Source organism: Gluconobacter sp. Dm-44 (genome assembly GCF_018256175.1).
Lineage (GTDB): Bacteria > Pseudomonadota > Alphaproteobacteria > Acetobacterales > Acetobacteraceae > Gluconobacter > Gluconobacter cadivus.
This window is the reverse complement of the sequence record NZ_JAERLZ010000008.1, coordinates 57,672-143,446: the sequence shown is the minus strand read 5'-3', so window position 1 is coordinate 143,446 and position 85,775 is coordinate 57,672. Positions and strand designations below refer to the sequence as shown.

At 59.2% G+C, this 85,775-nt stretch carries 86 protein-coding genes, 3 pseudogenes and 1 other annotated feature (1 of these 90 only partly in view); of the genes and pseudogenes, 47 read left to right on the top strand and 42 right to left on the bottom strand.

All coding sequences use genetic code 11. The features are described from left to right. Positions 1-123 precede the first annotated feature (123 nt). From JK213_RS10905 to JK213_RS10895, 3 genes are all read right to left on the bottom strand, one after another. Complete coding sequence (locus JK213_RS10905) at positions 124-399, bottom strand: hypothetical protein (RefSeq protein WP_211571484.1); 276 nt, start codon at positions 397-399, stop codon at positions 124-126. A 614-nt stretch (positions 400-1,013) separates the two neighbouring features. Then, entirely contained in the window at positions 1,014-1,772 is a 759-nt protein-coding gene (locus tag JK213_RS10900) for an SDR family oxidoreductase (protein WP_249197419.1), read from the bottom strand. Positions 1,773-1,851: 79 nt separating this feature from the next. Then, complete coding sequence (locus JK213_RS10895) at positions 1,852-2,871, bottom strand: zinc-binding alcohol dehydrogenase family protein (protein ID WP_211571482.1); 1,020 nt, start codon at positions 2,869-2,871, stop codon at positions 1,852-1,854. A 100-nt stretch (positions 2,872-2,971) separates the two neighbouring features. Between JK213_RS10895 and JK213_RS10890 the strand changes: the two genes are divergently transcribed. The 5 genes from JK213_RS10890 (at position 2,972) to JK213_RS10870 (ending at position 5,850) form a co-directional block, all read left to right on the top strand. Next, positions 2,972-3,364 carry a helix-turn-helix domain-containing protein gene (locus JK213_RS10890; RefSeq protein ID WP_198945979.1) on the top strand — a complete coding sequence of 131 codons (393 nt, stop codon included), beginning with the start codon at positions 2,972-2,974 and terminating at the stop codon, positions 3,362-3,364. 250 nt (positions 3,365-3,614) lie between these two features. Next, entirely contained in the window at positions 3,615-3,938 is a 324-nt protein-coding gene (locus tag JK213_RS10885) for a transposase (RefSeq protein WP_211571481.1), read from the top strand. Then, positions 3,893-4,009, top strand: a sequence feature (AL1L pseudoknot). It overlaps the preceding gene by 46 nt. Before the next feature lie 38 nt (positions 4,010-4,047). After that, positions 4,048-4,236: an OST-HTH/LOTUS domain-containing protein gene (locus tag JK213_RS10880; RefSeq protein ID WP_015075026.1), complete on the top strand. Its 189-nt coding sequence runs from the start codon at positions 4,048-4,050 to the stop codon at positions 4,234-4,236. A gap of 501 nt (positions 4,237-4,737) precedes the next feature. Continuing rightward, positions 4,738-5,427 (top strand): GNAT family N-acetyltransferase, encoded by a 690-nt coding sequence (locus tag JK213_RS10875; RefSeq protein ID WP_141354395.1) that lies wholly within the window; start codon positions 4,738-4,740, stop codon positions 5,425-5,427. 258 nt (positions 5,428-5,685) lie between these two features. Beyond that, complete coding sequence (locus JK213_RS10870) at positions 5,686-5,850, top strand: hypothetical protein (protein WP_167495566.1); 165 nt, start codon at positions 5,686-5,688, stop codon at positions 5,848-5,850. A gap of 75 nt (positions 5,851-5,925) precedes the next feature. Here JK213_RS10870 and mazF read toward each other — a convergent pair whose 3' ends face one another. The 9 genes and pseudogenes from mazF to JK213_RS16175 all read right to left on the bottom strand — a co-directional run. Next, positions 5,926-6,255, bottom strand: coding sequence for an endoribonuclease MazF (mazF, locus tag JK213_RS10865; RefSeq protein ID WP_141354397.1), 330 nt, complete (start codon positions 6,253-6,255; stop codon positions 5,926-5,928). After that, on the bottom strand, positions 6,256-6,498 hold the full coding sequence (locus JK213_RS10860; RefSeq protein WP_141354399.1) for an AbrB/MazE/SpoVT family DNA-binding domain-containing protein: 243 nt from the start codon (positions 6,496-6,498) through the stop codon (positions 6,256-6,258). A 425-nt stretch (positions 6,499-6,923) separates the two neighbouring features. Further along, complete coding sequence (locus tag JK213_RS10855) at positions 6,924-7,949, bottom strand: hypothetical protein (protein WP_211571480.1); 1,026 nt, start codon at positions 7,947-7,949, stop codon at positions 6,924-6,926. 566 nt (positions 7,950-8,515) lie between these two features. Next, a complete protein-coding gene (locus JK213_RS10850; RefSeq protein ID WP_211571479.1) occupies positions 8,516-11,656 on the bottom strand; it encodes an error-prone DNA polymerase in 3,141 nt (1,046 codons plus the stop codon). Positions 11,657-11,659: 3 nt separating this feature from the next. Next, complete coding sequence (locus tag JK213_RS10845) at positions 11,660-11,893, bottom strand: hypothetical protein (protein WP_099213480.1); 234 nt, start codon at positions 11,891-11,893, stop codon at positions 11,660-11,662. Continuing rightward, entirely contained in the window at positions 11,893-13,422 is a 1,530-nt protein-coding gene (locus tag JK213_RS10840; protein WP_249200555.1) for a DNA polymerase Y family protein, read from the bottom strand. Before JK213_RS10840 ends, JK213_RS10845 begins: the two co-directional genes overlap by 1 nt. After that, complete coding sequence (locus JK213_RS10835; RefSeq protein ID WP_211571478.1) at positions 13,307-14,098, bottom strand: ImuA family protein; 792 nt, start codon at positions 14,096-14,098, stop codon at positions 13,307-13,309. The genes JK213_RS10840 and JK213_RS10835 overlap by 116 nt, the downstream gene beginning before the upstream one ends. A 503-nt stretch (positions 14,099-14,601) precedes the next feature. Beyond that, entirely contained in the window at positions 14,602-15,270 is a 669-nt protein-coding gene (locus JK213_RS10830; RefSeq protein WP_194268073.1) for a ParA family protein, read from the bottom strand. Between the two features lie 109 nt (positions 15,271-15,379). Then, positions 15,380-15,673, bottom strand: a pseudogene (locus JK213_RS16175) (hypothetical protein); the annotation flags it as partial. Positions 15,674-15,841: 168 nt separating this feature from the next. Here JK213_RS16175 and JK213_RS10820 point away from each other — a divergent pair. The 5 genes from JK213_RS10820 (at position 15,842) to JK213_RS10800 (ending at position 23,151) form a co-directional block, all read left to right on the top strand. Further along, positions 15,842-16,036, top strand: a complete 195-nt coding sequence (locus JK213_RS10820; protein WP_211571476.1) for a hypothetical protein — start codon at positions 15,842-15,844, stop codon at positions 16,034-16,036. A gap of 54 nt (positions 16,037-16,090) precedes the next feature. Beyond that, positions 16,091-16,468, top strand: coding sequence for a hypothetical protein (locus JK213_RS10815; RefSeq protein ID WP_211571491.1), 378 nt, complete (start codon positions 16,091-16,093; stop codon positions 16,466-16,468). Continuing rightward, positions 16,465-17,436 (top strand): phosphoadenosine phosphosulfate reductase family protein, encoded by a 972-nt coding sequence (locus JK213_RS10810; RefSeq protein ID WP_211571475.1) that lies wholly within the window; start codon positions 16,465-16,467, stop codon positions 17,434-17,436. Before JK213_RS10815 ends, JK213_RS10810 begins: the two co-directional genes overlap by 4 nt. 201 nt (positions 17,437-17,637) lie before the next feature. After that, entirely contained in the window at positions 17,638-17,898 is a 261-nt protein-coding gene (locus JK213_RS10805) for a hypothetical protein (protein ID WP_211562381.1), read from the top strand. 114 nt (positions 17,899-18,012) lie between these two features. Then, positions 18,013-23,151 carry a DEAD/DEAH box helicase family protein gene (locus JK213_RS10800; RefSeq protein ID WP_211571474.1) on the top strand — a complete coding sequence of 1,713 codons (5,139 nt, stop codon included), beginning with the start codon at positions 18,013-18,015 and terminating at the stop codon, positions 23,149-23,151. A gap of 905 nt (positions 23,152-24,056) precedes the next feature. Here the strand turns inward: JK213_RS10800 and JK213_RS10795 are convergent. Then, positions 24,057-24,311 carry a type II toxin-antitoxin system prevent-host-death family antitoxin gene (locus tag JK213_RS10795; protein ID WP_016738627.1) on the bottom strand — a complete coding sequence of 85 codons (255 nt, stop codon included), beginning with the start codon at positions 24,309-24,311 and terminating at the stop codon, positions 24,057-24,059. Between the two features lie 221 nt (positions 24,312-24,532). Between JK213_RS10795 and JK213_RS10790 the strand changes: the two genes are divergently transcribed. The 14 genes from JK213_RS10790 to JK213_RS10725 all read left to right on the top strand — a co-directional run bounded on the left by JK213_RS10790 (position 24,533) and on the right by JK213_RS10725 (position 35,738). Beyond that, positions 24,533-26,395, top strand: a complete 1,863-nt coding sequence (locus JK213_RS10790) for a ParB/RepB/Spo0J family partition protein (RefSeq protein WP_211571473.1) — start codon at positions 24,533-24,535, stop codon at positions 26,393-26,395. Between the two features lie 183 nt (positions 26,396-26,578). Then, the gene (locus JK213_RS10785) at positions 26,579-27,259 is read left to right on the top strand and encodes an LPD29 domain-containing protein (protein WP_211571472.1); all 681 of its coding nucleotides are present in this window, start codon (positions 26,579-26,581) and stop codon (positions 27,257-27,259) included. Between the two features lie 71 nt (positions 27,260-27,330). Beyond that, complete coding sequence (locus JK213_RS10780; protein WP_211571471.1) at positions 27,331-27,738, top strand: hypothetical protein; 408 nt, start codon at positions 27,331-27,333, stop codon at positions 27,736-27,738. Between the two features lie 196 nt (positions 27,739-27,934). Beyond that, the gene (locus JK213_RS16095; protein WP_263595676.1) at positions 27,935-28,063 is read left to right on the top strand and encodes a hypothetical protein; all 129 of its coding nucleotides are present in this window, start codon (positions 27,935-27,937) and stop codon (positions 28,061-28,063) included. A 54-nt stretch (positions 28,064-28,117) separates the two neighbouring features. Further along, positions 28,118-28,468, top strand: coding sequence for a hypothetical protein (locus tag JK213_RS10770; protein WP_211571470.1), 351 nt, complete (start codon positions 28,118-28,120; stop codon positions 28,466-28,468). Continuing rightward, positions 28,465-28,986: a hypothetical protein gene (locus JK213_RS10765; RefSeq protein ID WP_211571469.1), complete on the top strand. Its 522-nt coding sequence runs from the start codon at positions 28,465-28,467 to the stop codon at positions 28,984-28,986. The genes JK213_RS10770 and JK213_RS10765 overlap by 4 nt, the downstream gene beginning before the upstream one ends. Positions 28,987-29,012: 26 nt before the next feature. Continuing rightward, entirely contained in the window at positions 29,013-29,363 is a 351-nt protein-coding gene (gene ssb, locus JK213_RS10760) for a single-stranded DNA-binding protein (RefSeq protein WP_211571468.1), read from the top strand. A 93-nt stretch (positions 29,364-29,456) separates the two neighbouring features. Next, a complete protein-coding gene (locus JK213_RS10755; protein WP_211570741.1) occupies positions 29,457-29,678 on the top strand; it encodes a hypothetical protein in 222 nt (73 codons plus the stop codon). A 743-nt stretch (positions 29,679-30,421) separates the two neighbouring features. Beyond that, positions 30,422-31,402, top strand: a complete 981-nt coding sequence (locus JK213_RS10750; RefSeq protein WP_211571467.1) for a DUF3991 and TOPRIM domain-containing protein — start codon at positions 30,422-30,424, stop codon at positions 31,400-31,402. Next, positions 31,399-32,070 (top strand): hypothetical protein, encoded by a 672-nt coding sequence (locus JK213_RS10745; RefSeq protein ID WP_211571466.1) that lies wholly within the window; start codon positions 31,399-31,401, stop codon positions 32,068-32,070. The genes JK213_RS10750 and JK213_RS10745 overlap by 4 nt, the downstream gene beginning before the upstream one ends. Continuing rightward, positions 32,067-34,115, top strand: a complete 2,049-nt coding sequence (locus JK213_RS10740) for an ATP-dependent helicase (protein ID WP_211571465.1) — start codon at positions 32,067-32,069, stop codon at positions 34,113-34,115. Before JK213_RS10745 ends, JK213_RS10740 begins: the two co-directional genes overlap by 4 nt. A gap of 282 nt (positions 34,116-34,397) precedes the next feature. Then, complete coding sequence (locus JK213_RS10735; RefSeq protein ID WP_211571464.1) at positions 34,398-34,889, top strand: MucR family transcriptional regulator; 492 nt, start codon at positions 34,398-34,400, stop codon at positions 34,887-34,889. Between the two features lie 85 nt (positions 34,890-34,974). After that, on the top strand, positions 34,975-35,346 hold the full coding sequence (locus JK213_RS10730) for an ABC transporter substrate-binding protein (protein ID WP_211571463.1): 372 nt from the start codon (positions 34,975-34,977) through the stop codon (positions 35,344-35,346). Continuing rightward, positions 35,346-35,738, top strand: a complete 393-nt coding sequence (locus tag JK213_RS10725; protein WP_211571462.1) for a hypothetical protein — start codon at positions 35,346-35,348, stop codon at positions 35,736-35,738. Before JK213_RS10730 ends, JK213_RS10725 begins: the two co-directional genes overlap by 1 nt. Before the next feature lie 210 nt (positions 35,739-35,948). On the opposite strand, the gene JK213_RS10720 is transcribed toward JK213_RS10725, so the two are convergent. After that, complete coding sequence (locus JK213_RS10720) at positions 35,949-36,542, bottom strand: nuclease-related domain-containing protein (protein WP_211571461.1); 594 nt, start codon at positions 36,540-36,542, stop codon at positions 35,949-35,951. Positions 36,543-36,966: 424 nt separating this feature from the next. Here JK213_RS10720 and JK213_RS10715 point away from each other — a divergent pair, with 424 nt between their 5' ends. The 8 genes and pseudogenes from JK213_RS10715 to JK213_RS10680 all read left to right on the top strand — a co-directional run. After that, positions 36,967-39,360, top strand: a complete 2,394-nt coding sequence (locus JK213_RS10715) for a class I SAM-dependent DNA methyltransferase (protein ID WP_211571460.1) — start codon at positions 36,967-36,969, stop codon at positions 39,358-39,360. Continuing rightward, complete coding sequence (locus JK213_RS10710) at positions 39,357-40,595, top strand: restriction endonuclease subunit S (protein WP_211571459.1); 1,239 nt, start codon at positions 39,357-39,359, stop codon at positions 40,593-40,595. Before JK213_RS10715 ends, JK213_RS10710 begins: the two co-directional genes overlap by 4 nt. A gap of 51 nt (positions 40,596-40,646) precedes the next feature. Next, the gene (locus tag JK213_RS10700) at positions 40,647-43,664 is read left to right on the top strand and encodes a type I restriction endonuclease subunit R (protein ID WP_249200546.1); all 3,018 of its coding nucleotides are present in this window, start codon (positions 40,647-40,649) and stop codon (positions 43,662-43,664) included. A gap of 515 nt (positions 43,665-44,179) precedes the next feature. Further along, positions 44,180-44,485 (top strand): hypothetical protein, encoded by a 306-nt coding sequence (locus tag JK213_RS10695; protein WP_249200544.1) that lies wholly within the window; start codon positions 44,180-44,182, stop codon positions 44,483-44,485. A gap of 9 nt (positions 44,486-44,494) precedes the next feature. Continuing rightward, a pseudogene (gene tnpA / locus JK213_RS16170) lies at positions 44,495-44,629 on the top strand (IS66 family insertion sequence element accessory protein TnpA); the annotation flags it as partial. A 254-nt stretch (positions 44,630-44,883) separates the two neighbouring features. After that, entirely contained in the window at positions 44,884-45,225 is a 342-nt protein-coding gene (locus JK213_RS15895; RefSeq protein WP_249200543.1) for a hypothetical protein, read from the top strand. Continuing rightward, the gene (gene tnpB, locus JK213_RS10685; RefSeq protein ID WP_211571458.1) at positions 45,222-45,551 is read left to right on the top strand and encodes an IS66 family insertion sequence element accessory protein TnpB; all 330 of its coding nucleotides are present in this window, start codon (positions 45,222-45,224) and stop codon (positions 45,549-45,551) included. Before JK213_RS15895 ends, tnpB begins: the two co-directional genes overlap by 4 nt. After that, a pseudogene (locus JK213_RS10680) lies at positions 45,508-46,005 on the top strand (transposase); the annotation flags it as partial. The gene tnpB and the pseudogene JK213_RS10680, both read left to right, overlap by 44 nt. A gap of 411 nt (positions 46,006-46,416) precedes the next feature. Here JK213_RS10680 and JK213_RS10675 read toward each other — a convergent pair. After that, positions 46,417-47,439 (bottom strand): DUF6624 domain-containing protein, encoded by a 1,023-nt coding sequence (locus JK213_RS10675; protein ID WP_211571457.1) that lies wholly within the window; start codon positions 47,437-47,439, stop codon positions 46,417-46,419. A gap of 457 nt (positions 47,440-47,896) precedes the next feature. On the opposite strand from JK213_RS10675, the gene JK213_RS10670 reads away from it, so the two are divergent. Then, complete coding sequence (locus JK213_RS10670) at positions 47,897-48,286, top strand: hypothetical protein (protein WP_249200541.1); 390 nt, start codon at positions 47,897-47,899, stop codon at positions 48,284-48,286. Positions 48,287-49,055: 769 nt separating this feature from the next. Continuing rightward, positions 49,056-49,724, top strand: coding sequence for a hypothetical protein (locus JK213_RS10665; RefSeq protein ID WP_211570726.1), 669 nt, complete (start codon positions 49,056-49,058; stop codon positions 49,722-49,724). A 202-nt stretch (positions 49,725-49,926) separates the two neighbouring features. Here the strand turns inward: JK213_RS10665 and JK213_RS10660 are convergent, their stop codons facing one another. After that, positions 49,927-50,268: a hypothetical protein gene (locus JK213_RS10660; RefSeq protein WP_211571456.1), complete on the bottom strand. Its 342-nt coding sequence runs from the start codon at positions 50,266-50,268 to the stop codon at positions 49,927-49,929. Between the two features lie 294 nt (positions 50,269-50,562). Between JK213_RS10660 and JK213_RS10655 the strand changes: the two genes are divergently transcribed. Beyond that, a complete protein-coding gene (locus tag JK213_RS10655) occupies positions 50,563-50,775 on the top strand; it encodes a hypothetical protein (RefSeq protein WP_211571455.1) in 213 nt (70 codons plus the stop codon). Between the two features lie 206 nt (positions 50,776-50,981). On the opposite strand, the gene JK213_RS15890 is transcribed toward JK213_RS10655, so the two are convergent. Then, positions 50,982-51,221, bottom strand: coding sequence for a hypothetical protein (locus JK213_RS15890; protein WP_349291797.1), 240 nt, complete (start codon positions 51,219-51,221; stop codon positions 50,982-50,984). 102 nt (positions 51,222-51,323) lie between these two features. On the opposite strand from JK213_RS15890, the gene JK213_RS15885 reads away from it, so the two are divergent. Further along, complete coding sequence (locus JK213_RS15885) at positions 51,324-51,602, top strand: hypothetical protein (RefSeq protein ID WP_225198652.1); 279 nt, start codon at positions 51,324-51,326, stop codon at positions 51,600-51,602. A 102-nt stretch (positions 51,603-51,704) separates the two neighbouring features. Here the strand turns inward: JK213_RS15885 and JK213_RS10645 are convergent, their stop codons facing one another. From JK213_RS10645 to JK213_RS10625, 5 genes are all read right to left on the bottom strand, one after another. Further along, the gene (locus JK213_RS10645) at positions 51,705-52,106 is read right to left on the bottom strand and encodes a hypothetical protein (protein ID WP_211571453.1); all 402 of its coding nucleotides are present in this window, start codon (positions 52,104-52,106) and stop codon (positions 51,705-51,707) included. Between the two features lie 19 nt (positions 52,107-52,125). Then, positions 52,126-52,899, bottom strand: a complete 774-nt coding sequence (locus tag JK213_RS10640) for a hypothetical protein (protein WP_249200583.1) — start codon at positions 52,897-52,899, stop codon at positions 52,126-52,128. Positions 52,900-53,039: 140 nt separating this feature from the next. Next, entirely contained in the window at positions 53,040-53,606 is a 567-nt protein-coding gene (locus JK213_RS10635; protein WP_211571451.1) for a hypothetical protein, read from the bottom strand. Next, positions 53,606-54,448, bottom strand: coding sequence for an FAD-binding oxidoreductase (locus JK213_RS10630; RefSeq protein WP_211571450.1), 843 nt, complete (start codon positions 54,446-54,448; stop codon positions 53,606-53,608). Before JK213_RS10630 ends, JK213_RS10635 begins: the two co-directional genes overlap by 1 nt. Positions 54,449-54,560: 112 nt before the next feature. Beyond that, a complete protein-coding gene (locus JK213_RS10625) occupies positions 54,561-55,148 on the bottom strand; it encodes a hypothetical protein (RefSeq protein ID WP_249200539.1) in 588 nt (195 codons plus the stop codon). 377 nt (positions 55,149-55,525) lie between these two features. On the opposite strand from JK213_RS10625, the gene JK213_RS10620 reads away from it, so the two are divergent. The 3 genes from JK213_RS10620 to mobF are packed head-to-tail and all read left to right on the top strand — an operon-like array spanning position 55,526 to position 59,815. Then, entirely contained in the window at positions 55,526-56,269 is a 744-nt protein-coding gene (locus JK213_RS10620; protein WP_211571448.1) for a Bro-N domain-containing protein, read from the top strand. 10 nt (positions 56,270-56,279) lie between these two features. Continuing rightward, positions 56,280-56,630 (top strand): hypothetical protein, encoded by a 351-nt coding sequence (locus JK213_RS10615; RefSeq protein WP_211571447.1) that lies wholly within the window; start codon positions 56,280-56,282, stop codon positions 56,628-56,630. Continuing rightward, positions 56,627-59,815 carry a MobF family relaxase gene (gene mobF / locus JK213_RS10610; RefSeq protein ID WP_249200538.1) on the top strand — a complete coding sequence of 1,063 codons (3,189 nt, stop codon included), beginning with the start codon at positions 56,627-56,629 and terminating at the stop codon, positions 59,813-59,815. The genes JK213_RS10615 and mobF overlap by 4 nt, the downstream gene beginning before the upstream one ends. Positions 59,816-59,825: 10 nt before the next feature. On the opposite strand, the gene JK213_RS10605 is transcribed toward mobF, so the two are convergent. Genes JK213_RS10605 through JK213_RS10560 form a run of 10 tightly spaced genes read right to left on the bottom strand, consistent with a single transcriptional unit; the run spans position 59,826 to position 68,420 of the window. Continuing rightward, positions 59,826-60,767 carry a DNA/RNA non-specific endonuclease gene (locus tag JK213_RS10605; protein ID WP_249200536.1) on the bottom strand — a complete coding sequence of 314 codons (942 nt, stop codon included), beginning with the start codon at positions 60,765-60,767 and terminating at the stop codon, positions 59,826-59,828. Further along, entirely contained in the window at positions 60,745-63,060 is a 2,316-nt protein-coding gene (locus JK213_RS10600; protein ID WP_211571446.1) for a type IV secretory system conjugative DNA transfer family protein, read from the bottom strand. Before JK213_RS10600 ends, JK213_RS10605 begins: the two co-directional genes overlap by 23 nt. A 4-nt stretch (positions 63,061-63,064) precedes the next feature. Next, positions 63,065-63,499, bottom strand: coding sequence for a hypothetical protein (locus tag JK213_RS10595; RefSeq protein ID WP_211571445.1), 435 nt, complete (start codon positions 63,497-63,499; stop codon positions 63,065-63,067). 11 nt (positions 63,500-63,510) lie between these two features. Further along, positions 63,511-64,659 (bottom strand): hypothetical protein, encoded by a 1,149-nt coding sequence (locus JK213_RS10590; protein WP_211571444.1) that lies wholly within the window; start codon positions 64,657-64,659, stop codon positions 63,511-63,513. After that, positions 64,656-65,153: a lytic transglycosylase domain-containing protein gene (locus tag JK213_RS10585; RefSeq protein WP_211571443.1), complete on the bottom strand. Its 498-nt coding sequence runs from the start codon at positions 65,151-65,153 to the stop codon at positions 64,656-64,658. The genes JK213_RS10590 and JK213_RS10585 overlap by 4 nt, the downstream gene beginning before the upstream one ends. Next, a complete protein-coding gene (locus JK213_RS10580) occupies positions 65,150-65,569 on the bottom strand; it encodes a hypothetical protein (RefSeq protein WP_211571442.1) in 420 nt (139 codons plus the stop codon). The genes JK213_RS10585 and JK213_RS10580 overlap by 4 nt, the downstream gene beginning before the upstream one ends. After that, positions 65,566-65,814, bottom strand: coding sequence for an IcmT/TraK family protein (gene icmT, locus JK213_RS10575; protein ID WP_064273037.1), 249 nt, complete (start codon positions 65,812-65,814; stop codon positions 65,566-65,568). Before icmT ends, JK213_RS10580 begins: the two co-directional genes overlap by 4 nt. Beyond that, positions 65,814-66,980 carry a type IV pilus twitching motility protein PilT gene (locus JK213_RS10570; RefSeq protein WP_211571441.1) on the bottom strand — a complete coding sequence of 389 codons (1,167 nt, stop codon included), beginning with the start codon at positions 66,978-66,980 and terminating at the stop codon, positions 65,814-65,816. Before JK213_RS10570 ends, icmT begins: the two co-directional genes overlap by 1 nt. Further along, positions 66,977-67,975 (bottom strand): type IV secretory system conjugative DNA transfer family protein, encoded by a 999-nt coding sequence (locus tag JK213_RS10565; RefSeq protein ID WP_211571440.1) that lies wholly within the window; start codon positions 67,973-67,975, stop codon positions 66,977-66,979. Before JK213_RS10565 ends, JK213_RS10570 begins: the two co-directional genes overlap by 4 nt. After that, entirely contained in the window at positions 67,968-68,420 is a 453-nt protein-coding gene (locus tag JK213_RS10560) for a DotD/TraH family lipoprotein (protein WP_211571439.1), read from the bottom strand. The genes JK213_RS10565 and JK213_RS10560 overlap by 8 nt, the downstream gene beginning before the upstream one ends. A 225-nt stretch (positions 68,421-68,645) precedes the next feature. On the opposite strand from JK213_RS10560, the gene JK213_RS10555 reads away from it, so the two are divergent. Then, positions 68,646-68,942, top strand: a complete 297-nt coding sequence (locus tag JK213_RS10555; RefSeq protein WP_211561251.1) for a type II toxin-antitoxin system RelB/DinJ family antitoxin — start codon at positions 68,646-68,648, stop codon at positions 68,940-68,942. Continuing rightward, a complete protein-coding gene (locus JK213_RS10550; protein WP_273498699.1) occupies positions 68,899-69,186 on the top strand; it encodes a type II toxin-antitoxin system RelE/ParE family toxin in 288 nt (95 codons plus the stop codon). Before JK213_RS10555 ends, JK213_RS10550 begins: the two co-directional genes overlap by 44 nt. 41 nt (positions 69,187-69,227) lie before the next feature. Here the strand turns inward: JK213_RS10550 and JK213_RS10545 are convergent, their stop codons facing one another. The 10 genes from JK213_RS10545 to JK213_RS10500 form a co-directional block, all read right to left on the bottom strand. Beyond that, positions 69,228-72,332: an ATP-binding protein gene (locus JK213_RS10545; RefSeq protein WP_211571438.1), complete on the bottom strand. Its 3,105-nt coding sequence runs from the start codon at positions 72,330-72,332 to the stop codon at positions 69,228-69,230. 13 nt (positions 72,333-72,345) lie between these two features. Beyond that, positions 72,346-72,825, bottom strand: coding sequence for a hypothetical protein (locus tag JK213_RS10540; RefSeq protein WP_211571437.1), 480 nt, complete (start codon positions 72,823-72,825; stop codon positions 72,346-72,348). Between the two features lie 174 nt (positions 72,826-72,999). Beyond that, positions 73,000-73,431: a hypothetical protein gene (locus tag JK213_RS10535; protein ID WP_211571436.1), complete on the bottom strand. Its 432-nt coding sequence runs from the start codon at positions 73,429-73,431 to the stop codon at positions 73,000-73,002. Between the two features lie 103 nt (positions 73,432-73,534). Beyond that, the gene (locus JK213_RS10530) at positions 73,535-74,068 is read right to left on the bottom strand and encodes a hypothetical protein (RefSeq protein WP_211571435.1); all 534 of its coding nucleotides are present in this window, start codon (positions 74,066-74,068) and stop codon (positions 73,535-73,537) included. 10 nt (positions 74,069-74,078) lie between these two features. Next, positions 74,079-75,269 carry a hypothetical protein gene (locus tag JK213_RS10525; RefSeq protein WP_211571434.1) on the bottom strand — a complete coding sequence of 397 codons (1,191 nt, stop codon included), beginning with the start codon at positions 75,267-75,269 and terminating at the stop codon, positions 74,079-74,081. A 67-nt stretch (positions 75,270-75,336) separates the two neighbouring features. Next, positions 75,337-76,623 carry a DotG/IcmE/VirB10 family protein gene (locus JK213_RS10520; RefSeq protein ID WP_211571433.1) on the bottom strand — a complete coding sequence of 429 codons (1,287 nt, stop codon included), beginning with the start codon at positions 76,621-76,623 and terminating at the stop codon, positions 75,337-75,339. Then, complete coding sequence (locus tag JK213_RS10515) at positions 76,620-77,597, bottom strand: DotH/IcmK family type IV secretion protein (protein ID WP_211571432.1); 978 nt, start codon at positions 77,595-77,597, stop codon at positions 76,620-76,622. Before JK213_RS10515 ends, JK213_RS10520 begins: the two co-directional genes overlap by 4 nt. Positions 77,598-77,608: 11 nt before the next feature. Beyond that, complete coding sequence (locus JK213_RS10510; RefSeq protein ID WP_211571431.1) at positions 77,609-78,238, bottom strand: DotI/IcmL/TraM family protein; 630 nt, start codon at positions 78,236-78,238, stop codon at positions 77,609-77,611. Between the two features lie 127 nt (positions 78,239-78,365). Further along, positions 78,366-79,259: a hypothetical protein gene (locus JK213_RS10505; protein ID WP_249200534.1), complete on the bottom strand. Its 894-nt coding sequence runs from the start codon at positions 79,257-79,259 to the stop codon at positions 78,366-78,368. 253 nt (positions 79,260-79,512) lie between these two features. Further along, positions 79,513-80,283, bottom strand: coding sequence for a helix-turn-helix domain-containing protein (locus tag JK213_RS10500; protein ID WP_211571430.1), 771 nt, complete (start codon positions 80,281-80,283; stop codon positions 79,513-79,515). 163 nt (positions 80,284-80,446) lie between these two features. Here JK213_RS10500 and JK213_RS15880 point away from each other — a divergent pair, with 163 nt between their 5' ends. The 6 genes in view from JK213_RS15880 to JK213_RS10470 are tightly spaced (at most 54 nt apart) and all read left to right on the top strand, a layout consistent with a single transcriptional unit that may run on beyond the window. After that, entirely contained in the window at positions 80,447-80,863 is a 417-nt protein-coding gene (locus tag JK213_RS15880) for a hypothetical protein (protein WP_249200532.1), read from the top strand. Between the two features lie 54 nt (positions 80,864-80,917). Further along, the gene (locus JK213_RS10490) at positions 80,918-81,304 is read left to right on the top strand and encodes a hypothetical protein (protein WP_211571429.1); all 387 of its coding nucleotides are present in this window, start codon (positions 80,918-80,920) and stop codon (positions 81,302-81,304) included. Next, positions 81,301-81,843, top strand: a complete 543-nt coding sequence (locus JK213_RS10485) for a hypothetical protein (RefSeq protein WP_211571428.1) — start codon at positions 81,301-81,303, stop codon at positions 81,841-81,843. The genes JK213_RS10490 and JK213_RS10485 overlap by 4 nt, the downstream gene beginning before the upstream one ends. After that, a complete protein-coding gene (locus JK213_RS10480; protein WP_211571427.1) occupies positions 81,843-83,036 on the top strand; it encodes a hypothetical protein in 1,194 nt (397 codons plus the stop codon). Before JK213_RS10485 ends, JK213_RS10480 begins: the two co-directional genes overlap by 1 nt. A 1-nt stretch (position 83,037) precedes the next feature. Next, positions 83,038-84,597 (top strand): hypothetical protein, encoded by a 1,560-nt coding sequence (locus tag JK213_RS10475; RefSeq protein WP_211571426.1) that lies wholly within the window; start codon positions 83,038-83,040, stop codon positions 84,595-84,597. A gap of 3 nt (positions 84,598-84,600) precedes the next feature. After that, positions 84,601-85,775: the 5' portion of a DotA/TraY family protein gene (locus JK213_RS10470; RefSeq protein ID WP_211571425.1), read on the top strand. 1,159 nt of this gene lie beyond the right edge of the window; 1,175 of the gene's 2,334 nt are visible here — the first part of the coding sequence; the start codon lies at positions 84,601-84,603; the stop codon falls past the right edge of the window.

Genomic DNA, 85,775 nt, shown 5'->3' with positions numbered 1-85,775 from the left:
CCATCAATGAAAACGGTGAATCACAAGACCTCTTCAGTGTCACCTCTCGATTCAGAGTTCAGTGGAACCGCTCTAGTTGCTCGGAAAGCCTGCCGTCGCTTCTGTTTCATGAATCCCATGATATCAGATCCCTGCAATAAAACCGGACGGCGTACCGTCGGCAGGATCCACGAACACCACGTCGTTTGGCGCCCGTCGCAGCGTATCAATGGCAAGAAAAACGATTGGATGGCTCAGAATACGGGGCACGGCATGCACCGCCCAACGGGGGAACACTAGAAGATGACCGGGTGCAAACGGAGCCTCCTCCGCCGTTTCCGGGAACGCGGCGGCAATTTCATTGAGATTGAACCGTCCACCCGTCCGGTTCAAGGTCATTAGATGCTCTTCGGCATTCATAACACCAGTTCTCCACTTCCAAGAAGTTTCTGTATGGCAGCAGTATCGGCGACCTGATGCAGCACTGTAATCTCGCCTTTTTCTACGGTTCAGAGATGCACGAAGGCGATATTGCCTGACTGTCCAATCGTTTTTCGCACGCGAGAGGCATCTGACACGTTGAGCTCTACAACGCGGTATTCAGAGTTACGGGATTTCGCGTCTACCCGATGTCGAAGGGGACAAACCGTAAAATATTTCCATTACAGCAAATATGATCTGTTGAGAACGCACCTCAATGACTTCATGTTCGCCAATCATTTCGAGCTAAGACTCACGCTTTACGAATACATCTGCAGGATATGGGCTTCAGAGCCAGAAACATTCATCCTCAATTCCCCCATCAAATGAAGGGATTAAATACCCAGCAAGAAACGATCAGGCTGCTTGCTGCAATACCAAGTCAGTGAAACATGTGAGTGCTGATTTGAACCTTTTCTCCAGTATGTCGGTATCTCTAGTAACTAATCAATTGTGATCCCATTTGTGGTCACAGGGGTTATACGGCACGCAAACAGATGACATGCCGTATGATAGCCTTTTTTATTTACCAGACAGGTATAGATGCCCCCTCCCTATCCATTTTGGAAAAGTGCTTGCATTTTCTCATTAAAACTTTCGACGAATTCATATTCTTGCGGGCCTGAAGCCTCGCGAAATTTTTTTGCTTCATCAACGATGATTTCGTTCTTCTCTGTGGCCAAAAGAGCCATAGTATCGGAAATAAATTTCTTTAGAGGGACAGCGGCTTCTGCTTCTTGACTGTTCATCAGTTCGGTCCGCACCCACGGCGGTGCGATCTCGATGACGTCGATGTTCGTGTCCTTAAGCAGAAAACGCTGCGACATTACGTAAGAATGGAGAGCGGCTTTAGATGCAGAATAAACAGCTGTCAGTGCGAGCGGAATAAAGGCCAGTCCGGAAGTATTGTAGATAATGGTTGATTGGGGCTGCGCCTTAAGATGTGGCATGAGCGCAGAGGTCAGTCGAATCGGAGCAGCAAAATTGGTGGTGAACGTTGAAGTCAGAAGAGTGTCATCTATTTGCCCTGCCGCTGTATCTGGCAACATGATTCCGGCATTGTTGATAAGTACGTTCAACGACGGGTAATCTCGTTGAATTTGCTCCGCAGCATTCTGGATATCAGCCGGAATTTCGAGATCCAGTTCAATGGCCTCCATGCCAGGATTCGCTGCTGTAACCTCATCAAGCCTTAAACGGCGACGCCCGGCAATAATGACCTTGTTGCCATTCTGATGAAATGCTTCGGCAAGGGCGCGACCAATGCCGGAACCACCTCCAGTAATCAGTATGGTATTGTCTGTCAGTTTCATGTTGATCTCCATTTTGAGATTTCGAATTTCAGAAAAATGGGAAGACTTTCTCTTCGTGTAAGGTCATCGAAATATAATTTCAGGCTGCAAAACCCTCGAGTACGATCTTGCCTTTAGCCTGACCGCTCTCGATCAGGGCGTGAGCATCCCGCAGATTGGCCGCAGTGATGAGCCCGAACTCTTTACCGAGCGTCGTGCGAAGACGACCTTCCTCTACAAGGCGCGACACGTCGTTCAGGAGTTTCCCCTGAGCGCTGATGTCTGCCGTTCCGAACAGTGAACGCGTAAACATCAGTTCCCAGTGCAGCGAGAGGCTTTTTCGCTTCAGAGGTAGAGCATTAAGTTCAGCCGGATCATCGATCAGGCCGAAATGCCCCTGTGGGGCAAGAAGTGCGACGATCTCTGCCAGGTGTCGATCTGTCTGCGTCGTGGAAAAAACAAAACCGGGAGCGCCCGTAGGAAGGGCAGCAACCTGTGCGGCCAGGGGCTTACTGTGATCGATCACGTAATCTGCCCCAAGAGATGCGACCCAGTCCTGCGTTTCGGGGCGCGAAGCCGTAGCAATGACCGTGATATCAGTCAGAACCTTGGCCAACTGGATCGCCATGGAACTGACACCGCCTGCACCCCCGATGATCAGAATAGACGGCACCGTTCCTGGGACAGACCGACGAATGTCCAGACGATCGAAAAGCATTTCCCAGGCCGTGATTGCGGTCAGCGGTAAGGCTGCGGCTTCAGCCCAGGTCAGGGAGCGGGGTTTGCGACCGACAATCCGCTCATCGACCAGATGAAACTCGGCGTTGGTTCCTGGACGGTTGATCGCACCGGCATAAAAGACCTCATCGCCGACAGAGAAATCCGTCACGTCCGGTCCGGTGCCGACGACAACCCCCGCCGCATCCCAGCCCAGAACACGCCACTGACCCGCCTCCGGTGTTGCGCTGCTGCGGACTTTTGTATCAACCGGATTGACCGACACAGCCCTGATCTCCACCAGAAGATCCCGGCCCGAAGGAACAGGTTTCGGTAGATCGATGTCCTGAAGGGCTGCCGGATTTTCGATGGGAAGAGGCATCTGATAACCGATGGCCCGCATAATGTCTGCTCCTCTGTTGAATGAGGAGAAGAGTGAGCATTATATTGTTTTCAGACAAGAACGCACTTTTAACACCCATAGTGTCGGAAATGATACCGTTATGACCCGCATCCGCCATAAATCACTTGATTGCAGCCCCGGCTGCGCTGTTGAAGCAACGCTTCAACTCATCGACGGAAAATGGAAAGGTGTGATCCTCTATCACCTGCTTCAGGGGACCCTGCGCTTCAACGCCATCCGCAAACGTTTGCCCAATATCACCCAGAGAATGTTGACCACCCAGCTTCGCGAACTGGAGCGGGACGGGTTTGTGTTGCGGACGGTTTACCCGGAAGTTCCGCCAAAGGTGGAATACAGTCTGACCGCACGCGGTCGGACCCTTGAGCCCGTCATTATGACTCTCAAGAGATGGGGCGATGAGCATACGACGTTCGGACGTGTTCCTGAGGTCTGCGCCGACCTGAAGGGCTCGCCAACAGATGGAGGGTTCTAAAAACCTGCTGTTATTGAGGGATCCACTGTGATTCCATTTTTCTGGTTTTGCTTGATCACGCTGGTTCTTCTGTACGACCATGTAATGACCCACCGCTTTCTGCTCAGGTCATGCGGTTAATGTAGCGGCGTAAGCCGCATCCGGGGTCATCATCTTCAATGCCTGATCAGGGCGCTGTTGGTTGTAAAAGGCAATCTGAATTGCCCCGGGTTTTGTGGAGACAGAACGACCCGAGAGGTAAGAAGAATTCATGAGCAACAAATCGAAGCGTTTTCCGCCTGAATTTCGTGAACGTGCGGCTCGCATGGTTCTGGAGGAAGAGAAGAGCCATCCATCACGCTGGTCTGCGGTGATGATGATAGCGCCAAAGCTGGATATTCATCCTGACACGCTGTCAAAATGGACCCGTCTGCATGAGCGGGCCAATGCGCCTGCGGTGAGTGAACTGCCTGATCGGGAAAAGATCAGGCAACTGGAGCGAGAGAACCGCGAATTGCGGCAGGCCAATGAAATCCTGCGTAAGGCTTCTGCGTATTTTGCCCAGGCGGAACTCGACCGCCGGTTCAGGCCATGACGCGCTTCATTGAGGAGCATCGGCAGACATATGGTGTCGGGTCAATCTGCAAGATCCTGCCGATTGCGCCATCTGTCTATTATGCAACCGTTGCCAGGCAGAAAAAACCTTGTGCGCGCAGCCAGAAAGACAAAGAGCTGTTCTTGCCAAACAGGCACCGGACTTCGACGCACGCAACTACGGCTATAGCCGCCTGTCCGAATTGGCCGAGGCATCCGGCCTCTTAGATGTCGAGCGCATCGGCGACCATCCCAAGGTCGTCATGGTGAAACTGAAACTTGCTTCCGCCAATGGGTGACCGGGACGACAGACTGCACATCCGGAACGATTATTTTTACACGCTGCCTCGGTAAGGATGTGTAACGCTCCGGTATTGGCGGTGACGCCAGCTTCCTCATGGTTCTCGTTGAAACGCAGATATTCGCCTTCCCCCAAGAGCCACCTGTCTGCTCGAGGAAACCTGAACAGACAGGCAGCAGTCGCCTCATGTCCGACATCGATGTGGTGATGACAGTTTTCCGAAAGCCGACATTGTCAGGCGAGCCGCGATAGACTGCGTTTGGGACAAAGCGGTCATGTGCACGCGACATGAAGAGCGGCAGCCTCGGTCAGAAGAAGACGTTCAACCCACATCCAACCACGTCATAGACCGACAGGAACTGGGCCGGTTCCGGACTTGCGGCTCTCAGACGAGAAGACCGCTAAAGCTGACCTGTGGCCAGACTAAAAAGCTCGGCACCATATGGATGCATGGTGCCGAGCTGCCTGCTGCGATAGGAAGACAGGAAACAGCCACGGGATGTCTGAACAGACAATGACAACAGATCTGACGAACTGGACCGGTGTGCCCAGACCTGCCCGTCTTGTCATGGAGGGGCGCTATACGCGACTGGAGCCGCTCGATCCGGCGCTTCATGAGGCCGATCTGCTGCGCTCGGCGCAGGAACCGGGGGCCGATGACCGGTTCCGCTACCTGTTCGAGACGACACCCGCCGACGCCGCGAGCTTCCATGCCTGGATCGAGAAAGCGGCAACATCCGAAGATCCCCTGTTCTTCGCGGTGATCGACAAGGCGACCGGCCGCGCCGAGGGGCGCCAGGCCCTGATGCGGATCGATACGGCGCATGGCGTCATTGAGATCGGCAGCATTCTGTGGGGGCCGGCGATCGCACGCACCTGCGTCACCACGGAAGCGCTGTACCTGTTCGCATCCTATGTTTTCGACACGCTCGGCTATCGCCGGTTCGAGTGGAAATGCAACGATCTGAACGGGCCATCCAAGCGGGCAGCCGAACGGTTCGGCTTCCGGTTTGAAGGACTCTTTCGGAACCATATGGTGGCCAAGGGTCAGAATCGTGACACGGTCTGGTTCGCAATGACCGATACCGACTGGCCTGATATCAAAGCCGCACTTGAGGTGTGGCTCAGGCCAGGGAATTTCGATCCTGCCGGACAACAGATTGCAAAGCTGGTCGCGATCAAGACATAAGTGCGGGCCTGACAACAGGTTTTCGTAATGGGTGACGCCGATCGGGGACGTAACGAATGGCTTCCCACGGTCAGCCGGCACATTCGACCGTCACAACGTCATTTTCGGAAACAGGTCAGCGACCCAGTCGATGAACACACGCCCCCGTGGCGAGAGCTGTCGGTTGCGTGGGTAAAGCAATGAAACCGGCGTCGACGATGATGGACAATCGGGGAGAACAGTAATGGTCCTGGCTGGATGGCGCTGAAGGGGCAGCGCGTGGGTATTGTTGATACGTGGGACCCCGTGCGTGACGGAACAGATGCCCAGTTTGAGGTGCGAGCCTTTGTTGGAGACGGGCAGGTCTTCGTGGAGAAAGTCAGTGACGATATCTGGATCGGCGGGAATGTCGTGACCCGTATTTCCGGAACGATCACCGTATAAGCATTCGGAGCGCACAGGGTGGCCTGCCTCCTGTGACAGGGAAAGCGAAAAGGGGGTATTTCGCTTTCCCTGCTCTTATCCGATTAATAGCCGAACGCGCTCGCGGACCGCTTCAAGTTCGCCTTCAGAAACCCGGCCTTTATGCTTGGCCCGTCTGGCACGCCAGTCAAGACTGCGAACCTGATCAGAGAGAACAACGCTTGTTGGTTCTCCCGTCAGGGGTACTTCAAAAGGATACCCTTTGACTTTTGTCGTTGTCGGGCAACAGACGATCATTCCGGATTTTTTGTTATAGCTGGCGGGAGACAATACGACAGCGGGGCGATGTCCGGCCTGTTCACGCCCTGCCTGAGGATCAAACTCCAGCCAGACAATGTCTCCGCAGTCTGGTACCCACGCCGACACTTACCAGATCTCTCCACCGACTTCAGATCCAAAACTCACTTCACCATGGCGGTTATCATCCGTGATCGCAGCGGTCAGGGCTTCCAGAGAAAGGGCAGCAGATCGAACCGGTTGAATGACGATGCGTCCATCTTCTTCCCGGACATCAACGGCCTGGTTAACATGCAGGTGAGCCGCTTCAAGGATATTGGCCGGCAAACGAATGGCGGCGCTGTTCCCCCATTTACGAACGGTTCCAAGCATTGAATCTCTCCTACGTGTGTCTACATGGTAGATACCACGTCAGCAAGCTCCGTCTCAAGCCGAAAATGGCAAAATGTCCGCTTTGGGCGGATCAGACCTCCGGAGCGGACATTCCGTTTACCTCCCATAGCTGCCCATATATCGCGATGAAAAACCGGCCATTTAGCGTGAACATTCATAGCTAGGAGGCCTCATGAGCGCGATCGCAGATATAGGGCCTGTCGGGAAACAGATGTTTTTCGACAGGCAATGGAGTGCGTATCCGTGAACGGATTTAATGTGTTGTCCGCTCACCAGTACCAGTAGGGTACCCAAAATCTTACGCATCAAATAATAGTCCAACAGGATCGCTCGATTGCAGTTTGCATCCAGAGCACTCAACGTAATTTTCTCCTGGGTAGACGATCACGGGGGATGTCATCCTATCATTCTGGCCCTGTGAGCGCCCACCGTACCCTCCTCCAGAAAGCCGTGTCCCGCTCATACTGTGTCTTGTCTTTGGGTCGATAAAAATCATGTTCGATGACTTCGGCGTCGCTCAGGGCTTGTGACATCAGAGGATGCATCCTGGCTTTACGGGTTCTGTAGTCGTCTGTATCGAACCCCATGGTCTCGACAATGATCTGACTGCCGTCTCCATCAGGACGCTCGGGCTCGATTTTGACTATGAAGTCAGGCACACAAGGTTCGCGCGGGTCTTCATCTTCGGCTACTTCGGGCCCAATATCAAACAAGGGCTTCTCGATTGCGACGTCACGGTTCTTCTTTGTATGGAGCCATGTTTGTACGCTCTGAAGTTGAGTGAACGTGACGCGCTCTCGATCGCTGTCGACCATCATAAGGTCGTCTTCAGACAGGCAGGGATGGGCATATGCTTTCAGGACTTCTGGCGTGTCGCCCGCAGTTGCGGCAGCAATCAAACAGATGACCAGATACGGGGACCGTGCAGCGAGTGCTTCGGCGGCTTCACGGTCAGCGCCGTTGCGTTCGCCAAAAATTGTAATGGTCCCCCGCACAGGGATGGTCGTGTCAAAAATTGTGGTAATCTGACCACTATCGCATGTCCTCGCCAGCGTTATGAGAATGCCATGAGGCCTTTTCCCACCAAATGTCTCCGGGCGCTGTTTGCCAATGCTATGGACCAGTGCGTTCAGATTTTTGTCATAAGTGATCAGCCAGTCGGCAAGACTTATGCCGGGTGCCAGTTGTAAATCAGCAGATGCATCTCGAATGTTTCTGAACTGCTCGCTTCGCTTGCAGGGATCCTCTTTGTATGAGCGACATTGCAAGCCGGCTGCGGTCATGAGCCGGGCTAGAAGTGTCGCGAGGGCCGGGCGTTTGCGAAGATAGGATGTTCCACCAGATGTCCGTGGGAAAGTCTGATCTTCTCGATGGTTCTGAATAAGATTCAGCGACGCCTCTTCAGGACAATGATAGGTTCTAACCAGCATACGTTGCTCATGTGGCTCGCGAAAAAAATCGCATCTCTCATCATGGGTCTTCCATCCGCCCCTGCTTGCGCGGACAATGTGGTCTTCGCCGCGCGGCACAAGAACGGGAGGGTAGCGTTCATTATCGCCGCGGCAGGAACAGTAAAACCAGCGGCCGGCTCCCTCGATTTGATATTTTTTGGCTACTGTGCTTCCTCTGGATCGACACGCAGCTCGGGCGAAACGACCAAAGGCGTTTCGGAGGTCTATCTCCTCATCTTCAGGAAGTTTGTGTGACCGGCTTGGGAGATTCTTGGGTCCTACGCGCATGGCTGCCTTTCCTGAGTCCGAAGAATTGCTGCGTCAATCGTGCTGCGAAAAATGGCAATCGAAAAGAGGGATGTGCACGTTCCATCTGTTCGTCATCCACCTATGGATTTGTGAACAGCCGTTCCACGGCCGCTCGCGTCCTGATGGACAGCCCTTCCGGCTGACCACAGTCGCCGCTCTGCCCACAATTCCACAGGTTCAACATCAACAAGCATCTCTCTATTTTTGAATAAGATCGGTCGAACCGATTATCCTTCCTATCGAAAGTCCCGTGCCTTCAGCAGCTCTGACCCCTGAAGCAATGGCGTTAGGTCTTCCAGACTGAGCACAACGACATGGATCACCTCACCCTCTTTCTGCAGCCGGCCCTTACAGGCCAGCAGACGGGACGCGAGAAGAGGAAGCCGGTGCTTCTCCTGCACGTCTTTCCAGACAATCAGATTGGCCGTGCCGGTTTCATCTTCGATCGTGACGAACATGGTGCCGTTCGCCGTTCCCGGCCTCTGCCGCATCAGGACAAGACCCGTGAGCTGGATCCGACGCCCATCCCGCAGGTACGGCAGATCTCCACAGCGCACGATCCCCTCTTTTCGTAAGCCCTCTCGGAGAAACGCGACGGGATGCCCGTTCAGACTAAGTCCTGTCGCCCGGTAATCCTCATGCACCGACGCCCGCTCTGACATCTGCGGCAGGACAATCTCCGGCTCGATCACCTCCGGCAGCGGAAAGTTCCGCCCGCGATCCGCCGCTTCGAACAACGGCAGGGCCGTATCGGCGAGACCCTTGATCGACCAGAGTGCAGCACGGCGCATCTGTCCAAACACCCGGAACGCATCCGCTTCCGCCAGACATTCCAGGGCCGAGACCGGCACATCCGCACGCCGCCAGACATCATCAATACTCTCATAATCCGGCATCCGGGCCGCAATCAGGGCCGCACCGAGCCCGTTAGCAAGCCCCCGCACCATGCGAAAGCCCAACCTTACGGCTTTACGTAAAGACGTACCGCTACGCTCCAGCGTGCAGTCCCATCGGGAGGCATTGATACAGATCGGCCGGACCTCGACGCCATGGCGTTGCGCGTCCTGAACAATCTGCGAAGGCGCATAAAACCCCATGGGCTGGCTGTTCAGCAGGGCTGCGCAGAACACATCCGGGTAATGGCATTTTATCCAGGCGGACGCATAGGCGATCAGGGCAAACGAGGCGGCGTGGCTTTCGGGAAAGCCGTAGCTGCCAAACCCTTCGAGCTGGCTGAACGTCTGCTCTGCAAACTCCTGTTCATACCCGTTGGCCAGCATCCCGCTCACCAGTTTGTCCCGGAACGGCGACACCCCCCCGGTCATTTTGAACGTCGCCATGGCACGGCGGAGCTGGTCCGCCTCGCCTGGCGTAAAGCCTGCACAATGGATGGCCACCTGCATTGCCTGCTCCTGGAACAGCGGCACGCCCAAAGTTTTCCCAAGGATCTCGCGCAGGGTCTCGGACGGATAGGTGACAGGCTCCAGTTTCTCTCTCCTGCGGAGATAGGGATGAACCATATCTCCTTGGATTGGCCCGGGCCGGACGATCGCGACCTGTATCACCAGATCATAGAAAGTCCTGGGCTTCATGCGCGGCAGCATCGACATCTGCGCCCGGCTTTCGATCTGGAATGTGCCGAGCGTGTCAGCCTTCTGGATCATGCGATAGGTCTGCGGATCCTCGGCCGGGATCGAAGCGAGATCCATGCGGGTCTGATACACGGTGTGCAGCAACTCGAACCCGCGACGCAGACAGCCGAGCATTCCCAGGCCCAGAACGTCCACCTTCATGAAGCGCAGCACGTCAATATCGTCTTTGTCCCAGACAATAATCTGACGTCCGTCCATGGCGGTCGGCAGCAGGGGAACAAGTTCGTCCAGGCGATCCTCGGTCAGCACAAATCCGCCCGGATGCGTCCCAAGCTGGCGCGGAAAGCCGAGAAGCTGGCGTGCGAGATGGAATGTCAGGCTGAGGCGTCTGTCCTTCAGGTTCAGACCAAGATCAGCCGCGCGTGCCTTACACAGATCCTGATCCGCGAGAGAGGAGGCGATGTGTTTGGAAAGCTGGCCGGTCAGATCCTCCGGTAGCCCCAGAACCTTGCCGACTTCGCGCAACGCGCCCTTGGGCTGATAGCGCTGCACGGTGGCACACAGGGCCGCGCGGTGGCGGCCATAGTGCCGGTAAATCCACTGGATGACTTCTTCGCGGCGGTCACTCTCGAAATCGACGTCGATATCGGGCGGTTCCTGCCGTTCGGCTGAGATGAACCGTTCGAACAGTAGGCCCGAGCGAACCGGATCAATACTCGTGATGCCCAAAACATAGCAGACCGCTGAGTTCGCGGCGGATCCGCGCCCCTGGCAGACAATCCCGAGCGAGCGGGCATGACGCACGATCGTATTCACAGTCAGGAAATACGGAGCGTAGGCGAGAGAGCCGATCAGCCTCAGCTCATGGGCGATCTGCGCCTCGACTTCTGGCGGCGCCCCGGCCGGGTAGCGACGCGGCAGTGCGACTTCGACCAGACGTGTCAGTGTCTCCTGCGCGCTTTCGCCCGGTCTCTCGGTTTCGGTCGGATACTGATAGGTCAGGTCATCCAGACTGAACGTGCAGATCTCGGCAATTCTCCGTGTGTTGGCGAGGGCGTCAGGAAAGGCGGCAAAGAGGCGTACCTGCTCTTCAGGGGCTTTCAGATGGCGATCAGCGTGAACGTGACGGCGGTTGCCGAGGGCATCGACGGTGCAGCCTTCCCGGATGGCTGTGACCACGTCCTGAAGGACGTGCCGGCGCGCATCGTGGTAAAGAACATCTCCCGTCACAACGCAGGCCAGACCTTGTGCCGCACTGAACGCCGCAAGCGCGTGAAGCCGGGCCAGATCTCCCGGCTGCCGGAGCATCGTCAGCGCGAGAAACCGGATCTCTTCTTCGCCTGCCCTGTGTCCGGGCAGATCCAGCAGGCTCTGAACGTGACCTGGAAGCGCTGCCAGATCCTCGGGAGGTAACAGGATCAGGACGAGGTCCGATGCCGCTGCAACGAGATCCTCCCAGCCCAGAAGGAACACCTCCCGCTCGCCCCGATGATGGCCAAGGGTCAGGAGCTGGCAGAGACCTGCCCAGCCCGCCCGGTTGCGGGGATAGGCCAGGAGCGCACTGCCATCGCGCAGAGCCAGACGGCATCCGGGCAGAAGACGAAGACCGGCCTCGCGCGCCGCCAGATGGGCGCGGATCACGCCTGCCACAGTGTTCCAGTCGGTCAGACCGATTGTGTCATAGCCCAGGGCTTTCGCCTGGAAGATCAGTTCATCCGGCTGGCTGCCCGAGCGCAGGAATGAAAACGAGGACGTCACCTGCAATTCGACGTAAGGCGCGCTCATGGCCTAGCGGCGGTGGGGATGGGGATGTCGGCTGCTGTCAGGCGCGTTGCTGGTGGGCGCGCGCATGACCACGAAGCCGGAGCGTTCGAGATAGGCGACCAGCCGTTCGGCCACCAGACGGGCCATCAGCTCGGCGGCGTCATGCGTCCGCCTGCGTCCGTCGTAACACAGCGCGTGCATCAGGACTTCGGCCACGTCCGAAGTGCTGGCCGGGATCAGGTCATCGCGGGGATCCATCAGAAGACCCCCTGTAGAAACCAGTCGCCCGAACCGGACCAGCCGTGGGCTCCGTCGCCTTTGCGAAAGAGCCACAGGCGCAGGCCGGTCGTGGTCTCAACCTGCCAGTAGTCGCGGATCGCGCCGTAACTTTCGGACGTCTGCCACCATTCGCCCAGCAGTCGCTCGGGGCCATCGGCCGCCGCAATGCGGTGCGTCTGTCGCTTCAGGACGAACTGGCGGGGCGCACCGTCCGGGAGCAGGGCAGTCACCTGCACCCGGACGGGCAGATCGAACAAAGTGTTCGGCCGCGCCCAGAGCATCTGGCTCGCGAGAGCCGGTTTTGCCATGTTATCCGGAGAAACGCGAGCCTGTCCGTCCTCCGGCCAGGCGGAAAACCGGGGCGCGAGCTGGTGAACCGAAACAACGCCCGGACGATTCAGTAACCGGTCGATCAGAGAGGCTGGGAGGCGCGTTTCAGAGGCTCCCGTTTCGTCTGGCAGGACAGACCGCTCAGGTCCCGCTTCCAGCGGTTCGTTCGCGCTGACAGTGAGGATAACGGTTGCAATTCCGAACTCTGGCGCGATCTGCGGGATCTGGTCCTTCAGCAGGCGTGTCAGACGCGTAATGTCAGCCGTGGGATCGGATGTTCCCACGCGGACGGCCTGGATGGATCCGTCCACGCGCACACAGAGAAAGTCGAGCTGCCGCGCCCCCTCCCCCCGGGCCACCAGCTTTTCGCAGACAACCGGCACAAGGGCTGCAATCACCGTGGCAATGGCGTCAGGCGTGCTGATCGGCTCGACCAGAGACCGGGTCAGGGAAATCCGGTCCGCAGGCTGAAAGACGCTGAGCGGGCGGGCCTGTCGTCCCAAAGCCTCATCAAGACAGCTCAGAAGCTCTCTGCCAAAGCGCTTGGCCAGAGGTGCGCGTGGGAGATCTGCAAGGGCGCCAATCGTGTTGAGTCCAAGGCGTGTGAGGCTGGAGAGCGCCTTCTCAGGCAGCGGAAGCGCTGAACAGGGCAACGGGTGCAGCGCCTGTCTCTGCTGACCGGGAGGCACGAGACAGATCCGGTTGATCCCAGAGCGGGCCAGGGCGCGTGAGGCAGCGGCGGTATCGCTTAGTGCCACGGAGCAGGAATGTCCCTTCGCCTTCAGGCGTTCCCTGACGAGATCCAGCATGGCCGTCTCACCCCCATAAAGATGGGCGCAGCCGGTGGTGTCGCTGTAGAGACCGTCCGGAGTGTCGAACGCGGGCAGCGGCGACAGCCAGATCAACCAGGAGCACAGGTCTGTCAGCGCGGCCCTCTGTGCTTCGGCGTCTTCTTCTGCCGTCAGAAGATCAGGTACCAAAGAGCGCGCCTGTGCGAGTGGCATTTCGGGTGTCAGTCCGGCCGCGAGCGCAGCCGGACTGACACCCGTGACGATCTGACGGTTATGCGCTGGCGCGTGCACGGCCAGGGGCCTGTCGGTCGGGAAGTCTTCCGGGCGGGAGAGCTGAAGGCGCTCGGTGCGCCAGAAGGGCATCCAGAGAGCGAGAAAGCGGCGCATGATCGGTGCAGTCGAGGATCCAGTGAGCAGGGCGGCCTCCCCTCACCCGCAGCAGCGCGGCAGAAAGGCGTCGGGAACCGGGAAGCGGCATGGCCAGTCCCGGAAAAAATCGTGGCGCTGAGGGATGAGAGAGGATCCGCCAGCGCGTGGCGCACGCGCAGGGATCTTTCCCGGGAGCGCGCGTGAGGGGAGCCAAACGCAGGAAGAAGCCTGTGTTGCCACTCGCCTCCACAGCCAGATTAAGGCGACGGATTTCCTTGAGGCTTGGGACGTGGCTTCCTGTGATGACGGCCAGTGCGCGCTCTGGCCCGCGCAACACGTCTTCGGCGACCGATAGCAGGCTGGCCGGGTCCGTTTCAATGCAGACCAGACGTTCCAGTGAAACGCCGGACTGATGCAGCCCGCAGCCGTTCAGTTCGGCCGGTGTATCGCTGATCCAGAAGATAGGCCCCCTGCCCTCTTTCAGGATGGGCAGCAGCATGGCGAGACTGGCCCCTCTCTCCAGAGGATCAGAAATCAAAAAGTCATGCAGGCTGCCGGTCTTGAGACCGCCGCCGAGATGGGCATCGACGGCAGAATGTCCGGTGGCGAGTGTGTCACTATGGGAATGGGACAGGTCTCGACGCTCCAAGCGTCGGACCTGCTCGCGCAGTCGCGCCAGGGCGTCCGTTGTCATTCATGTTCTCCTTAACGAGAACATAAAGAGAACAAAAAAGGACTTAAGGCAAGAAAATTATCGAAGGTACTCTTGCCAAGAGTCTTAGGAGGCTAGGTTAGACCACGACTTTTGGCATTTCAGGAACATCTCTGACAAAACCAGATTTCTAATAAAGGGTATAAAACCGGTATTAGATTAAATTCAGATTATATATTTAATACCGGTAATATAATTAATTCCGGTATTAATAATAATCTTCTTATTTTTGTTTGCTGTAGGAGCGCCACATAATTTCGATCAGCGCGCCTTGCGTGATGCCTAGACGCTCGGCCTCACCGGCTATCGCGTCCCCAATCTCTGGCATGATTTTGGGGTGAATCTGATAGGTTCTAGGGCTGGGCTTCCGACCAGGCTTACGTCGCGGGGTGCGATCTAAGAAGCCATGAGCCTCCCCTACAGCATCCACTATCTTAGTTTGCTGCACGCTTTCGTCTTTCGGACGTGCCCGTAGTCCAGCAAGTCTATTTGAGCCGGTCATATACAGCCTCCGCAAAACCCCTTGCGTTTTCTAGGGCCTTGTCCACTTTTCCGCCTGTCGTCATCTCTTTATTTTCGAGCATTGATGTCAAATCGCCCCCATAGGCAAATAGCTCAGAAAAGGCTGCCCTGGAGACTAATGACGGTTGTATGAGGTCGATGCCTTCCGATTTGAGCTGGCTTTCAAGATCTTTCTGAACGCGACTTTTTATCGCGGCACTTGTTTTTGTAAGCACCACAGCATGACGGATCGTTCTTCCGAGAGCATCCTCTTCTTCTCTTACGAGAGCCAAGGCTTCCGAACCAATCTCAGCGTCCAATGCTGTTGCCTGCATCGGTACAATCACTAGGTCAGCCTGAGATATGGCGCGACTGACAAGTTGTGAAGCAACACCTTCAAGATCAACTATGACGATTTTTCCGTCGCCATCTGCTCTTTTGATTGTCTGAACAATTTCGGATCGGCCCACGTCTGATACGAGGCGAATGCCAGATGGGATGCTTCGAGAAGCCCAACGTGTAAGCGAGTGGTTTGGGTCGCAATCCAGAACCGTAACTTCGGCGTGCATTCGCGCAAACTCTGTAGCCAAGAGCACGGCACAGGTTGATTTTCCTACTCCTCCCTTGGGACTAGCCATCACAATTACGGGCATCAATCTCTCCAGATTAATACAATAACCGGTATTAAATAAGTCACCGGAATCGTTTCGGTAATCTGTAATATATGCATTACCAGAAATAAATCAATAACCTAAATTAATTCTATGACCGGAAATATATAACAAACCGGGAAAGCACCTGAAAATCTAAAATCGGTAGTTCATAGCGGTTTAGAGGATGGCAGCATGGAAGGATTGAAAGAAAGCGCTGACTGGGAGACACTCTTTTGATTGTCTGAACAATTTCGGACCGGCCGACGTCTGATACGAGGCGAATGCCAGATAGGATGCTTCGAGAAGCCCAACGTGTAAGCGAGTGGCTTGGGTCGCAATCCAGAACCGTAACTTCGGCGTTCATTCGCGCAAACTCTGTAGCCAAGAGCACGGCACAGGTTGATTTTCCTACCCCCCTTTGGGACGAGCCATCACAATTACAGGCATCAGTCTCTCCAGGTTAATATAATAACCGGTATTGAATGAAATACCGGAATTGTTTCCATAATCTGTAATATATCTATAACCGGTAATATATGACAAACCAGAATAACACCGGAAAAAATTGGTAATGGATCGTAGTTTTGATGGTGGCAGAAATGAAAAGATTGAAGGAAAGCGTAATAGAAGAAAGGGCTGGCTGGAAGCTGCCCAGCCCGCAACAGGTGGGTCAACGCGTGTCCTCGCCATGCTCGCCGGCTACGCCGTCTGCGCGTGGCTGCGGGCCGCGTTGATCCTGCCGCTGCGCGGTACTGTTGCAGTCTGAACAGCCCCCAGCCGGACGCGACGATGTTCAAAAACCAGAAATGGATCGAGCATCATGCGCCGTCATTACCTTCCTTACGCCCCAACACCACGCGGTCGGCCGCCCATGCGGTGGACCGATACACAGGAGCCCGTCTCCTGCCGCAAATGCAATGAGCACTGGGCTGGCGGTGATCCGGCCCTGACGATCCCGTGTACGGGCTGCAACGCGCCGGCGCATGAGCCCTGCCGTCGCAGTGCGGGTGGCAATGAACGGGTGTGTGCGTGCCGGGATGAGGCGGCAACCCAGCTTGGACTCCTCTCACGCTGCGAGGGCCTGAGCTGGGACAACCGGCACGTCAAGCCGCTTCTCCTGCGGGATGCTCCGATCGCCAGTGCCCTGATGTGCCGCTCTGTCCGGACAGGTGCCCCGGTCAGCAGGTTCGTGTCATGACGCCGGATCTGACGTCGTATGACAGTATTATCGTGGCCATCTCGGGCGGCAAAGACGGCCTCGCCTGCCTTTTTGCCCTCCTTGAAGCCGGTGCCCCGATGGACCGCCTGGAACTGTGGCACCACGAGGTGGACGGGCAGGGGCCGTCCTTCATGGACTGGCCCTCCACCTCGCCCTATGTGAGCGCGCTGGCGCGGGACTTCGGCCTGCCGCTCTATCGCTCCTGGCGCGAGGGCGGCTTCGAGCGGGAGATGCTCCGCAAGGACGCACCGACAGCCCCTGTTCTTTTCGAAAGCCCTGAGGGTCTGATCCGCGCAGGCGGGCAGGGGCCGAACGGGACGCGCCTGCGCTTTCCCCAGGTCTCCGCCAGCCTGACGACCCGATGGTGCTCCGGTGTCACCAAGATTGACGTCGCCGATCGCTCCCTACGCGGCCAGGACCGCTTCCTGAACCGCCGCACCCTGTTCGTAACGGGCGAGCGTGCCGAAGAAAGCCCAAACCGTGCCCGCTATGCCACCTTCGAGCCGCACCGCACGGATACGCGGCATGGCACGCGACGTCGCCGTCATGTCGATCACTGGCGGCCCGTCCACCAGTGGAGCGAGGCGCAGGTCTGGGACAGCCTGAAACGCTGGAAGGTGATGCCGGCGCTGCCCTACCGCATCGGCTTCTCCAGACTGTCCTGTGCCACCTGTATTTTTGGCGATGCGCGGCAGTTTGCAACGATCCGCTGGCTCGATCCGGCCCGCTTTGAACGCCTCGTGCAGTACGAGCAGCAGTTTGGCTGCACGATCAAGCGCACGGTGTCGCTGGAGCAGCTCGCCGAGCAGGGCAGGCCGTATGCCGCCGCCCTGGCAGCACCCGATCTGGCCCGCGCGTGCCTCTCGGCGCGTCCGATCCCGACTGTCTTCACACCAGCCTGGGAGACCCCGGCCGGAGCGTTCGGGCAGGGCGGGGGGCCAACCTGAAAAAAAAGAAGAAAAAACAGAAGGTTGAAAAAAGAAGAAGAGGGGAGGGGGGGGCAGCACAGGCCAGCCCGCCCTGCAAGAGGTGGGTCCGTCCGTGTCCTCGCTGCGCTGCGGGCCGGGCGGTCCCGACGCTGCGCGTCGCTCTGGCAGGCCGCACTGTCCTGCGCTCGCCGGAGAGGGTCAGGAAAGGAAATAAAGACAATGTCAGACACCCTCGAACGCCCCGCACAGGCGCACGCCTTCGATCTGAAACAGGCCCACGAAGAGGGCTGGACGATCCTCGAAGGCTGCGGACCTGACAACGACGAGACGCGTCTGGTGGGTCTGCATTGCAGCGATCCGCAGGCCTGGTGGCGCGTGGCGCGGAAGGCAGGCGAGGGTTCGACCTACCACCACGAGGCGCTGTCCCGCCTGTCCGAGAACGAGCGCGAGCAGATCCGCCTGCGCTTTGGTCCCCTCTGATCCCGCGCTGATCCGGGAGGCCTGACGCCTCTCTCCCCGAATTGATCCTGTTTTCCGGCCCCCCGGTCTGCCTCCGTGCAGCACCGGGCGCTGCCGCTTGTCCGGAGTTTTTCCATGTCCATGTCCCAACTGAGCTTTTTCGATACCTCAGCACTCGGCGGCAGCCAGTCCAATCTTTACTGGGGTGATCTTCCCGGAGACCGCGCCCTTGAGGAAGCCGCCGCTGCGGTTCGACAGGCGACACAGGCCCCGGCTCCGATCCCTGCCGTCCTGCCGAAGGTGGACTTCGCCCTGACCGGAACGCGCGGTCTGGCACAGGGCTGGAAAGAGCGTGCGCGGGACAATCTTGCGGCGATCGGCCTTCTGGCCACGCTGGAAGCAGAAGACCGCAACGCCAGCGCTGACGAGCAGGCCGTGCTCGCCCGCTTTACGGGGTTCGGGGCCGGAGAGCTGGCCAACAGCCTGTTTCCGCGTGCCGGAGAGACCTTCCGGTCCGGGTGGGAAGAGATCGGCAGCCAGCTTGAAGCCCTGACCAGCCAGCAGGAGCGAGCGGGTCTGGCACGGGCCACGCAGTACGCCCACTACACGCCCGAACTGATCGTTCATGCGATGTGGGATCTGGTGGCCCAGATGGGGTTCCGGGGCGGCCGTGCGCTGGAACCGGGCTGTGGCACCGGGCTTTTCATGGCAAGCGTGCCCCCGAAGCTGGCCCCGAAAACCGCCTGGACGGCGATCGAGAACGACCCTCTGACGGCCCGCATCACGCGCAAGCTGTTTCCGAACCAGTGGGTCCGCGCTGAAGATTTTACGACAGCCAAGCTGGCGGAACGCTACGATCTGGTGATCGGCAACCCGCCATTCAGCAACCGCACGGTCCGGGGCACGGACGAGCTGGGACGCCTTGGCCTGTCCTTGCATGACTACTTCATCGCCCGGTCCATCTCCCGTCTGCGTCCCGGAGCGCTGGCGATGTTCGTGACGTCGCGGTGGACGATGGACAAGTCCGATGCCGGCGCACGGCGCACGGTCTTCGAGACGGCCGATTTCGTGGGTGGCGCACGACTGCCAGCCGGAGCCATGCGTGACGATGCCGGAACCGACGTCGTGGTGGACGTTCTGGTGTTCCGGCGCCGCGCACCGGGTGAGGATGCAGGCGATGCGACATGGCTGGACGTCGCGGCGCTGGAGGACACCGACCAGGGCGAAGGCCCGTTGCGCATCAACCGCTATTTCGCGGAAAACGGCCAGCAGGTTCTCGGTCGGCATGACTGGACGAGCGGTCAGTTCGGCCCGGAATACACCTGCAAGGCCAACCCGCTCCAGATGCTGGACGAGGCCCTGCCGCTCGCCCTCGGCCGTCTCTCTTCGCTGGCCCGCTTCCCGACCCCTCAGACGCTCGACGTTGCGACAGTGCAGGACAATCACGCCGCCGAGGTCGGAACGGCCGCAGACGGTGCCCTGCTCAAAGAGGGCAGCTACCTCCTGCACAAGGGCGTGCTGCACCAGATCATTGACGGCGAAACCGTGCTGGTGAAGGTGAAGAAAGGCGAGCAGAAGGAAGGGATCTTCCAGAAGCACGCGGCCATCATCAAGGGTCTGATTCCTGTCAGGGACGCGGCCCGTCTGGTGCTTCGCGCTCAGGTGGAGAACCTGCCCTACAGTGCGCATCAGGCGGATCTCAAACGCGCGTATCAGGCCTTCAGCCGTCAGTTCGGGCCGATCAACCTCACCAACACCACCACGCGGGTGGATGAAGAGACGGGTGAGGAGAAATCCACACAGCGCCGTCCGAACCTTCAGCCGTTTTATGATGATCCGGATGTGTGGCTAGTCAGCTCGATCGAGGAGTATGACGAGAAAAGCCAGACCGGCCGTCCGGGTCCGATCTTCAGCGAGCGCGTGATTCAGGCACCGTCCGAGCCCGAGGTTCACGGCGCCCATGATGCGCTGGCGGTCTCCCTGCACGAGACAGGCGGCGTGGACGTCGAGCGTATGGCGGAGCTTCTGGGCCGCCCAGGTGAGGAGGTGCTCGCCGAACTCGGATCCTCGGTCTATCTCGACCCGATCCGCAGCACAGGTGGCCGTGAGGTCTGGGTGACGGCCGACGAGGCCCTGTCAGGCGCGGTTCGCACCAAGCTGGCGCAGGCCCGGGAGGCTGCCGAGCGCGACCGACGCTATCTGCGCAACGTCGCCGCCCTTGAAGAGGTCCAGCCCGAAGACCTGCGCCCGTCCGACATCACCGCCCGTCTGGGTGCTCCGTGGATCCCGGTGCCGGATGTCGAGGCTTTCGTCGCAGAGGTCATGGGGGTTCGCACGACCATTCACCACACGATGGAGGTGGCGACCTGGAGCGTGGACAAGAGCGGCTTTTCCGGCAAGGCCGAGGCCACCTCGGTCTGGGGAACACAGCGCCGCCATGCCGGAGATCTGCTGGACGATGCGCTCAATCAGGCCAGCCCGAAAATCTGGGACACTTGGCGCGATGTGAACGGCGAACACCGTGAACTGAATACGAAGGAGACCGAGGCCGCCAAGGAGAAGCTGGCCGCAATCAAGACCGCATTTGAGACATGGGTCTGGCAGGACACCGACCGCGCCGAGCGTCTGATGCGGCTGTATAACGATGCGTTCAACAACCTTGTCCCGCGCACGTTCGACGGCTCTCACCTGAAACTGCCGGGAGCCAGCACGGCGATCAGTCTGCGCGACCATCAGAAGCGGGTGATCTGGCGGATCATCGCCAAGGGCAGCACCTACATGGCTCATGCGGTGGGGTCCGGGAAGACGTTCTCGATGTGCGCGGCCGTGATGGAGCAAAAGCGCCTCGGCCTGATTTCCAAGGGCATGATCGTGGTGCCCGGACATTGCCTTGCGCAGATGGCGCGTGAGTTCATGATGCTCTACCCGAACGCTCAGATCCTCGTGGCGGATGAGACCAACTTCGTGAAGGACAAGCGCCAGCGGTTCCTGGCCCGGGCGGCCACGGGAAACTGGGACGCCATTGTCATCACGCATGACGCCTTCAAGTTCGTGCCGGTCGAGAGCGCGTTCGAGCAGGAGATGGTCGAGGACCAGATTGCCTCCTATGAAAGCCTGCTGGAGAACGTGAACCGTGATGACCGTCTGTCGCGCAAGCGCATCGAGCGCCTGAAGGAGGGAATGGAAGCCAAGCTGAAAGCGCTATCCAGCCGCAAGGACGATCTCGTGCATCTCGGTGAAATCGGGGTGGACCAGATCCTCGTGGATGAGGCGCAGCAGTTCCGCAAACTGTCTTTCGGCACCAACCAGTCCGATCTGAAGGGGATCGACCCGAACGGCAGCCAGCGCGCCTGGGATCTGTTCGTCAAAACGCGCTACCTCGCCAGGCGCAATCCCGAGCGCGTGCTGGTCATGGCGTCAGGCTCGCCGATCACCAACACCCTGGGTGAGATGTTCTCGATCCAGCGCTTCATGGATCTGCCAGCCCTTGTCGAGCGTGGCCTGCACGAGTTCGACGCCTGGGCCGCAAGTTTTGGCGAGACCCGCACGGAGCTGGAGCTTCAGCCGAGCGGACTTTACAAGCCGGTCACGCGCTTCTCGGAGTTCGTGAACGTCGCGGATCTGATGGCGATGTATCGCGACTTTGCCGACGTCGTGCAGCAGGACGACCTGCGACGCTACGTCAAACTGCCCGAGATTGCGGGTGGCAGGCGTGAGATCGTCGTGGCCGATAGCGGGGACGCCTTCCGCGAGTATCAGAAGACGCTCGCCGAGCGGATCAAGAAAATTGAAGAGCGCACGGGCAAGCCCCAGAAGGGCGACGACATCCTGCTGTCCGTCATCACCGATGCCCGGCACGCCGCGATCGACCTGCGTTTCGTGCGGAACTGGGCGGATAATGACAACAGCAACAAGCTGAACCTCATGATCCGCAGGGTCTTTGAGATCTGGCAGAACACGTCTGCCAATCGCTACACCGACCCTGAAACGGGGCGGGAATACGAGCTGCCCGGTGCCACGCAGATGATCTTCTCGGATCTGGGAACGGAATCCGCGCTGGAGACACGCGGCTTCTCGGCCTATCGCTGGATCCGTGACGAGCTGATCCGCATGGGCGTGCCGCGCGACGAGATCGCCTTCATGCAGCACTACAAGAAGAGCACGGCCAAGCAAGCGCTCTTTCGCGACATGAACTCCGGGCGTAAGCGCGTCCTGATCGGATCGTCCGCGACCATGGGAACGGGCGTGAACGCGCAGCAGCGCCTGATCGCCCTGCATCATCTCGATGTGCCCTGGCTGGTCTCGGATATCATCCAGCGCGAGGGCCGGATCGAGCGGCAGGGCAATCAGAACCCGGTGATCCAGCTTTACGCCTACGCCCTGAAAGGGTCGGTGGATGCGACGAACTGGCAGATGCTGGAGCGCAAGCAGAAGTTCATCTGCCTAGCCATGTCCGGAGACCGAACGATCCGCCGTCTGGAGGATGTGGGAGCAGAAGCCAACCAGTTCGCCATGGCCAAGGCCCTTGCGTCGGGAGACGAACGCCTGATGCAGAAGGCGGGACTGGAAGCCGAACTGGCCCGCCTGGAGCGCTTGCAGGCCGCGCATCACGACGATCAGTATAACGTCCGCCGTGCCATCGACCGTGCCGAGCGTGACCGTGAGACGGCACAGGCCGTGATCCCGCGTCTTCAGAACGACATCACACGGCGCGAGCCGACACGCGGTGAAGCGTTCCGCCTGGTGCACAAGGACCGGGAGATGACCGAGCGTGAGAAGGCCGGTCAGTGGCTTCTCTCGCAGGCCCGTCTCGCGGCGAAGTCCGGGGAGAAAGGCAAGTGGACGCTCGGCACGATCGGCGGCTTCGAGATCCTGTGCGAGACCTGGCGCACCCGCTTTGACGACGAGGAGACATGGGACGCGACACTTGGTCTTGTGCTGGATGGGCGGATCCTCGGCATGGACTTCGACCGCGAGACAAGCCCGGTCGGGCTGGTCAGCCGCATCGAGAACGCGCTGTTGCGGTTCGAAGCGGAGCTGGCGGACGCGCGTCGTCAGGTAGAGGAAGCCGAGCGCAAGCTCCCCGGCTACCGCGCCCGCGTGGGTCTGGCGTTCCCGGAGGCGGCGCTGTTGCAGGAGAAGCGCGAGGCCATGGCGGCCCTTGAGGCGGATCTGGCAGCCGATACGCAGCGCCGTGAGGAGGCGGAGAAGGCTGAAGCAGCCGAGGCAAAGGCAGCGCTGGCAGATCAGGCCGTGGTCGTAGAAGCGGCCTGATGCTGCCCTCACTGTGTCCATTATGGACACAGTGAGGGGTTCGAAAAGCAGGCGGGAAAAGAGAGTAAAATTGAAAGGCGCCGCGTCGGAATGTGTCTGGTTATAAAAATTGCAACGACAGCAAAGTTAGTTTTTAGAGGAAAAGGGGACTTCTCCTAAATCAGCTGAAGCATGGGATAAAAAATACTTTTCAATTATGATGTCCCGGACCACCAGGACCCATTCCCATCATTCCAGACTGCTCATATTGGCTAATGTAATCACTGTGACAATGCGTTCTGGGATCATCAGTGCTGCTAGCCGCGCAAGCACCAAGAATTAAAAATATTGTGGTGTAAAAAATAGAGATTTTCATTCTGTATTTTCTTTTATAATATACGATTGTAATCAACTTACAGTAAATTATGTATAAAGAGATCTGATGCGAGGCGCAATTAGTATATTCCTTCGGCATTTTCCGGATCTGTGCACTGACAGGAGGATTTGAGCCGCTGTTTACGGATAACGGGAAACTCGCTTTGCCGTAGGCAAAAGCTCCCGGAGCCGTGTCAGTACGGGACGCATGAACGCATCACTGAACTGACCGAGGGATGACGTGTGCTGCAAGTAGTACGAGGTAGCGGTCGGATCCAGGTTGTATTCGTCCAACAGGATCCATTGGCGCAATTCCTGATCAAGGCCTGCCCGCCTTTTCTCGGTTGCCGGGACTTCGACTGCGATGCGTGGCCCAGAGGGTTGTTTCGTCGTCAGGGGAAGGAGCAGAACGTACTGACGATCATCACGTCCCACAAAGACTGCGGCCACGGCCGTTGGACGATCTTTGCGTCCTTCTGTTTCGCCACTCCCGCTCTGCCAATGCCAGAGATAGGGGTATCGTAGAACCATCCCGGGCCGAAAAGTCTGACTCATGGTTCTGTGCGGGTTTCCAGCAGGTACCCGTCAATCGCATTTGCTACGTCGTGCACCAGATCCTGAGGCATTTCCGTAGTGGCACCGGCAGTACGCTCTGGTGCGCTTCCCACCAATGCCTCGTATTGTTCGACACTTAGCATGACCAACCGTGGTTTGCCGCGCTGATTAATTGAAATTGGCCCTTGCAGGGCGCTGGCGATGATGTCTCCGGATTTGCGGGACAAATCGCTTGTCGAGAATGTGCGCATAGCGTTCTCCTTTATTTGCATAAAATACAGCATTCACAGATTTGATGCAAATTCTGAAGGAAGAGTGTTTTGAAAGGGGGAAGGACAAGAAGGAAAGGCAGGGCTGTCACGAACCAGCCAGCCGCGCAATGCTCAGGCCTGGCGCGCTTCGCGCGGCCTTGCGCGGCTGGCTGGCCCGTGACGCGGGAGGGACATCTGAAAAATCATAGAAAGAGCGTTCCATGGCCGAGCTTCGCCGCGTTCATCCGAAAACCCTTGTGCCCAACCCGAACAATCCGCGCTCTTCCATCGGAAGCCTTGAAGAGCTGCGCAAACTCGCGCTGAACATCAAGGCGATTGGTATCCTTCATCCCCCGGCCGTCCGGGAACTGGAAGACGGACGCCTGATGATCGTGGCCGGGCACCGTCGCACGCAGGGAGCCATCTATGCGGGTGTTCCTGAAATCGACGTGTATGTCGGGGATCAGAGTGAAGACCTTGATGCACTGGCTGCTGTCAGCGAGAACTTCGTCCGTCTCGACATGACGGAGCCGGAACAGTGGAACAGCGTCACCCGCCTGCGCGAGCAGCTTGGCTATACAGACCAGCAGGTCTGTGCCGCCCTGATGGTCACGCCGAGCTATCTCAAGCGTCTCAGCCTTCTGGCGAAGCTGCACCCGCCTATTCTGGATGCCATCGCCCTCGGCCGAGGCCCTGATGAGCGGCAGCGCAAGATCATCGCGCAGGCGTCTCTGGACGAGCAGCGTGACGCATGGGCGGAAATGTTTTCCGAGAGCGTGGAAGATGACGAGGATCCGGCCGAGTATCGCGTGAAGGCCGAAGATCCGGAGGACACCGTGGCCTGGGGCGCCCTTGCCCGGAACCTCGAACAGAAAGAGTGGTACGCCCGTAACGCCCGGTTCGGCGACGATCTTGCCCGCAAGCACAAGATTGTCTGGATGGAAGATCTGTTTGCCGAGCCCGGAACGGACAGCCGCTACACGCTTGATGCCACGGCTTACGCAGCAGCGCAGCAGGAGTGGCTCGACAATGAACGACCCGAAAACTCCATTCTCCTGGTCTCGGACGAGTACGGATACGTCCGCGCGCCAGAAGGTTTCATCACCATGGGAACCTGGATGGCGACACAGGAGGGTGAGGTCATGGGCTACGGCCTTAATCCTCGGACCCTGAAGATCGTGGAAGAACGCTGCCGCCCTTCTGTTGCCTTTACACAAAACCACGCGAACGGATCCGCAGAGCCCGAGGCCCCAAAGGAACGACCGGATGTGTCCGGGACCGGCCACAAGATGATCGGCGAGATCCGCACCGTCGCCTTGCGCGAAGCCCTCGGCGAGGCGGCCGAGACGGCCGATCCATGGGAGCTGATCGCAGCCCTTCTGCTGGCGCTGGAAGCTGAGAATGTCCGTATCCATGGAGATGTCAGCGGGAACAACTGGTCAGAGCCAACCGCGCGCACGCTCGCGATGGCTGACCTGTTCCCCGAAGGCAGCCTTGTCCGCGACGAAAAGCTGATCCGCCGCCATGCCGTCACCGTCCTGCAAAGCATCCTGAACTGCAATGTGTCGATGCACAGCGGCAGCGGTCTGCCCGCGCAACTCGTGGGCGTTCTGTTCGGTGCCGACCAGAAGATGCCGAGCATGGCCTTTGAGTCGTTCCTCAAATGCTACAGCAAGCCCGGCATTACCAAGGCCATGCAGGCCGAAGGGCTTGCGCTGCAGAACACCGGCAAGGAGATGCGTGCGGCCCTCATGAACCATGTCGGAGAAGGCCATTGGCTGCCCGAGGTGGCGTCCTTTGCGCAGGCGCAGGACGTCTGGGCGCAAAAACAGAAGAAAAAACAGCAGAAGATCCGCGAGCTGGAAAGCGTGGTGGACGACGAGGACCTGGACAAGATGCCTGAGGATGACTTCGATGGAGCAGCCGATGATGAGGCCGATCTGTCGAACAACCCTGTCGTGCCAGTGACGGAGCCGGACTCAGAAGAGACCTTCTCTCTGCAAGCGCCCGAGCCCGAGCCGTCGGAGCACAACGAGGCCATGCAGTTCATGCGTGACCATCTCGAAATCGTGGTCGTGGCCTGAAACAGGGAGAGGGAAAAGAAAAGGAGGGGAGGGGCGCTGCCATCGCGCTCCGTCCGGGTCAAAAGGTGGCTCCTCACCGGCTGCGCCGTTTCCGGTGCCGGCGCACGCGCCGCTTTTGACCCGGCCCTCCCGCGCTGACGCTGGAGAAGACATCACGAAAATCCAAAGGAAAAGGATCAGACGATGTTCGTCCCCTCACACGCGCCCATTCAGGTCGGCACCCGCGTTTACACCCATCTCTACAGTCGGGGAGCCGGGATCGTCATGGCTGTTTACGGCGAGGAAAGCCCGACCACCGTGCGGTCCCTGTCGCGTGGCGGGGTCATCGTGTCGGGCGGGAGCGCCTCCTACGATATCGTCTTTGCCTGCGGCTCGATCTCCCGCCGTCTGCCCGAGGCCATTCTGCGCGGTGTCCAGTGGCGGATCGAAGCCGACAAGAAACTGGCAAGCGCTGAGGAGATCGCCTTCCTCCGCACTCATGCCGAAGAGGTTGAGGCTGAGAAGGTGGCAGCCGAAGCGCGCGCGAAAGCCGAACATGCCGCCGAGGTCGCAGCACTCCGCGTCAATCCGGACTATGCCCATCTGGAGCAGGGCGACGACAGCAGCGGCACGCTGGCGGCCAAAAACATCCGCCAGATGCTGAAGAAGGCTTTCCCGAAGGTGAAGTTTTCCGTCCGCAAGAGCCATTACGGCAGTGTGACTGTGCGAACCGAGGCGGATCTGGACGAGACGGCGACCGAAACCCTCCAGGCCATCACCTCGCGGTTCAAGTCCGGTTACTACGACTGGCAGTCTGACTGCCATCTGACGAGCAACAGCCCCTGGCAGGATGTGTTCGGCAGCTCCGAATTTGTGAGCGACTGAGCCTCTCTTTTTCCGTCTGCCCTTCAAGGCCGCCTGCTCCGGGGCGGCCTTTTTCAGTTCTGGAGCCCGACATGCCGGTTTTTATTGTGACGCTCAGCGAGCGCCAGCTTCTCTCCGATCGCGTCACCTTTCAGGTCGAGGCCGAGACGGCCGAGGCAGCCGGTCAGCTTGTGCTGGACGCGACGGCCGACGAGCCGAACGAGAGCGGGCTGCGCCCTGTTCGCCTGCCAGACGGTCAGAACGCCGTTCTCGAACCCGAAAACGTGGACGGCAATGAGGTCTCGGTGTCCGTCCGCCCGGTCGATCAGCCGGATGCGGTGGCCACGCAGATCGGCGCGTGCTGGCATCTGGATCTCTCGGCACCTGAAGCGCGCTGCCTTCTTCCTGTCCTGACCGGTGCGGTTGTGGACGAGGACGATCCTGTGACGCGCGCGCTCTGTGCCCGCCTGGCACGGCAGGTCGCCAATCTCGCGCAGTAGGAGACGGGAAAAGAAAAAGGGGGAAGGGGGAAAAGGAGAGGGCAGGCACCACACCGGAGCCTGTCTGGCAAAGGGTGGGTCGGCCGTGTCCTCGCTGCGCTGCGGCTCGTCCGATCCCGCTGCGTTGCAGCGCCTTTGCCAGCCAGTCTCCGCTGCGGTCGCCGGAAGAGGTCATGAAAGAAAACAGGAGAATGACATGGCCGACTTTTCCGATCTGCGTCCCCGCAACCGCACAGAATGGCTCGAAGTCGCGGGCTTCGTAGGAGGTGCAGCGCTGTTCGCAGCCTTCATCGTTCTGGTGGTGGTGCTTCCCGCCTTTCTCTGACCGATCCGAGATCAGCCGCCCTCACGGGCGGCGCTGTTCTGTGTGGAGATCACCATGCCGACATACACCTTGGCCGCTATTCCTGCGGCCTCTCACGGGAGCTTAATCTCCTGTTCATCTCCGGGCCGTTACAGAAAGACACGGATCGAAGCGCCTGATCTTGCCGGGATCCGGGCGGCGGTTGCCGAGTACGGCACGCGCCTGCGCGGCGACTATCCGGAGGCCTCCTTTCTTGTGTCAGTGACACCCGAGCGTGGGAGCGATCATCCCGAGGGTTTCTGCGAGGCCCGGTGGAAGGGATCCCTCGGTACTGAGCAGTGGATCAGGATGATCCCTGAGGAGACGCCGTTCAAAGCCTACCTCGCCAAGGTAGAGGCGATGCTTAACCACGAGGTGCGGTCATGAGCAGTATAGAACCAGCGTCCATCGCGTGCCCGTCGCTGCGACGGCCACCGATCCAGCCTCAGGGCCTCATCGCGACGCAGTTCAGTGACACGGCCGAGAAAGCGAAAATCGGCAACGCGCTCCTGTCCTTCATCGCACGCGGGTTTCCGCAGAGCGCGTGGAACCGCACACTGTACAACCGCCTGAGCCAGATGTTCGGGCATATCGCCCATTTCGACATCCACGGCTTCTGGGGCGCACAGTTCTCCACAACACAGGCGCGTCTGGGCTTCCTGCGCGGCATCGCCCTGTACCGCTGCTATGGCGATCCGGCGTGGACCTGGTCGGACGTCGAACGCGACATCCGCAACCGCATCATCGGCAGCGGGCTGATCGACGCCTACACGCGCGCCCTTGCCGCCGAGCAGGAGGCACGCGACCGGGCCGATCTGGCCCGTCTGGCACAGCGCTTCCGGATCTCCCTGCCATCCGAACAGCAGCCTCTCCCTGCCGCGCCCGTGCAGGCCGAGCTTTTCTGACACGGGCCAGAGAAAAGGACAGACCAATGGTTCAGACCCTCAGCCTTGCCATCGTCATTGGCAATTTGGGTGCGGATCCCGAGATCCGCACAGGACAGGACGGACACCGCGTGGCCTTGTTCCGTCTGGCGACGGACAGCCACCGCACCGACACACACACCGGCCGCCGCGTCCCCCAGACCGTGTGGCACAGGATCGTCTGCCACAACGATTTTCTGACAGATCTTCTGGAGCGACGCGGCCGCAAGGGCCAGCTCGTGTTCGTGCGCGGCGCTTACGAAGTCCGCCCCCGCACGGATCAGGAGCCGGCTGAACCAGAGATTGTCGTGAGCGCCCAGGATGGGGATGTGAGGATTCTCACCGACACAGGCCGCTGACGTGCTCTTTCTCCGAAACACGCACGTAAACCGGCCCTGGAGCCGGTTTTTTAATACCCGTATCCTGAAAGAGGCGGGTCTCAGGAGGTTTTTATGTTCTATTCTATGCCAGCTCCCCTCACAGTCCCTCGCAGTCAGGCGCGCGCCCTGAGCGTCCGCCTTATGGCAGAGGCCGTACTCCTGGAAGACACGGATCAGTCCCTCATGCTGCCATCGCGCCTGACGGCCGGTTTTCGCCGCAAGGCCGCGACCCTGCGGCGTCGGTCACACGAGAAGCTCCTGGACAGCCTTGATCGTCCGGAAGGTGTGGCATGAGGACGGCGACGGTGGACCGCCGCGCGTATTCACGCCGTTTCTGGGCAGGAAAAACGCGGTTTTCACAGGCCGTGAGACGCACATTGGAGGAACTGGAACGACAGAAAGGGCAGACGAAGAAGGACGATGAGGAGAGGAAGGATGCGCGATCCCTGAAAAAAAGCTGAGGCCGAGCGCTTCAGTCGCAGATGGCGCGGGCAGACTGGTGACACTTCTTGAAGGATCCGTTCATGCCGAACCATCAGACGTTGCCGCTTCAACCACCCCTTGCGGGGTGGCACGGAGCTGTGTTCCGACCTCGCCGTCATACGATCAGTGTGACAGTCACGGTCCGAGGGTCTCAAGACAACCCTTCGGGCTCCAGACCGCGTCTTTCGTCAAAAGAGGGCCGCGTTCATCGCAGGACGTTGTCCCGCGCTGCCCGCAACCCGCTCTTGCCAATCAGCAGTCTTCCGGTCCTGACACCCTCGGCCCGCAACTGTCGTGTTCCTGGCAGGACGGGACGAGAAAAACGTCTCCACACATCTCCTTTCAGCGGCAACACCGGGGGCTGCGCTGCCCCCGAAACCCCCGCAGGACGAACAAGAAAAACTGGTTTTTGTCGCACTGGACGCAAGAACTATTTAATTCAATCAAGTAAACATATTGCACAATATTCCGTTGTATTCGTTGGATATTGTGGCGGTAATTTACTATACTTTCCAAAGATCGAAAGTAACGGACGCTCGGGAGGATTTTCCGTCATGGCTTACCAGAACTCGCCTCAGCAGATGAACGACGAACTCCAGAAGTTTCGTGACGAGATCAGTTGCATCGTTGTTCTGGAACAGGCCGGTTACAGGTTCGCCCGGTCCGAAAGTTCCGCCCGTCACATGCGCTTTCGTCGCCAGAAGGGCGAGAGCATCATCGTGACCCACGGTGGTAAGGGCTGGTGGGATCCGCACAATTCCTCTTCGATCGTCAAAGGCTCGGTCATCGACCTGGTCCGGTTCCTCAATCCGGGAATGTCCCTTGGCAACGCGCGCGTTGAACTCCGTGGAATGCTGGGCCTGACGCCGAGCGGCGCCGAGTATGTGGCGGAACCGAAGGAGCGCAAGCCCGCGCGTGATCCGCAATATATGTGGAAGAACCGCCAGGCTCCCCATCCGGGGTCGGCCGCCTGGACCTATCTGACCCGCGACCGTGCGTTGCCGGAGAGCATCCTTCATCTCGCGATCCGGCAGGGCCTTCTGCGTGAGGGCATGAAGGGCACGGCCTGGTTCGCTCATAGCAACAACGCAGGCGAGTTGACCGGCATGGAGATGCGCGGGCCGGAATATCGCGGCTTTTCCTCGGGCGGCGGTGGCAAGATGCTCTTTCGGATGAGGACTGGCGAAAAAGGGGAAACGCCCGTTCGTCTGGTCATCGGTGAGTCTGCCATCGACGTGCTGTCCTATGCGGCCATGGACCCGTTCAATTTCGAACCCAGCCTGTATGTCTCAACAGGTGGCGGCATGAGCCCCGAGGCCCTGGAGGAGTTTCGTGCTCTTCTCGGCACCCTTGAGGCAGGCGGCCGTGTCATGATTGCCGTGGACTGCGATGCCCAGGGTGATCGCTACGAAGAGATCTATGCGCCCATGATCCGTGAGGCCGGGCTGAAACCCCTGCGGTACTCACCCAGTGCCCGGGACAAGGACTGGAACGCCGTCATGCAGCGCCGCGCCCGTCAGGACGTGGCCGCATGAAACAGAGTAAATCCCGTCTGAGCTGGCAGGCCATCACCCTGATCCTGTGGCGGCAGGACGCAGAGGCCATGAAAGTCTGGAAGCGTGCCGGGGTGGGATCTTCTGCCCCTGAAGTCTTCTGTGAGGCGCAGACGCCCGAGGGGCTGGTGCAGGGGGTCGTGATCGGCGGTGATCGCCTGAATGACGCCTGGGATCGCGACGGCGAGCTGATCGTCTTCACCCGCAAGTCCATGATCGTCCGTCTGAACGGACCTGAACTCCCAACGCTCACTTTGTCAGCCTGCCCCAAGGCTTTTGAGGACGTCATAATGTATAACGACACCCGTTCTGCGGCCCGCCAGCATATCGACCAAATGGTTCTCAAGAGCGGCCTGACCTTCAACATGCTGGGCCACGAAAAGGCCTCTGCGATCTGGATGGATCATGCGCGCCGCCTCGGCTGTACGGATCCGGAAGCGCCGGAGATGCCGGTCCCGCATCAGCTCGTGTGGCTGGGCAGCGGCCTAAACCGCGCCCTCGCCTTGGTGATTGCCGGGCGTTGGGACGGCCCTCATGAGGGCTTCAATCTCTATCATCCGCTGACCCTCTTTACTGACAGCAGCAATGTCGTGGCCGTCGAGGATCCGGTGGCCTCTGAAGTCTATCCGGTTGAGCAGGTGCCCGCATGAGCGCCTATCCCCAAACCCTCGCACCCGTACTGGATCCGCTGACCCCTGTGCAGCGTGAGGCCGCCATGGCGCTTGGCCGCGTGCTGGTCCTGGCCGGGGCCGGAACGGGAAAAACGAAGACGCTTACGGCTGGTGTGGCGTGCCGGATTGAGATGTATGGGATGCGCCCGTCACAGATCCTGTGCGTGACCTTTACCAACAAGGCTGCTCAGGAAATGCGCGAGCGCATCACGAGCGTCTTAGGCGAGGGACAGGCTCCGTTCTGGCTTGGCACCTTTCACGGCCTCGGCGCGCGGCAGCTCCGGGCGGAGCCTGAGGTGGCGCAGTTGCACCCTGGCTTTGATATCCGCGACGCAGACGATGCGACGGCGCTGATCCGTCGTCTCATGAAGGCCATGGACCCGGAGACTGTGCCCGAACCGGACACAGGCAAGAAGTGTGACGTTCGGCAGGTCAAGAAGATGGGCGAGCGGATCGGGCATATGAAGGAGAACCTCGTGACACCTGAGGCCGCACCGGCCTGGGTGCGCGGGCTGATCGAGCGCCGCCGTGCGGCGCGTCAGATGGTCGATGTCGAAGGCTGGGAGTTTGCTGTCCGGCTCTACCAGATCTATCAGGCCACCTTGCGCGAGCAGAATGCCGCCGATTTCTCGGACCTGCTGATGTGGCCAACGCTTGCACTGATGAACGACCGATCCTATCGTGACAGGTGGTCGCAGCGCTTCACGTCCGTGATGGCCGATGAGTTTCAGGACGTGAACCGTGCACAGATGCTGTGGCTCACCTATATGTCTGAATACTCACGGGAACTCTTTGCCGTGGGCGATGATTCGCAATCAATATATTCTTGGCGTGGGGCCAAAATTGGCTTCATCCGGAACTTCGTTCGGGAGTTTGACGGGGCCAGACTTTTCAAGCTCGAAGAGAACTTCCGCTCGACGCATCATATCCTCCAGGCTGCCAACGCCATCATCGCGCGAGACCCGGGCCGGATCCCGAAGACGCTGTTTACCCAGAAGGGCGACGGTCAGAAGATCGAGGTGCTGAGCTACGATTATGCGTCAGATGAGGCTGACGCGATTGCGGCCGAGATGGGACGTCGGGCGGCAGAAGGTGTGGCCTGGCATGACATGGCGATGATCTATCGGATCAACCGTCTGTCCCGTTCTCTGGAAGAAGCGCTGCTCAAGGCGCGCATCCCTTACGAGATCATCGGCGATGTCGGCTTCTATCATCGCGCCGTGGTGAAGGACGCGCTCGCTTTCCTGATGCTGGCGGCCTGTCCGGACAGTCGCCAGTCCGATGAGGCGTTCCGGCGCGTGGCCAATGTGCCCAGGCGAGGCCTTGGCGCCAAGGCGCTTGGCCAGATCGAGCAGGAGGCGCAGGATCGCGGCCTCAGTCTGTGTGCGGCCGTCACCACGGCAACGCTTCCCGCCAAGGTGCGTGACAGCCTGCTTGCCTTCCGTGAGACAGTCTCCCGGATCGGGCAGATCCCGGACATGCGGCTTTGCGATCGTCTCGATACGCTCCTGAAAGAGACGGGCTATTATACGATGTGGCGGGAGGCCGCATCCGAAGAGGGGGAGACGGCCTTGCAGAACCTGTCCGAGCTGATCGGGCTGGCCGAGGGCTTTACCCGGCTTCAGGATCTTCTGGAGCACGCAGCCCTTGCCACGGCCTCACCGAATGAGCGTGGGCGCGATCGGGTGCAGCTTATGACCATGCACCGCGCCAAGGGGCTGGAGTTTCCCCACGTCTTCCTGCCAGCCTGGGAAGAGACAGTCTTTCCCGGGATGGGCGAGCGCAATTATGAGGAAGAGCGCCGTCTGGCCTATGTGTCGCTGACCCGTGCCATGCAGCAGGCCACGATCAGCAGTGTCGGCTATCGTCAGGGTGTCTCAGCGAGGCCGTCAGGCTTCATTGAGGACATCCCTGCCGAGCATCGCGTGACGGGCTGGCTGCGCCAGCAGGGGCAATCGAAGAGAAGAGAGACAGGGGGCCGGTTCCGCCACACGGCGGCCGCTCTTGATGCCATGGGGTTTTAAGGGATGTCCGATCACCACAGTCCTGACAACAGGCCTTACATCTCCCGATTGCCTAGGACGAAGTCCGGCTGGCTTTATGACTGCGAGGTTTGCGGGAAGGGCGCGGCTTTCGGGTTCAGCGGACCGAAAGGCGATACACACTATTGTTCCGAGCACCGTCATCTGGGACGACGCCTTGCCCCATCTCCCATGCCGCGAACCACGCGGCCTCAGTGACCTTTCAGGCTTTGTTTTGTATAGAACGCCATTCTGCACAGTTGAAATTTAAAAAAGGTATTTGCAATGACCTCAGACATTGAGACGGACTTCCTCCATCTGACAGCTAATATTGTGGAAAGCTATGTGAGTGCGCATGACCTTTCGGTAGAGCAGCTTCCCGAGCTGATCCGGAGTGTTCATACAGCCCTTGTGTCGGCCGGTCAGCCGTCCGAGCCAGAGCCCGTCGAGCTGGTCCCGGCCGTCAATCCGAAGCGCTCTGTCTTCGAGGACTACATTATCTGTCTCGAAGACGGAAAGAAGCTGAAGCTGCTCAAGCGTCATCTCAAGAGCACGTATAACCTCACACCCGATGAGTACCGCTCAAAATGGGGATTGCCGTTCAACTATCCCATGACGGCACCGGGATATTCCCGTCGTCGCACGGAGCTGGCTCGTGAGATGGGGCTTGGTCAGGGACAGAACGGTCCGACTGAGTCGACTGTTGAAGAGGCTGAGCCTGAGGTGCCTGTGCGGAAAATCCAGGAGAGGCGTCGTGGACGCCCGGCAAAGCTCTGAGTCTTTTTAGGAAGTCGCAGACGCGGTCTTTACCTTTTCGGGGGAAAGCGATCTTTTCAGATCCCATGAACCGCAAGGATCGACCGTGACCCGATATTTTTCTTCTCTTGCCCTGGCAGCCGGCCTCACGGCCGCTGCCCTCTCACCCGCTCTCGCCGTCGATCCGGCGCTGAGGAGTATGGGGTTTGGGACGCCAACACCGACGACCAAAGGCCATGCGGCATCTGTCTCGACCGCATTTGAACTGATGCCTGATAGTCTTCAGGATCTTCTGAACAGAAACTATGTCATTCATTCCAGTGCGGGCGAGGAAGGCAATATTCTGATCCTCCAGAAGGATAACGGCTCGACACGCCCTTATACCTGGGTGCGCTGCGAGCTGATGGGCGACAGGAATGGAGATGTCCGCCTGACCTATAGCCAGCATGTGTCCTCTTTGTGCTGGAAGCTGAACTGATGAGCGATGTGATGCCGGTTTCAAAGGCAGGACCGTTCCGTCCGCAGACCCAGCAGGTTGTGGATGCGCTGAACACGGCCTTTCCTGGCCTGTATGCGGGTGTCTGCAAGGCCTCCGATCTGCCGTCTGAGGCCGAGGGGGAGCATGACGACGATCTCGAAGAGGACGGACTGCTCAGTGATTTCGTCTTTCTGTCGGATGGATGGGCTGTGCGGGTCGATTACGATCCCGAAGATCCGGATCTCTGCCTGGGCTTGTCTGCTGGCAGCACGAAGGCACCGGCTGAAGGTCTTGAAGTTGATCTTGATGACGGTGAGGAAATTCCGGATGGCGTCCTGAAAGACGTCACGGACTTTATTGACGAGCAACGCCAGGCGTCGGCGAAACACTGACCTGTCGCGATAAGGGAGGCCCCTCCGGGGCTTTTCTTATCCATCTCAGCAAGGAAGGACTGACCGCGTGACTGGTGAACCGATCTATCACGCCCCTGCACATACGAGAGCCTGACCGAGCAGCAGAAAGAGGCTGTTGGTCAGGATCCTGCCGACAACCTGGTATGCAGCGGCTGCCATCGGTATTGCCGTGGAATAAGCGCTATGCGCCTATTTCTTGGTGTGATGCGCAACGCGCACGATCCTCTGCCACACGCCGATCATCACTCCTGAAGCCTCTCCGCAGTTTTGCCGCAGTTCGTCGGCCAGGGCGTCCGGGGTTCTGACACTGGCCTGAAGGGCAGGCGTCACGCTGGCGCGTCCTGTCAGGACCACGCGATTCAGGATCTCGACATCCAGACAGGCCTGTGACGTAACAGCGCGGACGGCTGCGCAATGGCCCGCATTCTGGCGAAGAGGGCTGTAGATCAGGTGTCCCTCTTCTTCTTTGCCGAGACGCTGACGCCAGTATTCGTCATTCGGATGCCCGCTCAGATGGCCCGCATAGTGCTTGGTCTCGATGACCATGAGGGCACGGGGCAAGAGGACGAGATGGTCGATCTGGGTTGTGCCATCACCAGAGGCCCTGGGAAGACGAACGTCATGGAGACTGGGGTGTCCCAGTTCGTTCAGGAGGGTTCGGACCCTGTCCTCGCCTTTCTCTCCTTTGAGTTCGGCCTGGAGGTTTTTCCATGCTGCGTGCGCGGTGTCACTGCGCTCGATGCGGGACGGGCCGCCACGCGGCCGTAGTCTCAGGCGAACCATACGAAGGCGCGTTTCCAGGCGGGCGTATGAGGGTCGGTAAAGCGCATGGCATGTCTCTGGTCTGGCAAACGATGTCCTGACCCTAGCGGCGCGCTTTGCGACTTTGCGGTCTCTCTATTTGGTACCGCATCGCAAAGCACTTCCAGAATACCTGTAACGGCCACCCGATGGAAATGCCTAAGAGGGGGGACCGCTCTGTCCGCTTCGCGTCGCGAGCGCTTGAAAGCAGACATGACCGCCGGTCTCGGTGCAGTTCAGTCCTCTACTTCGTCCCCGGTCGACGTGAAATTAAGTGGGGTTTCTTTTATCGCCAACAGGCGGAGCAGCTGACAACAGAGCCCGTCCCAAAGTTGATTGCAGAACCAAGTCCTTAAGAGTAGTCGTCAAGGGGCTATTGCCCTCGTATCAACTTTTGAGGCCCACATTGAACCACACGTCCCACAGCAGCCTTGTTTCCTTCATCTGGCGCATTGCCGACGATTGCCTCCGCGATGTGTACGTACGGGGCAAGTATCGCGACGTGATCCTACCGATGGTTGTGCTGCGCCGCCTTGACACGTTGCTTGAGCCGACCAAGGACGCCGTTCTGAAAGAGGTCCGGTACCAAAAAGAAGACATTGGCGCGACGGAGTTGGACGATGAGCCGCTCAAGGATGCCTCCGGTTACGTCTTCTTCAACACCAGTCACTGGACCTTAAAGAAGCTATACAACACCGCCACCAACAACCAGCAGATCCTCCTAGCCAATATTGAGGATTACCTCGACGGCTTCAGTGACAACGTCAAAGAGATCATCGGTCGCTTCAAGCTGTTCGAACAGATGCGCCATATGGCGGAGAAGCAGGTGCTTCTGGACGTCATTGAGCAATTCGTCTCTCCCTGGGTCAACCTCACCCCGAATGACATTGAGGATCCAGAAGGCAACACGCTTCCGGGCCTCTCTAACCTGGGTATGGGATACGTCTTTGAGGAACTGATCCGTAAGTTCAACGAAGAGAACAACGAAGAGGCAGGGGAACACTTCACCCCGCGCGAGGTGATCCACCTCATGACGCACCTGCTTTTCGACCCGATAAAGGACCGTCTGCCCCGGATCCTGACGATTTACGATCCGGCTTGCGGGTCGGGCGGCATGCTGACCGAGGCTCAGAACTATATCACGGACGCAGATGGCCCTTTTCATGCCCAAGGGGACGTTTATCTCTATGGCAAAGAGGTAAACGACGAAACCTACGCGATCTGCAAATCCGACATGATGATCAAGGGCAATAACCCTGAAAACATCCGCGTAGGCTCTACCCTCTCCACCGATGAATTCTCCGCCAACCGCTTCGACTTCATGCTGTCCAACCCGCCCTATGGCAAAAGCTGGAACAGCGAGGTGAAGTACATCAAAGACGGCAAGGACGTCATTGATCCCCGTTTTCAGGTCAAGCTGGCCGACTACTGGGGCAATGTCGAAACGATGGATGCCACCCCGCGCTCATCGGATGGCCAGCTGCTGTTCCTGATGGAAATGATCAGCAAGATGAAACCCACCAGCGCCAGCCCGCTGGGCTCGCGCATCGCGTCGGTCCACAACGGCTCCAGCCTGTTCACTGGGGATGCGGGCAGCGGGGAATCCAACATCCGCCGCTTTATCATCGAAAATGATATGCTGGATACCATCATCCAGCTGCCCAACAACCTGTTCTACAACACCGGCATCACCACCTACATCTGGCTCCTGTCCAACGCCAAGCCCGAGGCACGGCGCGGTCGGGTCCAACTGATTGACGCCAACCTCATGTTCCGCAAGCTGCGCAAGAACCTTGGCGACAAGAACTGCGAGTTCTCGGACGAACATATCCAGCAGATCACCGAGGCCTTCCTGAAGTTCGCCCCTGTCGAGCGCCAGATCGACGCGGCGGGCGATCCGCAGGGCATCGCCGTGCAAGTCTTCGACAACGCGGATTTCGGCTATCACAAAGTCACCATCGAACGCCCGGACCGCCGCCGCGCGGGTTTCAGCGCTGAACGCCTCGCCCCCCTGCGCTTTGACAAGTCCCTGCGCGAGCCCATGGAATGGCTCTACGGCGAACACGGGGATCAGGTCTATCAGCCGGGCTTTCTAAAGGAGCAGGCCAAGCAGATCACCGCGTGGTGTGAGGTAGCCGGGCTAACCCTGAACGCCAAGGCGAAGGCGAAGCTGCTCGACACCAAGTACTGGGTCAAGCTGCGCGACCTGCTGGCCACGGCGACCCAGATCATGGGCGATGTGGGCCTTGAGGAGACCGATGACTTCAACGCCTTCCGCAAGGCGGTTAACGCCGCGCTCAAGGCGCGTAAGATCCAGCTGGGCGTGACCGAGAAGAACGCCATCCTGAACGCCGTCAGCTGGTACGACGAGACCGCCCAGAAGGTCATCGCCAAGAAGCACAAGCTGATCGGCGCTGAGGTCGAGGCGCTGACCACGCATCTTGGCTGTGCGGCGGAAGATCTGGCCGATTTCGGTTGGTACCAGCAGAAGGATGGCAGCTACCTGACCTATGAGAGCACCGCAGAGCTGCGCGATGCCGAAAGCGTGGCCCTGAAAGACGACATCCACCGCTACTTCCTGGCCGAGGTGAAGCCGCATGTGAATGAGGCCTGGATCAACCTCGATAGCGTGAAGATCGGCTACGAGATCAGCTTCAACAAGTACTTCTACCGCCACAAGCCGCTGCGCAGCCTTGAAGAGGTAACGCAGGACATTTTGGCCCTGGAAGAAAAAGCCGACGGGCTGATTGCCGACATCCTTGGTGTCGAGGTTGCGACCACGCTGGAGCCAGCGGAATGATCAACGCGGCATATCCCAAGTATGAGAGCTACCGTGACAGCGGCGTGGAATGGGTCGGTGCGATCCCGGCAAGCTGGAACGTCCGGCGCGGCAAGTGGCTGTTCAAAAAGATGGACCGCTCGGTGCGACCGGAAGACGAAATCGTGACATGCTTCCGCGATGGTGTGGTGACGCTGCGCGTCAAGCGCCGGACCGAAGGCTTTACCAACGCGCTCAAGGAACACGGCTACCAAGGTATCCGAAAGGGCGATTTGGTCATCCATGCTATGGATGCTTTCGCGGGGGCCGTTGGGGTATCTGACTCAGACGGGAAGTCGACGCCGGTCTATTCAGCCTGCGTCCCCCGTGTCGAAGGCACGGTCAATCCTCACTTCTACGCCTACTACATGCGCCATATCGCATTGTCCGGGCTGTTGGTTGCCATGGCCAAGGGTATCCGCGAACGATCGACAGACTTCCGCTTCGGCGATTTCGCAGACCTAGCCTTGGCTGCCCCTCCCATTGAAGAACAGACCGCAATCGTCGCATTTCTGGATGGGAAATGCGCAGCGATTGACGAGGCGGTGCGGATCAAGGAGGAGCAGATCAGGCTCTTGGCCGAGCGTAGGCAGATCCTGATCCAGCAGGCCGTCACCCGCGGCCTGAACCCCGACGCCCCCATGAAGGATAGCGGCATCGACTGGATCGGACAGATCCCCGCGCATTGGGAGGTGAAAAAGGTTAAGCACTTCGGTCGAAACCGCAGCGGTGATGGTATCACGAACAGTCAACTTGAAGACGACGGGACTTACGAAGTCTGGGGCGGTAATGGTCTCATGGGGTATTCAGATCAGTACAACGTCGATGGCGACTACATCGTTATTGGCCGCGTTGGCGCGTACTGCGGCAATATTCGGCTGGCACAGGGGAAACGATGGATCAGCGATAACGCATTGATCTTACGGATCAGCGGGCGCGTGTCATCGCGGTATTTGGCCCGAGTGCTGCAAGCCGCCGACCTCAATCGGTTGAACGAAAGCAATGCGCAGCCGCTTATAACAGGCGGCAAGGTGTCGAACTTGTCGGTCCCTTATCCGCCTCTCGATGAGCAAAATTCCATCGTTGCTCACATTGCGAGTGGTTTCGACAAGATCGCGAATGCAATCGTAATTAAGCAATCCCAGATCACCGCACTACGGGAATACAAGACGAGCTTGATCAACGCGGCGGTGACTGGAAAGATCAAGGTATTGTAAGCGCCCGGCCCCTCAACGGGGCGGGACGGAAACTTATTTGAAAGCAACACCATGAATGTCGCGGTCAGCAACACCAAGGAAATCGCCCTCGAACAGGCCATCGAGAGACGGCTTTGCGGCGCGTGCTCCGAAGAGCTGGCCGCCGGGGCCATCGCCTCTGGCCCTTTCCGCATCGGCCAGCCCGCTGATTTCGACGCGCCCCTCGCGCTCGACCGTGCGAAGTTCTGGGAGTTCCTCCAAGCCACCCAATCCAAAGACCTCGACAAGCTCAAGCAGCACAACCCCGCCGACTGGCAGGCCAAGGTCACCGGCCAGCTCGACAAGCTGATCAAGTCCAAGGGCCTGCTGCACGTCCTGAAAAAGGGCCTGCCCGTCGACAATGCGCATTTCCACCTGATGTATCCCGCTCCGCTGGCCAGTTCGGCGCAAAAGGTCCACAACAACTTCGCCGCCAATATCTGGAGCGTGACGCGGCAGGTCCATCACAGCACCGCCAACCCGAATGAATCGGTGGACATGGTGGTGTTTTTGAACGGGCTGCCGCTGGTGACGCTGGAGCTGAAGAACGCCTGGACCCACCAGACCGCCCGCTACCACGGCCAGAAGCAATACCGTGAGCGTGATGCAAACCAGACCCTGCTGCGCTTTGGCCGCGTGCTGGTCCACATGACCGCCGACACCGACGAGGTGTGGATGGCGACGAAGCTGGCGGGAGCCTCGACCTCCTTCCTGCCGTTCAATAAGGGGCACAACGAGGGCGCGGGCAACCCGCCGAACCCGATGGGCCACAAGACGGCCTACCTGTGGGAAGAGGTTCTGCAACCGGAGAGCCTTGCCGGGATCATCCAGCATTTCGTCTTGCTGGAGGGCAAGAAGACCGACCCGCTGGCGAAGAAGACGCTGATCTTCCCCCGCTATCACCAGCTGAATGTGGTCCGAAAGCTGCTGTCCCACGCCGCTCAGACGGGCGTAGGGCATAAATACCTGATCCAGCACTCTGCCGGATCAGGAAAATCCAACAGCATCACCTGGGCCGCCTACCAGCTGATCGAGACCCATCCGGCGAAGCTAGACCTGCCGGGCGCCAGGGCGCTGGACGCCCCGCTGTTCGACAGTGTGATCGTCGTGACCGACCGCCGCCTGCTGGACAAGCAGCTGCGCGACAACATCAAGGATTTCTCCGAGGTCAAGAATATCGTGGCCCCGGCGCTGAAATCGTCGGATCTGAAGGCAGCGTTGGAGAACGGCAAGAAGATCATCATCACGACCATCCAGAAGTTCCCCTTCATCATCGACGGCATAGAGGATTTGGGCGACAAGCGTTTCGCAGTGATCATCGACGAGGCGCACAGCGGCCAGAGCGGCATCGCCAGCGACAAGATGAATCAGGCAATGGGCGGCGACCCAGATGAAGATGACGCGCAGGACAAGATTGTGGCGGTCATGCAGGCCCGCAAGATGCGCGGCAATGCGTCCTACTTTGCCTTCACCGCAACGCCGAAGCCGATCACCCTGGAAAAGTTCGGTGAGCAGCAGCCGGACGGCCGCTTCCGCCCGTTCCACCTGTACAGCATGAAGCAGGCCATCGAGGAGGGCTTCATCCTCGACGTGTTGGCGAATTACACGACCTACAAGGGCTATTACGAGATCCAGAAGTCCATTGAGGACAATCCCCTGTTCGACACATCCAAGGCGCAGAAGAAGCTGCGCGCCTATGTCGAGCGGAGCCAGCAGACGATTAATACCAAGGCCGAGATCATGGTCGAGAATTTCATCGACAAGGTGGTCAACCCCAAGAAATTGCGCGGCAAAGGCAAAGGGATGATCGTGACCCAAAATATCGAGGTAGCGATCCGCTACTACAAGGCCGTACAGGCAGAGCTTGCCAAACGCGGCACCCCGTTCAAGGCGTTAATCGCCTTCTCGGGCGAGAAGGAGGTTGATGGGGTCAAGTACACCGAAAGCGAGATGAATGGTGTACCTGAGGACAAGACCCGCAGTGAGTTCGATAAGGATGAATTCCGCCTGCTGATCGTCGCAAACAAGTATCTCACCGGTTTCGACCAGCCGAAGCTCTGTGCGATGTATGTCGACAAAAAGCTGCAGTCGGTTCTAGCAGTCCAAGCCCTGTCCCGTTTGAATCGGTCCTCCCCCAAGCTTGGCAAACGGACCGAGGATTTGTTTGTTCTCGACTTCTTCAACTCGACCGAGGACATCAAGGCTGCCTTCGACCCGTTCTTCACGGTGACGACCCTATCCGAGGCGACGGACGTGAACGTCTTACACGTGCTGAAAGCATCTTTGGATGATGTCGGTGTCTACGAATGGTTAGAGGTGGAGGAATTCTGCAAAAGGTTCTTTGACGGCGAAGATTCCGAAAAACTCAGCCCCCTGATTGACGTGGCTGCCGAACGTTTCAACACCGGCCTGGAACTGGAAGACCAGGAGAAGATCGACTTCAAGATCAAAGCGAAGCAGTTCGTGAAGATCTACGGACAGATGGCTGCAATCATGCCATTCGAAGTGGAGGCTTGGGAGAAGCTCTTCTGGTTTCTGAAGTTCCTGGTCCCAAAGTTAAACATTAAGGACCCGAATCAGGATGCGTTGGATGATCTTCTCGAGGCCGTTGACCTTTCATCATATGGGCTAGAGCGGACAAAACTAAACCAGACCATCGGCCTGGACACTTCAGAAGCAGAGCTAGATCCACAGAACCCCACCCCCCGCGGTTATCGCGAAGGAGAGGTGCAGGAAGACCCGTTGGAAGAGATCATCCGCAGCTTCAACGAACGTTGGTTCCAAGGCTGGAGCGCCACCCCGGAAGAGCAACGGATCAAGTTTCTGAATATCGTTGAAAGTGTTCAGGCCCACCCCGATTTCGAAAAGAAATTTGATGAAAATTCTGATCCCTACAGCCGTAACTTGGCATTTGAAAAAATTATGAAAGAAGTCATGCTAAAACGCCGGAAAGAGGAGTTGGAACTCTACAAGCTTCACAGCCAGGACGAGGCGTTCAGATCTGCACTATATTTAAGCGTCAAGGAGGCGCTGATGCAGAGCCCACGCTGACAATGAACTGAAGCATGTCCGCCCAGACTTCGGCGATGATGCATGCGTCCAATGAACTCGAATTGACCTCCTCCACCGATTGTCCTTCGATCATAACCAAGGTCTGCCAGTTTGATATTGTTGGTTGGCGGGTTGATCGAATGACAAGCACGTCTGGCTCTGTGCCTTTAGGCCACTAGCGGCACAGGCCCCCGTCATTTTAGGCTCAAAGGACTGAAATGCCCTGGGATTGACGGTTACCAATTCGTGCAAGCTTTGAGCCATGTCAGCTTCGGAGAAGCCCGCGGCTGCACATTAATGTCTGATTTGAAGGCGTAAGCAGCCGTTCATTGTGCAATTCTTGGACGCTTACCTTGTAAATAGAAAAATAAGAGACAGGGAAGACGGGCCACAGGCCGTCTGGCCGCCACAATGGTTCGGCCGCACGCGGCCCGCACCCTGGAGGGCGCGCCATTGTCCCGTCCAGCCGTCTGCGTCTGAGGGAAAGCATCTGAAAAGAGAAAAGGATGCTTTCCGTGGCTACTCCCGTCACAACAGTCTTCACGCTCACCGGCCCGCAGGACCGTCTGCGCCAGATCGCCGGAGAGCGCGCCTACCGGACCTGTGCACCAGGCCAGATGGCGTGGGAGACCGACACCACACTGGTGATGACCCTCGAAAACGGGATTGGTACGTCTTTCCTCCGTCACGGAGACGGGCTGTCCGACGACTATCCGGACGTCAGTATCCGGGGCATGGAGTATTTCGACAGCTGCGATGATCCGGGCTTTGCCAAATGGCAGGGCGGTCAGCTCGGTAAGCGTCCGAGAGTGACACGCTGACATTGTCCGATGGGCTGTGCTGTCTTCTTGGAATTCAGCGCAGAGGAGAGCAGCGTGGCGGGTTTTGGCTGGGATTATTGGCAACAGCATCACGATGCATGGCAGATGTCCGGCCTGACCCGCGCGGCTTATTGCAGAGAGCACGGCTTGGCACCGCGAAGTTTCCGGCGCGGGGTGGCCCGAATGACGCAGCAAGTAGATGCGCAGGATGCACCCTTAGAAAAACAGCCAATGCCTGCGGTCACCTCCAAGAGACACTGGAGAGACGTCTCTTCATCGTCCCTTGGAGGTGACCGCCCTGTCATCATGGCTCAATTGCTATCGGATCGTCAGTTTCGGCGCCGTAAATGGAGCAAGGCTGAGCGACAGGATGTTGTGTGGAACCTGCGCAATCCGGTATGTCCACGTGGAAATATGCAAAGGCGCATAACCTCGCTCCCAGCATGCTCTATCGCTGGCTCAAGGAACTGGCCGAGCCGATCCCAGGCCCACATCAGCCCGCAACACTTCCAGATCCACCACCCCTTTTCGCGACCGTGCAACTGACTTCCGACGCGACAGCGTCTTTACCGACAGCTTCGATGCCCCCACCACTGCGCGACGTGCACGCCATAGCGCCTCTTTCTTCTGGACAAGACATACAGATCGGCTTGCCCAACGGTACTTTCCTGCGCGTCCCTGTGCAGATAGAACTCGCTTCGCTGCGGGCCATTCTGGATGTTCTGGCGACACCCCGATGATCAGCCTGCCACCTCATATCCGGGTCCATGTGGCCCTGGGCTACACCGATCTGCGCAAGGGGATCGACGGGTTGTCGGTGCTGGTACAGGAGACGCTGCGGGCCGATCCGTTCAGCGGGCATGTGTTTGTGTTTCGCGGCCGAAAGGCTGGACTGATCAAACTGTTGTATCACGATGGCAACGGCATGTGCCTGTATGCCAAACGCCTCGATCAGGGAATCTTTACATGGCCGGTCACACAGGCCAGCCCCGGAGAACCTGCGACGGTTTTGCTCACCCCGGCCCATGGCCACCGAGGCTTTGATGCAGATCCGGTCTCTGTATGAGATTGAGGCATCCCTTCGGGGGCTGCCGCCTGATCAACGCAAAACGCTTCGGGATGAGCACAGTCGACCGCGTGTTGAGGCGCTGGAACTCTGGCTCCGACAAAAACTGGCTTTGCTGCCCTCTCGCTCCAGAATGGCAGAAGCGATCCGCTATGCGTTGAACCGCTGGGATGATCTCGCGCGCTTTGTCGGGGACGGGCGCATAGATCTCGACACCAATCCGGTGGAGCGGGCCATTCGACCCGTCACGCTCGGCCGTAAGAATGCTTTGTTCGCGGGTAGCGAAGGCGGCGCCAACCGATGGGCCATCGTGGCGTCACTGATCGAGACAGCCAAGCTCAATGGGATCGAGCCATTTGCCTGGCTGCGCGATGTGCTGACACGCATGATTGACAGACATCCAGCCGCACGTCTCAGCGAACTGCTCCCGTTCCCACAAAACGCCAACGAATGATTTTTTTGACCACAATTAGTTATATTTAAGAGTCTGACTCAAAAAGGCGTTTTGAATGGTTTTTGGCGGAAAACTGGGCGTCGTTTGAATTGAAAGCCGTCAGGCCTGGGACGGCTTACCCCCGACTTCATGACCATAGCTCATGATTGAGCGAACAAAATACCTATGTGGTCTTCACACTGAAAATCATCTCCCCATAAGTGTCTGAAATCACTCAATTCATTTTCGGTCAGGCTCTAAGGTTAATACTTAATAATTATACAATTTTTCGTCTATTAATTCCTTATGACGCCTGTCACGCTGTAATTTATCTCCCATATCTCTCGAAAAAGAACGGCAGTAATGTCACGTTCATTAAAGATATTATCCCTATCATTTAGGTTTCAGGATATAGCGTGATTTCAATTTAACTTAGCAGCCCTGAGGGAAACTCTTCCGAAAGTGTTCAATGTAAGCTGCTTCGGGTGGAAGGTTCATTTCTGATCGTCTGGCATCGAGTGTTGTCGAGTTATCACCACCCTTGTCCATCGAATAAGGAGCTAGCTGATGATCATGACAGGACAGTTGCGATCCATAGTGTTGTTTTCCTGTCGTCGCGAGCATTACGCGATCAGACAAGAGAGCATAGTTCTGCTTCGAAAACTGCCCCGTCTTCGCCAGAGGTTCGAGTTTTTGAAGTGCCATGACTTGAAAGGCCGGATCCTCATCGGCGTGCTGGACCAACAACCACATGAGCATTGCCGGCTTTCGGCCAGCTTTGATCGCAGGAGACCATCCCTGCGTTTCCAGAATGTGCCGCGCCCAATGACTGTTGACCCAATCAACATTAACTCCCTCGAGAATGCTCTGCATTCGCAAAGCAGATCGGGTTGCTGCATCAAGGCCTGATACGTCGTTTAGTGTGGCGCCCATCATGACAAACCGCCACATCTGGTCCGGCACAGTGTGAAGGGTAAGTTGCTCCTCGAACGTGTCTTTATTGGCATCGCTGTTCAAGCTTCGGACGGCCATATTTACGGCTGATTTATAAGTCTGGAAGTAAGGTTGACTGCGAGCCAATGCATCGTGAAAAGCATCCCAGGTTTTGAAATCTGCGGGCACATCGGACGCAAACGCAATCTGAGTGCACAGATGATCCTGATAACCGCTTTCTTCATCAACCTGAGCATTAATGCCGAGTTTTTTCAGCTCTTCGTTTTCCGAATGAGCAGCCTCTTTCATACATAATGTGCCGTAAGCCTGAAGGGCTTTCCAGTTGGCGAGCTGTTGTGCCGATGCCCCGGCAAAGGCCCCGCGGATAAATGCGTAATCACCAGCTTCGAAGTTACCATTATGGATGTACGTCGTCAGAAAGGGTGGTGGTGCTGCTGCAGTCAGAAATGCAGAACAGGCCCCCAAAGCGAGAAAATGGCATAGCATACGGAACTGGGGCATCGTCATACTTTCCTGAAGTCGGCGTTATACAGTATGGTAGTTTTGTTCCGAATTCGGATCAATAAGACTGCCTCCTCTATCGAACGTTGATACTATCTTTCTCCTCGCGGAGGATCTGTCACGAATAACGTATTCGCTTGATGAGGTAGTGATCCAAGTATTCGTCTTCCGAAAGAAATCTGGCATTCTGACCCAGTCAGACTCGCGCGCTTTCGCGTATCGCCTCCGTAATCTCAAATAGCTCAACTTACGTCCGACATGAGGCAAATGCTGCCGTCAATCGTGCGATCTTCGGACGCTTACTCAGCTCGTGTATGAAGCAGACCTCATCACCGTTTTCTCGATCCTGTTTCCAACGGATCCTTCGAGAGACTGGGCGGGCTGTAGCGCTAATTTCTGGCACAGGTCTCAGCCTCTCTCGGCGGCCATAGCTGAGAACTGTCCGGACTTTGACCTGATGCCATTGCGGCAACTGGCAGGGCCAGCGCCCGGATGGGTTCAGACCTCAGATGGCTTTGCCACCCTTTTCCTCCGGCTGCCCTCAACACCCGCCGCGCAGGATGGTCTCGGCGTGATCTTCTATCCGGGGATCGGCAGGAGTACCCTGCTGACAGGTATCGACCGTTTCGGCGGCGTGGCCCGGTTCCGGCGTCAGGCTTATGGACAGATCAGCGCACAGTGTCCCGAACTGCGTGCTGTCCTGCGGGACTGCTGGAAGGCTGATGAGAAGAAAAGGCGCAAGGCTCGCCAGGAGCGGAAGATTCTGAAAAGGAAGACGAAGAAGGAGAGCCGGGAGGGAAAGGCCGGTCTTTTCCATCTCTTCGATACTGACCCGTGGGTGGTTTGAAGGGCAGACGTAAAGAAGGATCGGGGCGGCCCTGAAGGGTTCGCGCGCTCTATTCCGCTAGGCTCCTGCGTCGCCAAGCTCCACCGAGCCCCGACGTCCAGCCGCCCTCAACCGGGCGTCTGGCCCTCGGGTCTCGGCCCTTTCGGGTAACGGCTTGCCCGCGTTCTTTTCCGATGACGGACGGTCCTGGTCTGGGGGATCTGTTCGTGAGACGGCTCCTCAACCTCCCCGGCCAGTCCTGCGGACCGTCCGGGGAGGCACGTTCCACGACGGCGGCCTCGCATCCAGCGTTCAGTCTGACAGGCGCCGTGCCAGTCCGTAAAGCCACTGCGCGACCCTCGGCGGCAGGTGTCAGGCCCGCGTCTGCTGCAGGGCCGCACGCGACCCCGCATCAGCCGCAAACCTGCCCCCCTTGCTCAGGACGCTCCGGGCTTGACGGCCTGTCCCGTCGCCCGTCTTGGCCGGTGGCAGGATGGGCTCAGGAAAACGCCACCGTCGTTCCACTCTCGTCGCCGTCAATGTGCTCGCCGCACGGGCAGGATGGGTCTAGGAAAACGACAGGTATTCATGAAGTAACCAAGTAATATTTTTACTTGTCATGCAAAAATAAAGTGCGTTTTATGGCGGTTTTCTGTGTTTTTTTCTTGCAGAAAAAGGCCAAAAAGGCTATCTTTTACTTGTCGAGAGGGATTGGCCCTCAAGACAAAGCGCCCCGAACGGTGTTACGAGCACCGAACGGGACTTCGCTAGACTAGAAAAGGTGAGTTTCATGTCCGACGCAGCAACCACAATCGCACCGAAGGCCCAGAACCGCAAGGCTGCAAACAAGGCCAGCCCCGCCGCCGTCCGCCGTTTCAACGAAGCCCGCGAGCGCACCAAGGCTATTGCCGCTCCCACGCTGGCAGACGTCATGCGCCTTGCCCCCAACGATGACAAGATCGCCGCTATCGTTCAGCATTTCGGTTTTGAGGCTGGCGACTATGACGAGCTGATGGGGGCCGGTCTCAGCATGATCCGCGACCAGTACACGCTTCTTGAGGATGTGCTTGTCGTCACCGACTTCCGGGGCGAGCGCAATTTCAAGGCCATGGAAATGCACCTTGGCCGCATCGTGGACGGTCTGGTCCGCTCTGCCTATGGTGCCGCTAACTTCTATGAGAACAAGCGCCAGATTGCCCGCGACGAACAAAACTCTTTCAGCAACGAAAGCCGCGACGAAGACCGCCAAGGCATCGACGGCGGGGAAAACCGCGTAGATCGGGCCGTCCGTTTCGCTGCACAGCAGGCCCCCAAGGCTTACGCGCTCGCCGTCATGGCTCAGGGCGCATGTGACGCCTACCGCGAACTGATCGGGGAAGACTGGAAGCCTTACGTCAAGGACAACGCCCGCAGCCTCACAGAGAACGTCCGCGCCGCACAGTGGGGGGCTGTTCTCTAACCCCCACAGGCCGGGCCAGCAGGTCCGGCCACTCACCCGGGCCGCGCTGACGGCCTCGGCTCTGCCCTCGGCCTCTTCTCCCGTTCGCCCTTTTCATTCTCCCGTCGTTTTTTCCAGGAAGGCGGACGCGCCTCGTCGGCGCGAAGTGTTTTGCCCCCAATGCTCGCCCCCCACAGGGGGCTGCGCCAGGAGCGTGCCCGTTTCAGTAATCCTCAATCGCGTTCGATAGCAGATCCAGAAACCATCCAGTCATGCCGGAGATAAACGCAGCCTCAAGGCAGGTCATGCCTTCCTTTTCATGGCCCATTAGCGCCGCTCCAAGCAGCGCCGTCAAAGGGACAGCGAGAAAGAGACCACAGCGCGTGCTGCGTCTCACCCATCCCATGGCCGTGTCGAAGACGGCTCTTGTCAGTGAGTGAACGAGGGAAGTTGCGCCATAACCGATTTCAGAACCGTCTTGCGTCGCCGAGACGGCAGTCTTGAATAGAATCTGAACCACGAAAAGGGCTGTAAAATAAGGCCATACGGTGGGAAAGTTAGGCATCGTCTCGATCTCCGGACGCTAAACACTGGCTCGTTCCGGGCGCAGTTCGGTTTTATGGCGTCGAAGAAGTCATGTGAGAACAGTTTGCGACTGAAAACATTATTCAGAGTCAATTTCCCGAACCAGAAGCAGAAAAAGGGTTCGGGGCGGCCCTGACGGGGTCGTTCACCCTATTCCGCTAGGCTCCTGCGTCGCCAAGCTCCACCGAGCCACAGGGTCCAGCCGCCCTTGGTCGGGCGTCTGGACCCTGCGTCTCGGCCCGTCCGGGTAACGGTTCACCCGCATTCTTTTCCGATGACGGACGGTCCTGGTGTGGGTGATCTGTTCGTGAGACGGCTCCTCAACCTCCCTGGCCAGTCCTGCGGACCGTCCGGGGAGGCACGTTCCACGACGGCGGCCTCGCATCCAGCGTTCAGTCTGACAGTCGCCGTGCCAGTCCGTAAAGCCACTGCGCGACCCCGCATCAGGCGCAAGCCTGCCCCCTTGCTCGGGACGCTCCGGGCTTGACGGCCTGTCCCGTCGCCCGTCTTGGCTGGTGGCAGGATGGGCTCAGGAAAACGCCACCGTCATTCCACTCTCGTCGCCGTCAGTGTGCTCGCCGCACGGGCAGGATGGGTCTAGGAAAACAGGGGGCGATCAGCCGGGGCCGGGTGTTCGGGCAGACGAAAGAGACGTTCGGGTAGGTGTAGCCGTGGGCGGGAGGCATCGACGCGTTAGAGGGCGGGGTTCAGTCTCCGCCCCAGTTCAGCAAGGTCGATCTGTCCGGCGACGAACGACTGGCACGCAGCCTCGATAAGGGGATCATGCGTGTAGCCCTGCCGTCTCTGGGCCGCGAGGGCCCACTCGACCGCGTCCTGGCGGCGCGTGTGCTCTTCATCCGAAAGGGCGGAAAAAGGCGTCGGCGCGAAAAGGGTCTTGGCTGAACTCATAAGAAGAAAGTAGCGGTTTTTCACCGGAATGGCAAGGTTTTCCGGGCTTTGCGGCCTATCTGGAGGCGTGTTTTTGAGGCGCGATGTTTCGCGTTCAGTCGCAGAACGAGGCGGCAGGATGCTCTTATGACAAAGAGTCTTTCCCCTCTCGATAGTCGCCCGAAGCACCTGACCGGGCCGCGCCTGTCTCTTGCCCTGTTCCGGATCGGGTGGTCCGAGCGTCAGGCCGCCGAAAAATGCGACATGCACCGCAACCAGTTCCGGCGCTGCCTGGAGGGCACGTCCTCTCTCCCGGCTGATCTGTCTTTGTGGTTACTGGATCTGGAAGCGGCCCATGTGGCCCATCCCTGTCCCCGGCAGAGAAAGGCCGATCCCATTCTCGCCGAGATCCGCAAAGCCGGGTGACATTGCCCGCGACGTGGCGGCTTCCGGTGTCTCCACGTCCAGGCTCAGGGAATACAAAAAAGGCAGCCCGGAGGCTGCCTTTAGATAACAAACTCGCCTTCGTCAGTGCTGGTGGTGCTTGAAGTCGAAGCCGAGCTTTCCGTTGCTCATCACATACGGCGTGCATGTCACTCCTGGGTGAACAACCGAGTACGGCTTCAGCCACTTCGTGCTGATCCATGCAGGCTGGAGCGTGTAGGTCATCGCGAGAGCGTAGCCATTTTTCTGTGGCTCGACGGTGTCAATAGCCATGACCACCGAAGCGTCGGAAATGACGGTAGCTGATGGATCAGGGGCTGACATGAAAGAGATGGGATGGTGCGTGTCCATCATGACGTCATCGGGCGCATCCAATGCCATACAGACATGATGGTTGATCGGCTTTACGGGAGTGACGTTTGCGGCATGTGCTGTCCCAAGGACAGAGGCGAAACCAGCGACCGCTAAGAGGATTTGTCTGTTCATTGTCTCTCTCTCTATCACATTACGATGAAAGGACAGGGCTCGTGGCACCGGTCCCCATTTTATCCGCAACGGACTGCCTCCACTCTCCTACAGTCATTCCGCTTGTAACGCCGTTGCTGCTCATCTTGCTGCTGGAGATGTAGTCGGACATGAGGTCGCTTGAGCTTGCCTGGGCAAGGGCGTTCCCGGTTGTCGGGCCGAAATTATAATACCCGCGGGTGTCAACGGCGGTCGGATTACTGACACCAGCTTTCTGGAGAGAAAGGGCGGCGTCTTTAAGATATTGTGCGGCCGCGACTGCCTGTGTGGCCGGGTCCTGCTGTCCGGCAGTCCCCGAGGTGATGGTGCTGGCCAGTCCCGGGCTGGCGGCGAGCGCTTTGCTCATTTCTTCTGAGTACGTGCCGTTTGACATCTGAAATGCGCCCGTAATGGTGTGTCCGGACCCGGTGGCCGTATAGACATTCTGGCAGCCTGACTCGACCTGACAGGTTGCGGCCAAGGCAGCAGGGTTCACACCGAGGGAAGACGCATTGTCAGCGGCCTGATAGCCCCATGCTCGGCTATAAAGCGTTTGCAGTGAGTCTGACCCGGTCGAGACTGGCTGGGTGGTCTGGATGACCTTGCCGTCTCCGCCGATTTGCTGAACGGTTCCGGCTGGCACTGTGAAGTTCGGGAGGCCGACTTCCGGATAGACAACATGCGGGACTTCCGGGAGGCCGTTAGGCACCTCAATCGACTGCGCCTGGCACGAACCGCTGAGGCCAAGTCCGACCGAGAAGGCCAGACCTGTCATCAGGACCTGTGGTTTAAGAGGGGGCGGCATTGAACACTCCATTGTTGAGAGCGCCAGTATCGGCCCATGGTCTGCGACTTTGAGGGTGTTTCCCGGTCCATGCGATGTTGGCGGGGTTGGTGTGTCCGTTTTGGACACACCTAAATCAGGTGATCGAGGATAATTCCAAACACGGTTCCGCCTACGATCATGGTGGCGAACCATCCGGCCCGCTTGCTGATTTCGTCCCGTCGAACACGAGTGCCCGCCATCACGATCTGCGCTTTCATGCTTTCGGCGATTTCGCCTTTGACGGTTCCAAGGACTTCCGCGACCTTTGCCTTGACGGTCTTTTCGTCGATCTTCTGGAGCTGGCGAGAGGCTGCCACGCCTTCATGAAGAGCCCGCCTGACCTCAATAACCTCCTCTGTTGCCGAGCGTGTGCATTGATCCAGCAGGCTCTCGCATTTGGCAACACACTGCTCCATTCGTGTCTCGGCCTCTTGAAACAGCGCTCTATGCGCGGCCTCTGAGTGTTCACGATCCTTAATAAGGAGGGCCTGATGAAGATTGTTCATCTCCATCAGGATCATGAGGCCATCCAGAACCTTGGCCTCAGGTGAACGTGGCCGGAGCGTCCAACGATGCGTCTGCTCACGGAGCGCATCCAGTGAGCTTTCAAATCTGGCCTGACAGTCGGAAATCCTCTGGGTAAGGCCGTCAGACATTACACGTCACTTTCGGCCGGAACAGGGAGTCCCTTAGGCATATTCGGCAGACGGCTGGCACCGAGTTCCTGAAGAAAAGCGGGAAAATCACGACGATACCAGCGGTCCATGGCCAGTCGATCAAAAATGGAGCTGGTCGGAAAGCCCTCCTTCTGCTCGCCTGCGGCATAGGCCGAGAATGTCATTCCCCGGTCGCACACGTCCTTCATTGGCTCGGCAGCAGGATACATGAAGATGTCCGCGCCATTCTCCATTGCTTCTTCGACGGCTGGGTGGTGGGAAACGACATCCACAACGTCGTCCTGGTCCAGTGAAGGAGGGATGAGGCCTTCATTGATGATGATCGCAGAATTGCGGGGAGAGAACTTCTTCTTTTTCTGGAGATCTTCCAGATAGTCCAGATCAGCCCGCTCATGTCCGATCAGAAAGACGACCGAGAGCGTAATCCCCATCATGTCGAGCGCGCGGCTCAGGGATTCCGTGTTGATCAGCTCGTGCAGGGCTGTCCATCCGCCGCCTATGTCGAGAATGGCATCATGACGGCTTTCCATGAGTGATTGGATCTTCTCCTCCAGCCATTTCCTCTGGCGCTTCGTATCGCCTGCGGCCGGACTATCCGCGTCATGGAAATTCGAGATTGAGTGTGAGCGGTTCAGAAGATCGGTATTCCAGATCTCCGGTGTTCCGCCCTGGTCATGAACGGTCTGCGCGAGAGCATTAAGCAGGGTCGTTTTTCCAACCCGCTGACGACCGATAATGGTGAAGATGACAGGCTTCTTTTTGGTGGCCGCCTTGGGGGCCGGTGCAGACGGGGTGGCTTTGACGTCAGCGTCCTTGGTCACAGTCAGGCTCCTGTTGAGGTGATCCGCCTCCCGATGAGACGGACTGGTCTTCCTCTTTCGAAAGCCATGATGACCGCTTGATCTGCGACTGAGATGCTGATGGCTGAGAAAATCAGTCTGGCGTCAGGCGGTACTTCTCTTCTTTGCGAGCACGGATCTTTTCGCGCAGGCGCTTCAATGAGTCTCTGCTGTGCTGAGGAATTTTCTTGTTGTCTTCGATCGCGACGGGAGGTGTCGCCCGGATCGGATGAGCTGGCACTAGCCCCTCTCCGGTTGTTTCTTCGGGGCCGCTCGGTTCATTCGGCCTCACTGAAACAGGCTCCTCGCGTTCGGCCCAGTGAGCCTCAATTTCGTCCGGACGCCAGTCGGGATCAATCTTGCTCGGAGGCAAAATCCTTTCTGGCCTCACTGCCGAGGTGTCTGATTTGGCATCCACTGGGAGCCCCTGAGCCTCATTCTGAAGACGGTACCACTGTTTGCTGATGACGTTCGCCATCCGCTGACTGACCTCGACGTTCAGGCCCGAGAGACGCGCAGCGCCGAGAATGTCTTTCCACGTTGCGACCCCGGTTTCACGAAGGTCGGAGACCTCGGCCATGTTCGTGCGCAGCCACCTGTAGAGTGGGCTCGCTCGTTCCCGCAGTGCCCGTTTTCCATTCCGGGAAGTCTTCAGGTCGTGGAGTGGATTTGTCACGGGCATCTCCTCGAAGTGTGTCCATTTTGGACACAGCGCGGGACTGACGGCCTCTGCGTGACGTGGTCTGAGAGCCCAGTACAGCCGTCTGGAGCTATACACACGGCGTTTTCACGGCGCAAGCCCGGCGTCGATACGGCGGAACCACGGCGTATTCACGGCGTTACTACGGCGTAGGCACGGCAAAGTCACGGCGTAAGTACGGCAAAGAAAAGAGCTTCTTCATAGACCATTGCACCGTTGGTGCGGACGGCTTCGCCGCCGAGAGGCAAAAGAGGAAAAGGGTGCGGCTACTAACCGCACCCTTTGGTCGCGCTTCTGACGATCGGTTCAGTCGCAGACCACGCTGTCATGATCACTGTCCCAACCCGAAGGAGACGCCAGTGACACCGGCAGCAGAGACAACCTACGAGCAACAGAAGGCAGGTGGCCTACCGCTTGAAACATCGTCTGAGTTCATCTTCGCCGGAGCGACGCTGCGTTCTGTCTCCTACCAGGGACGGCAATGGTTTCTGATTGCGGACATCTGCGGGGCACTCGAAATCAAAGGGCCTGCCGATGCGGCGAAGCGACTGGACGATGACGAAAAGACTCTCATTCGAGTTCAGACCGCAGGTGGCCCGCAGCAGGTCGTGTGTGTCACCGAGAGCGGCGCGTATCATCTCTCTTTCGTATCCCGGAAACCGATCGCTAAACGCTTCCGCCGCTGGATTACAGAAGAGGTTATTCCTCGCATCCGGGAGACAGGTTTCTACGCGCTCCCAGGAGGTCCATCTGAAAACCTTGAAGACCAACAGCACCTAAAGGCGTGCTTTCAGGCACCGGGCCGCTATGTCGTTTTAAGCCTGCCGAATACGCCACTCGTGATTGAGGCGCGCGACATGGACGAGATCTTACTCGACTGCGATCAGGCCGACATGCAGGCTTTGGTGAGTTCGGCAAAGCTGGTGGGGTCGCTGTGGCGGAGCTATCGCGCAGAGATTGCGATCCTCAATGAACCGCTGACACTTGATGAAGGCCTCCAGCAGCTCGATCAGGCCATCTCCCTAAGCACCCGTCTGGCACAATGGGTCCAGCGAGCTTCGGAAAACAAAGCCTTGGCGCTAGCGAAGGCTGCGACGAAATGATCTCAGTCGCATGAGGGCTTTCTATCTTGTCCTCATGACAGATCAGACCCAGACCCCCGACCGCGCTCCCGAGACCGATGCTTCGGATCGGGAGCTACTTCAGATCCTTCTCGCCCGCTCTGACGAGCAGGGAGAAGAGATCCGGTTCATCAGCGAAAAGCTGAGTATCCTGATTGAGCTTCTGACCCCCTCGGAGAAGGGAGACGGCCCGACACTGGACGACATTCTTGCGCGCCTGGTCGAGCTGATGAAGGATCAGGAGCCGGTCATCAGGCGTATCGACCACACGACCGCCCGCAACAATGATCTGCTGGAAGGCCGCAAAGTCCGTCCTAAGGCAGAGGACGGCCGCACATCATGATGACCTTCCGCAAGATTTCGGCGGAGTGTAACGGCAAGTTCGTGGCCGCCTATTTCACCGAAGGGGCACCGGATCCGGAGCACGATTTCCGCACGGACACCGGCAAGGTGCCTGACGGTGATGGTCAGCGCCTCACGAATTACTACCTCGGCCGTGATGGCCGGGCCTCGTTCAATCCGGGCATGAGCCAGCAGATGGCGGACGTACTCGGCGTGGATCGGCGGGCCATGCCCACCACCGAAACACTTGCGGCCCTGTTCGAGGGCAAGCGCGCTGACAATGGCGAACAATGGTCTCAGGCGAAGCGAAAGATCAGCGCCTATGATCTGACCATGGCCCCGCACAAATCGGTTACGCTGGCTGCCGAGTTCGCGCCCACGCAGGCCGAAGGGGCCGCCATCTGGAACGCTGTGCAACGGGCCAATGACGCGACCATGCAGTATGTGGCCCGCGAGCTTGGCTTTGCCCGACGTGGTCACGGTGGGGAAGACGGAGAAGAAGCCGGGGAGGTCGCCTGGACGTCATACCGTCACCGCACGTCGCGCCCGACCCTGACCCTGCATGATGCCGAGACCGATACCACCTATCTGCGTGAGGCCCCGACCGGGGGCGATCCGCAGATGCACATCCATAACTCGCTCTACAATGTGGTTGTGACCGAGAGCGGTCATGTGGGTTCGCTGGACACCAAGCGCCTGCGCTCCCGCGTGCATGAGTTCGGAGCCTTCTTCCAGGCGGAACTGGCGGATGAGCTGCGCAAACTCGGGATCGAGCAGTCCTACGACGCCAAGGAGCAGGCGACTGTTATCTCCGCCGTTCCGCAGGAGGCCTGTGACGCTTTTTCCAGCCGCACGGCCGAGGTGACGCGATCGGCGCGGGCGTATGCCGAGAAGGAGGGGCACGACTGGAACACCATGACGGCCGAGCTGAAAAACAAGATGCTCAAGGCCGCCAGTCTGGCGCACAGGCAGAAGAAGAATGAATCCGCTGACGACGTTCAGGCCTGGCGTGAGCGGGCCGCTGCGATTGGCTGGGAGCACCACAGCGTCATGGGCACGGCTGAGGCCACGGAGGTATCTGTCGCGGGCCGACATGAGCAGGCTTATGCGTTCGCGGCCAAGCATCTTGGAAAGGAATTTGAGACGGCAGCTGTTCTCGATCACGACAAGCTGAGGATGTATGCCGCTCGCGGCCTCATCGGAGCGGGCATCCCCGGGGGCATTGAAGACATCGACCAGGTGGTCAAACTGATCGAGGGCAAAGGCCTTAAGGTTCGGGGCGAACAGGTGAGCCTTGTGTCGTGCGTCAAGAATGACCGGGTCCGCGTGACGAACACGGCCCAGATCCGTGTCGAGGAGACCCTTGCCAAGGAGGCCGTTCGGGCCTCGGCGGATCGAAGTGCCTCTCTGTCGGACGCCCAACTCACAGAGGCCATCGCGCGATGCGACCTCGATTTCGACAACGAGCACGGCCAGTCCCAGAAGGCGGCGATCTATGCCCTGGGGAAGGCCGGAAAGATTTCGATGCTCACGGGTGTTGCCGGCTCTGGCAAGACAACGCTGCTTCAGCCACTTGTGGATGCCTGGAAGCGGGATACCCGGTTCTCGGAAAAGGGCCGTGAGGTCATCGGTCTTGCCACGGCCTGGCGTCAGGCCGATGCGCTTGGCGATGCCGGGATCCATCAGCGCTACGCCATGATGCCCTTCCTCAGCCGCCTTGAGAAAGGCGAGCAGACTGTGGACGAGAATACGGTTCTGGTCATTGACGAGGTCGGCCAGGTCGCACCGCGCCAGATGCTTCAGCTTCTGGAGCTGCAACGCGCGAGCGGCTGCACCATCAAGGCCTTGGGTGATCGGGAGCAGGCGCAATCCATTGAGGCCGGTGACACCGTCGAGATCCTGCGCAGGGTTCTGGCCAAGGAAGACATGCCGGAGCTGCTGTCCACGGTCCGGCAGACGACCGCCCGCAATCGTGAGATTGCCGGACTATTCCGTGGCGAGACACCAGATGCGGATGCACTGGACGCGCTTCGGCCTAAAGGGAAGGCCGCCTACGCCAACCAGGATCAGGAAAATGCGGACGATCCGCGCAACGCCTTTCACTTTGAGGAAGTCCGCCGCGCTATCGACATGAAGCGCGAGGACGGAACCATCCGTCTGGTCGGCGGCGATCAGGACGAGGTTCTGCAAAAGATAGCCGAGCTTTATGTCACGCGCCGCGACGCCTTGGCTGCGTCCGGCTCAAAGCGCGGGATCAGTATGTCAGCCCTGACCAACCAGGACGCGGCCGACCTCAGCCGCGCTGTGCGCAGGATCCTGCAGAACCGTGGCGAGATCTCCCGGGATGAAGTGACGCTGGATGCGGTCGATCAGCGTGGCGAAACTTATGACCTTCAGGTCGCTGCCGGCGACAGGTTGCGTCTGTTTCGGCGCACCTGGGGGGCGGTCGATGGAAAAGGGACCACCGTTGGCAACAATGGCGATGTCGTGGAGGTAGTCTCGCACGGCAAGGATGGCCTGAAAGTCCGGATGAAGGACGGGCGGGAGGCAGATGTTGAGTGGCGTCGGCTGAAGGACCATAAGACCGGCCGGATCCTTCTTGGCTTCGGCCATGCCATGACCATTGATGCCGCCCAGGGCCTCACCTCAGACGAACATATCAACGCCCTTCCGCGAGGCGTGGCAACGGCAACCGGGTTTACGTCCTACGTGGCAGAGAGCCGGGCCAAGGGCACGACCTGGACCATGATCTCAGACGGCGCGACGTTTGAGGCCGTGCGCAACGGGCGCGCGCTCGGTGATACGACGGAGATCACCAGCGACGATCTGTGGAATCATGTGGCCAAGGGTATGTCCAATAAGCCCTATAAGGCGCTTGGCATGGATCTGCCATTCACGTCGCAGGAGGAACGGGAAAAGCACGTTCAGGAGCTGATCCGTCTCGGCAAGATGCAGGAGGAAATGGCGCAGGATGGCCGGGACTATGGGCGCGAGGTGGCCAACCGCGTGCAGGCGATCACTGTGGCAAAAATGGCTGCCCCGAGGCTGAAAGTCATTGACGAGCAGATTGAAGCCCTTCTGGCTCAGAGAGGGGCGGCTCCCTCTGAGGCCGAACAAACCCTGCGCAAGAACCGGATCGCTCTTGCGCAGGCGGTCACGACGCAGTTCTCAGTGGGGGGCATCTAGGTCGCCCGAATTACCTATTCGTCGTGAGGGAGTGCAGGAGAGCCTTTATGGCCTTTTGTACTACTGCGCTTTTCCAGCTTGCTTGCAGTTTTTCATTTCCTGCACGATGGCTCAGAGCATAAGGGCTCTGGCGGATCGGTGGCATTGAAGCGACCTGCTCTTTAAGACTGGCAGGAAGTGCAGGGAAAGGGTCAATGTTGACCAGTTGTGTGAGCGTCGACACCGATGTGATTTTACAGACAGGGTGTGCGGTATTGAGGCAAATATAGGCCCCTGTTCCTGAACCTGCTGGATCATAGATCGCTTTCCAGGTGATCGCGGGAACCGGGATTTTTCCGGGACCAACCGTTTTTTGGATCTGGTCAGGATTATACCCGGGCCCTGTGACGACAAAAACCTCGCCTTCTTGATCGGCCCATCCTCGCACGGCGCTTTCGACACCCTCCCATGCCCCTCGGTTCAACGCGGCGGTTTGGGGGACGATGTTGGACAGGAGAAATGACTGATCCTGCGATGTCGCGTCCGGCTCATCGCCACTGGGGGTCATGTGACCCCGATCGTAACCAGAGCGCCGGTAGTCAGAAAGGGTCGCCTGCATCGACCCTGGGAGGCGACTATCTACGCTAAAGGTGCCTTTGCGCGCTGTTTTGCGTGCTGTTTCGATCTGCTCTTCAGTGAGATCTTCAGCCGACCATAAAGGGCCCTTTGTGTCTTCAGAGGCCAGAACCGCATAGTCGTTGTTACATAACAGAACCGTGCCACCGCGTTGGGTTTCAGAAAGCACTGCGGGAGGTTTCCCTCCCGCAAAAAGGTGGCTGCATGATGCAGGATCAGCATGGGCTGACGATGCTGCTGCCAGGACTATCAGGCAGGTTACAAAACGAACTCTCATGAAGGCTCTCTGCCACTGTCGCACCGAGAAGAACAGCTTACGCTTGAAGTCTTTCTCCAAGCGTCCTGAATGCCGCCAAGATTTCTCTTTCGCTGGCCCCTTTGGCGCCATCCGTGTTGGCCGGGAGTGCATGAAGCTGATCGCGTGTCGCCAGAACAAGTACAGCACGCCGACGAGGCGTCCGCCCGGTCCGACTACCCACAAGACGCTCCAGTTGCTCGACCTGTCCCAGAAACGCCCCATCCATGGGCTGAGCAGGCACAAGGCTTTCATCTTTGTTGTCGTCGCGCTGGAACCGACCCCAGGCCAGCATCCCCGCGAACGGCGTGTTGCCTTCTCCATGACCGTGAGCCGTGGTGGCCCGCAGGTAGTCTGAAAGATCTGTCAGGGTTGTACTGATATCGCCCATGAGGGCAAAACTGTTCCGCTGGTTTTCGTTTGCAATCCTGCCAATCAGGGCTTTGACCGAAGGCGGGAAGGCCGAGCTGGCCGTCTCGATCTGGAAGTCGCCGTTTTCCAGCGTTTCGACGATGCCCCAGGTCTCGGCATCCGGATCCACACCATGTCCGGACTTGGGAGAGGGCAGCATGACCGGACGGGCGCGGCGCACTTCTCCTGAGCGTCCATTGATGTCGGCAAAGAAGGTCTTGGAATGAATGACCCGGCCGCCGAACATCGTGACGGCCTCACCCTCGATCAGGCTTTGCAGATCGTTCCACGGCAGACGGGAGACCTCGCGGACCTCAGCGCCTGAGCCGTTGTAATATCCGTATCCATCGTGCTCCACGCGGGTTGCCTGTGTGACTTCGACCTTGTCGGCCTGCTGTTCCAGCCATTCACGCGTCTTCATGGCATCCTGAAGCCGCAGCGCATGGGTCAGGTTCGCGTTGCCGAGAAGGGAGAAGGCCTTTTCGCCAATCCGGGCCGTCAGGCCGGGCAGATCCTGAAACGAGATCCAGAACATGCAGTTCAGGCCACGGCCCATGGCGAGCATCCGATCCATGCCGTCCGTCACATAGGCGGCCAGCTCATCGAAGAAGATCTGAAACGGCGCATCGCCGGCACCGGCCTTCAGCTTGAACACTTCGCTGGCAGAGCCGTGCAGCTTCGCCCCGAGAAGCTGGGCCATGACGCCGCGCAGCGAGGCCACGACAATCTTGCCCAGGCCCGCCAGACTGTCCGAGGAGTTCTCCAAAGACGGCAGAATGACGATCAGAATACGGCGGTTCAGCACCACATCGCGCATGATGATGTCGGCAGTCTCGGCGCTGAAGATATGCCCGAGACTGACGCCAAGCTGGGTGAAGACGCGCGAGAAATACATCTTGGCATAGCCGTGCTGCTCGGACGGCTTGTTTTCCTTCTGCGCGTTCCATTCCAGAGAGGAATCATAGCCGGGCAGTTCGCCGAGATACGCCTGAAGCGGCCAGAGCACATCGTCCGGAATGTCTTTGACCCTGCGTTCGATAGCCTGATTGGATCCGGGATTGCGGATGAGGAAGACCTTGTGCCGCGCAAGGGTGCCGATCCAGCGGAGGTCGGTGGCGTATCGGATCGCGTCGATATTGATGGGAATACCGTGGGTGTCGCGCATCCAGACGAGAGCCGGGACTACTGTGCCGATGAGGCCGACAGCACGGTCACGGAAGACGCCGTTGGAATCATTGGCCGACTGCTCGCCAAGCTGGCTGACCAGCATTTCGCGTATGGCATCCGCGTTTCCAGTGGCAAACGGATTGAAGGTGTTGGAATCCCGCGTGCCGGAGGCGGCAAGGAAGTTCAGCGCTAGCACCTGGTCATCGAGCCCGAACCGCCGTGCGAGTGCCAGCACATCGCCATAGACGGTGTTGTCACCCTTGGCGTCCACCAGGATGCAACCCGAGCCATGCGCCAGGGCATTCGTTATCAGGGAAACAATGGCCGTGGTCTTGCCGGACCCGGTGGTGCCCGGAATGGCCGCGTGCTGACGGGCCGCGTCCGAGGACATCCAGAGCTGGCGACGGGTGCGCGCCTCGGTGCCGAGATAAAGAATGCCGTTGGCCTGGCGGGGTTTGCGATCTTTGGGATTGAGATCGTTCGCATCCTTCAGCCCGCTGTAACGCGGCATATGGAGCGGAAGACGCTCGGGTCGCAGCACTACCCAGGCTGCCACGGCAGGCGCCGCGAGGATCAGCGCGCCGTCAATCGCAGGCACGAACCAGCCCAGACCGACCGCCACGAACCCAAGCCATCCGGCCAGAGGAGAGCGAAGCTCTTCTTTAGCCTTTGTCCAGAACGGGCGGGTGTCGCGGTATGTCTTTCCCCGCTCGACCTGCTGGTGGCCAAGCGGTGCGCCAATCTTGCGAGCCGTCATGGCCTTAGTTCTCCAGACCGAACGGCGAGCCAGCCTGTGCGGGTGTGGACGGCGGCATTTCCACATGGGCGGGCTGATGCAGGGCCTTCAGGATTTGCTGTGGTGCCGTGGGGGCCGGAGCTTGCGCCTGTGTGTCCATCGGGCCGCTGGAGGGCAAGGGCGGAAGAGGCGCGGACTCTGGCATCGCAGGTGCTGACGCGCGCAGGCCGCCAAAGGTGAGCAACAGACCCGCGCAGACGGTAGCTGTCGCGGCAACCGGCAGGAAACAGCGGATCCTGCTGGCCGGTGCGGCCTGAGGTTCAACCGGAGCGATCTCTCCCTGAGGGGCCGCGACAGGCTGGGCTTGCGAGAAATGAAGATGGATTGGGGCCGTGCTGCCCTCCTCGATGTCGAGTGTGAGGGGTGCGTTCTGGCCATGCTGGAGAATGATGCGGGTCATGAAGCTATCCTTCAGGCGGAGCGGAGCGTGGAAAGGGCGCGATCAAGCACCGGAATGTAGAGGGGGCGACGCAGGCGCTGTTCCTCGGACCAGTGGGCGCGGGCGCCAGCGGCTTCCATCCGGGGATTGGGATGCACGTCTTCGTTGGGGTTTTCGCTCGGGTAGCCCAGGGAGTGCAGGGCGTACCAAAGCGGCCGGTCGATCAGCTTGACGATGGCGAACGCCGGAGGCGCCAGCACGCCCGCTTCAAAACGGGCATCGCACAGAAGCGTCATGAGGGCAGTCGTGGTCCACCCATGACGGTCACAGCTCTGCGCGATCGTGGCTTGCATATCGGGATCTACAAGGAAGTCCTGCGCGGTCTTCAAAACGTCTGCGGGCACCTTCAGACTGACCTTCGGGCCGGTATCGCCATCAAGTCCTGCGTCTGCCAGACCTTCAGACAGTTGACCGAGCAGGGTCATGGCCTCATCGCGACGCTTGAGTTTATGCAGCGCAAAGACCGCAAAGAGCACCTGAGCCGCAGGTGGCGTCGCGACGGGTCCGGCTGTTGTGTAGTGCGGGCCGAGCTGACGCTCGAAAGCCTCCTGCGCGCAGACCTCACTGAAACTGCCATCAGCGGCCGTGGCAAAGCGGCTGCGCCATTCGTCAGCCGTCAGGGCGGGATCGGCCGGAAGAGGTGCCCCGGTGGACGGCGCAACCAGCCGGGTGATGCGGCGCTTGGCGAACCCGCGCAGGGTCGGAAACATTTTTGCCTGCACGGCAATCAGGCCTTCGAGATCGAGGACGGTCCGCAGGGCCTTGTTCTCCCCGAAGAAGAGGCACAGGCCCGCACAGATCCCACCGACCAGGACCGCAACCCACCGGAGTTCCATGCCGACGATGGACAGGCCGTAATAGAGCTGGATCAGACGAATGGATGCCGGATGGTGCAGGGCCTGTTGAAGCTGGATATTCAGGTGGGCCAGCTCGGGCGTACTCGGCAGGATGCCGGTCTGCCAGATCAGGGCCTCACAGTAGAAGCGGCTGATTTCGGTGTGGAATGTTGACCAGACCATATAGGCTAGGACAACCATGCCCAACAGCGCAACACCGGCCAGCATCAGGGTGATTTCCCCGGACGAGCGTGTGCCTGAGGACCGCGACGCTGTGCCACTCATGCCGGGTCTCCTTGATGGCTGGTGCGGATCAGGGTTTGGGAAATCTCGTAAAAGCGCTTCAGATAGGCCGTGCCAAAACGGGGTGTATGGGAGTGATAGCCCGCCACAGCCTGCCAGAGATCGCCCCGGGCCTTGGTCATTTCCTGGCCGAGGATCCAGCCGCCCGCTTCAAGATTGGCGCAGGAATTGTTCCGCAGCGCTGCGTAGGCGCGGGACGGGGTGGTGTGCCAGTGCCGTGCAATCTCGGGAACATGGATCGTATTGACCTGCATGGGGCCAAGGTCGGACGTCCCGTTGGTATTCTGTACGGCCTGACCGGGATGGCCGCCTTCGACGTAGAGCAGGACCAGCATGACACTCGTCGGCACATGCGCGTTACGAGCAGACTCCTTCAGGCAGGCCGCGATCTGGCGTCCGCCGTCGTCTTCGGCCCAGGCAGCCGGGGCCGCCATGAGGGCCGCGAGGGCCAACGGAAAGAAAAGGCGTGACATCATGCGGCCTGCTCCTTCTGGACGGAGACAGGCTGAAGACGCGTCATACTGGCCTGCCAGAGGCCCGTCAGATCACACAGATTGATCTGACCGTTCTGAACCGGGAGCGCGTCCAGCACATCAAGCAGGCAGAGCAGGACGGTGACTAATGACTGCGCGCCATGGTCGATGACAGTCATGCCGAGGGCGGCTTCAGGATCATCGACCAGCTTCAGGCCAAAACCGTGCTGCGTCATTTCAAACCACAGCGCCTCGGCGGTGATCAGGAAGGCTGGCAGGAAGCCGCTGCTGGATGCTGCGACTGTGCTAGCGCAGGGGGTTGAGTTGGTGGCATCGCTCAACAGAACGCCGAGGCCCTTGCGGTCGATGGCACGGGCCAGAACGTCTGAAAGCACGCCGATGGCAGGAGAGGCGGTCATCCGTAGCGCCTCCGCTTCCATGTCGGCCGGCCGGAGCGGACGGGGCCGGTGATGAGGCGGCGGACGGTTCTGAGGGCAGCCGGCAGCGTCAGGCCAAAGAAACTGATCGTTGCAAACAGGGCGGTCCCAAGAACCCCGATATACAGCGTCGTCCAGCTCCAGTACGTGACCGTCACGAGAAGCGGCAGACAGGCCCGGCCATCAAGGATAGCCAGACGGACAGGTTGTGCGGTTGCGCGCCACATCAGGCGTCTCTCCTCCAGGCCTCATTGGCCGTCTGTTCGGTGATCAGCCCGTCTTCCAGGGCCTTACGGATGGCGACCGCATAGCTCTGGCCGTCGCTTTCGATGGCCTGAGCCACAAGATCGGGCCAAAGCTCGCTCTCGGTGCGCATGAGCTGACGGCGCAGATCCTGATGAAAGGTCAGGAACTCGCGTACCGCGACACGGCCGCCGCCGACCCGATCCAACAGACGTTGGTTGATGACGAAACGCAGCGACTGCGCCAGAGCGCTGACGAGATTGTCCCGCTCGGCCCGTGGGCACAGCGCGATGGAGCGCTGGATCATGAGGGGGCCGTTATCGGCATGGATGGTGGTGGAGAGCTTGCCGCCCGTGATGGCGCAGTTGATGGCCGCCTCCATGGTCGGGCCGTCACGACACTCGCCCAGCACCAGGTCCGAGTTTTCGCGGCGCATGGAGCCTTCGACAAACAGCGGCGGCGTCATGTTTGGCGGTCGGATCTCCGTCTGGGTGATCCGGTTGCCGTTGGGAGGCTTGAGGCTGTCGAAAAGGAACTCGATCGGCTGCTCGCCCGTGGAGATGTTGCATGAGACGGTCTGATCCATCAGCCGCTCGTGGATCAGCCCGAACTGCAACGTGGTCTTGCCCGATCCGGTCGATCCTCCCGTGAGAACCATGCCGCTTCTGAGCAGGTTCGTGTCGCGGATCTCCTGCTCGACGCGCTGTTCGTCCAGGCTCTTCGGCAGGGTCGGGATCGGCCGCAGGACAAGATTCATGCCCGGGCCGCGCATGGTCTGCACGGGGAAGATGTTGATACGAAAGCGCAGGGACTCACGACGGTTGAGCGTCACGCTATAGGCCGTATCGAGCTGAAGGCTGATCAGGACGCGCGCCGAGCCGTCCGCGCCATAGACGTGATCCACGATCTGCTTGAGATCCAGCGATGTCGTGGGGTCCATGGTGGCGTAGCGGTTGCGGCCATGAACCGTGAGCGTGGCACGGTGTCCGGTCAGCAGGTCAATACGCGACGCGCCGAGGCCATGCGCCCATTTCAAAAAGTCATCGAGACCGGGCGCATGTTTCCGGGCTTCAGCAACCCATGGATATTCGCGTTTTGCCCGCTCGTGGGCCCAGGTTTCCGCGTTGTGGAGCTTGAGGGCGGCGCTCATCGGCAGTCCTCTGGATAGGCCACACGAGTGCGGGCCTGGAGGCCGGGCTGCCCGGTGATCCGGATGACGCGGTCGCCGAGATGCAGACTGTCGCCGCCGCCCACGGCCTGACGGTCCTCAAAGACCACGCGGGGTTCTTCGACACGACCGGCCCGCAGAAGCACGCGGTAGCGGGCCATGCCCGTGATGTCGCGCTGAAGACGGGAGAGATCGGACAGGTAGATCTCATCAGCCACCTTTTCTCCAGATGCCCAGCCTTCCGCCACCCAGTCGTTCCAGTGCCGCACTTCCTTGTCCGTGTGCGGCAAAGCGGAGGAGGCCGGATGACGTGGCTTGTTCCAGGAGCGGACGAGATAGGTCCGCCAGTTCGGGGCGGCGGACGTAAGCTGTGCCTCTCGGGTAATCTCGAAGACGCAGCGGCTTTCATGAGCGATGGTGCCTGTGTCGTTCAGGGCAAAGGCCATCTGCGCCTGACTGACGATCGGGGGCTGCATCAGCGTTTGACCATCACCGACCGGCAGGACGAAGGGGCGAAAATCGAATGTCGTGTCGAGGATTGGCTCGTTGTGGCGCAGCATTTCATTGATGGCGAAAGACCGCGCTGCCTGTCCGCCCTGTGCGCCGTAGGTCAGCGCGGCCTGCCGGATCTGCTCGCGTCGGCCTGGCTTGAGGTCGTCGCCGGCTTCATCGTTTGGTCGAGCGTCCTGCAAGGCTTCGAGAGACGGTGGGGCCTCACCGCCTGTGATGCGGTCGAGCTGAAGCGCGCCCGTGACCGGGGTGTTCGCAGGATTGCCCAGGGCCTCATCATTGGCGTTGACCTGATCCGCGCCCGGCTCAGGCGGGTTTGGCATGGAAACGAGCGTCCCGCTCCGGGCTGGCGGAGGAAGGGCGCTTGTGGACGGCATGATGGTGCCGGTGTCGGCCGCACCTGCGAGAGACGGAAATGCGAGGAAGGCAGCCGTTGCGAGGCCGCAGAGCAGGGCGCGATCAGCCATGGTACGTCACCGAGATTGCGTGGGAGAGGGGATCGACAGAGACGGTGGCCTGATCTCCCGCCTGCTCGCCGAGCGTGCGCAGGTGGTCAATCACCGGGGCCACGGCATTGATCTGGATGTTGATCTTCCGATGCGGGCCGAACGCGGTCACGCTGTATCCGATGTCCTTGCCGAGCTTGCGGACCGCAGGCTCAAGCGGGCCTTGCCAGACGAACCAGACCTGACGCTTGAGGTCAGCGGGTAGGCCGGGGTCCGGGGTCATGGGAGGCGGGGTCGGCCGCAATGTACCGAGCTGGGCCAGATCCGCGTCGGTCGTGGCAATAACGCGTTGTAGCGCAAGCTCGGGATTGGCCATGCCTGTTGTCGCCACAGGCTCGGGCGGTTTGGTGGCGCAGGCCGAGAGGGCCAGCAGCAGAACAGGTGTCAGAAGATAGTGGTCTCGCATGGGTCCCTCCAGATGTTGGAAGGATCATCGCGGCTCAATCTGCGACTTTCAGAAAAAACTTGGAGGCGTTTCATCACCACTCAGGGACAATTTTTGCGGTCCCTGATGGTTTTTGTGTTGCTTTTGTTGAACATATGTTTGACTACTATTTCTAGTAAGTCGGTCCCATAGAGACGATATGCGAGTGCCGGTGAGTACCGCAGAGTAAAGAGAGATCCCGACACGATGCCCCAGATCACTGCAAACACAGCCCATTTCGGAATGCGGCTTGAAGCCGATTTCAAAGAAGAGTCTTTCAGGAAGGTCAAGGAACTCGGAACGACGCCTGCTGACCTGTTTCGGGACGTTCTTGAATATGTCGTCAGAAACAACCGTCTGCCGATCCGCAAGGAAGTCGTGAGCGACGATGATGCCGTTCTTCTTGATCTGGTCAAGAAACGCCTGAAGAACCCGGGGGAAATTATGAGGAACGTGAACCTTGACGATCTACTCGCTGGACATCCCGGACGTCGTAAGGGATGAACTGTACGCGCTGGATTACAGCGTTGCAGAGCGGTTCGTAAAAAAACTCCGCAAGATCCTGCATAATCCCCATGTTCCAAAGAACAAGCTTCGCGGTTTACCGAACTGTTATAAAATCAAACTGCGTGATGATGGCATCCGTGGGGTGTATCAGGTCCACGATCAGGAGATCACGGTTCTTTTGATCGCGGTTGGCAAGCGTGACAAAAGTGCCGTTTACGAAACTGCTAAAGACCGATTGTAAAAAGAGGGGGCCTTATCCCCCTCTTTCGTAAACCGTGTGTCTTACGCAGCGGCCCGCTGCTGCTCGTCCATAGCTTCCAGGCGCTCGTACAAGCCCCCGGCAATGCCCTGACCCGACAGAATCTCATCCACCAGAGCGTCCATGACGCCCTGCTGTGCCTGCTCATCCTGAAGAAACGAGCTTTTCATCGCCAGAGCCTTGCGGCGTGCCAGCTCCTTTTCCGCACTCCCGCCCGGGAACACGATGGCAAGGCACCGCAAGGCGCGGCTTGAGGGCATCCGGGCAAAGAGACGCGACCGCAAAGCGGTATCGTTTGGCGTGCTGGAGAAGGCCCAGAGTTCAATGGGGCCGAGCACGTTGACCAGAAGCTGCTCATATTTACCCTCGGCCGCGTTCATCACCACGAAGAACGGCGCGCCGTTGCGGCCTGGACCGGGCAGGCGGTTGCGCACCACATAGGCGCTGGCAGGCGTCAGCTTGAAGTTCTCGATCATCTCGTTGGCCTCCCGTTCGTCTCCGCATTTCAGGATCCAGCGGGCCGTGGACTGACCTACGAGATCGGCGCTGAAGTCGCCGCTGCGCTGGCTGATGAACGAAAGCTGCACATTGTGCTTACGGCCCTCACGAACGTCCCGGATCGCCTGCTTATCGACCTGCGGGGCCTCCTTGGGACGATGCCACTCTTCGAAATCGAGACGCTTGATCGTCTCCTTCATCTCGGTGAAGCGGCTGCGATGATACTCCCGCACATTCTCGGGCATGACCGGCAGATCCGCATATTCCGGATGTAGGAAGAAGTTCCGGCCGATCAGGTAGCGACCAAGCATATACATCAAGGCCGTCTGCCGGTTTGCACTCTCGGATCCCTGCGGGGCGACGCGGGCCAGATCCAGTACGATGATCCGGGCGTCACCCAGATCAAGCTGGGTCGGCTCGGAGAGTGTTGGATACTTCTTGATGGCCGCCATGATATAGCGCTCGAACGCATCAATGAGCGTTTCCTGCGTGGGCAGGACGATCTTGGAATAGCGATTGAAGATTTCCGGCGCGCGGGCCGCTGCAATCAGATCCTGAAGAACCGGAACGGCATGACGTTGGGCAATTCCTGCCAGACGATGCTCGCCCGCAGCGATCAGGGCCGTCACAACGTCGCGCCACCAGGTCGGGTCCGCGCTGTCGAGATCGCCTTCGGCCGCCGCGTGATGCGGAAGCAGAAGGCCGAGACGGTGGATGGCCTCATCCACCAGAGGCTCGATGCCCTCGCGGTAGTGCTTCGGATTGCCGCCAGCAACACCCGTGCACTGACGATAGGCCTCCGCAATCACGTCGCCGACGAGCTGGTCCATCCCTTCGAAAGGCTGACCATCAAGGGGTGTGGCCAGCAGGGACACGAAGTTGTCGATGGCGACTTCTTCAAGCGGCAGCGGATATTCGAGGCCCACCTGAAGGTCGAAGATATTGACCTCAAACCCCGGTGCCATCTGCATTTCCACGAAGATGGCCTCATGGGCACGATCCGGCCCGAGTGCGTTGCGGACCATTTCGATAAAGCCGAGAGACGCATGGCCGATGTCCAGCTTCGCCAGCAGCGGCAGCTTGACGCCATTATTGCCCATGGCCGCAGAACTCAGGAGCAGGCCAAGGAGAATGGTGTTTCCAAGCACCGTCTTACCGCTGCCTGGAGGGGCGACGATAATATCCGCAATATGTTCGCGCACGCCGCCGCCAGTCGGATCGAATGGCCAGATCCCGCCGTCGGGTTTACGAAAGAGGATGGAGCCTTGCGGGAAGGGGGAGGCGCTTCGCATCCACGGCATCATGCTCATGGCATCCCCCAGAGGCGCAAGAGCCGGGGTGGCTGTGGAGCCTAGAGAGAGCACGGGAACCGATCCCATGGCGGCCTCAAGCGGATCGCCCGGAACCCGGGTGGTCTTGCAGCCGCCCCAGCTTTCGATGCCCTGAGACAGATCGGCCGCACGGCGACGCAGTAGCTTTTCTTCGCCCACGGGTGCCCAGGTGCTGGCGGTCATCCGCATCCGAACGGAATTATGGTTTTCGGTCTCGCGCTTACGCTTGATGGCCTGAAAAGCTCGCGTAATGTCTTTGTTGCCCGGAAACATGCCGAGCATGGTGGCCCCTGTTTCCTTGATGGCGAACGCGGCTTTGCCACCGCCTTCGAGGATCATGGAACTGCGCCAGGGCAGACGCTTGCGGCCTAGAGTGTTGAGCAGTTCCGAGAACGGGCGCGGATCTTCGGGGCCGAGCAGCATGTCCACGGGCGCATAGGTGTAGTCACCGACCGTCACGAGCTGGCCACCCTGATTTTCGGCATCCGCGTTGAAAATCTGATCACGCAGGGACGGCCAGAGCAGATTCTCGGTCTTCGTGCTCTGTTTTTCGTCGTCCGGGAGACGCGGCATCACAGGGTCGCCCACCAGCGTGGGCTTCCAGCCGCTTCCGGCCGTTTCGCGGTAGAGCGTTTCACGCGCCAGCGTGATGGATTCATCGGCCCGTAGCAGCGTCGTGGAGATGCCGAGATTGGACATGCTGTCCTGCACACGCGCCACAAACGCATCATGTCGGCCAGCCATCAGCTCGGAACGCAGCGTAAAGCGCTGACCGCTTCCCGCTTTTGGCCAGGCCTTGACCTGCTCTTTCCGTTCGGCCGCCACCTGCTTCTTTTCTTCGCGGGTCAGAACGGCCGGACGGGTCCACAGGATATAGCAGGCATCTTCCCACCGCATTACCTGAGGCCACCGCAGGCGGCGCTCGTTAATGATGTCGTGGAAGTCGGCATTCATCATGCGTGAAATTTGCTCGCATCCGTTGAGCGCTAGCAGATCCACGGCAACGCGGGCCTGATCCGGATCGGAGATATACCAGCCTTCGATCGCATGGCCGGTGCCTTCGAGCAGACCCTGAAGCTCGATGCGCTGCTGTTCGGCGACGGCTTCCACGTCTGCACGCGAGCACATGGTGCGCAAGCCATTCACACGCAGAACAGAGACGTATTCGCCCCGGAGCGTCACGAGCCGATCCTGATGGGCAGCGTCCGTGTGATTGGTCTCGATATCGCAAAAGGATTCGAGGGGCTGACGAAGGAAGAGGCTCGCGCTGGCAAGCAACTCGGTCAAAAAGCCAGACATTGAAAACTCCGCGTCAGGATGAGGTAAGAGCAAGGGCCTTGTCGAGGAAGGCGGGATAAACGTCAGCGCCAGCGTCAAGCAGCTTGCCGGTCGGCAGAATGCGCAGGCCTGCGCGGAGAAGAGCGAGATTGCGTTGGACGGCCTCATTGGCGCTGCCACACAGGCGCATGGCCGTTGTGATCTGACGGATGGAGCCGGATTGCAGGCGATGCGCGGCTTCCGTACGTCGGGATTCCAGCAGACGCAGGAGCGTCATGGGCGTCTGGAACGACGGGGAAAACTGCGTGCCGAGCAGAGGGTCTGGGATGGCCTTTAGGACGGTGTCCCAGAACTGGCGGTCAGACTGACCCTGTTGTCTGGCCATCAGGCGAAGTGTCTGGTGGGCGGTGCGAACAAGGAACATCAGGCGCGACTGAGAGATTTCCGGCCACCAGACCAGCATGGCCTCGGCGTCGATGGCCGCACGCGACGTGTCCTGCAGAAGGTTGCACACCTGGCAGACCCTGAGACCGGCCTCTGAGGCGGGACCAGTCCAGGGAAGACCTGCACCGGGCGACGGCAGAGCGCAGCACGAGCAGGTGAACGAGTCATCCGACCCGTCTTTCCCGGGCCGGATCTCCTGGTCGAGACCAGGTTGGAGGAAGAACGGATCGGAGGTCATGTCAGCTTACTGGAACTGGTAGCTTTTGGCGGTATTGCTGATTTCAGCATTCCCGTTGGAGGCCGTGTTCGCAGAGTTGTTGATCCACTTCGGACCTGTAGCCGCCACACCGGCCAGAACGAAGCAGACGACGCCGGCAACCGCCATGCCCGGGCGCTTGGTCTCTTCCTTCTGCGATTTGTAAAACAGCACGATACCCGTCACCAGCGCGACAATGGCCAGCGCGTAGAGGGCTGCGGCAGAGCCGACACCGATGGTGTCCGTACCTTCCTGCGCCATGTTCTGGATCTGTTGTCCCAGGCCGTTGCTGGACGGCGTACCCCCTGCGGCAGCAAGGGCGGTGCCAGCCATCACCATTGGCAGCATGGTCGCTGTCGCAACAGTTGTGCCGATCCTGGCGAGCGTGCGGGAAGAGGACGGGGCTGTCTGGGATGTCATGAGTTGTTTCTCCGTTGTGAGGGACAATCCCCTCTGCCGACCAATCTGACCGCGTGATCTGCGACTGAGGCGGGCGAGGGGTGTTTTTTTTCGTCAGCTCGTTTCAGGGCCAGAAAGAGAGGATCCAGGTGGCGTCCTTGACGGGATTGAGGAGCATGACGCCAAAGACGTACTGGATGCCGCAGCTAAGGCGCTCTCGGTTTGAACGGCCTCGCTGTATGGCAAACCAGGTCAGGACGGCGAAGAAGCACGTCCAGGCCCCGAACATCTGAAAGAACAGGGCAAAGTCTGTGACGATCGCCAGGATCGCGTCTTTGGGGCCGGTACCGGTGATCAGGCTATCCGCCGTGCTGTAACTGGTCGCTGCGTCGCCCAGAGTAACCTGCACGTCGGTTCCGGCCGAAGCCGTGCTTTTGGTGAGGATGACATTGAACGAGGCGAAGACACCGCACAGGACAAGCGACAGATAGGGCAGCCAGGGCTTGTCCTGCAGGGCCTGAATGGTTGGGTGGTAATACTGATAGATCCCGACAAGACTGAAGATCAGACAGCTCACGGCCGCTGCATAGCAGGCCGTGGGCAGAAGCCAGCCCATGCCGACGGCGATCTCGTGGACGAGATTGACAAGGCCTTCCATGCTGGCCTCCTCAGTTCAGGTCGCCATGAGCCGTGTGCAGAACCCAGGTGGCGCCGTGTTGGCCGATGGTCAGGACGGCGCCGTAACCGGGAATGACGGTGCCAATGCCGACCTCGAACTGACGGGCCTGTCCGCTTGGGGCCGCACTGTCTTCGATCATGGCGAGCTGCGGCGAGGCCGCAACAATTCGGTAGTGATGAATCCAGGCAGGCTTTGGAGCCGTGCCGGCCACTGCGGCCGGAGCGGATGTGGCGCTCGACGTTGGGGCCGCAGCGGCAGGCCTGTTCATGGCAGCGCTCAGGGCCGCACGCGCCTTTTCGGCGGCGGCATGGGCCTGGGCGGCCTCATCGGCACCGGAATTTTCAGCACCCGTGACGGCGTGATTGGCTTCAATCAGGGAAATCCGCCGTGTCAGATCGTTCAGGCGGTCTTCTTCAGCTTTGCTGCGCCCTGTCAGAGATTGTCGCAGGCTCTCGACCTCGCCCCGTTCGCGTTCGATGACGCGGGCCTCTTCGGTAACGAGCTGAAGCACGTCGATCTGCTGCTGCGTCGCCATGGGCGCGGCCTGAAGGGTCTGGGCTGTCTTGACCGGATCGGCAGGCGGTGCGGGCGGAGAAACGGCCGGGGCGTCAGTTCCGGTGGCGTCAGTCTGGGCTGGCGCAGACTGCGATGCGGCTGACGGCGTGGCAACGGCGGCCGCAGGAGGCGCTTTCGGGGCGGTCCCAGAGGCGGGCGGGTTCGACGCAGCTTTCGGGTGGCCGAGGGTCTGCATTTCCGCAAGATCGGCGGTTGCAGGAGGTGCCGCCACCGGAGCCGGTTCGGGGGCCTGAGCCACGGGCGCTGCCGACTGATCCATGCCGACTTCCTGGCCAGGCGCGGAGACAGGGTGATGATGGTGCCCACTAGCTGCCAGAATCCCCACGAGAAGGACGCCGCAGATCCCGAGACCCGAACCGCCGTAGAGCTTCTGGCGAGGTGTCAGTGCCTCGTAGCGCGAGATCAGGGGCGTGAGAAAAGAAGGGGAGCCGGATGATGCCGGTTCGACCGTGTGACTGTCAGCATAGGCCGTTGCGTCGGCGTCGTGACCGTCCAGATCGTCCGCCACGGTATCGTGGTGAGAAGGCGGCGGGGGGGCGGCCGATGCGGGCTCCATCCGACGCGGAGTGGTTTCGGTGTTCAGGTGATGAACTGTGGAACTCATAAAAAAGATCCTTCTGGCTGAGACTGCCAGAAGGATCGGGGAATGATCTGCGACTGAGTGCGAAATATCAGGGCTTATCGACAACGGGATCCATAAACATCACGCCGACATTCACATTGGCGGCCAGAATGATCCGCGAGCGGGTTGGCGTATCCTGTGTCAGGGCACTGTTGATGGCCGAGGCGGCACTTCCTGCGGCGACGCCGAGCTGCTGGCCCATGTTCAGGCGCTGGATATAGTTCATGCCACCCAGAGCACTGTAGCTGCCGGAGACGTTCGATGTCGTCTCGATGGCCTGGCCGAGGCCCTGCACGAATGCAGCCGCTGCTGGCATCACGAACCGCTGGAAAATCAGGGGATCGACGCTGGAGGCGACACCCTGCTTCATGGTGTCAGGTGCCATCACCACACCGTTGGTTGAGAGATTGTGGCCCTGATGAATGATCTTGTTAACCTGCACGACAAGGAGCTGCTCGTTTCCGGGTGCCCTTGAAACTGTTGCAATCATACGGTCGCCGACGACCGGGCCGCTATCGGCCTCAAGCACAATCTGACCGGACAGGTCGCTGTCCGTCGCCGTGACGGTATGGGCATAGATTCCGCGACCGGCTGGGATCAGGGCGGGCGGAGGTGCCGAATTGTGTGAAGCCGTTGCCGCTGCGGATGCACCTGCTGCACCACGCGAGGCGACGGTCATCTCGGTCTGAGGCTGACCCTCCCCCTCTGGTTTGAAAACCGCCTCCTGAAGAGCCGACACAGGGGGGCGGGCCTGAAGGGCGCTTTCGATACGCGCGATCTCGGCGACGTAGCGGGCACGGCGCTTTTCACGCTCCTGCTGCTCGGCCTGAGACGTTTCGCCGCTTCCTGAAGCGGAGTAGGCCGGATCTGTCTGGACAAGCGGTGCTTGCGGGGCGCTGTCAATATGGGGCGGCTTGGGAGGCGGTGCTGGAGGCGTAATCGGGGCGCTGTATCCGACTTCCTGCGGCTGCGAGGCCTCAGCCTCATGAGGAAGTACGGCATCCGCCCGTTGTCCGTTATTCCCTCGGGCGACGGCCGGGGCGAGATCGGGGGTGTAGGATTTTCCTTCCCCTTCCGATTTTTGCGCGTCCTCGGCGTTTTGCATCTGACGCAGACGGTCCTGCTCCGGATTGGTATTGGTCCCACCTGGTAGAGCGTTCATATCCGCGATCTGACCCGGATTGGACTTGGGCATCTGCTTGGTTTCATGATGTGAGACGGCGAGCACTAGCGCGAGAACCCCGGCAGCCGAGGCTCCAAGCAGAACCAGGCGTCGGTTTCCTCCGCGTGTTGCGCTCGACAGGACGGATTTGAACTTGGGAGGTTTCGGGATCATGGCGTCATGTCCTTGAGAGACGCGGACACGGTCCGACCGGAATCCGACAGGAGAATATAGGGGGTCTGGCGGAAGGCGTAGAGGGTGTAGCCGTCTTCACCGCGCTCTGAACTGTCCCAGGCAGGGGTCATGAGTGCCAGCCGGGTGCGGATGTAGAGTTCATTTCCCATCCGCCACGCCCGCACGTCATCAGGGGAGAGTCCTTCGACGCTCTGGGGCACGGCAGAGGCCGGAGCGATCCCCGAGAGCATGGCGTTCATGAAGGGCTCTGCCGTGTCAGGGGCGGCTTCCGGACTCATTTCCTGCCTGGCGTTGGGGCCGTCTTCGTTCACGCGCACCGTCAGGTTGTCGTCATAGGTGCCCCGACCTGCCAGAAGCAGGAACGAGATTGGCTTGATGGCACCTTTCAGGGTGACGAGCAGGCCGCCACGTGGAGACAGCGACAGTGGCTCGATATTGATGGTGTTGCTGCCAGCATAGGGAACGCAGGTGTAAAAACCTGTGGTTTGCACCGCAGGTGATCCCCCTTTACCCCCGTCAGACGAGCAGTTTTTCAGCCCATCGGGATTGGCGGATGTGCTGGTCGTGTTCCATGCAATCGGCCAGGGTGCCCCGGAGCGATCTACAAAAGAGACAGCCGTGGGATAGCCTTTGGTCGTAAAAATCAGCGATGTCTGTTGGCCGGGAGCAAAAGACACGCGGATGGCCGGGCGGCTGGTCGGAGCCGCGACTTCCGTGGCGACATCCTCACGGGCCTTCTGGTTTTCCTTGAGACGTTTGCCAAGGCGTCGGATCATTTCCGGCGTCAGCGGGATGGCTTCATCTTCGGCGGCCTGCTGATCCTGTTGCTCGGCAGAGAGAGGGGGAGACGCTGGTGGGGTCTCCGGACCAGGGGCGGCCGACTGTGCCAGCGCGGTGAAGGGCATGAAGCCCATGAGGCCCAAAAGGGCTAACGAAAAGGAACGAGTTTTCATGGCACGGATCCTCACTGCGGGCTGGCCACAAGCTGGGTGATGGCAATGCCGTCGGGATGATCCTGATCTTCGACCCGCTCAACATGCACGGTTGCAATCAGGGTTTGCGAACTCTGCTGGTTGACGTTTTCGCAGGTCTGAACGAAGGGAAACTGCACGACGTAGTGGTGATGACCGTTGACCATGCTTTGCTGACGAATGGTGGCCGCACGTGTTGGCTGTGCGTAGCAGAGCAGCTTGGCTTCCTTCATTTTCGCCAGATTGCCGTCCTGGACGAAGGACTGCGCGAACGTATTCCAGCCATTGATGGTGAAATGCGAGCCTGCTGCGTTAAGCTGCGACGGATAATCCCGGTAATTGATGTTGTACGGCTTGAGCGACCACTTGATGACCCAGGACAGGAAGTCTTCCTGACTGAGGATCGGGCTGTTCAGTGCGATAGCCGGGCGAGGGGCGTTGATCCCGTCCACGAAGAAATACTTCGGGTGAGGATGATACGACCAGGCACGGGCCAGAAGAACGGCCAGTACAACGACGACACCCGCGAGGGCGATGGACGTCTGCAAGGAACGCTCAACGATCTTTCCCTGAAAATCAGGATCGGTTAGGCGTCGGTTCAGGGATCCCGAGGAGCGGCTCATGGCGCGATGTCTCCGTGGAACGACAGCGGGGCTGCGAAGGGCATTTCAAACCTCATGATGACGGTGTCATCGTCACCGTGACCGCTTGATCTGCGACTGAAGCTGAAAAAATGGAGAAACTTGCGGATTAATCGCCCGAGCGCATGACGGCGGTCTGCTGGTGCAAACGGCTGATTCGGCGGCCGTTACGGCGCGTGCTCCAGAAATAGAACCCGGCCTTGCCGAGGCATTCCCGGCGCACGTAATCCATCTTGCTCAGATAGACCTCGTATAGCGCAGGATCGAAAGTTTTTCGGATGTCTTTCTTGGAGCGGCGCGGCAGATGGAGCCAGCCGGACTGACTGACGATGGTGCGATCGGTCAGGAGAAAATCCTCGGCCACAGCGTCAGGGGACTGGTGGGCGAAATGCCGCATGGCCAGTTCGTGCTGCATCTCAACGGACCACCGGGTGGTGCAGGCATTCCGGCTGAAGCCGATGATCAGCCCGGTTGGTGAGTTCCGGACCTGCCATCTGCGGCCGCGACGCTCTTCTGGCGTCAGGCGCGAGGCCTGTTCCCAGGTCAGAACGACGGATGGGTCGGTAGGAGTGGCGGAATGGTCAGTGGCAGGGCGAAGGCTGACGAGCTTTCGTTGCAAGCTGCGGACACTGCGGCCCATTTGCTTGGCAATGCGCTGTAGCCCGACCCGACGCTCGCGATGTGCGAGAAGAGTGGCAACGTCGGTATCAGTCCAGACGACCTCGGCATAGCGCTCTCGTGTAGGCAAACCGAGCGCAGCGCGCTTCTTGCGCACCGCCATGACTGTGCGGTTGAGGCGTTTTGCTATGGTAGGAAGATCTTCACCTTCGGCCCATGCGCGGCTCAACCGGTTGATGTCGAGAAGAGACCACACCCGAGGTCCACTTCTGAGCGGGGTACGCTTGAGAGGAAGCCCTTCCTCTCGCGCAATGGCTTCGATTTTCAGGCGGCTTATGAACAGTGCGGCCGCAATGTGCGCGACGTTTACACCCTGAGAGATCATCTTCCTCAGCAGGAGATTGACTTGATCGGCCGGTCTAAACGGCGCGAGCTTCGATGAAGCAGTGCTGTCTTTAACTCTGCTCTGAAGCAGCAACCCTGAATCGAGATAGGCCTGGGGAGACAGGGCAAATGACGAGGGCAGAGCAGCAGACATCGATAGGGACACCGTTATCGTTACAAACGGTATCCTTATCTAATGATGATATACAAAACACAACATAAAACTTCTCTAAACGATAATCTTATCGTTTATGTTAGTTTATGATATCTTTCGTGACGCGCTGTAAGACGTCTAATTTCTCAAAGAGTATCTTTGCCTGTTCAGATGTAGAGAGAACTCCACGGTAGAGTCCCCGAACACGAAAGAGCGCGAAAGAGGCATCCTCCTTTGGGAATCCTGCGAATAGCAATGCTGTCGGTACGCGCAGGGCCGTTGCTATTTTTAAGAGGGTGTCGAGATTGGGATTTCTCATTCCGATCTCAATGAGATGGATTGCGGGCGCGTGAAGCCCGCTAGCGGTAGCCAAATCAGCACCGCTCAGGCCTCTGGCCAGTCGAATGTCGCGTATTCGTTCGCCAAGTTCTACGAGAACTGGCTGTCTCTTGTCGGGCGGAACTTTTTTAGCCTCGTTAAGAGTATGGTCTGTTTTAATCTTTTCCAATTCTGAAAGGATTTCGAGAAATGAAGATCTATTTTTTTTAAATATCGTACTAAGAGAAAGGCAGGTCTGTAGCTCTTCGTCAGACGCTTGTCCGTCTAGTGGTAATGTTTCATGCCTATCCGGAGGTAATATATTTCGGGGTATTTCTTCAAATCCTTGAATTAGTTTCCATAGAGAGGTGTAGGCAGGCGCCTTACCTTTTTCTATGTTTTGAACTGTATTGACTGACAGGCCACTCATAAAGCAAACCCTCACAACATTTAGTTCACGTTTTTCCCGAACCTCGCGTACTCTATCGCCTAACTCAGTCAGATATCCTTCAACAGAATCATCATTTACCTGCGTCTCTGTTTTCTTGTTCATGGCTAATTCTCTCTCTCGGCAGGCTTACGCACCAGACTTCGGGTTCGGATACTGCAAAATACCCATGAGAGCGCCACTGACAACTAAGTTCGTATTGAACATTTCTCCTCAGTCGCATGTTGATCTCCGATTTTGAATTTTAAGTTCCTTCAGGAGAAATTGAGTGTTTGTAATTTTGCCTCCCGATCTCGTGCAGTCAGTTCCAGCGAGGCCCAAAGCTGTGTTGACGGAAACGGCCTTTGAAATCAGTCATGCGCCCCCGCCTCTTTCTTCGCCCGCCCCCTCGGGGCCGGTCTCTTTGCCACCTCTCGCAATGCCGTCCGCACAATCCGAGCCGCCGAAGGTGCTTCATCACTTCCGCATGATCTCAGGATATGGCCATCAGGTGCCCCTCTCGTTCGCCGTTCGGCAGATCGTGCCCTTACGGGTGCGTGTTACTTACGGTGCTGGCGTTGATCCGGGTGAGGTCGTGGACTGGCGGGGTGGTCGGGAATGGAACAAGGTTCTGGCCACCACGGTCAGTCCACTCGGCGAGCGTATTGAAGTCGGGCGCGTACACGTCACTATTTTGAAGAAATAAGCGTTAGTCGCAGATCGGACTGCTTCTCTGCGGGGGCTTACCCAGGAGAGAGGCATGTCACCAGACGATCCAACACTGTACAGGGAAACCCCGCCGAGTTCTCTGGCTCCCAATCTCGCTCTTGCACACCACAATCTGCTTGAGCATTTCCGTGTCCGGAATGGACACACTTTCGGCACCGACGGGGCGGTCGTCGCCTCTCTGGCCGACCTTCTTGTGTCTTTACCGAACGAGGAGCGACGAACCTTTGTTGTCGACGTGGTCTCGACCGTCAGCTGCGGAGAGGATCTTGTCGCATCTGCGGTCTCCAGCCGTGCTGAACTGGTCGCATGGACGGACAGTCAGAAGCGGGCAGAACTTTCTGCCCGGGTTTTCTCAGAGGACCGTTTGGCGCTTTTGCGCGATCTTCTCGATCCCGAAGAAGAAAGGTCAGCCGCATGAAACAGGCAACCTTTCTGTTTATCGCCGTTGCTTTATCGTTTCCCGTTGGAGCATCTGCCGCAACACAGGGCAGCCAGGCCTGCGCCACCCTGACACAGGCGGCAGCGGACGCCGTCAACGGGCGGATCAAGGCCAACAATGCTTATGAGAAGCAGCCTGAAAGTGTCAGTGGCCTCTCCTGCCTGGACAAGTTTTTCAGTGGAACGGGCCTCAATCTCCTGACGAACATCGCGAACCCCGCAGCGTTGATCAATGACGTTGTCGGGCAGATTGAAGGAGAAATCTGCTCGGCCGCCCAGACCGAATGGGACAATACCGTCGGGGCGGCCCAGCAATGCGGGTTAAGCCTGAACGGGGTGAATGTCGGTCTCGGCCTGTCAGGCGGAAACGGCCTCATGTGCCCCTCCCTAAATTTTGGCGGCAGTGGTCCGCAGCTTGCGGCCGGGAGCCTCGGGAATGGCGACTCAAACGGGTATGTCCGGGGGGAGCCACGTCTGCCAACCGGCTACACCAGCACCTCTCTGGATGGGGTATTCTGATGAAGATCCGCCTCAATCCAACAATCGCAACGATGCTCCTCTGCACGACCGTTCTTGTCGCGATGCCGAAGCCTGCGAACGCGTTCATCGGTGAAGCCGCCGTGGTTGCGGCCATCAGCGGGTTACAAAAATTCACCGGCAACGCGTTGTCTGCCATGACCAAGACGCTGACATCCCAGATTACCAGCTCAATGGAGAGCCTGAGCAACCCGAACTCCGTTAGCTCCATGCTGAACAAGGGTTTCACTCAGCTCAGTAACTACGAAAAGGCGGGTGTCGCCGCCGAGCAGCGTATTGCGGATGCGTCCAATACAGCGATGGCGGAGTTTGCTCGCCGCCAGCAGGATACGACGATCCGCGACGAGCACATGATGAACCCGGAGTTCTGCACAGGGATCGACGGGGCGCAGGCCACCCAGGGCGCGTCTCAGTCAGCCAGAACGGCAACCCGCGCGATTGCGATGATTACGGACAGTCGCGGAGAGGCCGACGCCGGAACGCCGTCTTACTATGGCAAGGGCCAGGGCGTGGCATCGAGCATGGCGCTGCACGGGCGGCGGTATTGCTCGCAGGAGGACGTCACAGCCGGTCTCTGCTCGGCTCTTTCCCGTCTGCCCAACGCTGACCAACGGGCCATTTCCCTGTTCGGGCAGGACACCCTGTCGGCTGACGGCGGTGTGGACGCCGCCAACGATTACAGCACCACACTCATCCAGCCTGTGGCACCGGCTGCACTGCGCGGCGAGCAGCTTACGTCCACGTCCGGACGTGAGGCCGCGTTGCGTCGTCGCGCCTACAACGCCCGTATGTCGCTCTCGCGGTATGTGATGAATTTCATCACCTCGCTGGAGATCCCGTCGATCAACCTGACGGACGTGCAGAAAACCGAGATGCAGGCCGAGGGCATGACTGTCTCGGATCAGGCCTCGTGGCTGACGTCGATGAGCCTTGAGGTCAACCGCCGTGTCTCAGGCGTGATCTGGAACAAGAACCTTCAGCAGATGCCACCCGCAACGGTCATGCGTGAGCTGGCGATCGAGCAGGCTCAGGCCAACTACCTCGCCTTGCAGACTTACCGTCTCGGCCTTTTCCAGTCTTCGCTCGCCGCAACGCAGGTGGCGCAGCACGAGGAGGAAAGCGAGGCCAAGAGACTTGCCCCCATCCCATCCCCAAACGTCAATCCCGGAGGCTGACATGGCCCAGAACGATACGCAGATCCCTGTCCTCGCGGACGTCTTCCAGAGCCTGGAGCGTGTGCGGCCCCAACTTGAGAAGGATGCGCCCCAACTGGCCGGGCAGATCACCCTGCTTGCCCAGAAGCATCAGGATCCGGACCTTGCGGCCAATGAGCGGTTTCGGACCAACGTGGCCTATGTGCTTCAGGACGCCGAGCGTCTGGTCGGACCGGTTCTGCCGCAGGAGAATGGGCTGCGCGAGGAAATGACACAGCGCGCCATGACCGTACCTGGCCTGACGTCTGAGACCCTCAAAGGCTTCATGAGACAGACGCCTGACCTCATGGATCAGCGGCTGGTGGACACGGTGCGCTCTGTGTCGGAGCGCGTCGCCTCCATGGGGGCCGACCAGCAGGGCAATCCGGAGATTGACGAGGGTCTCCACTCTCTGTCTGACCGCGTTGCCAATGCAGCACGGTTCTCGACGCACGACCCTGACGCTCAGGACGTCAGACAGGATGAACAGGCAGACGTCAAACCCGTGGAACCGGCGTCCGAGTTTGATGGAAGCCCTGAGCCACCGCCTTTCGATGAAGTCCCGGAGGCTCCTGATCTGGATTGCGAGAAAGGGCTGGAGGAGAACGAGACTGTCTCTCGGGTGCATCCCCCTGAAGCCGAAGCCGTCGATAATCGGATGCACCCTTCGCCCGGTGGCGGCAACAAAAACAGTCAGCCAGAAAGGGACGGCCGCACTCGACCGCAGGCGCAAGACGCCGGACAACGAGACGGCGCGGCAGGGCAGAAGCCTGACGGTGAAGGCAAAGCCAGACCGACTCAGGATGCAGGGAGCCGTGCGAAGAATGGTTCGTCCCAGAAGGCAGATGAACACCTTGACCAGAAGGACGATGAGAAGGTCGTTTATCAGGTGCGAGGTCCGGGTCTCTTTACCCGTCTCGCACAGGCCATTCGTCCGGAGGTCGTGCAGCAGACCGTCACGCCCGGGTCTAACTGGATGGCCAAGGCGCAGACGATGAATGCTGCCCATGGGCAGCAGGCCGACGCCAACCATCTGGATCAGACCGAGGCTCTCGGCCTGAAGGCGCAGAGTGCTCTGGAAGCCGTGCAGAATACGCCTGCGTCTTCGGTCATGCGGGAAATAGCTGAGGCTGCGAAATCCGAGCCCAACGGCATGGATGGTGTGCTGAGCGAAATGCGGCCGGGAGGTCGGCATGAAGGCCTGCAATCGCGATTTCAAGCCGAGCGGAGCACCAACCAGGCGTTCGCAGCGCAACTGAAGGAGGCGGGTGAGGCAGTCGCGGCCTACGGTGCTCATCGTGAGAAAGCTGCCGATATTGGGGTGCAGCGAGGAACAGAGGCTCAGGTCGAGCAGCGCTTCAACGGCCTGGACAGCAAGATTGGCGAGCTTGCCAAGGGGGTGCCGGGAAAGGAAGCCGGGACCAGCATGGTCGAAGACCTCTCCGAGAAGGCCCGTGAGTTGGTGAAAAAGGCGGTTGAGGCCGTCGCCTCTGTTTTCCGGCCGTCCCCTTCTGCGTCAGCCAGCGCAAGCCCGGGATTATAAGTGATGACTTCTCTCAGACGCTTCAGAAACACGGGTAGGGCGCTCAGCGCCCTGCCCATCTTACTCGCGACAGGGGTGGCTCACGCACAATCGGTCACAGGCAATTCGACGTCTGGAAACTCGACCTATGGCATGACCTGGAACATGCTCGATCCCGGTGATGACTGGGCCGCGACTATGATCAAGTCGGTCTTTCCGGTCTTCGGATCGTCCTCGACGTCCACCGGCGCAGAGGCCACGGTCATCGGGACCATGCTCGGCGATCTATCAGGCTTCGTCATGGCGCTTGCCATGGCCTTTGTCTCTTACGTCATGATGATGAACATGCACCGCTCGGCCGAGACGTCGAAGGTACTTGGATCCAATCAGACGTCTATGAGTATCGTGCGTATGGCTTTTGGCGCCATCATGATGCTTCCGGTTGCAGGCGGCTTCAGTGCGGGTCAGGCCGCGTTCGTTCAGGGTTCGCTCTGGGGGGTCGGTATGGCGAAGACGGTTTATTCGTCCGCCGTGCAGGCGATTGGTCCGGACGGTAAAACGATCGCTCAGCCCATGGTGCCGGGTACGAAAACCATTGTGGCTGGCCTGATCGCCAATGAAATGTGCCGGGATCTGGTCAACCTGGCCTCATCCAATTCCAGCCTTGTGCCGGCGCCGACGGGTCAACGCGTCTGGGCTGTTCCTGGGGTGGATGTTGGTGTCATCACATACCCTTATCAGATGACGACTGGGGACGGTCAGCCAGTTTGTGGCTCTGTGACCATTCAGGCACCTCGGAGCGCAACGAAGATTCTTGGGATCACTGTGGATACGGCTGCCATGCAGCAGCAGATCCTTGATAGTGTTCTGGCTGGCGAGATCCGGCCGCAGGTTCAGCAGGTGGCAAACCAGTTCTGGCAGACCAAGAAGTCGTCCAGTCTGGCACCGCTCGTAACCCTTATGACGCAGGCGACCAATGATTACACCAGCAAGCTGACGGCTAAGGCTGCCAGTATCCGCCAGCAGGTTCAGGCCGCCGTGATGCAGCGGAGCACAAGTTTCCAGGCGTGGAACAGCGGGACGAACGGAAGCGCTGCCAATACCAAGAACCGGCTGGACAGCCTCGGCTGGACGGGCGCTGGGGCCTATTATCTTGAGTTTGCCCGCCTCAACGGAGAGACCATGTCCCTGATGGCATC

Coding starts and splice junctions, on each gene's coding strand:
- JK213_RS10615 (WP_211571447.1), top strand. CDS start 56,280: ATGAGGGCTTTCTATCTTGTCCTCATGACAGATCAGACCCAGACCCCC.
- JK213_RS10770 (WP_211571470.1), top strand. CDS start 28,118: ATGCCGACATACACCTTGGCCGCTATTCCTGCGGCCTCTCACGGGAGC.
- JK213_RS10855 (WP_211571480.1), bottom strand. CDS start 7,949: ATGCTGGTTAGAACCTATCATTGTCCTGAAGAGGCGTCGCTGAATCTT.
- JK213_RS10625 (WP_249200539.1), bottom strand. CDS start 55,148: ATGCCCGTGACAAATCCACTCCACGACCTGAAGACTTCCCGGAATGGA.
- JK213_RS10725 (WP_211571462.1), top strand. CDS start 35,346: ATGAGCGATGTGATGCCGGTTTCAAAGGCAGGACCGTTCCGTCCGCAG.
- JK213_RS10660 (WP_211571456.1), bottom strand. CDS start 50,268: ATGCCTAACTTTCCCACCGTATGGCCTTATTTTACAGCCCTTTTCGTG.
- JK213_RS10860 (WP_141354399.1), bottom strand. CDS start 6,498: ATGCTTGGAACCGTTCGTAAATGGGGGAACAGCGCCGCCATTCGTTTG.
- JK213_RS10745 (WP_211571466.1), top strand. CDS start 31,399: ATGAAACAGAGTAAATCCCGTCTGAGCTGGCAGGCCATCACCCTGATC.
- JK213_RS10810 (WP_211571475.1), top strand. CDS start 16,465: ATGACGCCGGATCTGACGTCGTATGACAGTATTATCGTGGCCATCTCG.
- JK213_RS10590 (WP_211571444.1), bottom strand. CDS start 64,659: ATGAGTGGCACAGCGTCGCGGTCCTCAGGCACACGCTCGTCCGGGGAA.
- JK213_RS10840 (WP_249200555.1), bottom strand. CDS start 13,422: ATGCGCCGCTTTCTCGCTCTCTGGATGCCCTTCTGGCGCACCGAGCGC.
- JK213_RS10820 (WP_211571476.1), top strand. CDS start 15,842: ATGGATCGTAGTTTTGATGGTGGCAGAAATGAAAAGATTGAAGGAAAG.
- JK213_RS10895 (WP_211571482.1), bottom strand. CDS start 2,871: ATGCGGGCCATCGGTTATCAGATGCCTCTTCCCATCGAAAATCCGGCA.
- JK213_RS10665 (WP_211570726.1), top strand. CDS start 49,056: ATGTCCGACGCAGCAACCACAATCGCACCGAAGGCCCAGAACCGCAAG.
- JK213_RS10765 (WP_211571469.1), top strand. CDS start 28,465: ATGAGCAGTATAGAACCAGCGTCCATCGCGTGCCCGTCGCTGCGACGG.
- JK213_RS10515 (WP_211571432.1), bottom strand. CDS start 77,597: ATGAAAACTCGTTCCTTTTCGTTAGCCCTTTTGGGCCTCATGGGCTTC.
- JK213_RS10595 (WP_211571445.1), bottom strand. CDS start 63,499: ATGACCCGCATCATTCTCCAGCATGGCCAGAACGCACCCCTCACACTC.
- JK213_RS10530 (WP_211571435.1), bottom strand. CDS start 74,068: ATGGAAGGCCTTGTCAATCTCGTCCACGAGATCGCCGTCGGCATGGGC.
- JK213_RS10585 (WP_211571443.1), bottom strand. CDS start 65,153: ATGATGTCACGCCTTTTCTTTCCGTTGGCCCTCGCGGCCCTCATGGCG.
- JK213_RS10790 (WP_211571473.1), top strand. CDS start 24,533: ATGGCCGAGCTTCGCCGCGTTCATCCGAAAACCCTTGTGCCCAACCCG.
- JK213_RS10485 (WP_211571428.1), top strand. CDS start 81,301: ATGAAACAGGCAACCTTTCTGTTTATCGCCGTTGCTTTATCGTTTCCC.
- JK213_RS10710 (WP_211571459.1), top strand. CDS start 39,357: ATGATCAACGCGGCATATCCCAAGTATGAGAGCTACCGTGACAGCGGC.
- JK213_RS10800 (WP_211571474.1), top strand. CDS start 18,013: ATGTCCATGTCCCAACTGAGCTTTTTCGATACCTCAGCACTCGGCGGC.
- JK213_RS10545 (WP_211571438.1), bottom strand. CDS start 72,332: ATGTCTGGCTTTTTGACCGAGTTGCTTGCCAGCGCGAGCCTCTTCCTT.
- ssb (WP_211571468.1), top strand. CDS start 29,013: ATGGTTCAGACCCTCAGCCTTGCCATCGTCATTGGCAATTTGGGTGCG.
- JK213_RS10580 (WP_211571442.1), bottom strand. CDS start 65,569: ATGACCGCCTCTCCTGCCATCGGCGTGCTTTCAGACGTTCTGGCCCGT.
- JK213_RS10670 (WP_249200541.1), top strand. CDS start 47,897: ATGCCATTGCGGCAACTGGCAGGGCCAGCGCCCGGATGGGTTCAGACC.
- JK213_RS10520 (WP_211571433.1), bottom strand. CDS start 76,623: ATGATCCCGAAACCTCCCAAGTTCAAATCCGTCCTGTCGAGCGCAACA.
- JK213_RS10815 (WP_211571491.1), top strand. CDS start 16,091: ATGCGCCGTCATTACCTTCCTTACGCCCCAACACCACGCGGTCGGCCG.
- JK213_RS10735 (WP_211571464.1), top strand. CDS start 34,398: ATGACCTCAGACATTGAGACGGACTTCCTCCATCTGACAGCTAATATT.
- JK213_RS10635 (WP_211571451.1), bottom strand. CDS start 53,606: ATGTCTGACGGCCTTACCCAGAGGATTTCCGACTGTCAGGCCAGATTT.
- JK213_RS15885 (WP_225198652.1), top strand. CDS start 51,324: ATGACAAAGAGTCTTTCCCCTCTCGATAGTCGCCCGAAGCACCTGACC.
- JK213_RS10780 (WP_211571471.1), top strand. CDS start 27,331: ATGCCGGTTTTTATTGTGACGCTCAGCGAGCGCCAGCTTCTCTCCGAT.
- JK213_RS10500 (WP_211571430.1), bottom strand. CDS start 80,283: ATGAACAAGAAAACAGAGACGCAGGTAAATGATGATTCTGTTGAAGGA.
- JK213_RS10480 (WP_211571427.1), top strand. CDS start 81,843: ATGAAGATCCGCCTCAATCCAACAATCGCAACGATGCTCCTCTGCACG.
- JK213_RS10795 (WP_016738627.1), bottom strand. CDS start 24,311: ATGCGCACATTCTCGACAAGCGATTTGTCCCGCAAATCCGGAGACATC.
- JK213_RS10505 (WP_249200534.1), bottom strand. CDS start 79,259: ATGATCTCTCAGGGTGTAAACGTCGCGCACATTGCGGCCGCACTGTTC.
- JK213_RS10890 (WP_198945979.1), top strand. CDS start 2,972: ATGACCCGCATCCGCCATAAATCACTTGATTGCAGCCCCGGCTGCGCT.
- tnpB (WP_211571458.1), top strand. CDS start 45,222: ATGATCAGCCTGCCACCTCATATCCGGGTCCATGTGGCCCTGGGCTAC.
- JK213_RS10835 (WP_211571478.1), bottom strand. CDS start 14,098: ATGACAACGGACGCCCTGGCGCGACTGCGCGAGCAGGTCCGACGCTTG.
- JK213_RS10475 (WP_211571426.1), top strand. CDS start 83,038: ATGGCCCAGAACGATACGCAGATCCCTGTCCTCGCGGACGTCTTCCAG.
- JK213_RS10885 (WP_211571481.1), top strand. CDS start 3,615: ATGAGCAACAAATCGAAGCGTTTTCCGCCTGAATTTCGTGAACGTGCG.
- JK213_RS10645 (WP_211571453.1), bottom strand. CDS start 52,106: ATGAACAGACAAATCCTCTTAGCGGTCGCTGGTTTCGCCTCTGTCCTT.
- JK213_RS10750 (WP_211571467.1), top strand. CDS start 30,422: ATGGCTTACCAGAACTCGCCTCAGCAGATGAACGACGAACTCCAGAAG.
- JK213_RS10875 (WP_141354395.1), top strand. CDS start 4,738: ATGTCTGAACAGACAATGACAACAGATCTGACGAACTGGACCGGTGTG.
- JK213_RS10850 (WP_211571479.1), bottom strand. CDS start 11,656: ATGAGCGCGCCTTACGTCGAATTGCAGGTGACGTCCTCGTTTTCATTC.
- JK213_RS10720 (WP_211571461.1), bottom strand. CDS start 36,542: ATGGTTCGCCTGAGACTACGGCCGCGTGGCGGCCCGTCCCGCATCGAG.
- JK213_RS16095 (WP_263595676.1), top strand. CDS start 27,935: ATGGCCGACTTTTCCGATCTGCGTCCCCGCAACCGCACAGAATGGCTC.
- JK213_RS10535 (WP_211571436.1), bottom strand. CDS start 73,431: ATGACATCCCAGACAGCCCCGTCCTCTTCCCGCACGCTCGCCAGGATC.
- JK213_RS15895 (WP_249200543.1), top strand. CDS start 44,884: ATGTCCACGTGGAAATATGCAAAGGCGCATAACCTCGCTCCCAGCATG.
- JK213_RS10510 (WP_211571431.1), bottom strand. CDS start 78,238: ATGAGCCGCTCCTCGGGATCCCTGAACCGACGCCTAACCGATCCTGAT.
- JK213_RS10785 (WP_211571472.1), top strand. CDS start 26,579: ATGTTCGTCCCCTCACACGCGCCCATTCAGGTCGGCACCCGCGTTTAC.
- JK213_RS10570 (WP_211571441.1), bottom strand. CDS start 66,980: ATGAGCGCCGCCCTCAAGCTCCACAACGCGGAAACCTGGGCCCACGAG.
- JK213_RS10490 (WP_211571429.1), top strand. CDS start 80,918: ATGTCACCAGACGATCCAACACTGTACAGGGAAACCCCGCCGAGTTCT.
- JK213_RS10600 (WP_211571446.1), bottom strand. CDS start 63,060: ATGACGGCTCGCAAGATTGGCGCACCGCTTGGCCACCAGCAGGTCGAG.
- JK213_RS10560 (WP_211571439.1), bottom strand. CDS start 68,420: ATGCGAGACCACTATCTTCTGACACCTGTTCTGCTGCTGGCCCTCTCG.
- JK213_RS10700 (WP_249200546.1), top strand. CDS start 40,647: ATGAATGTCGCGGTCAGCAACACCAAGGAAATCGCCCTCGAACAGGCC.
- JK213_RS10805 (WP_211562381.1), top strand. CDS start 17,638: ATGTCAGACACCCTCGAACGCCCCGCACAGGCGCACGCCTTCGATCTG.
- JK213_RS10640 (WP_249200583.1), bottom strand. CDS start 52,899: ATGACAGGTCTGGCCTTCTCGGTCGGACTTGGCCTCAGCGGTTCGTGC.
- JK213_RS10675 (WP_211571457.1), bottom strand. CDS start 47,439: ATGCCCCAGTTCCGTATGCTATGCCATTTTCTCGCTTTGGGGGCCTGT.
- JK213_RS10830 (WP_194268073.1), bottom strand. CDS start 15,270: ATGCCCGTAATTGTGATGGCTAGTCCCAAGGGAGGAGTAGGAAAATCA.
- JK213_RS10740 (WP_211571465.1), top strand. CDS start 32,067: ATGAGCGCCTATCCCCAAACCCTCGCACCCGTACTGGATCCGCTGACC.
- JK213_RS10555 (WP_211561251.1), top strand. CDS start 68,646: ATGCCCCAGATCACTGCAAACACAGCCCATTTCGGAATGCGGCTTGAA.
- JK213_RS10655 (WP_211571455.1), top strand. CDS start 50,563: ATGACGGACGGTCCTGGTGTGGGTGATCTGTTCGTGAGACGGCTCCTC.
- icmT (WP_064273037.1), bottom strand. CDS start 65,814: ATGTGGCGCGCAACCGCACAACCTGTCCGTCTGGCTATCCTTGATGGC.
- JK213_RS10755 (WP_211570741.1), top strand. CDS start 29,457: ATGTTCTATTCTATGCCAGCTCCCCTCACAGTCCCTCGCAGTCAGGCG.
- JK213_RS10905 (WP_211571484.1), bottom strand. CDS start 399: ATGAATGCCGAAGAGCATCTAATGACCTTGAACCGGACGGGTGGACGG.
- JK213_RS10900 (WP_249197419.1), bottom strand. CDS start 1,772: ATGAAACTGACAGACAATACCATACTGATTACTGGAGGTGGTTCCGGC.
- JK213_RS10845 (WP_099213480.1), bottom strand. CDS start 11,893: ATGGATCCCCGCGATGACCTGATCCCGGCCAGCACTTCGGACGTGGCC.
- JK213_RS10565 (WP_211571440.1), bottom strand. CDS start 67,975: ATGGCTGATCGCGCCCTGCTCTGCGGCCTCGCAACGGCTGCCTTCCTC.
- JK213_RS10525 (WP_211571434.1), bottom strand. CDS start 75,269: ATGAGTTCCACAGTTCATCACCTGAACACCGAAACCACTCCGCGTCGG.
- mobF (WP_249200538.1), top strand. CDS start 56,627: ATGATGACCTTCCGCAAGATTTCGGCGGAGTGTAACGGCAAGTTCGTG.